Here is a 90,150-nt window from a genome sequence, read left to right as displayed (position 1 = left end):
TGCCACCACGACGAACAAGATCCTGCCAGCGCAAAGTCCGACGCCCTGTGGACAAATGGCCACGCATGATCAACACCTCTTCGTCGTCCACCTCCAGAAACTTCGCCGTCACAACGATTGCTTAGCGGCATTAGGTCTAGCCCGCATCCCACCCACCATGAACCCTTTTCGTGCCTCCGCCTGCCTCCACGCCTTTCTCCTGCTTTCCATCACCACCCTCCTTCGAGCGGAGGACGCACCGGATCTGACGGGCATTGTGCGCGGTTATGCAGACGCCATGATCGAGCACAGCCGTACGCAGTTGCCTGACCCGCAGCTGCCGCTGTTTCCCATCGTGCTGACGCGGGATAAGTACCAGATTCCGGCCGGGAAGGTGAGCAATCTCTACACGGCGCGCGTGCCGCAGGAGTTCAAGAACATCGCCAACATCCACCACGATCTGAACCTGTATCAGGTCTTCTATGCCCTGAGCCAGATCACCGGGGAGAAAAAATACGCCGCCGAGGCGGACCGCATCATCGGCTGGTTTTTGACGCACTGCCAGGAGCCGCGATACGGCTTCTTTGGCTGGGGCGAGCACATCGGCTGGGACCTCACGAAAAATCAGCTCGGCGGGCAGCCCACCAGCGGCCCCTACCAGGATCAGATTCACGAATTTTACCGCCCGTGGATTTACTGGCAGAAGTCCTTCGACGTGGCTCCGGAGCAGAGCCTGCGCTTTGCCCAGGCGCTGTGGCGGCATCAGATTGATCACAAGGACGGTAAGATTTCCTTCTCACGCCATGCCATGATCACTGGCAAAAGCCCCAGCCGGCGCGGCATGGACTTCCCCCGCCACGGCGGCTTCTACATCGCGACCTGGGCCGCCGCCTACCAGCGCACGAAAGATCCCGAAATGCTGCAAGCCATGGATGAACTGGTGGCCTTCTACAAGAAGAGCCGGGATCCAAAGACCGGTGCCATTCCCCATGGCTCCAACGATTTCGCCTTCGACAAAGAAGGGCACAGGGTGGCCTACGTTTACTCGCAAAGTCCGGTGTCCCTGGCGGTCGATCTAGAAACGTCCGCCGCCGTGGTGCCGGAGGCCTTGAAGCAGCGGATGCTCGCGCTGGCCAAAAGCATCGACAGCTTCTTTCTCGCCATGGCACACGATCCCGGCCCTGGCGGCAAAGGTTTCATTCTCTTTGCCGATCCCAAGACACTCGCGGCCACGGAATACTGGCAGACCAAGGAGGATCTCGATCTCGGCCTGCCTCCCAAACGAACGCCCTACACGGGGGGCTGGCGTTCGGCGTACTCCGGGCAGCACCCGCACACCTGGGTGGTTCCGGCGCTGATCGCCCGCTACCAGCAGACCCAGAACGAAGGGTACAAAAAACTGCTGGTCGCCTGTGCCGACAACTACCTCACGGCCGACCCCGACGCAGCGCTGAATGAAAAGCCCGCGAACAAAGGCGACCGCCCCTACGACATCGAGGCAGGGTCCATCGGCAACGCCATCGTCCTGCTCAATGCCGCCTACAAGCTGACGCAGGAAGAGAAGTACCTCGCCCGCGCCGAATGGTTTGCGGCCTGGGGTGTGAAGAAATTCTGGCCTGATGGTAAGCCCCTGCCCCGTGCCTCCGTGCGTGAAAACGTTTATTCCGCCGCCTCCCGCAGCGACACGCTGGCCATGGCCATGCTCCAGACTTCCCTGCTGCGCCACCAGCCGGAGAAGGAGAAAGAAGTGAGCCTCATCGCGACCGACCGGTAGTCGAGGCCGTTCCACGCTCTGCGACGCGTCCCTCCCTTCCCTGCATTTTGTCACGGGCGAGGGCCATCCGATCCGGATGTGGGCTGCGTTTTCATAGCATGAGTGAGAGCCAACATCCCGCCTGGCGGAGCATCCCCTCAGGCTATCTGTTGCCACCCGTAGGCGAGGTCGTCTGGGGCTGGGGCGGCGCTGAAGTACGGCCCGTGGTGTTTCATGTGGAAGACACTCCGAACGGAGGCTTTTGGGCAGACCCCGCAGGGCAGCGCGTGCCGCTCATCACCCATTGGATGCCTTTGGGTGAAAACCCAGATCAGCCGCCGCGTGCTCCGGACGTGTGGTCCCGCAGGCACGACGGCCTCTCCGAGCCGCCGGGAGACGCCGCGTTTGTGTGGGCCTTCATCGGCGACGAGCCGCCGCGCCGTGCGCAGTATCGTGATGACCATTGGCTGGATCTGGAAGGCAGCGAACTGGATGCACGCAGCCTCAAATGGCTGCGGGACCTCGAGTTCACCGATCCCGCGCAGCATTCCTGAGAGGAGGTTTTGCTGAAGATTCCCGGGGTGCGGCCTCAGTAATACTTCATTTCAATAAAGAATAATTACCTGTGGCACGAACTGCTGGCGTGGGCGGTGTGAGGGGTTATCGTACCTTCCTGTCAGCTTCCAGTTTTTGTGGCAGGCTCTTCTTTTTCATTCGATTCACCCCTATTTTCCTTTTTCTCATGTGCGGCATTGTTGGTTACGTTGGCAATCGGCAGGCAAGTTCCATTCTTCTCGATGGGCTGCGCCGGCTCGAATATCGCGGCTATGACTCCGCAGGCATGGCGCTCAATGGTGGTGGGGAAACCCTGCGAGTGGTCAAGCGCGCGGGGCGTATCGACAACCTGCGCCAGGCGGTGACGGAGGCGAATCCGCTCGGCACCATGGGCATTTCCCACACTCGCTGGGCCACCCATGGCCCGGCCACCGATGTGAACGCCCACCCGCACCCGGACCAGTCAGGCAAGCTCGTGCTGGTGCACAACGGCGTGATCGAAAACTACCAAACGCTGCGCGACCAGCTCGTCGCGAAGGGCCACTCCTTTCATTCTCAAACAGATACAGAGGTGCTTTCCCACCTCGTCGGCACCTACTTTGACGAGTCCTCCGAAAAGGACGGCACCTTGCGCCTTGTCAATGCGGTGAAGGCCGCGCTGGCCCGCGTGAAGGGCACCTACGGGATCGCCGTGATGCACGGAGACCTGCCGGGCGTCATCGTCGGTGCACGTCTCGGAAGCCCCCTCATCGTGGGCCTCGGCAAACACGAGCACTTCCTGGCCAGCGACGTCTCCGCCGTGGTGAACCACACCCGAGACGTGGTTTACCTCAATGACTACGACATTGTCACCATCACGCAGGATCGCTACGACGTGCAGTCCCATCAGGGCGTGCCGGCGGAGGTGAAGGTGAGCCGTGTGGAATTTAACGCCGACGACGCGGAGAAGGGAGACTTCCCGCACTTCATGCTCAAGGAGATCTACGAGCAGCCGAACTCCCTGCGCAATGCCATGCGCGGCCGCCTTTCCCGCGATGAGTGCACCGCCATCCTGGGCGGCCTGAACATGAGCCCGAAGGAGCTGGTGCAGATCGACCGCATCATCCTCGCAGGCTGCGGCACCGCCTACCACGCCGCCATGGTGGGTGAGTACCTCATCGAATCCCTCGCGCGCGTGCCCACGGAAGTGGAAATCGCCTCCGAGTTCCGCTACCGGAACGTGCCCACCAACAAGAACACGCTGCAGTTTGTGATGAGCCAGAGCGGCGAGACCATCGACACCCTGGCCGCCATGCGTGAGGGCCAGCGCAAGGGCATCCGCTGCCTCGGCATCGTGAACACCGTGGGAAGCACCATCGCCCGTGAGAGCGACGGCGGTGTGTACATCCACGCCGGGCCGGAGATCGGTGTGGCCGCCACCAAGACCTTCACCTCCCAGGTCACCATCCTCACCCTGCTGAGCCTGCTGCTGGGCCGCATCCACCACCTGTCCAGCGTGGACGGATTGGAGATGATCGACCAGCTGGAGGCCATGCCGGAAAAAATTATCCAGATCCTCAAGCAGGCGGACAAGATCAAGGCCATCGCCGAAAAGCACGCGCATGCCGAGGGCATGCTCTTCATGGGCCGCCAGATGAACTACCCCGTGGCGCTGGAAGGCGCGCTGAAGATGAAGGAAATCAGCTACATCTACGCCAGCGGCCACCCGAGCGCGGAGCTGAAGCACGGCGTCATCGCCCTGGTGAAGCCGGACATGCCCTCCGTCTTCATCGCCCCGGACGACGCGGTTTTTGATAAAAACGTGAGCAACATCGAGGAAGTGCGCGCCCGCAAAGGCCCCGTTATTGCCGTGACCACCGAGGGCCGCACGGAGCTGGAGCGCATCACCGACGACGTCATCTACGTGCCGGACTGCCCGTCCTACCTGACCCCCATTTTGAATGTCGTCCCGCTGCAGCTCCTCTCCTACTACACCGCCGTGGCCCGTGGTTGTGATGTGGATAAGCCAAGAAATCTGGCCAAAAGTGTTACAGTAGAGTAAAATAATGCTTTCTCCTCCTGCTCATGACCGCCTCCCTGTGCCGCACCGGCCCCACGATTTGCCTCGTGGCGCTGGTATTGTGCCTGGGCGGGATGAGCGCGCCGGCGGTGGACGTCCCTGATCCCGACGAATCCGCCGCCCTCGCCTTGCCGGATCAGACTCCGGCCGATTTCCTCGATATGGTGGGCCGGCAGACCAAGGCCCGCTGGCGGCTGCTCTTCCGCCCGCCGCCCCCTACGCCGCCCACGGACCGGGGCCGCGCCGCCCTGATTCTCGGCAGCCTGATGGCGGACAGCTTCCTTGTCTGGCAGGCAGGAGATGCGCAACAGTTCCGCAACAACAACCAGGAGGTGCTCAGCTACTGCCGCATGCTCGGACTCGGGGAGAAGCTCATGCCCCGGCTTATGGCCCAGGGAAAGATGGCAGAAAGCAACGAATGGAAGGATCTGCGCCAGGAGATTGTGGAAGGACATCAGGAGATGGTCCGCATGCTGCGGGAGCAACGGGACGACGATCTGGCGGTACTGATCGACATGGGGCTGTGGCTGCGTCTTTTGGAAATCAGTTCCAGCGTGGTGGTGGAAAACGGCTCCGTGGAGGCCCGCCCGCTCTGCATTGGTTCTCCCACGATCCTGCAGGATATCCGTGATGACTACAACCGCCTGAGCCTGGGCAAGCATGAGGAGGCCGTCATCAAGCGCTTTGGCGCCGCCATTGAAGAGATCAGCGGCCTTTGGCGCAGCATCGGCCCCGGCCTGCCGACCGAGGAGCAGGTGGTGCGCACGAATGAGAAGCTGAAAGAGATCATGCAGGTCATGGTGGAAAAGCAGCCGTGATCCACGTCGCTCTCCCGGACCCATGATCCGCCCCCGCATCCTCATTATCGGCCAGGGCCTCGCCGGAACGGCGCTGGCCTGGCGACTGTGGGAGCGTGAGGTGCCCTTTGTCATCGCAGACCGGGATGAGGCAGTCACCTGCTCCAAGGTGGCTGCGGGCTTGATCACGCCCATCACGGGCATGCGGCTGACCGTGAGCTGGCGTTATACCGCTTTTTACCGCGAGGCGCTGAGCTTTTACCGGCGTTGCGGGAAGCGGCTGGGGCAGCGCTTTTTCTTTCCGCGTGGCTACGTGCGCCTGCTCAAAAACGAGGCGGAAATCGCGAAGTGGCACAAGCGCCGCCGGGACCCGGACATTCAGCCATTTCTGAATCCTCGGCCGCCGGTGCTGGATGCAGAGGTGATCCACCAGCCGGAAAATGGCTTTCAGCAGCGCCATGCCGCCTGGCTGGACACCACGGCTTATTTGAAGGCGAGCCGCGGCTTCTTCGAGTCTCTCGGCGCCTGCGTCAAAGCCGATGTGCAACCTGCCGATGTGCAGGACGATGCCACCGGCGTCGAGTGGCAGGGGCAGCGCTTCACCCACGTCATCTGGGCGCAGGGCTGGAGCGCGGCAAAGCACCCGCTGCTGCACTGGGTGCCGTTTCAGTCCGCACGTGGCACCATTCTCACGGTGGAGGCCGATATGCAGGGCGAAAAGCGCATCCTGAATCGCGGCTGCTGGCTGCTCCCGCGGCCCGATGGCAGCCTGCGCGCGGGTTCGACCTACGAATGGAAATTTGACGATGCCAATACTCCCGCCGCCGATCAGGTGTCGCAGCTGGAAACCAACCTGCGCAGCCTGCTCAAGGCGCCTGCTTCAGTAACTGCCATGCAGACCGCCGTACGGCCCATCGTTAAAAACCATCAGGCCCTCATGGGCACCCACCCGGCGCATCCACGCGTGGCCTTTCTCAACGGTCTGGGCTCCAAAGGGTCCTTGCGCAGCCCCTGGCTGGCGCGCCACCTCGTGGAGCACCTGCTGGATGGCACGGCGTTGGACCCGGAGCTGGATTTGCAACGGAACGAGATTTGAGCCCCTACTTCAAGGCCTCGCGAATGAGAGCCGCCTTATCGAGCTTCAGGATGGACGGTGCGTCCTCCGCTGACAGATCTTTGACCATGGGATACACGGCATCAGGCGTCACGATGAGGCTGACGAGGGTGTTTCCAGGCAGGTCGATGCAGCCGCGGTAGGCGCGGGTGGGTTTATGGATGGCCAGCAGCCGGCTATAGATCGTGGTGTCGCCACCCTGCACGTTCGCGGGTTTTGGCATCAGCTCCTGTCCTGCCAGCCAGAGCCAGTCGCCATCATTCACCGCAGCAGGCACGTTCACGTTGATGCGAATATCCTCCGGAAAGCGGATTGTTTGAAGTGGCTGCGGCCCCGGGGTGGGAGCAACCCAGGAGATGCTTTCCTTGTTCAGAATCCAGAGTCCCTGCTCGTCCGCCCACATCCCGCATACCACACCCAGAGCCCGGGTGGGCACCGGCTGCCGGGTTCTTATTTTTGTGGCGGCATCCAGCATGAAAAGCTCAGCGGTGTCTCCTTGAAGCGGCTGATAGAGGCAGTAGAGCCGGGAGCCAAAAGAGGTCAGCTCCGAGATCCGCTTCATGGGCAGCGGTTTGCCATTCATCTCCATGGGCAGGGGGCGCCAGCCTTTGGAGGTGCTCCACGCGGCCAGCATCGGCTTGTCTGCCGCTCCCGTCCCGGCCACGTATACCTCGTCTCCTACCCGCACGGCGTGGGAGATTTGACCCAGCGGCAGCCCTTCTTTGTCCGTGAACCGCGTAAACTGTTTGGAGGCCCGGTCCTGCCGGCCGATCCCATAGGTCGGTCCGCCGACCCAGAGGCTGTCAGGGGTCTGCACGAGGAAGGTCAACTCCCCCGAGATCTGCTGCGGGAAGGGGGCAACTGGCGTAAACTTCTGGGTCTTCGGCGACCACTCCGCCACCATCGTGTGCTGGCGGTCGTTCAACTCACAGGTCAGGGCGACCACGGCTTCGTTGCCGGTGCAGGCCGCCTGCTGAAGGGAGGGGAGCGCCCATTCTTTGGGAAGGGACACCGGTGTGAGCGGCACCGGCAGCCGTTTCGAGAGGGGTTTCGCCGGCGGCTGGGGTTCGGCGGCTCCCGGCGGAGGCACATTTTCCGACTCCTGAATCAGGGGCAGGAAGACGCCATTGTAGGCATCGCTGAAATACCTGGCCGGCAGCTTCATCGCCTCAGCGGTTTCCGCGTGCCTGCCCGCTTCGTCAAACCAGTGAAGCAGTTCCAGCCGCTTCTCGATGATGGCCGCCGGGACCGGGTTCGCGAAGTTGCGGACGATCTGGCGCCACGCGGCCTGGGCCAGTTCCACGCGCTTCTCCAGCGGCAGGAAAAACTCGAGATCCCGCGTCACAAACTTCGGGTCGTAAGTGGTGTTCTCCGTGTACTCTGCCAGAGCCCGCAGCAGGCAGTCCGCCGAAGATCGCGCCAGGACGTCGCACCACTTGCGGCGCAGGGTCGTGGGCACCCCGTCGGGGAAGCCGCGCCGCCACTGGAGCACGCTGGTGTAAAGCTCCTCATTCATCTGAAAATGCAGGTCCAGCGGGGCGTCCTTGGCGGACTGGAAAACGGTAAAGGGCACCTTGTCATTCCGCCTGACGGAGGTCACTACCTGCCGCAAGCCCTCCAGGCCAAAGCGTGCCACGTGTTCATCCCAGTCGAGCTTGCGATGCCACAGCCGCCAGAACGTGCCCGAGGAAGAATCGATCCGCTCCTCCACCACCGGAAACTGCAGGTTGTCGTACCAGCGTTCCAGCAGCCAGGTGGCGGCGATTTCCGGGTCTTCCGGAGCGAAAAACCGAGCAGCTTCGAGAGCGCGCATCGTCAGCTCCCAGCGCGTGACCAGCCAGCGGTTGCCACGGTCCAGGCGCATGGTGGCCGGCTCCTGGGCGATCAGCTCCCGCGCATGCGCGAAGAGGATGCGTGCGGCGTTCAGGCGGTCGTCATTGGCGGGCTGGGGCTTCGGCATGGCAAGCGCCGCCGTGATGAGCTCTGCCGCCAGCTTCTCCGCCGCAGCCTCCATGTCCCCCTGCCGGGTTTCCACGCTGAAGGACTGTGTCTTGTCCCCACCGCTCCACAGTTCAAACACGATGCGGACCGGCATCTCGGCAAAAGGTGTGTTCGCATTCCCCGTCTCCTCGCACCAGCCCCAGAGGTAGTGATCAGCCACGCCCTTCCAGGCCTCGCCATGAGCCTGTGTCAGGCCGCTGACGGCCAGTTCGGACTCGTGGGCCGCCTGGTCGCTGCCCATCAGGTTCAAAATGCGGGCTTCTTTCCCGGCGGCACCCCGGTGAATGGCCCGCAGCAACCCGGGCACGCCAGCGTCCAGGCGGTTCGTACGCGTGGTGCGGTTGCAGATGAAAAGAGGGGCGAAAACCCGCTGGGCCTCTGCCGCAGCCAGCCGAGAGCGCGCTTCGCCGATGGCCTCCTGCGCCGCCGTCCCCGCTTTTTCCAGATGCGGCCCGGTCACGGTCAAAGGCAGTCCGGTCGTCTGGGGCAGCAGGAGCCTGCGCTCCGCCAGCACATCACCGCGGTGCGCCTCCACCACCTGCAGGATGAGTTCCCGCCCGAGTCCTTCATCCACCTCAAAACGACCCGTGATCAGCAGATCCGCCTTCACCCACTGGCCGATGCCCATGCTCTTCCCGGGAGAGAGCAGCCCTGCGGCGCCATGCACCAGCTCTGCCTCGGCCTTTTCAATCTCCGCACGCTCCACCCAGCGCACCCCCTCGATCTCCTGGAGACCGGTTTGCAGCGCCAGACCGAAATCGCGTGCAGCCTCCACGCTCGGGTACCAGGTATCGTCCTGGATCACAAAGGGCAGCGCCGCAGCCGTCACGGCCGGCAGAGCGCGGTTGCCTTTGGAAGGCGGCGGTGCGGGTACTTTTGCCACGACATCCGAAGAGGTCAGCTGGTTGGCAGAAGGCTTGAGCCCCCGCTTTTCCAACCATGCGATGGTCTCCGCGTGATTGTGAAGCCGGGCCAGGTCCAGAGCATTGAGCCCCGCAAGATCTTCTGTGTCCAGGCGTGCGCCAGCCGTGGTCAGACGCTCCACCAGGGTGGTGCGACCCAGCAGGGCGGCCAGCATCAGCGGCGTGTGGCCCCGGCAGTTTGGCACCTCCAGATTCACCTTGTGTTTCAGGCAGTACTCCACCGCCTGATCCTGTCCGGCCATCACCGCATGATGGAGCTGGTTAAACTTTGCACCATCGCTGCACTGAAGGTGGTCGCCCTCATTGGCGAACTGGTTCAGCCGCTCCATGACCTCCACATTGCCGCCCGCTGCGGCGGCAAAGAGCGTGCAGTGCATCTCATGCCGGAAGGATTTGTAGTGGGCCTCCAGCGCCTGATTCACCGCCTGCAAGTCGCCACGCCGTGCAGCCTCAGCCAGCACGAGCACGGGGTTCTTGGGAGGAAGCACCACGCCTTTGGTGGTCAGCTGCTGCAGCAGGCCTTCATTCCCCCAGTTGATCACCGCAGGCAGCCAGAGGGCCGGATTGTCCGGCACCGCGACTCCCTCCTTCAGCAGCCAGGCGAAGGCAGGTTCCCGGCCCAGATAGGCGGCGTAGCGGAGGGCGTTCGCGCCACGCTTGTCCAAGGCGTTCAGATTTGCCCCCAGCGAGTGGAGGCGCTTGATGGTGGCCATGTTGCCAAACAGGGCGGCATGCTGCAGCGGCGTGCTTTGGTCACGGCAGGGTGTGTCCACCGGGATGCCGCGCCGCACTAGGAGCTCCACCACGTCCGCACTGCTCTCCCGGGCCGCGTATACCAGGACCGGCCACGGGCCTTTGACGCGGCCACGCACCTCGGCCTTGGGGTCGGCACCGCCGTTCAGCATCACCTCCACCAGCCTGGTAGAGCCGCTTTTCAGCGCCAGAGCAAAGGCGTCCGTCTCTGAAATCTCGCCCGCCTCAGGCCGCGCGCCGGCCTTCAGCAGCAGTTGCGCAGACTCGGCATCTCCCGCGCGGCAGGCCAGAGCCAGGGCGCTTACGCCATCGTAATCCCGCGCGTTGGCATCCGCCCCGGCGGCCAGCAAGTCGGCGATGATGTGCTTTTGAAACGTGTTAAGCGCATGCAGGAGGGGCGTGTAGCCGCGCCTGTCGCGCGCATTGATGGAGACGCCTTCGCTGAGGTGGCGCCGCACGTAGCCGATCTTGCCGATGGACGCGTCCTTCCAGATTCCCTCGGGTTTCCAGGTTTCAATGAACTGGGCGTAGGCTGGCGAGGCCAGCAGGGCCGCCGCACCGACACCGCACATCAGAAATCGCCACGCAGCTTGGAAGGTTCTCATGTCAGAGAAGGCGCAGGATTAGGGTTTGAGGCTGACTGCCAGAAATTGGGCCACCAGACGCTCCGCCACACTGCGCCCTGCCTGCTGGAGGGCGGACTTGGCGGCGATGTTTTCCGCCAGATCAACCGCGCTGGAGGTTTGACGGTCGACCCAGATTTTGTCGTGTTTCGCATTCGCCACTTTCACCTCCAGCCGTGCCTTGCAGAAAATCATCTGCCCGCGCTGCCCGCCGCGCTCGCTGAAGGCCTCCCCTTCGACGATGTAGTCCGCAGGACCGCTGTCCACCAGTGTGAAACCCAGCTGCTGCAGCACACGCTGGATTTCCGTCTGCGCCGCGGGATCCGGCACGCGGCGGGTGAGGTGCTGCTCGGGAATCTGCACACGCACGCTCGGCCTTTCCTTGCCTGCGGGCAGCAGCCCCTTGAGCCGGGCGATCATAGCGTCCCAGCTTTCCACCTCGGCGGTGAAGGCGGATTTGGGATCGCGCAGCTTCTCGACGATCTGGCCCGAAAGCTTTTTCGCGGCGTCCGCGATGCCCGGTTCACCTGCATACTCAGCGGAAACAGACACCACCCGGCTGGTCTCCACGCCGATTATTTTAACCACGGCCATGCGTTTGCCGCTGACATCGATCAGCCGTCCGGTGACGAGAACTTGTGCTCCGACGATGTGACCAATCTTGGCCGCGGTGTCCGGCTGGATGGTTCCCGTCAGGGACAGCTCCTGCTCACTCAGAACTTTTTCGATCTCCACCCGTTCCACCAGTTGGAGTTCGGGATGCTCAGAAAGCTGCACGCCCAGGAGCAGAGCCAGTTTTTCCGATTCAGGCTCGATGTCCTTCTGCGCCCCAAAACCCAGCACCGCGACGCTCAGGGGTGCTGGCTCTGCGGCAGACAGAGCGGAACACGCGGTCACGAGGGAGAACAGAAAGAAGAGGCTGGTTTTCATAAGGAGAGGTGACGGTTCAAAAAGGTGGCTGGCAAAATTCGACGATCAGACGTTGCAGTGCAGGGTCGGTCGGAAAATCTTTGCAACGGCTGGCAGGTACAACCATCAGCCGCCCGCGCCCGGCTGGCTTCATGAGGATGGTCTCCCGCATTCCCGGCAAATCCCCAAGCACGACGAGACTCTGGCCTGGCTCCAAGGGCTGCGACTTGATTTTTTCCAGCAGCGCCGGGCTGGCCTTGGCGAACAGGATCCCGTGCCATGCAGGCAGCGGTTCCGCATGCTCCAGGGTCACGACCTTGATCTGATCCTGCTCGAACACGGGGATCCACGCTTTCAGATAGTCATCCGCCATCACACTCACGCTCTGAAGCGGAGTCAAAATGCCGCGCGGTGAGAGCAGCAGGCGCACCGTCCCCGCAGCTTGTGGCGTCTCCCCGTTGAAGGCCTGCCACTGGACCAGATACACGGCCGGCTTTCCCGTTGCTGGCAGCACCAGCGAATGCCGTGCCTCTGCCTGCACACTGCCCTCTGCAATGGCGGTCTGCTCTTCAAAGCCGAGCTCTTTGAGCGGCACGGCCAGATTTGAAGCGGCCTGGAAAACCTTTCCCCGCAATGTGATTTTGGAACCTGGCACGTCCAAAATCCGCCAGGCCAGCATGGCAGGCTGATCACTGAACATCTCCACTTCTGCCATCTTCCTCGACTCGCCCGAAGAAGAGGCAGGAGGTATGAAGGTGACGCTGGACTCCTCAGCGCGGGCGCTCAAGCACAAGGCCATCAGCAAACACGTCCTGAATAGAAAAAGGCCCAGGGTGGCTGATGCTCGTATGGAAAGTTGCACTTCCATGCAGAGCTATCAGGAAGGCCGCGCTGGGGCAATACTATTTTATTTTAGCCGCCCATCGGCGTTTTACGTCCCGCAAAACGTTTGATAGGCACCCGGCGCATGCCCCGAGGAGGGCGTTGTGTACTCAGACTGGCTGTCGCTGAAATCATACGGCTTCCCCAGCGCCGTCAGCAGGCGCTGCATCACGCTCAAATCCTGTTTTTTCACGGCAGCTTCGAGCGCCTCCTCGACCTTGTGATTGCGCGGGATCACTGCCGGGTTGTGCGCCTGCATGCGCTGCTGCACCTCCTCCTGAGACTGCGGCTGGCGGCTGAGCCTGTCCTGCCATTGCGCGTGCCACGCGGTGAAGGCCGCATCATTCTGTGCAGGCGTTTTGGTGCGATTTAAGGCGCGGAAGGTGTTGGTGAAATCCGCCTTCTGCTCCTTCATCCAAGTCAGGAGAGATTCGACCAAGGCACGGTCCCCGTCCTCTTCCGTGAAGAGCCCCAGCTTGGCCCGCACGCCCGAGAGCCAGCGGTTTTCAAACTGGGGTTTGAATGACTCGATGGCTGCATTTGCTGCTGAGATGGCCTGCTTTTCATCTGCATGCAGCAGCGGCAGCAGGGCCTCCGCCAGACGGGCGAGATTCCACTGCGCGATCTGCGGCTGGTTTCCATAGGCGTAGCGGCCATGGCGGTCGATGGAGCTGAAGACTGTGGCGGGATCAAACGCATCCATGAACGCGCAGGGGCCATAGTCGATGGTCTCGCCGCTGAGCGCCATGTTGTCGGTGTTCATAACGCCGTGGATGAAGCCGACACATTGCCATTGGGCGATCAGTGCTGCCTGGCGCTCGATGGCGGCTTCGAGTAATGCGAGTCCGGGCGTTTCGGCTCCGACGCGCTCCGGGTAGTGCCGCTGCAGGGTGTACTCCACCAGTGCCTGCAGCGCCTCACGGTCGCCATGAGCCGCCGCCCACTCAAAGGTACCCACGCGAATGTGGCTGGCGGCGATGCGTGTGAGGACTGCACCCGGCTGCATCTCCTGACGCCATATTTTCTCGCCGGTCGTCACCACCGCGAGACTGCGGGTGGTGGGAATGCCCAGTGCGTGCATGGCCTCGCTGATGATGAACTCCCGCAGCATGGGTCCTAGTGCCGCACGGCCGTCTCCGCGCCGAGAAAAGGGCGTGGGACCGGAGCCTTTGAGCTGCACATCCAAGCGCTGGCCTGTGGGAGTGACCTGCTCTCCCAGCAGGATCGCACGCCCATCTCCCAGCCCGGTGAAGTTTCCATACTGGTGCCCTGCATAGGCCTGTGCCAGCGGCTTTGCTCCCGTGGGCAATTCGTTTCCTGCGAACACACCCGGCTGCTGGGCCAGCGCAGCGCCGTTCAGCCCGAGCTCCGTGGCCAGGGCGTAATTAAAAACGACCATGCGCGGCTCCTTCACCGGTGTGGGATCGAGGTGCTCAAAAAGCATCGCCGGCAGGCGGGCATAGGAGTGCTCCAGATTCCAGCCGAACGAGCCGGATATAGTGGGAGCAGAGGAGGAGATCACGGACTCGGACATGCAGGAAGGATTACGAACTCCATGCGCCATTTGGGACGGCAAGTCCAATGGGCAAAACACGAGGTCAGTCCGCAACTCCTCGTGCCAGAACGAGATCAAAAGGCAGAATGCCATCTGGAGTGCGGATAAAATTGTCGGGTTTGGCATCAAGCACGATCACTCCGTCTTCTTCGCGCACCCAGCCGAAGAAAGAATCAGGCAGGGGCATGAAATCCAACTCCTGCATAAACGAAGCAATCTCTTCGGAAGTTGGATGCGGACTTTGGTCATCCGCTGCGATCAACCAACGCTGTGAGATCACCGCCAGGCAACGCGCCGGCGAGCCTGGATGGATGAGCACTGATGATTATGCCTTCAAGTTTCACATCATCCTGAAACAGAGCATTGTGAAGGATGAACCGCTCCAAATACTCAAGTGGAGTCGCGCAGGTCGGTGTCCAGCCTTCAGGCGACCATGTCGGCATCATGCCAAAGGTTCCGGGCCAAGTCTTCTTCCACACCCGGCGATCCTCTTCGTGGAAGCGGACCTCGTGCTGGCCAGTTTCATCACAGACGAGGGGCAGCCGTTCAAAATCTTGCTCTCCGATCAAGCGCCCGGCAGCTTTGGCCCAGGTGATGAGCTGCTGAACCTGAACTTCCGCGATGCTTCCGCCTGACGCAGCACCTGCTCGAGCGATGGCTGCGGCCGCTTGGCCAAAGCCTTGCGCGTCGAAATCACCTTTGGATGGGGTGGCAGCGGTGCTTTGCTCATGCTGTCCAGCATGCTTCATCGGGGGTGTGTTGTCAATTTGGCAGGGGCATCTTCCGTGCTGGCAAATTTCTAGCCTGCGACATCCTGCATGCAAACACTACGTCCTGCTGCAAAGGTATGCGCCAACCCGCCCCATGACCCCTCCTTTACACAAGCCCCACCTCGCCAGTCCGAATGGCGGCCTGCCTTCCTCCGTGCTGTGGGCGCAGCTCATGCTGAAGGACCGGCTGCAGCCGGGCGATGTGGTGATCGACGCGACCATGGGCAACGGGCATGACACCCTCTTTCTGAGCCAATGTGTGAGCCCCGGCGGCCATGTGTATGCCTTTGATGTGCAAGCCACCGCGTTGGTGGAGACGGCGAAGCGTGTGCCTGCGGAGATGACCACGCTGATTCACTCCGGCCATGAAACCATGCGCGAATATGTTCCGGCGGAGCATCATGGGAAGATCAGCGCGATCATGTTCAATCTCGGCTACCTGCCGGGGACGGACAAAACGCTGATCACTCGCACGGAGACGACCATGGTGGCCGTGCAGGCCGCGCTGGATCTGCTGCGGCCCGGAGGCCTGCTCACCATCGCCGTATATCCCGGGCATGAGGGCGGGGCGGAAGAAGGGCGCAGCATTGCCGTGTGGGCTGCGGGACTGGAGTCGCGACGTTATGAGGTGCAGCACCTGAGGCCCATCAACCGCGCGGCTTCTCCCCCTGAGCTGTGGGTGTTGTGGAAGAGAGGGTAACCGATTCACGCAATCCTTTTCATCCCCTGAGGCGGAATTTCGGGAGCAAGAGGAAGAGAAAAATACAGGTACGATTGTGTGCGGCGGGCACTCCCCTGCCCTGCGTACTTGCGCAGCATGGCATCTCCGCCTAGCTAGACGCCCCCGCGCATGAACCTCGACTACCGCAGTATTCTTTCCGTGGCCGTGCCAGTTTATCTGACCATGGCCACCGGGGCGATGGCGCGGCGGACGGGGCTGCTGAAGCCGGAGGCGGATGTCAGCCTCATGAAGCTTTCGGTGATGCTGCTCACGCCCTCGCTGATCATCGAGCGGGTGGTGGGAAATCCCGCCGTGATGCATCTGCCGCCCGTGCTGGTGGCCGCCGGGCTGGGCTACGGGCTGGTCGCCCTCGGCATTGCGTTCACGTATTTCATCGCGCCGCTGATCGGTCTGAAAAAAGGGGAGGGCCGCCGCACCTTCAGCGTGGCGTGCGGGCTGCAGAACTACGGCTTTGTCGCCATCCCCATCGTCAATGCGTTGTTTCCGGACGCCATCGGGGTGCTCTTTACCTTCACACTGGGGGTGGAGCTGGCGTGCTGGACGGCCGGCGTTGGTTTGCTCACGGGGCTGGACAAGGCGCCGTGGCGGCTGGCGCTGAATGCCCCGGTGCTCACCATCCTGATCTCGTTGCTGCTGAATTTCACCGGGCTGCATGCGCATGTGCCGGAGGTGGCGCACAACACCTTCGCCATGCTGGGCGCCTGCGCCGTGCCGCTGGCCGTGCTGCTGATCGGAGCCTCCATCGCGGATCTGTGGGGCCAGGGGGCCATGCAGTGGAAGGTGGCGATCTACAGCCCGATCCTGCGCCTGGGCATCATCCCCATTGCCTTTCTCGCCGCAGCGGCCTGCCTGCCTCTCAGCCAGGAGCTGAAGCGCGTCATCGTCGTACAGGCGGCGATGCCTTCCGCGGTGTTTAACATCATGATCGCCCGTCTTTACGGCGGCCACGCTTCCACCGCGGTGCAGGTGGTGATTGCCACCACCGTCGTTAGCTGCGTCACCACGCCTCTTGTGATCGCGTGGGGCCTGAAACTCGTGGGTGCATGAATGCTCCCTGGTATCTGCTGTTTCCGCTCGTCGCCGCGGTTGGTTATGCCATCGCATCGCTGCTGCTGAAAAAGGCCCTCGTGGAGGGAGCACACCCCATGGCGTGCTTTCACATCAACAACTGGGCCGGCATGCTCGCGTTTCTGCCGCTCGTTTTCTTCGAGAAGCAGCCGGTGCACTGGCAGGAGTGGTATGTACCGGTGGGGCTGGGAACGCTGTTTTTTGTGGGCGGCTGGTTTACCTTCATCGCGATGCAGCGTGGGGACGTCTCGCTCGTCACGCCCGTGCTCGGGTCCAAGGTGGTCTTCGTCGCGCTCGGGGCCAGCCTTTTCATCGCAGGCAGCATGAAGCCGATGATGTGGGCGGCCGCCATCATTACCACGGGCGGCATTGTGCTCATGAGCGCCACCGATTTGAAAACACCGAAAGGCGCACGGCTGGCGGGGCCGGTGGTCATGGCACTCATCAGTGCGGCGCTGTATGCCTTTGCGGATGTGTTTCTGCAAATGTGGGCGCCTGGGTTTGGGCCGAAGACTTTCCTCGCCATCCTCGCAGGGACCACGGGCCTGCTCTCGCTCGGCGCCATGACGCTGCTGCCCAACCGCCCGCCGATTCCCTGGAACCGCGCCACGAAGTGGTCCCTCGGCGGCAGCACACTGATCGCCGCGCAGTCGATCACGCTGGGCCTCTCGCTTGCCTATTTCAACGACGCCGTCGGAGTGAATGTGGTGTATGCCACGCGCGGCATGTGGAGCCTGGCCGTGGTGGCGCTGCTCGGCCCCATTCTGGGGAATCGCGAGCGGCATGAGTCCGGCAAGGCCTACGGCACCCGCATCCTCGCCGCCGTTCTGCTCATGGGAGGGGTGGTGTGCGCCGTGATCGCACGTTTGAACTAGCCAAATGCAGCTCTTTCCCTGTGGAACGAAGGAGGGCTGGTGAAGCGAACTGCGTGGGACGTAGGAAATCGCAGTGGTGGGCGAAGCGAGGTAATTCATTGTTGCACAGCAACAAGGCTGCTTTGAGCCCCCCATCCGTATTCCGAGTGTACAGATTGAATTGATCACTTTTACCCCTGTGGGCGTCAAAGAGAGCGTCACAAACCTTCAGTCCCCGAATCTCATGCACCTTTCAATGCGACTCCTGCTCGTCATGCTTGTGGCAGCAGGCACAGGCGCTCCGCTGCCAGCGGCCACGACTTCTTCCAAAGGGAAAAAGTCGGCCACGACCGCGTCCAAGTCCGGCACCGCCACTCAAAAGTCCGGGTCCTCCCAAAAGTCTGACTCCCCGAAGTCCGGTTCCTCAAAGTCTGAGGAAAAGGTGGCACCGGCGAAAAAGACCCCGCCTCCTGAACCGGTCAATGAAGACCCGCCCACTCCTGTTCCGACCCCTGCGGTGGTCTCCACGCTCAGCATTGAGGACATTGCCGGATTTGACCAGTACCCGAAGCAGATCCAGAGCCTGGTGCAGAGCTGCCTCGCGCTCACACATCTGGAGCTCGGCTACCTGTATGGATCCAGTGAACCCAGCAAGGGGGGCATGGACTGCTCCGGCACGATTTACCACGTGCTGCATTTTCAGGGCCTGAAGGACGTGCCGCGTCAGTCCGACGAGATGTGCAACTGGGTGGACAAGAAAAGCCACCTGTCACTCACCCCCACCGCCACCAGCTTTGACAGCGAGGAATTCGCCAACCTCAAACCCGGCGACCTGCTCTTCTGGACGAACAGTCTCGAGACCACGCGCAAGCTGCCCGTGACCCATGTCATGATCTACCTCGGCAAGCTCAAGAAGAGCGGCAAACGCGTCGTCTTCGGCTCCAGCGACGGCCGCAGCTACATGGGCGAGCGCCGCAGCGGCGTCAGCGTCTTCGACTTCAGCCTGCCCAAGCCCGACAGCACCAAGCATTTTTATGGCTACGGGCCGACTCCGGGTCTGCTGCCTGCGGAGCCTGAGAGGCCGGTGATTGCGGCGGTGACACCGCCCACTCCTGCGCCAACGCCCACGCCGAAAGAGACTGCGGTGTCCAAAGAAGCAATGACACCGAAGGAAACGGCTGCGGTCAAAGAATCACCTGCACCGAAGGTGATAGTGAAGTCCAAAGAAACAGTCTCAACGAAGGAACCGTCGGAAGACAAAGAAACGCCGGCACCGAAGCTGGTGGCATCTGTGGCCAAAGAAAAAGAGGCGCCCGCACCCACGAAGCCCGAGGCCAAAGAATCGTCCGCAGTTAAGGAGGAAGTGCGCAAAGCCGTGGCCGTCACTACCGAAACGCCACCCGAGTCCGCGACCAAGAAAACCGCCGCCGCAGAGACCAAGGCCGACGCGTCCACCAAGTCCTCGACCTCCGCTAAACCCAAAGCCGCAACAACCAAGAAACGCTCCACCACTGTTGCCTCCACGACTCGTCGTCGCACGCCTGCCGCACCGCCGAAGAGTGTGTTTGAGCAGAAGGTGGATCGCGCCGTCAGTTCTGTGCGGCGGTTTTTTCAGCAGTGATACAGCGAAGAGCTTTGCGGGAATAGGTTTACACCCAGACTAACGCCTGGCTGGCACCAACGTTTTGTTCACCTCTGTTTTCCCGGTGGTCGTCTTCATGGCGTCGAAATGAGGGAAGCATAGTCATGGTTCCCGTAGTTGAAGAGCAGCATCACCGCTCCAAACCCGAACCCGGCTCCCAGCGCCATCAGACCTACAACCAGTGGAAGGGTGCTAACGCTGACGAACTGGCTCGCGAGATATGATCGAGACGGGTCGTCCGGGTGATAACAGACTTTGACGATTGAACGAGGACTGAGGCGATTGAGCAGTTCCTCGTGTGACTCGTGATGCCAGTCAGCGACATAGGTCGGGTGAATGCGGTTTCCGGTGAAGGTGCGTCCCTCTGCGACATACTCATAACTTACTTTCACTTCATAACTCGTCCCGCGCCTGTTTCCAGGGGCCGACTCCATCGACGAATCAGTGACGCGGCCTGATGTCGTGGGCCAGGATGAAACGAAAAATCTCTCCACATGTTCCCGCGCGGAGCGAAACGAAAGCCATCCGCCAACGATCACGAAGACCAATGGAAGAAAGAGAAACAGGGCGGGTATTTTCTGAGTCATGGATGGCGGTGTAAGTTGGGCAAATGTACCGGTTCAGGGAGTCTCCGTCGTGTGAAACAAATTCCACGCATGCCCATCCGGATCAAGGAAGCTGTGCTGATACATGAAGCCGTGATCTTCCGCTTCTTCGACGGTGCAACCTCCGACGGCCACGGCTTTGCGAACCAGATCGTCAATTTCGACCCGGCTGGAGCACTTGAGGCAGTTCAGAACTTCGAGGTAATTGGAAGTGTCGCATACGGCTCGCGGTGAGAACGTGATGAACACCGACTCCTCCGAAAGCATGAGGTGAATGGTGTCGCTCATGCCCTAATTGACGGTGAAGCCAAGGGCCGTGTAAAATGCTCGTGCCCTGGGCACATCCTTGGTGGAAAGGTGAACAACAATAGCGCGAATCATGGTGTGGCTGAATTAGATTGGGTCGAAACCAAGGCAAACGGATTGAGGGCGTGGCGAAACACGGAATGATAATGCAGCAAGGGGTGCGCCGAGGGCATGCGGCAACTTCTCGCGCCTCTGCCGGGGCGCAACCTTGGGTTGCGCGGGGTGGGGGGCGTGTGGGTCCGGTGATTCTCGGTCGCTACGCTCCCTTCATCACCGGCTAATTTCTCTGGTCCCTCCGGGACCGCTGCAAAGAAGACGTTCTCTCCCCCGTCTCTCCTCCTTACCGCAGCCACTCGTCCCGATGCGCTGCCACGAAAGCATCGTCATTCAAATGCGGATAGGCGCGATACACGCGGTCGATTTCTTCAAGCTGACCGGGGCTGAGGGATTCGTGCTCGTCGAGGCACCAGAGGCCCTCCAGCAGTCCCTGGCGGCGGAGGACTTCGTGGAGGCCTGCGATGCAGCCGTGGTAGGCGTTGGCGGCGTCAAAAAAAGCGGCGTTGCTGTCGGTGACTTCGATGCCGAGGCGCAGGAGTTCGGGGGTGGCGCTGGCGTTGCGGCATTGTTCCAACAGCTCGACTGCGCGCTGGGTCCAGACGGACCAGTGGCCGAGGAGGCCGCCGACGATGCGGCGCTCTTTTCCGGCGAAGCCGTAGGGCGTGAGAAAATCGGCGACGATGTTGTCGTCGTTGCCAGTGTAGAGGGCGATGTCATCGCGCCCCGCCTCCATGACGGCGCGCACCACGTCGAGGGTTTGGTAGCGGTTGAACGGGGCCATTTTGATGGCGACGACGTTTTCGATCTCGGCAAAGCGACGCCAGAAGGAGTAGGGCAGCACGCGGCCGCCAACGCTGGGCTGCAGATAGAAACCGACGATGGGCAGCACCTCCGCCACGGCGCGGCAATGCGCGATCCGTTCATCCTCGGTGGCTGCGGGCAGCGCGCCTAGGCTGAGGAGTCCGGCGTGATAGCCCAGTTCGCGCAGCAGTGAGGCTTCAGCCACAGCCTGCGGCGTGGCACCACAGATGCCGCCGATGCGTACGAGGGGCCGTGATGCGCGGTCCATCTCTTCCTTCGCGAGCTCCAGCACGGGTTTGAAGAGGCCGATCTGCGGATTGCGGATGGCGAACTGGGTGGTGTGCACACCCACCGCGAGTCCGCCGACACCTGCGGCGATGTAGTAGCGTGCCAGCGCGCGCTGCCGCCGTTCATCGAGCCTGCGCTGCGAGGTCAGTGCGAGCGGATGGGCCGGGATGGCGATGCCGTGTTGAAGGTGCTGGCGGAAATTCATGGCGTGCTGTTTTTGATCCAGCGGCGGAGCATGTCGCGCAACTGGCCCATTTCACGAAAAAGCTGCGCCAGATCGGTGTGAAAATGCTCGAAGCACCACGGGCCGCGAAATCCGGCCTGCCAGCCGAGGTCGAAACAACGTTTCAGATCATAGGCCTTATGCGTGCCATCCGCTGCCAGTTCACGCACTTTGAAATCACACGATGCCGCCAAGGGGAAGGCTTTCGCCAGCCCATCATAGCGGGCAGCATCTGTCCAGTTGCCGGTATCGGGCTGGGCTTTGAGGTCAGGACCGACGGCGCGGATAATGCGGGGGATCGCCTCCGCGTCATCCTGCATCCAGCCGAAGTTTTCCACCAGCACACCCACGCCCTTCTCTCCGGCGTAATCGATCAATTCACGATACGATTGCGCGAGCCGTTTCAAATCAGGCGCTTTCGGCCCCGGCAGCGGCCGCACCCAACGCACGCCAAGCAACACCGCGGCATCGATGGTGCGCCGGTAAACTGCGATGGACTCACGCCGCAGCGTTTCATCCGCCGCCGCGAGATCGAGGCCCTTCTGGTTCATCTTCAAATTCGTCAGCACACAGCCGCAGTCGGCGGCAGCCTTGCGGAGTTGCTCGAGGTATTTCGAATCCAGCGAAACGAGCGTGGCCGTCATGAGATCAATCACACGCATGTCCAGTTCGTCCCGCATGTAGCGTGGCAGATCCAGCAGGCGCAGTCTGCCGGCCTGCGCATGTTCGGAGAGGTGCCTCATGAATGAACCTGTCGTCACACCGAGCTCCTGCGGCAAAGAGGGTGCCGCCGCTGCGGCCAAGGGCAAAGACAAGGCCTGGAGGAAGCGTCTGCGTTTCATGCGGGAAGTAGAACGAATTCATTGCCCACGTTCACACACGTCCCAGATTGAACGCCTCACCATGAAATCGCTCTTTCCCGCCCTGCTCTGCTTTGCTTCGCTGACTCTTGCGCCGTTCGCTGCGGATGAATTCCCGCTCGTGCCCGCGCAGGAGTGCCATCCGCGAAATGGGCTGCCGAACTTCTTTGCGAAGGCGAACACGGCGGGTGCTGAGATCAAGGTCGGGTATCTCGGTGGCTCGATCACGGCACAGAATGGCTGGCGGCCAAAGACGCTGGCTTATTTCCAGCAGACTTATCCCAAGGCGAAATTCAGCGAGATCAATGCGGCGATCGGCGGTACGGGTTCGGATCTGGGCGTGTTTCGCTTGAAGCAGGATGTGCTGGATCACAAGCCGGACCTGATGTTTGTGGAGTTTGCGGTCAATGACGGAGGCGCCTCGCCAGAGCAGATTTTTCGCTGCATGGAGGGCATTGTGCGGCAGACGTGGAAGGCGCTGCCTGAGTGCGACATCTGCTTCGTTTATACAGTGACTGAAGCGCTCGTGCCTGCGATGCTGGAGGGAAAGTTTCAGCGCTCCGCGAGTGCGATGGAAAAGATCGCCGACCACTACGGCATCCCCACCATTCACATGGGCATGGAGGTGGCGAAGCTGGCGAAGGAAGGCAAGCTGGTGTGGAAGGCGAAGCTGCCGAAAACGGACGAGGAGAAGAAGGCGCTGGAAGGGAAATTTGTCTTCGCGCCGGACAGTGTGCATCCGCATGTGGAGACGGGGCATGAACTGTACCTGCAGGCCATTGTGCGTTCGCAGGATCCTGTCAAAGCGGCTTCGAAAGCACCCGGTGCGCATGTGATGGGCGCTCCCTACATCGCTACAAACTACGAGCAGGCCAAGATGCTGCCCATTTCCGCCGCAACGTTGTCTCCCGGCTTCAAACTGCTCGATCCCAAGACGGACGATTTTGGCAAGCGCTGGGCCAGCCGCATGACGGCGCTGCACAAGGGGTCGCAGCCCGGGGACACAATTTCCTTCCGGTTCAAAGGCACGCGCTGCTCCATTTATGACATTGTAGGCCCTGACTGCGGTCAGGTCAGTGTGATGCTGGATGACAAGCCGGCGAGCTTTGTGCCTCGAATTGATGCCTATTGCACCTACCACCGGCTGGCCACGCTGATGGTGGGCACGGACCTTGAGGACAAGGAGCACACGGTGAAGATCGTGATCGATTCCAAGCAGCTGGACAAGGCCGCCATCCTGGCAAAGAACGGCAACAAGATCGACAAGCCGGAGCGCTACGCAGGCACCGCCTTTTATCCCGGAGCGATTTTGCTGGTGGGAGAGCTGGTGAAGTAGATTGGCAATGCATGCGACGTCATCGCACGCGCAGTGCACGAGCTGTCGGGGCACACCCATCCAATTGGGGGGGGACGAGGTCCATATGGATGAGAGGACGGTGAAGCAGGGTTAAGAGGCGTTTAAACCCTCATTCATTTTCACTAGGGCAGGGAGGGTCATATTATTATGGAACTTATATGGCCTGCTTTCCATGAACAACGATCCCGCCCGCGTTGAGCAGCTCTTCAATGAGGCGCTCGAACGTGCCAACCACATCGAGCGCCACGTCTTTCTCACAGGAGCCTGTGGGAATGACACGGCTTTGTGGAATGAGGTCTGGGACCGGCTGCGCAACCATCCGGGCACGGGTGGCCGGCAGCGCAAAACACGCGGAATCCGGGTGCCTAAGTCGCCCTCCAATGGCGTCGTGGAGGAGAAGCCGGGAGACATGATAGGTCCCTACCGTCTGCTGCAGATCATTGATGAAAGCACCGCCAGCACGCTTTGGATGGCCGAGCGAAATCAACGTGTGGCGGAGTTCGTGGCCATCAAAATTATTGCCGCAGCGGCCAATGACTTCCTGATTCGTTATGAAGCGCAAAAGCACTCGCTGGCACTGCTGGATCACCCGGACATCGCACGTCCGCATGCCTGTGGAATGACCCCGGGCGGCAGGCCTTACCTCGTCACCGAACTGCTGCATGGGACACCCATCACTCAGTTTTGTGACGATCAAAAAGTCTCTCTGCTGGTGCGCATCCGGCTTTTCATCCAGGCCTGCGATGCCATCCACCATGCCCACCAGAAGGGCGTGGTGCATGGGGATCTCACACCTGCCAACATCCTGGTCAAATGGGGTGATCAGGGAGTGCCAACCCTGAAGGTGACAGACTTCGGCATCGCCAAAGCGATGAACCACAGCCTTGTGGCACCCACAGGCCATCTCCGCGCGCCCGCCGCCTATCTTGCTCCCGAACATGTGGCCGCCAAGACCATCGATGCCCGCACTGACATCTATTCATTGGGCATGCTGCTGTATGAGATGATCACGGGCCGTCTGCCCATTCCCACCCCCAAGGACGCGGCGGAGCATCTGGATGAGGTGAAGAAGGCCGTGTGTGAAACCCTGGTGCAGAAACCCTCCGCCTGCCTGCGCGCGCTGCCGAAAGCGCACGTCACAGCCCTGGCCCTGAACCGCAAGGTGGAGGCAGCCACATTCCCCGAACTTTTGGAGGAGCACTTTGACTGGGTGGTGATGCGCGCCCTGGAAAAAAGGCCTGAAAGCCGCTACCTGACCGTGGATGCGCTGGAGAATGATTTCATGCGGTACCTCAAAGAAGCCGCTGCCAAGGAGGAGCAGGCGGCGGTGCAGGGTACGGCGCTGGGCCTTTTCATAGGCGAGCACCGGGCTCTGTGTGCCCTGGCGGCGGTGCTGGTGCTGATCGTGACAGGAGGCGTGATGATCACGGGCTGGCTGCTCTACGAGGAAAAGCATGAGGAGGCGCACGAGTCATCCGGTCAAAAGACCGAGTCCCACTCCCTGACCTCCCGCTTTCTGCAGGAGATGTTTACACAGCTGACGCCGGAAACCGTGAAGGGCAAAGACACGACGCTGGTCAAATCCATGCTGGACTCGGCGGTCGAAAACCTGGACACCCTGGCAGGCCATCCCGAGTCTGGTGCGCGAGCGCAGGAGACGATCGGCCTGACCTACCTGGCTCTGTCCCAGCCACTGGACGCACAGAAGCAGCTGCAGGGGGCGGTGGAGAAGCGCATGCTCGCACTCGGTGGCGAACACCGGGATACCCTGCGCTCCATGCGGCAGCTGGCCACCGCCATGAAGGCAGAAGGGCGCTTTGTGGATGCGGAGACCCTGCTGCGCAAGACCCTGACCGCACAGCAGAAAACGCTGGGGCCGGACCACGTGGACACCTTTGTGACAATCACCGTGCTGGCCGCCGTGTGCGACGAACAGGACAAGCGCATGGACGCTGAAACTCTGTACCTCAATCTCTGGAATGTGCAGAAGCGCGTGCTGGGTCCGGACCACCTGGACACCCTCGCGACCCTCGGGAACCTGGCGAACTCCTACACCGCGCAGGGCAGGCATGCCGATGCGCTGAAGCTCCGCCGGGAACAGCTGGACGGCACGCGGCGGGCGCTGGGTCCCAATGACTCACGCACCCTCATCGCGATGAACATCACGGCACAGGCCGCGGAAGCGAGTGGCCTGCCCTCCGAAGCGGAAAAGCTGTACTTTGGCGCGATGGAAATCGTGAAACAATCGCTCGGTGCAGAGCATCCCGACACGCTGGTGCAGACCGATCAGGCGGCGCTGATGCTGGGGCGGCGCGGGAGGCACGATGAGGCGCTGAAGCTGCACCATCAAAGTCTGGACGCCAAACGGCGTGTACTGGGGCCCAGAGACCCACAGACGATGCTCTCGCTGAAAAATCTCGCGGCCGAGTATGAGGTTCAGGGAAGGCGCAGCGATGCCGAGGACTCGCAGCTGCAAGTCCTTGAGACCTTGAAGAAAGCCTTTCCGCCGGAGCATCCTGAAATCCTCGCCCAGATGGACACCGTGGCTCAGATGTATGACAACCACGACCGCCCTGCGGAGGCCACAAAGCTAAGGCATGAAACACTCGATGTGAGGCAGCGTGTGCTGGGCGCCACGCATGCCAGGACGCTGCGCACCAGACAGCAGCTGGCAGCCTCCATGGCAGCGGAGGGCAGGCGTGCGGAAGCCATCGCATTGCAGAATGAAACCCTCGAAACAATGAAGACCGCCTTTGGCCCCGGCGATCCGGACGTACTCTCCCAGATGCATGCCATGGCGGCGATGCATGACCGCTTTGGCGACCATACCCAGGCTGAAAAGCTGTACGCCGATCTGCTGCAAATCCAGCAGCGAGTGCTTGGTGTGGAACATGCAGACACCCTCAGCACGCTGACCGGCCTGGCTGAAGTGCACCGGCACGCGGGCCAATTTGAAAATGCGGAAGCTTTGTACCGGCAGGTGCTGGACGCCCAGCGCAAACGCACACCCGCAGACGTAGCCGCGGTGACGGCCGCCGCCGCTGAACTTGGCGGGCTTTGGCTGCAGAGCGGCAAATGGGTCCAGGCAGAGTCTCTTCTCCGCGACTCGCTGGAGCAATGCATCAAACAACAACCTGAGCACTGGCTGCGCTTTCATGCGGAAAGCCTGCTGGGAGGAGCTCTGCTGCAGCAGAAAAAGATGGCGGAAGCCGGCCCTCTGCTGCGCAACGGATACGAAGGCCTGAAGGCGCGTGCGAGCGATCTGCCGGAACAGGCGCGACTTCATCTGCAGGCTGCCGCCGAGCGCCTCGCCCAATTCAACACGGCCACCGGCAGCGTGGCACAGAACGCTGAGCTCCGTCCGCAGCGGCCGGAGCTCACAGAGCCACGGGCTGTTGCCACCTCGCAGAAGCTAGCGGTGCGCAAAAAATAACGGTCATGGAAAGTGGCGCCGAACAGGCAGATCACCTGGCCTGACTCGCACGCTGCATCTGGTGCCGGACCCATAGAAAATTCGCCGTACGGTCCGCGCCTGATTTGAAGCGGCCCTTGTTTACGGCTAAGAGGATGGGATAGAGCGCGGGATCAAATTCGCAAAGGTCGCTCCAGTAACCGCTTATTCCGCCAGGCGGACGCTTCCCGGTGTGAGTGCCGTTCACATGATCCACGAACTTGTTTCCCGGCTGCAGGAGGATGCAGGTGACGGTGTTTGCAAAGGGCAGCATCATTTCAGGGGTGATGCCATAACGCCCGCTCTGGAGGGCGCGTGATAACAGCGCGATGTCATAGCCGCCATGAGCGATGTCTTCATAATGCTTGATGGGGTGTTCTCCAGAGGCATAGGGCCATTTGTAGCAGAGCCTGCCTTTGACCTCGCAGCGTTCCACTTCGGCAAAGAACCAGTCGATGGATGCCTGCACCACGGCCTCGTACTGTCGCACCCGTTCGGGAGCATCTCCCAGCAGCATGTGTGCTTCCGACATGCGCTGAAAGCCGTTGATCAGCATGGCCTGCTGATTCCAGGGGACCGGTCTGGCGGCTGAGCCGGGACGGCTGGCCGCCTCGAAGTCCTTTGAGTCCGGCGTGTACAAGCGCAGGCTGTCCGGACGCACAAACCACTTCACTATGAAGCTGTCCATGGTGCGGTCCATTTCGCGAATGTAGGTGCGCGCGCGCTCCTCGTAAGTGGCGCCAAAGCCATGCGCATCTCCGCCGGGCACGGGTTTGTCCCACAAGGGCTTGTTCTTCAACATCATCCGCGCGGTGCAGGCGATGTGGCCCACCACGTCGCCGCTTTCAGAGCCTGCATAAACGCGGGCGCCGTCTTTTGAGATCGAGTTGGGCCAGACAAGATCTCGCTCGCCGGTCCAGATGAGAGCGCCGGTCCTCGGATCATTGCGACCGGCGAGCATCGCATCCGCAAAGGCGATCATGCGGTCCAGCAGCTCGACATCGCCGCTGATTTCAAAGACACGCGCCAGCGCCTCCACAGCGGTTCCGCCTGTGCCATAGACCATGTTGTTGCGCAGATTGTCCTTCGGCAGCGGCACCGTTTGCATGAACTGCTTGAAGGCCAGAACCTCACGAGGAGTGACTGCGCCCATGCCTTCCTCGACCATCATGGCCGGCGAAGCGGTGGCTGGTGTTTCGGCGCGCACCACCGCCATTGGAGCCAGCAAAAAGAAGACGCGGAGAATGATAAGAGAGCGCATACACAAACGACGGAGGCTATTACTTTCTGGTATTGAGCAGAGGCCAGTCGTCCGTGCGGAAGGTCTGTGCCGGAAGGCCGTCTTTGTTGAAGAGGTTCGCCCAGGGTGAACTGCTGGACCAGGCGTAACGGACAGCCTCAGGCTGCGGCACTGCGGCGCACGATACGAGCACGCTGTCTCCTTCGATGAATGCATCAGCCCAGTGAAATTTTTTGTCCGCGCCGGCAATGATGAAGCCCTGAAGCTGATCGCTGTGCCGTGTGGCGAGGCCCTGGCCCGTATGAGTGAACTTGATGCGTACTTTGCCGCCTTCCATGGAGTGCGAGGCATAGAGGGGGCCGCTGAACTCGGCTTTGGCACCATAGACAAATCCCAGCGCCACCAATTTTGCACGATCGGCATAGCCTGATTTGTTTGTGGGGTGTGTCATGCCGCCGAGATCGGTGCTGATGACCATGGCGGTGTTCGAATGCTGCTGGATTCTGACATGTACTTCGCGGGCCTGCCCCTCGATGTCCGCGGGAACTTTTGCAGGGATGGCGGTGAAGGCGTCTGCCTTTTGGGTCGTCGGGTTCGCCATGTCCCACGCGGTGCCGCCACCGCTGGGCTTCTGCATGTAAAGAAACGGAAAATCCTGCTTCCAGGCCTTGCGCCAGCCTTTGATCAGAGCGCCCATGAGGTGATATTGGTCCACTCCCGTGATGCCGGTGCCGCCTTCGCCCTGATCCCACAGCACGCCGCGGATCGCATAGGGCACATACGGCTGCACATGCGCGCGGTAGAGGTGCCCGATCTCACCGCTGCACTCTCCCGGGTGCTTGGGTGCGGCAGGTTCGCGCCCCACCCTGGCACCGCTTTGCCTGGCTTTTTCCACACTGGCTTTCCATGCGGTCATGTAGCGCTCGTAGGCCCTCGTCGCGGCGGCAAAATCGTAGGTCTTCGCGAATTCCTGGATCTGCGTCTGGCATGGGGAATCGCTGCGATACATCTCCTCCGTGAGCCAGAAACCAGAGGGTGTGCCCCCCACCGCTCCCACCATCAGCCCCACGGGCACATTCAGCTCCGTCTGCAGGCGCGAACCAAAGGCAAACAAGATCGCCGAAAAGGCGTCCACATTGGCGGGCGTGGCCAGCTGCCAGCCCGCGGCACCTTGCTTCATGAGGCGGATGCGTGGATACGGCGCGGCAGCCAGCGTCTTCTGCAAACCTTCGTCCGCGCCTTTGAACGTGCGCACCGGTCCGGCCATGTTGGACTGTCCGGAGCCGAGCCATACTTCACCAACGAGCACATCCTGGATCATGAGGACGTTTTCCCCTTTCACGGTGAGCGTGAGCCCCTCGGCGGCTTGGAGCGGATCCAGGCTCACCTTCCACTTCCCCTGCGCATCGGCCTTGATGCTTTTGGTTTGTCCTGCGATGGAGACGGTGACCTGTTCACCCGGCGACGCACTGCCCCAGATCGGAGCCGCGACATCGCGCTGCAGGACCATGTGGTCGGAAATGATGGGCGGCAAAACGACCTCTGCCTGCAGGGCCGCAGTGCAACAACCGAGGAGAATGGAGATGTGGGGTTTCATGGGAGAGAGGATGCGGAACGACGCACGTGAACGCGCGGCATTTAACCTTGGGTCAGGGAACGTTGATGACAGGCACCTGCTTTGCCCATTGAGTGGCTGGGGGGATTTACTTGTCCTTCTTTTTCCCGGCTTTCTTCATTTCCTTTTTCGCCGTCTTCTCCCTGCCCTTTCCCGAAGCTTCAAACTCCCGGTCAAGTTCCGCCGGGCGCGAGTCTTTGTAGCGGTCGAGCGCTGCTTGCAGCTTTGCTTTGGCGGCAGATGCGTCTGCGCTGAGCGGAGCGGACGCGAGGTCCTGCTTTTCGGCGCTGTCACTGCTCAGATCGTAAAACTTACCGCTGCGGTAGAGTTTGTAGTGGTGGTCAAAAGCGTACTCCTTCACGCTCATGTCCTGGCTCTGGCGGGGTGAGTACCAGCTGTACAGCCAGTCACGTGGAGTGCCGGTTTCTCCTTTAAGCTGCGGGAAAAAGCTCACGCCATCCACATTCTCGGGTGCTTTGGCACCTGCGGCGGCACAAAGAGTGGGGAGGAAATCCGTGCTGCTGACGAGATCCGGTATAACGCGGCCCTGTTTGATCGCCGCGGGCCAGCTGACGATGAGGGGAACATGGGTGCCGCTGGCCGTGGTGCTGCCTTTGCCACCCTTGACGTCCGTGCCTTTGAAGCGGCTGGGAGTGCCAGCACCCGTGCCATTGTCTCCGAGGAAGATGAGCAGGGTGTTGTCGCGGATGCCGAGCTCGTCCAGCTTTGCGACCACGCGACCCACCATCTTGTCCATGTAAGCGACCATGTCGGCAAAGTGTTTTGGGGCCTGCTGCTTGTTCTCGCTGCTGATGGTGGGGTCCCAGTCCGGGCTGTCGGGTGTCGGCTGGTAAGGGCTGTGCGTGAGGATCATCGGGTAGTAGAGAAAGAAGGGCTTCTCCTTGTTCTTGGTGATGAAGCTCAGGGCGAAGTCGTTAACCAGCGTGGGGCCGTATTCGCCATGGGTGAAGTCTTTCTCCACGCCGTTGTATTCCAGGCCGGGATTGGCGTAGCGCGGAGGGCGTCGGGTCTGCTGCCACAGGCAGGATTCATCAAAACCGAAGTGCTGAGGAGAGTCCGCCTCATGCCCGAGCTGCCACTTGCCGCAGATGCCGGTGGCATAACCGGCGCCTTTCATGAGGTTTCCAAAGGTCGTCTCCGTGCGCAGCAGCGTGCCGAAGTTGATGTAGTTGCGCACATTGTAGCGCCCCGTCATGAGCTGAACGCGTGTGGGCGTGCAGAGCGGCTGCACGTGGCAGTTTTCAAAGCGCACGCCCATCGCGGCAAGCTTGTCGAGATTCGGTGTTTGATACGACTCGCCGCCATTGGCCGTGACGCATTCGTAGCCAAAGTCGTCCGCCATGATCAGCACGATGTTTGGCTGTGCTGAAAACGACGAATGCAACAGGACGAATGACGAAAGCAGGCCGAGGAGAAGCTTCATAACCGCCGAGAACGAAGCAAGCGGGGACGATCTTTAACCTGAGTTCACAGGCGGCGGCTCACGCTGGCGAGGTGCCGAGTCTTTTTTCCCGCTTTCACACCATGTCCGGAAAATAATACAGCAACAAGATCATCACGCTGTTGTTCAGCCCGTGCAGTAAAATGCAGGGCAGCAGGCTTTGGTAGCGCAGGCGCAGAAGGGAGAGCGCCACCCCGATGACGGTGATCGGAATGGCCATCTCCAGTCCATGAACCACACCAAAGATCATGGAGACGATGGCAATACACCAGCCAGTCCGGAAGCGCCTTCCCACCCAGTCCTGCAGCATGCCACGGAAAACGACCTCCTCCAGAAATGGCACAAAGATCCCACCGGCAACCACCATGCCGGCAAGTTTGGGCAGCGAGTCTGCGCTCAGGAGTTTGGCCACGAGTTGTGTTTCGAGTTTGTGGCCCATCACCTTCTCGAAAGCCCAGGCGTAGCCCAGGTTGAACAGCTCGATGAACAGAAATGCGAGCACGCACCAACCCAGAACGGCCGGCCATCCGGCCCTGCCAGACTCGGTGGCGGCCCGCGGAGGTACGAGATAGCCGAGCGGTGCCTTGCCGCCCGTGGTGGCGAATATCAGGAACATGATGCCAAGCAGCGAGAACGAGACGCAAAGCACCATCGGCGCGAGGATCACGGAGCTGGCATAGAGAATGACCGTGGCCCACAGCACCACCATCCAGAAGCCCGGGGGCTTTGCACGCAGGAAGCGTGTGGTGAACGCCACGATCAGCATCCACAGCCAGCCGATGCCGAAGGCGATGCCCGTCAGGAGCTGGCCATGTTTGCTGATGAACTGCTTGAAGTCTTTGCTGCCGGTAATCTGCTCCAGCATGTAGTCCCAGTCCCTTTCGGTCAGCTCATGGGTCTTTCCAGTGTTGACCGCTCCTTCGAGGCGGCAATGCTGTGCGTAGCGCCGGTCTGCGCCGGTGATCTTTTCATCCGCCAGCAGTTCGGTGGCGAGAGCATAAAGCGCTTTCCAGTTCTCTTCAGCATGATGCGCCTCCAGCAGCAGCACGCGGAGCCTTGGGTTCTGAGGGTCCTCCTGCAGCCAGCTCTGCAGCAACGACACGGCGCGCTGGATTTCCTCCGCCGTCGAGGGCTTGCCGCGCAGCAGTGCGCTCACATACACATCCCGAACATAACTGCGATTGACCTCGCTCAGATCTTTCTCATCCACCAGGGTGGCGGCCAGTTTTACCTGCTCGTCGCGCTTCTTGTCCGCCACGTGCAGCTGCAGACGCAGCAGGCGCACTCCCACAGAATCTGGCAGAACCTTTTCCCAGGCGATCACGATTTCCCGCGCATTCTTCAAATGCACAGGAGTGGGGTTTCGAAGGAGTGAATGAGACAGGGTCTCCGCATCCCAGAGCAGTTGCTCCCGAGCAGGAGATTCCGGCAGGTCTTTGAGCCCCCGCAGGATGGCGTCTGTGCACAGGTTCACCAGCGTGTCCGAAAGCTCCTTGTCCTCCTTATCCTTGCTGCGGGCGAGCTTTTTGATCGTTGGAAAAGCCGCCTCAGTGGCCTGCCAGCCGCCTGTTTCGAGCTTTGGCTTCAGCTCTGCGGCAGCCTTGCGCGCGGCGGCCATTTCGGAGGTCGGCTCGGCGCTGAACGCTGAAGCGGTGAAAATCAGCAGCGCCAGCAGCGGCTGCGCAGCACGGGAAACGAGGTGCATCATGTCAGTAGGCCGCTTCTTTATCACGCATGCAGCCGGAGGCAATACTGCTTCGTTACAAGCAGCTTAGTTCTTTGGAATCCAGGACGGCTCAGCCCTGCCCTTCCTGCAAGGTCCCTCCTCGCAGAAGGAAACTGTGGCAGCTTTCCTTTGTGGCGCCGCAACTAGTCTACTTTTCGGGTGCCTGCCAGGGCGTGGCGCCGCCGATCTGCACGTGATGGCGCAACGCGTCGGAGAGTTCTTTGAATACTTTTGGGGCCTTGCCCATGAGGTTCGTCTTTTCCTGCGGATCGTTCTTCAGATTGTACAGCTCCAGCGGGGTGTAGGGAGTGTTCTGCATCAGCTTCCAATCACCGCGGATGATGGCCTCATAACTTTTGCCGCCGTATGCTGCGCCACCTTCACGGCGGACGAAGTAGAGATCGCGCTGCGGAGTTTCGAGCGTGCTGCCTTTGAGAATGGGAACGAGACTGATGGCATCGATGTCCGAGGAAGGCTTCACGCCCGCGATCTCGAGGAAGGTGGGGAAGAGGTCGAAGTTCAGGCCGTTGTAGTCGCTGCGGGAGCCTGCCTTGATATGACCGGGCCAGCGCACCATGAAGGGCACGCGCAAGCCGCCATCGTAGTGGCTGGTCTTGCCATCGCGCCAGGGGGCGTTGTTTTGAGAATGCGGCAAAGAGCCGCCGTTGTCAGAGCCGAAGGCGACGACGGTGTTTTGATCGAGGCCGAGTTCTTTGAGCACGGTGAGCAGCTGGCCGATGCGGTCGTCCAGGTGCTCCACGAGCGCGACATTGAGCGCGCGTTTTTCATCGAGCTGCGGAGCGCGCGCCTTCACTTTCGCAATCCATTCCGCCGGCGGCTCGATGGGGAAGTGCGGTGCATTGAAGGCGAGGTAGAGGAAGAAGGGCTGCTTTTCTTTGGCGCGCTCGCGGAAGTAATCAGCCGCCCATCCGGCGAAGATGTCCGTGGCGTGGCCTTTGGGGTCAATCTCCTCCGCATTGCGGCGCATGTAGTTGTGGCCCTGGCGCAGGTGGGTGGTGTAGCTGTCCATCATGTCGCCGAGGAAGCCGTGGAAGAGATCGAAGCCGCGCTCGTTGGGCGTGTTCGGAGACTCCAGGCCGAGGTGCCACTTCCCGATCACGGCCGTGTGGTAGCCGGCCTTTTTCAATTCATTGCCTATTGTGGGAATGCCGGGTGCGAGATAGCCCCAGGAGTCCCCCGGATTCGTGCGAATGACGCCCGGCACGCCCACGCGATCCGGGAAGCGCCCCGTGAGCAGCGCCGCACGTGAGGGGGAGCATACGGTGCAGTTCGCCCGCATGTTTGGGAAGAGCATGCCTTCCGCAGCGAGCTTGTCGATGTTCGGCGTGTGGCAGTCGGAGGCGTGATAGGTGGAGACATCGCCATAGCCGAGGTCATCACAGTAGATGATGAGGAAGTTGGGACGCTGGTCCGCCGCGAATGACGTGGCGCAGAGAAACAAAGAAGACAGAAGGAAGGCGATGGGTTTCATCACGACAGCAGAGCTTTATTGTTTGGCCTGCTTCTTCTTTGGGTTCTTGGCTCTCGGAGCAGGCTCGGGCACAGGAGGCAGGCCGTCGTCGGGCTGGTTCCACAGGCGATAGGGATCGTTCAGACGGCGCATCTCGGAAAGCAGCAGAGCCTCCATCTCCGCGAGCTTGGCGGCGTGCTTGGGATCGGAGGCAAGATTGGTTTTCATCGGGTCGGCGTTGCCGTGCTCCTTGAGGAGCTCATCGGGATTGGCGGCGAGATTGAAGAGCTGGGTCTCATGGGTGGCGCCGTTCATGGCGTCGTATTTGATGAGCTTCCAGTCGCCCTGCTGCACGCAACGCATGCCGGGTTTGGTGCCGCCGCAATAGACGCCGTACATCACATCGCGGATGCTGTCCTTCTTGCCTTCCAGCACGGGCTTGAAGCTGGTGCCTTCATTGCTTTCGGGCGCAGGGATGCCGGCGAGATCACAAAGGGTGGCGACGGTGTCCAAGAGGTAGATGTTCCCGGGGGCGCGGGAGCCGGGCTTGATGCCGGGGCCTTTGACGATGTAGGGCACGCGCCAGGTGTGCTCATACAAGTTTTGTTTTCCCTGCAAGCCGTGGCGACCGATGGCGATGCCGTGGTCGGCCGTGTAGATGATGTAGGTGTTGTCCAGCTCGCCCATCGCCTTGAGCTTTTCCAAAACGCGGCCAATCTGGATATCGATGTTCTCGCTGCACGCGAAGTCGCGGCCGATCTCATTGCGGATGGTGGCCTCGTCACGGTTCTTCCAAACACCGCTGACGTCCACTTCATCGCGCACATTGGCGTCGCCGTTGTTGAAAGGGTGTGCGGGCAGATAGTTCGCAGGCAGGGCCGGTTGTTTCGGGTTCAGCGCGGGGAGTGTGTTCTGGTCTTCGTGATTCGTGGCGCCGTATTTGGCGAGAAGTTCGGGGCGGCCGTCGCGGGTGTCGTGCGGGTGGGAGAAGCCGAAGTTGATGAGGAAGGGGTCGGTGTCCTTCTTCGCTTCGCGTTCGTTCAGGTAGTTCATGACCTGGTCTCCATGCCAGGTGCTGCCGCTCTCATCGGTGCCGCCGCGTTTGGTGGCGTCATGTCGCACGGTGAACTGTTTATTTGCGCCCTCATACGAATTCCCCTGCTTGCAGGTGCGCATGGTGTCATAGCCGGCGCGGTTGAAGACGGCGGCCAGCGTGTTCAGCTCCAGGTTCGGCGGACAGTGCTCTTTTGCTCCAGGGCCGATGGGCAAATGCCACACGGTGCGCCCGCTCATGATCATGTGCCGCGAAGGCGTGCACACCGCGCCGCTGAAGGAGCCCATGTGCCGCGCGGAATCGAGGACCATGCCTTCCGCCGCCAGCTTGTCGATGTTCGGGGACTGCAGCGGGGACTTCGGGTTGTAAAACTTGAAGTCAAACGGCGACTGGTCGTCCACGACGATGAAGAGGAAGTTGGGGCGGCGCTGCTCCGCAGCGAATGAAGAAGCCAGAATGAGGAATGAGGAAAGAATGAGGACGAGCGGTTTCATGGTGGTTGGAAAAGAGCGGTGGATGGTTGCGCGGAGGAGTTATTCCGCCTTGGCTTTCTTGCCGGGACCCTTTTTCGCCTGGGCCTTGCGCGCACCGCGCTGGTCCATGGGGAGGAGAGCGCCGCCGCGGGCGTTCATCTCGGCATCGCACAGGGCGCGCATATCCTTCAGGGCCTCGGCGTGTGCAGGATCACTGGCGAAGTTTTTCAGCTCGTCACGATCCGTTTGCAGATCGTGCAGAAACTCATAGGCAGGCTGCTGGTCAAAGTAGCGCGCGTACATGTAGCGCTGGCCGCGCACGCCCTCCCACGTGAGGGTCGGCGCCAGGTCAAGGTGCTCGCAGAAGAAGTGAGCCCGCCAGGGTTTGTCGCTGCCTTTGCCCTCAATGAGCGTGGAAAGGCTGCGGCCTTGGTAGGCGTCCGGGCGTTTCACGCCCGCCCAGTCGATGAATGTGGCAGGCAGGTCCACATTGAGCACCAGATCATCCACCACGCGACCGCGCTGCACCTTTGGCAGGCGCGGGTCATACACGATCATCGGCACGCGCAGCGATTCCTCATAGTGCGACCACTTGCCCTGAAAGCCGCGGTCGCCCAGGTAGTAGCCGTTGTCACCGGAATAGACGACGATGGTATTTTCTGCCAGACCGGCCTCTTTCAGCGCGGCCAGCACGCGGGCGACGGCCTTGTCGATGCCGCTGATCATGCGGTAGTAGGCACGCACGTTGATTTCATATTTCTCCTTCGTGTCGTAGCCCCAAAACCAGCGCTGGCGGTTGATGGAGTCTTTGAGGAACTGCGGGTGCGCCTCGTAAATGGCGGGGTCTCCCAGACGCGCCGGTGGAATGGAGCGGTCCTCATACATGCCGTCCGTGGATTGTGGCCAGGGATACAGGCCGATGCCCGGGCGGTGGTCGTTGTCCTCCGCATGCGCGGCATTGAACCACAGGTTCAGGGCAAAGGGTTTGTCCTTCGGCTGGGATTTGATGAACTCGATGCCTTTGTCGCAGACGATGTCGGTCTCGTGCCGCTTGGTGCCATCCGGCATGGTCTTGAGGTAAGGATTGCGGCCGATGGCCTCGTATTCGTCATATTGCTCCTGCGGCTTGAAGCCCTCGGGGGCGATCATGTGCCATTTGCCGAAGTGCCCCGTGCGGTAGCCCGCCGAGCGCAGAAGCACCGGATACATGGTGGCCAGCGCCTCTGGTTTGACGGTGGGGATGGCCTTGGGCTGTGCATGCGTGCGGGCCCACTGTCCGGTGAGAATGACGGCGCGGCTGACCCAGCACACGGCCGTGGTCACATGCGCATTGCTGAACCGCACGCCCTCCGCCGCGAGGCGGTCCACCGTGGGTGTTTGCACGATCGGGTGCCCGGCGCAGCTCAGGGTGTCCCAGCGCTGGTCATCGGAAAAAAGAAAGAGGATGTTGGGGCGCGGCTTGTCAGCAGCCACAGCCGTGACCGCAAGACCCAGGGAAAGCAGAGCAAAGGCGAATTTCATGAACCTCTGCGAACGGAGCCAGGGCCGCCAATCTTCCGGCGGAGATCAGGGAACGGGATGGTCTGAAGGAAGCCCGTAGCTCTTCTCCCACCACGCCACGCGCTCGGCATCCGTGGGCTCCGGCGTTTTCAGGCGGGTCTTCCACACGCGCTGGTAGTCCAGACGTTTGTCCTTCTGAATCTCCGCGAGCGGCGGTTCCGAAGATGGGTCTCCCTGCGCTCCTTGGTCGTGGCTGCTCTGGATCCACGAGTCCAATGCGGCCTGCAAGGCGGAGACTTTCGCACTCTCTTTGAGATCTTTGGCGATGTTGTGCACCCCCAGAGGATCGGCTTTGAGATCGTAAAGCTCCAGCGGCTCCCGCTTCTCCGGCGCCAGCCATGCGGTTTGCAGCGCATTGAGCTTGCCGGCCTGGTTTAGCACGCGCAGCAGCGGCATGCCGGGGTAGCTGGATTCTTTGTAGCTGGACCAGTTCAGCCGCGAGAGCTCAGGGTGAAAATTCTGCACGAGCAACGCCTCCGGGCCGATCACCGCGCGAATGCGGTCCATCGCATCGCCACAACGGTCACGCGCGGCAAAGAGCACGTCGCGCTGCGGGAACTCACCGCCCAGAACCGCCTTTCCTTCCATCCAGGGCGGGATGGGCTGGCCTGCGAGCTGCAGTACTGAAGGCGCGAGATCGATGAGGCTCACGAGCCGCTGCTCCACGGCACCAGAGTCCACCTTGGGGCCGCGCACGATCAGCGGCACCTGGAGGCCTTCCACGCTCAGCCACTGCTTGCCCCAGGGCATAGGCCGGCCGTGATCGGCGAAGAACATGACGACCGTGTTGTCCAGCACGCCCGCATCCTTCAGCTGGTCCAGGATCAAGCCCACGCGCTGGTCCACCGTTTCCACGCTGCGCTGGTAGGCATACCAGTCGCGGCGGATCAGCGGATGCTCCGGGTAGCTCGGCGGGATCTGGATTGCACGCAGCTTCGCTTCATCATACTGCTCGGGAATGGGAAAGGGCCGGTGCGGCTCGGAGATTTGAAACTGCGCGAAGAACGGCTGCCCTTCCTTCCGCTTCCGCCAGTCATTGCCGTCGTACATCTGCGCCGGATCATGGGCGAAGTTGTAGTGGGTCTTTGCCACCTTCGGAGTGCGGCCCTGATGCGTGGCCGGGACGGGAGCCGAGGCGTTGGTGACAAACCAGCCTGCTTTGCGCAGCAGCTCCGGCAGGGGCTGATAAGGCGCGGGAAGCGGCTGCGGCTTTTCCGTGTCATGCGGATGCAGGCCAGTGGTCGTTTGGTAGCAGCCGAGGATGAAAGCCGAACGAGAGGAGCTGCACACGGGCGCGCTGGCGTAGGCCCGCGTGTAGCGCCGGCCCTCCGCGGCCAGCCGGTCGAGATTCGTGGTGCTGACGTCTTTTAATCCGTAAGCGCCGATGTCCGGCGACATGTCGTCGGCGATGATCCAGACAAAGTTTGGCGGCGCGGCAGGGAGCGCGGAGCAGAGAGCAAACAGGAGAAGGCAGGTCAGGACAAAATTCATGGACTGCTGTGAACGTTTCGCAGGAGAGCTTGTGTCAGCGAGTCGAACGATAGCGATTGAGAAATTGATTTGCAGTGGGGGGCGATGGTTCGGTTTTGGCGTAGAGGACAGCAACTCAGGGCGGGGTGATTGTGGGGTTTTGTTTTGAGGCGGGGCGGTCGCGGTATTGGGCTACCGCGCTACATTTCTACCTCTCGGCGTTTGAGAGGTTAACGGTCAAACATGCATTGAGGGAGTCAGGAGGGGGACAGAGCAGAGGTGGCGAAGACTGTATCGATTTTGCGCCACCTGTGCCGCTTTGCGGTCAATGCGTGTGGGGTCGGATTTGAAGGGATTTGGCGCCTGCCCGACTTCTCGGAAATCTGTTTTGGAAATGCTCCACGACTCAGGGCGTCGCGCTCCACTTCTGCGCCTTCAACCAGAACAGCAGATCCGCAAACCACGGATGCTGCGTGCCGATGAGGCCGGTGCCGTGATCGCCATGCTGATACAGATGCAGCTCATGAGGAATGCCGCTTTGATGCAGCGCGGCGGCATAAAGCTGCGCGTGCTCCACGGGCACCAGCTTGTCCTCTGCGGTGTGCCAGAGAAAGCACGGAGGCAGGCCGGCATGCACCTGCAGCTCGCTGGAGGTCTTGTGAATGAGTTCATCGCCCGGTGTTTCACCGATGAGCATCTTGCGCGAAGTCGCGTGCGGTTTGGTGATCATGCTGATGACGGGATAGCAGAGAATGGCGAGGTCAGGCCGCGGGCTCACACTTGGGGTGCGGCCTTCGATCTCGCCATCTTCAGGGCGGTTGATAAGCGTGGAGACGAGATGTCCGCCTGCGGAGAAACCCATCGCGCCGATTCGCGCGGGGTCGATCTTCCAGCGCGCAGAGTTGGCACGGATCTGCCGCATGGCCTCCACCGCATCCTGCAGCTGCGCCGGATAGCGGTAACCTGCACTGCCGAGCCGGTACCGCAGCACAAAGGCCGTGATGCCCTGCTCATTGAGCCAGAGTGCAAACGGCTCCGCCTGCCCCTCATAGATGCCGGAGTAGCTGCCGCCGGGGATGAGCAGCATGGCCGCGCCGCTGGCCTTTGCCGGCACATACGGCGTGAGGGTGGGGATGTCCTTTGCGGTGGTGCCGAGTGCGCCCGGCGCGCCGCCTGTCCATAGAGTGATGGGTTTCTCCGCCGCTGGCAAGGTGGCGAGGCTGAGCAGAAGGATGAGGAGCGGGAACTTCATGAAGGATGAATGAATGCATGATGAACGCATCCTGCGGGCATCGTTTTACCCGGCATCATCCATGCACTGTTTTCTTCCCGTGATTCTCGGCGCGCTGCTCGCCCCGCTCCTGGCGGCGCAGGAGCCTGCGACAGCGCTGCATTTCAAGCCGCGCGATCATGCGCTGGGAGATGTGCATCCCTTCTTCCATGAGGGCGAGTGCTGGCTGTACTACCTGAAGCCCGGCAAGTATGAGGCCGCACTGGCACGCTCCAAACACTGGCTGCGCTGGACCGAAACGCCGGTCACACACGATGCGGTACAAGCGGAGGACTGGATGCGGCCCTACTTCGTGCTCGGTGTGTTTCAGGATCCCGCAGCGGGAGTGTTCCGCAGCTTTTACGGGCACGAGCAGGGGCGCATGGCCAGCTCCGGCAGCAGCGATCTTCTGCACTGGTCCTGCGCGCCGAAGGAGTTTCACGTGCCTGCCGCGGACTACTATCAGCGGCGGCGGGACCCGTACGTTTTCTGGATTCCCGAGATGAAGCAGTACGGCTGTGTCATGACCACCTGGATGAAAGGCCGCCCCAAGGAAACCTGCGGCGCGGTAAGCCTCGCTACCTCTCCTGATCTCACGCACTGGCAGGATCATGGTCCCATCCTGGATCCCGGCAACCTTGGCGAGCCCGAGTGTCCGCAGATGTTCGCCCTCGGCGGCCGCTGGTACTTGCTCGCAAGTATCTACGACCGCGCGGTGGGCCAGCCCGTGTACTGGAGCACCAACTCGCCGCTGGGGCCGTGGAAAAGGGAACCCGCCGGCGTGCTTGATGGCAAAGATCTCTGCGCCGCGCAGATCGCCTTTGATGGAGAGACGCCGGTTCTGTTTGGCTGGATACCGCTCAAGCCTGCAAGGCCGGGAAAGCAGCAGTGGGGCGGGCACCTCGCTCTGCCACGTGAAGTGCGTGCCCTGCCGGATGGCAGGCTCGGCACCCGTCTGCCGGCAAAACTGCAGAAACAGTTCGAAAATCTGCCCTGGCAGCAGGAAGCCGGTGACTGGAGCTGTTTCGCCGCGGACCTCACGCTCATGCCGCCTAAGGGCACGGAGGAACTGCGCTTCGGTCTCGCTTCGCTTGGTGAGATCGTTTTAACGCGTGATCAGCTTCGCATCCTGGATGCCGCAGGCGAATGCTGGAGCGAGCTGCCGGTCTCTCTGCCGGAAGCTCAGCCGCTTCGCATGTGGCTGGTGGTGGAAGACGACATGGTCGAGGTCTTTCTCCAAGACCAGTACTCACTGGCCGCACGACTTCCCGTCGCGAAGAAACCGGTCAAACTATCGCTCCCAGGCGGCAGCGCAGTGAGCGCTCGTTTCAGCGAATGGCGGCTGCGGCCTGTCAGACCGTGAGGATGCAGGAGTGAAGTCGCGGAACTCCGCAGCCCCGCGACCCCATTTTGGCGGCGGCTCCGGAGGATACGGGTCGAGTCAAATGCACTGAGCCTCAGGCCAGCTCCAGGCCGGTCAGAGTTCCCTTGGAGGAGCCGAAGCGGTCTGTCTCGACGCCACCACGTTGAAGCAGGGAGACGTAGAGATTGCACAGCGGCGCTTGATTCGCGCCAATCTGCGGACGCCTTGTGATTTCGGGGAGCTTGGCTTCATCGAGTGTCTCCAACAGCCGGGGATTGAACGCCAGATGCTGCCCGTGTTTGAAGCCGCCTCCGGCGAGGATGGCGGGCAGGTCGTAGGCGCGGTGCGTGTTGCCATCGCGCATGTTGCTGGTGAGCAGGACCATGGTGTTGTCCAGCATGGCCTGGCCCGCGCCTTCTTTGCTGCTCTTCAGCTTGGTGAGCAGACCGTTGAAGACCGTGAGCAGCTCCACCTCCGTTTTCCGCAGTTCGGCGAGCTTTTCAGGCTCCTGCCCGTGATGGGTGAGATTGTGATGCTCGGTGAAGGTGCGCAGTGAAATGGAGCGCGTGGAATCTGTGACAAGCGCGAGGTGGACGATGTCAAACATGAGCTGGAGCTTCGACGGCTGCTGGCCGGGCCCGTCGATGTCCTTGGGTGCTTTTCCCATGGGTTTTGGCTTCGGGCGGCTGGCCCATTCACGTGACATCTGGAGCTGCTGCTCCACATCCCGCACGGAGTCGAAGTATTCATCAAGCCGCGCACGGTCGTTTGCGCTGACGCGTCGGCTCAGGCGCTTCGCCTGCTCGCCCACAAAATCCAGCATGCTGCGTCCTTCGCTGATGTGCTCAAGCTCCATCGCCGCCTGCTGCGGGGTGCTGTCCAGAAACAACCGCGCAAAGATGTCAGAGGGGCTCTCGATGGCCGGGATAGGCACGCCATTGGGGGTGTAGGAGAGGCTGGGGGAATGCGTGGTGGGACCACCCGTGCTGAGCACGAGACTGCTGTAGCGTGTCTTTCCACGCATGTGGCCGGCGAACTCCTGATCCAGCGAGATGGTGTTGCGCAGGTTCTGGGCGCCATCCATCGGAGCGCCTGTGAGCAGCACGCGCTCCGTCTCATGCGCGCCGGTGACAAAGGGGTGGCTGATGCCGGTGATGAGCGTGAAGTCGTCCCGATGATCCTTCAGGTGCTCCAGGTGCGAGGTCAGCGGATAATCGCGTCCTGCCTTGGGCGGGATCAATGAGACGGGATCAAACCCGAAGGGCGTGCCGATGAGCAGGAGGCGGCGGGGAGGCTCGGTTTGTGCCGCAGCCGATGCAGCACGTCCCATGGACTCAAGAAAAGGCAGCGCCAGGGTGATGCCTGAGGCGCGCAGAAAGGTGCGGCGGTGCATGGGGAGGTGCATGATGGAGGAGTGAGGTGAAGGTGGCGGGCGGGTTACTTGGACCGGAAGAGCTCGCTTTGAACGACAGCGTGAATGAGGGAGCGGAGGCCGTGGTCATGCGCCGCAGCGTCCGCGGCGATGGCATCGAGCGCGAGAAGATCACCGGCCTCTGCCGCCCTGCCGGTTGCAAACGTGACCAGCTTGCCGGCGAGGCAGCGCGTGATGATGTGCGGTTCCTGAAGCAGGAGCTTCTTGAACTGCTGGGGGCCGTCAAATTTGCCGCCAGTGAGCAGGCTGCCGGTGGCATCCACAGGCCGGCCAGGAAGGAAGGTGACGGGGCCGAGGACATCCCGCCCTTTCAGTGCCTGGCTGGTGGATGCCTTGGGCTGCGGGCGTTTGGTTTTGAGCCCTTCAACGCCATCGTGCGTACGGTAAAAATCGCGCCATTGACCGGCGGGATCAAAGCTCTCCAGCGCAAAGCCAGGCGGATCTATCTGGCGGTGGCAGGAGGCGCAGCTCTCATTGCTCTGGTGTTTCGCGAGCTGTTCGCGGATGGTCGTCGAGCCGCGCGTGTCGGGATCGATGCTGCCTGCATCCGCCGGGGGTGGCAGCGGCTTGCGCCCGAGGATTTGTTCCATGACCCAGACGCCGCGCACAACTGGCGAGGTGCGTGTGCCATTGGCCGTGACTTTCAGCACGCTGCCGTGTGTCAGCACCCCGCCGCGGGGGCTGCCGGGTGGCAGCGGCACCCGCCGCATGCTGCTTCCAGTCACGGGCGGCAGGTGATAGTAGCTGGCGAGGCGCTGATTCACATAGGTCCAGTCGGAGTCGATGAGCTGCAGCAGGCTCGTGTCATTCTTCAGCAGGTCGGCGAAAAACAGCCGTGTCTCATCGACCATGGATTCGATGATCAGGCCGTCTTCCTTGAAGTTCTTCCCGCCCTCCTGCACGTAGAACTCGGGATACATGAGCTTGTCCGGCTGGGTCGCATTGATGTCACGCAGGTGCAGCCATTGATCGAGGAAGTCATGGATGAATGCCTCAGCGCGCGGCGAGGCGAGCAGCCGCTCCGTCTCCCGTTTCAAAACTTCATCCCGATGCAGCTCGCCACGGTCCGCGACGCCGCGCAGCGTGTCGTCCGGCGCCGTGCGCCACAGAAAGTAGGAGAGCCTTGAGGCAAGTGCGTGGTCATCGAGCACGCCGGGCTCCTCGACGAGAAACAAAAACTCTGGTGAGCACAAGGCCGCGCGATACGCTGCGAGCATGGCCGCTTCAAAGCACTCCGAACGCCGCAAGCGTTCCTGCGCCAGGCCGAGGTACGGCGCGAGATCATCATCGCTCACGGGGCGTCGGAAGAGGCGTGGAAGGAATGCCTGCAGAAGCTCCTTGGCATCCTTTTCCGGCTCAGCCGACACGGGAGTGAGCCTGTCGCCTTTGCGAAACTGCTGCATGTATCCCGGTGTGACGACGGCGTCTGGCAACGACCTGAAAGGCGCGAGGGGGACATCGCCAAACAGCAGCCGATGCCCGGCTGGCGGCCACGTTTCCTGCAATGGTCCTTCGATCTCGACCCACAGAACGCCCAGCGCGAGGCCGACTGGCTTCGAGCCATCGGGCGGCGGGTACTGGCTGAGGCCGCGCTGCCGGCGCATGTCGTTGAGCCGATAGGGAGTAATGGTGACGGATTCGTCGCGGAGGAATGTTGTCTCCATTTCGAATACTTGCGCCGTATCGGCAGGGGCATCGAACCATCCGAGCGCCTTGAAGCCCGATCGCTGTTTCTTGCTCGACTGGCGCACGACGAAGGTGACGGGCTCTCCTTGCGCATCCAGAGTGCGCGCGGCGACTCGAACCCGATAATGCCCCGGATGCTCCCGTGTGAATGAAGCCAGCTGCTGCAAAATCGCGGGGTGATCATTGGTGTCACCCTCCGAGTGCCACTGCACCTCGCCCTCATGGCGCACCATCATGCCGCCCTGCCTGGCTTGATTGAGAAAGTGCTCCTCCTTTTTGTGATCATACGAGAAACGCTTTGTCAGCACTTCCGGCTTGGGGCCGCGCATCATCGCAGCCTGAAGGGCGGCATCGGCGGCTTCCATGTAGCGCTGAATGTGCACCGGTGAAATGCTCAGCGCCGCAGCCGCGGTGTCAAAGCCCTCCGCGCGGTCATCTACCGGCAGCATGGCCTGCAATGGCACATCCACGTGGAGCAGATCTTGAACGGTGTTTTCATATTCGAGACGGTTGAGCCTGCGCATGCGCGTGCGCTCATTGCCGCGCTGCGCCCTGGCTTCTGCGGCGAGGGCCGTCTTGCACCAGGTTAGCATCTCCCGTACATCGGGCGCGGGCGGTCGTTCACTCTTCGGTGGTGGCATCTCGCCCGCCTCCAGTCGTGTGAGAATGCGTGCCCATGCACCGGCGCTGTCCGCCGTCACCTTGTCCGTCGAGAGCTGATCCAGGCGGAACTTGCCCTTCTGCGAATCGGCATCGTGGCATTCGTAACAGTGCGTCTCCAAAAACTTGGGCACGTCTGCCGCGGAAGCCCATGAGGCGGCCGGCCATGCAATCGTCAGCCTGAAGAGGAGGGTGTGAAGGGCTTTCACGGCAGAGTTAAAGAGGTGGAAAATTCGGCGGCATGGCGGGACGGCGTCCTTTGATGAGGACAAATCTCATGGCCCGCTGTGAACGTGCTGCAGGAGAGCTTGTGTCACCGAATTGATCCCGGAGCTCGGGTTTGATGCTGCCGACGTGCGGCGTCAGGGCCCGACAAACTCCTCGCGCGAAAGGCGGCCGTCCTGGTTCTTGTCGAAGTTCTTGAAGCGCTGCGCTGCGTTTTCGTTGTTGGAGAGACCCTGGGTGTATTCTTCGAGCGTTAGAATGCCGTCTGTGTTCCTGTCCCACTTCGTGAAGGCGGCGGCGCGGTTTGGGCCGGGCTTGGCGGGAGCTGCCGCTGGTTTTTTGCGCGCTGCGACCGGCGCAGGCGGGGTCTGCACCGGCAATGTTTTTTGCCAGGTGTGAATGGCGGCGGTCATTGAAGCCACGCGCTCTGGCTCGGCGGTGGCGAGGTTGTTTTCCTGCGCGCGATCTTTGTCCAGATCGTAAAGCTCGGTGCGGCTGCCGTCGTAGTTCATCACCAGCGTGTGGGATCCATCGCGCATCGCCAGCTGCGGCCAGTCGGCCTCATGTGCGTTCGGGCCGCGCCATTCCCAGAAGAGCGGCTGCGGGCGCGTGAAGGCCTGGCCTTTGAATGCGGCCAGCACATTCAGCCCGTCGCTTTGATAGCCTTCCGGAGCGGCGACGCCTGTGGCGTCGAGCAGCGTGGGCAGCATGTCCACACCGGCGATGACGCTGGTCTTGTCCACACGCCCGGCCGGCACGCGCCCGGGCCAGCGCACGAGGAAGGGCACGTTCACGCCGCCCATGTACAGGCTGCGTTTGCGCCCGCGCAGCCCACCCGTAATGCCCACGCTGTGGTAGAGCTTGTCGGTCGCATTTGGCTGCGAATTCTCCGGCCCGTTGTCGCTGGAGAAAATGACGATCGTGTTTTCGGCGAGCTTCAGTTCATCCAGCAGCGCCAGAACGCGGCCCACCTGAGCATCCGCACGGGTGACGGCCGAGTAGTAGGTGCGCTGGGGCTCCGGCGTGTCGGGATAAGGCGCCTTCTGCTCTTCTGTGGCGGCCACGAGGTGGTGCGTCTCATGCAGCCAGAAGTTGATGTAGAACGGTTTCTTTTCGTCGCTCGCTTTTTGGACAAAACGCAGCACGTGCTCCGTGGCGGCGATGGTTTGAAAGGAGGCGCCCGATTTGTCATGCGCGTCTCCGGCTTGTTTTTCCACGCTGGTGCCTTCAAACACGCTGCGCCCGGGACCCGTCCAGACTGCCGCATCATCGTAGCCATACGCAGCGGGCAGCGGCGCAGCGACGTTCTTGTCGCCACCGGAGAGATGCCATTTGCCGTAGTGCGCTGTGGCATAACCCGCTTCTTTCATGAGGCGCGGCAGCAGCGTGACCTTTGGATCCAGCCAGTCCGGCATGCCACGTGCGACATTTTCTGCGTGTCCGGCAAAATGCTGATGCACGAGAAACCGTGCCGGATACCGCCCCGTGACGATGGCCGTGCGGCTGGGCGAACACACGGGATTGCACACGACGAATTGTTGGAAATCAGTGCCCTCTTTTGCGAGGCGGTCCAGATTTGGCGTCTTCAAATGCGGGTGGCCGTGGCAGGCCAGATCGCCCCAGCCCCAGTCGTCGGCGTAGATGAAGAGGATGTTCGGGCGTGATTGCGCCACGAGTGGCGCATTTAGCAGGACGAACATCGACACCAGAGCAAGCAAGGACTTCATGCCGTGAGAACGACGTCGCAACCATGATCTCTCGCGTTTCAGCGCCGCACCCGCTTTCTGCTGGCAATTCATGTCATTGTGACGGAGAGCATGGGATGTCAGAAACCGCTCCCCATCCCTTCGCCGCCCTCGGAATTCCCACGGAGATGCTCCGTGCCCTGGAGGAGCTGGGGATCAATACGCCCACGGAAGTGCAGCAGAAGGCCATCCCCTTCCTCATGGAAAACGGCGGCGATCTCATCGCCCAGGCGCAGACGGGCACCGGCAAGACAGCCGCCTTTGGCCTGCCGCTGCTCACCAAGATGAACCCCAAGCACCGCGACGTCCAAGGCCTCGTCCTGGCACCCACGCGCGAACTGGCCAAGCAGATCGGCAAGCAGCTCTTCCGCTTCACCAAATACTCCGCGCAGAAAACTTTCGTCGAAGTCGTGAGCGGCGGCGACAAGATCGACCGGCAGGCTGAGGCGTTGCAGCGTCCCACGCACATCGTCGTCGCCACGCCGGGTCGGCTGATTGACCTGCTGGAGCGCGATGCCCTGACGCTGGAGTTTGTGCGCTACGTGGTGCTGGATGAGGCAGATGAGATGCTGAGCATGGGCTTCAAAAAGCAGCTCACGGAAATCCTCAAGCTTGCCGCCATGCGCCGCAGCACCTGGCTTTTCTCCGCCACCTTTCCGGGGGGCATCCAGGAGCTGATCAAAGGCAGCATGTCCGCCACGGCGCACCGGATCCAGATCGATCAGAACAACGTGGTCAACCCCGACATCGACCACCGCTACGTGGTCTGCCCACGCGACAAAAAGACTGCGTACATTTTCGACTTTCTCCAGCGCCAGAAGGAGCGCCGCGGCATCATCTTCTGCCGCACCAAGGCCGGCGCCATGGAGCTCTACGAAGAGCTGTCCGCTCTCGGCCTTCCCGTCGCGCCGTTGCAGGGAGACCTCATGCAGAAGGAGCGTGACAAAGTCATGCGAGCCTTCAAAAAGGAGCGCGTCCAGTTCGTCGTCGCCACCGATGTGGCCGCGCGCGGCATCGACGTCGCGGACCTCTCGTTCGTCATCCATCACCAGCTCCCTGAGCAGATGGAGTACTACACCCATCGCAGCGGCCGCACGGCCCGCGCCGGGAAGAAAGGCATGTCCCTCGTGCTGGTGGATCCGAAAGAGAAGTGGCAGCTCAAGCAGGTGGAGGACGGTCTGAAGGTGCGGTTCAGCGAATACCGGCGCTAAACTACTGCGGCAGCTCAATATTGCACACTCCCTGCGTCCCCGGATGAAACAGGTTGTTCGAGAAATGCAGCCCGCGTGGGCTGTTGGGGCCGCTCGGAATGATCACGGCGTACTTGTAACGCGGCTTTCCTGAGCAGTGGATGAAGTTTCCGGAGATGATGACATCCGTGAGGGGTGGATCGTCGGGCTGCTGGCCGTTGTCAAATTTGATCGGGGAGCGTTCATCGCCCCAGATCCAGTGAGCGTCGCCATAGCCAAAGTCAGAGATGATGTTGTTGCTGATGATTGAGCCGCCGTCGGCGTTTTCAGGTTTGCCATCGGTGGCGGGATGGGCGGCGGCGCCGGGCATGAGGCCGATGGCCCAAAGCGAGTTGCGCACAAACTGGTTGCCGGTGATCAGCACATTGCGCGAGCCGTGCATGGCCTTCATGCCGATGAAGGCATTTGTGATGATGTTTTGTGAAACGATCACGTGGTCCGCGTGGATGTCCAAACCCTGCGCCGCGTTCTCGATGTGGTTGCCGATCACACGTGTGAGGTCGTTCACCTCGGGAGCGTTGATCACGATGCCGGAGCCTTGCTGCCAGGCGTCGGTGTAGTTGGAATCCCAGGCCTGCTGGTTCATGAGGGAGCCTTTCTCCGCGTTCTTCTTCACGTAGTCGCCCAGCTTGAACTTCGTCTTCACTCCCGGGGTGGGGACGAAGTTGTCCTCGATAACGCGGTTACCCTCCACGAGCGTGCCGGTGCTGTAGGTCACATTGATGCCGGTGCCATCCGTGCAGTTGAAGGCATAGCCCCAGTCCTTGCTCTGCGTGCGGTCGTCGATGCTGACACGCATGTAGTTGCGCACGAGGCAGCGGGAGATGCGTGTGTCTTTGCTCTCGCGCACGGTGATGGCCCCGGCGGGACTGCGGTTGTCAATGGCGCGCACGTTTTCGATGACGAGATCCCGGCACTTGATGGCAAGGATGGCTTCATTGCGGCTTTCCATCTTCCCCTCGGGCCGCGTGAGCGTCAGGTCACGAATCTCCGCACCGGTCGCGTTTTCGATCTCGATGATCGGCTGGTCTGCGCTCTGCTGAATGATGCGCCCCGGCCCAAACAAACCACTGCGCTCGCCGCGAATGCGGATCTTTTGCGTGATCGGGTAATCCCCCGCTGGCACAAAGACCATGCGGTTTGGGTTCGCATCCAGTGCCTCCTGGATGGATTTGTAATTTGCGACGGAGAGGTCGGCGGCGGAGACCGTGCTGAGGCATGCAAGGAAAAAGCAAAGAGAGGAGCGAATCATGGAGTCAGATCAAACGCACCACAGATGGGTGACTATCTGCGAAGTGCCGCTCTGCGCAGGCGTTTCCCACTACTTCACCGGCACCGGCTTCGTCTGAAGATGCTGCGGAGTGTCCTTGATGCTGGTGCCGACGAGGGCGGCGAACATGACTTTGTCGCCGGGCAGTTTGGCGGGGATGTCAAAGGTGACTTCGATGACGCCGTCACCCATGGCTTTCACCTCCTTGCGTTCGATGCGGCTGTTGTCGCCGCCCTTCAAGGTCACCTGCACGGGCTTCTCGCCGAGATCCGCAGGAAAGTGGTGGGTCAGCTTCACGGTGGCTTTCAGCCCGGGCGTGACGGACTGCGGGACTTCGAGGGCGATGAGCGCGCCGGGCTTTGCGGTGCCGGTAGTCGCAGTGGCGGCTTTCTTCACGGCACGGTTGGCGGCCACGCGTTCCTGCTTGGTCATCTGCCTGCCCTCCAGCTCCTGCATCAGCTTTTCGCGGGTGGCGGGATCTTCGCGATGGCGGAACACTTCCAGCAGCGGGTCTTTGGTTTTCACCATCCAGTCCTCCATGGCCTTTTCCAGTGCGGCGACTTGTTTGGCGTGCTCGGGCTTGGCGATGAGATTGGTCAGCGCATCGGGGTCATAGCTCACCTCGTAGGCTTCTTCGGGAACGCGGTGGTCGAAGAGGTCGATGCGTGCGGCGATCTGCTCGTTCGTTTTGGCCAGCACGCGCATCTGGCGGCAGGTGGAGGTGCCGTTCGTGGCGCCGCTCATCACGCGGGTGCCATTGGACCAGGGGCTGAAGATATACACAAAATCCTTGGTCTGCACGGCGCGCATGGGGGTGTTCTGGCCGCCGGCATTTTCGTTGTGTTCCTTGAAAATCATCGTGCGCTCCGGCTGCTTCCCGCCTTTGAGCACGGCGGCGAATGAGCTGCCGTCAAAGCCGCCGAGAGAGGGCAGGCTCAGCATTTCGAGAATCGTGGGCAGGAGATCGACAGTGGAGATCATGTGCTCCTCATCCACGCTGCCGGGTTTTGTCACACCGGGCCAGCGGATCATGAGAGGCGTGCGTGTGCTGTGGTGGTAGAGCTGGGTTTTCGCAAAGGGCAGCGGCATGCCGTGGTCGGACAGGAAAACGATGATCGTGTTCTCGTCTTCACCGGAGGCTTTGAGGGAGGCAAGGATCTCGCCGACGCCATCGTCCGCACGGCGCACGCTGGAGTAGTAGTGGGAGAGTTCTTTGCGCACCACAGGATCATCGGGCAGAAAGCCGGGGACCGGGACCTCCTCTGGGGTAAAGACACGCGACGGGACATTGTTGTCGGGAATGGTCTGTCCCTTGTTGCCTTCGGCGTAGAAGGGCTTGTGCGGATCGGCGATGTTGAGCAGCAGGCAGAAGGGTTTGCCGGCCTTTCTGGCGGCCTCGATGCCGGTGGTGGCGGCCTTGCCCCAGGAGGCCGCATTCTTGGCATCATCATGCTTCTCATCCCCGAGCACGATATCCCAAGGGAAGGGCGAGTAGGGCGTGGAGTGGCTGACCTTGTGGCGGATGCCGGTGAAGTAACCGGCTTCCTTCATGAGGTCTCCCAGCACCGGATAGTTTTTTTCTTGAGGCGCGATGGATTTAAAGCCCTCGATGCGGTTGTTGTGCGGGTATTTGCCGGACCACATGACATTGCGTGAAGGCATGCAGTTTCCCACCACGGTATGCGCGTAGTTGAAGCGCAGGCTTTGCGCCGCCAGCTTGTCCATGTTCGGCGTGGTGTCCTTCAGTTTGCAGCCATACACGCCCACGGAATCGCAGCTCATGTCATCCGTGGTGATGACGAGAAGATTCGGCTTCGCCGACAATGACGAAGCCATAATGAGGAATGACGAAAAGAGGCAGAGCAGGGCGCGCTTCATGGTGCGCTGTGAACGCAGGACGTTCGTAGACTTTTCAGCAATGTCGGTGAGTGCGGGTTACTTCGCGGCTTTCTTTTTCTTCCTTTCCTTGCGGGGCTCGCTGTCGCTCTTGCCCTGGCGTGTGCTGGCCAGATTTTCGGTCTCCATGCCTTTGTCGTCCTGCTGAGCGATCCAGGCGTCGAGCTGGCCTTGCAGCTTCGCCTTGGTTTCTGCGAATGCAGGGTCAGCGGCGAGGTTCTTCATCTCTTCAGGATCGGATTGCAGATCGTAGAGTTCTTCGCCGGGGCGTTTGAAGAGCCACTTCACGCGGTCCGCGAGCTTGTAGTCGCTCTCAGCATCGGCCTGCCATGACTCGATCGGCTCGCCCTGGTGAATGCCGCCGATGGTGTAAGTGTTCTGTGGCGCGAGGTTGCGGATGAGCTTGTAGCGCGCATCACGCACCATGCGCATGGGATAGGCTTCGAGCGCTCCATTGGTGCCGAGCGTCGTGTGTTGGGCGAAGACATAGTCGCGGCAGTGGTCGCTCTCGCCTTTCAGCACCGGAAGAAAGCTGCGGCCGTCGAAGCCGGTTCCGCCTTTGGCATCCGGGCAACCGACGTCGATCTTCGTGGGATCAATGCCCGCGACCTCAAGAAAGGTGGGGGCCACATCGACATACTGCATCAGCGCGGAGCTGCTGCTGCCAGGCTTCACCCTGCCTGGCCAGCGCAGGATGGCGCTGGCGTGAATGCCGTTGTCATACACGCTCCACTTCCCGCCGTAAGGAAAGCTGCTGCCCTGCTCGCTTACAAACAGAACGAGGGTGTTGTCCGCCTGCTGTGTCTCCCTGAGCAGCGTCATAAGGGCGCCCACCTGTTCGTCGAGCTTGCTGATCTCGCCATAATACGCGGCCAGCAGTTCACGCGTGATTTTGTTGTCGTGCAAATACGGCGGGATCTTGAGCTTGGTGGGATCGTACTTCGGCCCTCGCGTCCACGGCCCGTGCGGATCGTTTGAGGCAAAGACCATGAACCAAGGCTGCGCGGCATCGCGGGTGACGAAAGCTTTCGTGACGGTGAGGTCATCCGCACCTTCGATGTGCTCATACGGAAAGGACGGCTCCGGCCCCACGTGCTCCTTGTTCTGCAGCGCCACGCGATAGCCCGCGTTCTTCAAGTACGTGAACAGGCTCTTCGTGCCGTCATAGACCCGCGTGTGATTCGGATACGCGCCGCTGCGGATCGGATACAGTCCGGTGTAAAGCGCATGCCGTGTGGGCGAGCAGCTCGTGGCCGGATTGAACATGCCGCGCAGGTGCATCGACTCGCTACGCAGCTTGTCGAGGTTGGGGGTTTTGACTTCGGCATTGCCCTCATAGCCCAGATCACGCCAGCAGAGATCATCCGCAATGATGATCATGAAATTGGGCCTCGCCGACGATGACGAAACCATCAAGAGGAATAAGGAGGCAAAGCAGAGCAGGGCGCGGATCATGGCCCGCTGTGAACGCAGGCGGCGCGGCGTCTTTTCAGCGGAGTGATGCGGGCACTCCTGCCCGCAACGAACATCCTGCGTGGCTCGAATTGCAGGCAAGAGTGCCTGCATCACTTCAAGTTCAAGCCTTCTTCGGCCCGATCTCCAGCCCTGCCAGCCAGGGTGCCGTGATCTGCGGCGGCATGCCGCCAAAGGGCTGGTAGGCAGGGAGCTGGATCACGCTCATGCTGTGCGCCTGCGAGGCGATGAAGAAGAGCGAATTGGCGCAGTCGTCGGTATGGATCATGGCGCTGCGGTGCTCGGCAGTGGGCTTCACCGGGCGCTTTTCCACCAGCGGCGTGAGGGCCTCTCCGGGGGCGTATTCAGAGAGCACGATGCCATGCGCGCTGAGCTGCATGCGGGCGGTGAAGAGCAGGCCGTGCACGGCCCACTTGCTGGCGGTGTAAGGCACGCCGGCAAACGAGTCATAGCCATGCCCGGCGGTGGAGGAGACGACCACGATCTTGCCGCCGCCGTTTTCTGCCATCGATTTGGACACCGCCTGGATCATGTTCACCACGCCCATCACATTCACGTCCATCACGCTGCGCCAGCTCGCCTCGCTGGCCAGTTTGGCAGGGTCGGAATGCGCCATGAAGCGGTCGGGTGTGTTGATGCCCGCGGTGTGGATCAGCGCGGCGATGGGGCCGTGCTTCAGCACTTCTCCCACGGCTGCGGCCACGCTGGCGGAGTCCGCCACGTCGCACACGATGGAGATGATGTTCGGCGAAAGTGCCGCCGTGGCCTGCAGCGATTCGAGCGTTCTGCCAAAAATAAACGTCTTCGCGCCGGCGTCTGCAAACCGCTTCGCCGCGCTCTGTCCCATGCCGCCGCCACCTCCGGTGACGATGACGACCTTGTCAGTCCAATGTGTGTCCATCCGATGACCCTAGCGGCACTTCGCTGGGCGTCGAATGAAGCGTGCGTTTTTTTGTGATTTTTTGCGAACCGGCTTCAGGCGATGATCCCGTTGACCACCTCGCCGTACACATCAGTGAGGCGGAAATCACGGCCCGCGTAGCGGTAGGTGAGGCGGAGGTGATCAATGCCCAGAAGATGCAGGATGGTGGCATGCAGGTCATGCATGTGGACCTTGTCCTTCACCGCGTAGTAGCCGAACTCGTCCGTCTCGCCGTAAGCGACACCGCTCTTCACGCCGCCGCCTGCCAGCCACATGGTGAAGCCCTGCGGATTGTGATCGCGGCCGTTGGCTCCCTGCACGATGGGCGTGCGGCCAAATTCACCGCCCCAGACGACGAGGGTATCCTCCAGCATGCCGCGCTGTTTCAGATCTGCCAGCAGCCCGGCGATGGGACGGTCCACCGCAGCGGCATTGGCCGTGTGGCCTTTGACAAGATTTGAGTGCTGATCCCAGACATTGGGCGTGCTGACCTGAATGTAGCGAACACCCGCCTCGGCAAAACGTCGTGCGAGCAGGCACTGGCGGCCGTAGTTGTCGGTGACGGCATTGCCGATGCCGTAGAGTGATTTGATGTGCTCAGGCTCGTGCTCGATGTCCATGACGCCGGGAGCTTCGCGCTGCATGCGAAAAGCGAGCTCCATGCTCTGAATCATGCCTTCTACTGGCGCATGGAGCGTGCGCTCATAGTGCTCGCGATTCATGGCCTGCAGCAGGTTCATCTTACGGCGTTGCTGTTCGGAATCTCCACTGGCATCCATAAAGCGGAAGGTGGCGTCTTTGCCGAGCTTGCCCGCACGACCCACCGTGGTGCCCTGGTGTGCGGCAGGCAGGAAAGCGGGTCCGTAGTTGCGCGGCCCGCCATGCGTGGCAGGCGGGCTGATGCTGACAAACGCAGGCAGATCCGCATTCTCCGTGCCCAGACCGTAGCTGATCCACGCACCCATGGAGGGACGCACAAAATTGTCCGAGCCGGTGTGGATCATGCACACTGCTTGTCCATGTGATTGTCCTCGGCTCTGCATGGAGCGGATAACGCAGAGGTCATCGAGACGTTTGGAAACTTCAGGAAACAGTTCGCTGCCCCACAACCCTGCCTCACCGTGCTGCTGAAACTTCCACGGCGAGCCGAGCAGCTTGGCCTGGCTGGTGGCGGACGCATCGAGGTTCTTGGCAGGTGCAAACGGCAGCTTCTTGCCGTCCATCTGCTGAAGCATGGGTTTGTAGTCAAACGTGTCCACCTGCGATGGACCGCCGTGCATGAAGAGAAAGATCACCCGCTTCGCACGCGGCGTGTGGTGCAGCCCGCGCGGCAGGCTGGCTGCCGTGGCGATGCTGTTGAATGCAAGCGAGCCAAAGCCGCACGCGGCGGTTTTCAACGCAGTGCGGCGGCTGATCTGTGGAAGAGCATTCATGGCATCAATCGAGAAAAAGAAACTCTGTGGACGCGAGCAGCACGTGCGCGAGATCCGCGAGCGCCTGCTCACCTTCTCCGCCGCTTTGCCCGATAAAATCATTCGCACGCTTTGCCGCACGATCGCCTGGCGCATGGCCAAGAATCGTCTGATACAGCCACGCCACAGGCTCCGGCTTCGCATAGGCCTGCTGCGCGAGTGTGGCGGCCTGTTTTTGCAGGAAGGTGCTGTTCAGCAGATACAGCGCCTGCGTCGGCACCGTGGTCAGCGGGCGGTCACCGGCCACCATCTCAGGATTCGCAGCATCAAAGATCTCCAGCTCAGGCGCGAGGTTGTTGCGCGCCACGGGCAGGTAGATGCTGCGGCGGAATTCCTGGTCGAACTTCATCGGCTTGTCGAGATCCTCGCCATAAGTGAGCGCCGTGGCCGCAGCCTGCTCCAGATTGAGATCACCGGCAATGAAGAGCAGGCTGTCGCGAATCTCCTCCGCCGTGAGCCGGCGATACGAACGCCTGCCGAGCAGACGATTCTCGGGATCAGCAACCGTGCGCTGCGATTTCGCCTCGGCGGCGAGCTGGTAGGTGCGGCTGAGCACCATCTCACGAATCAGCGTCTTGATGGAGCCGCCGCTGGCGCGGAATTTTGCGGCGAGGTGATCGAGCAGCGCGGGATGCGTGGGCTTCTCTCCCTGCACGCCGAAGTTATCGACGGTACTGACGATGCCGCGCCCGAAAAGCTGCGCCCACAGGCGGTTCACAATCACGCGGTCCAGCAGCGCATTCTCCGCGCTCGTCATCCATTCCGCGAGCTGCAGGCGGCCGCTGGATCCGGGCGCGATCTTGGGCGGCGGTCCCTCATGCAGCACAGAGGGGAAATGCCGCGGCACTTTGGGGCCGAGCTGGTTCACCTCGCCGCGGATGCGCAGGTGAATGTCCCCCGCATCGCGGGCATCGCGCGGAGCCATCGCGAGGTCGGCATCCTTGAGTGCGCTGATGGTTTTGCTCAGCTCCTTGCTCAGGTCACCGCTCTGCATCATCAGCACCGGATCGCCACCGCTGGCGCCCTTGCCCTCCGCCATCGCAAACGCGGCGGCCTCGCGTTCGATGTCACGTTCGGAAATGAACTGCACCGCATCCACCACCACATAGTCCGTCGTCCCCTTCGTGCGAATGATCACATTCACGCGTCCGCCTTTCTCAAAACGAAAGCGGCCGATAGGCTCAAACAAACCGCCGACGCTGGGTTTCTTCGTCTGGTCAAAGACGATCTCATGCACGCCATCGAAAGCCTCCACGGTGATGGGCACATGCTTGTCGCAGTTTGTTTTCGCGGGATAGGCGAGGCGCACTTCATAGACGCCGGTTTCCGGAAGACTGCCGCGAAACACCGCCTGCTTCTCGCCTTTGTGCTTCCGGTCATCGTGAATGTAAAAATCGCCAAAGCGGTTCGCGGAGATGCTCGACTGCTTCCAGTCGCCTATGAGTTCAGCATCGGCTTCATCGCAGATCACCCCGGCCAGCGGCAGTTTTTTGAGCGACATTTTTCCGCCGACTTTCGCCATGAACTCGCGCTCGACCTTGAGGCGCATTACCAGTTCCAGATGCGCGACTTTGGCGGCGAGTTCGCTCATCGCGGGCTCGGGCTGCGGCAGCGCCTGCTCCACCCAGCTCGCCACGTTCACGCAGCCGTTGCGTGTGCCCATGACCACCTCTGTGGAGCGGAAGAAGCCCGCGAGCGCGTAATAGTCCTGCTGGCTGAAGGGATCAAACTTGTGATCGTGGCAGCGTGCGCAGCCGATGGTGAGCCCGAGGAAGGCGCGGCCGATGGTGTCGATCTGCTCATCCGCCGTGTCGAGATGCAGCTTTTCCTTGTCGCGATCCGTGAGCATCTTTGGCCCCAGCGAGAGGAAAGTGGAGGCGATCATCTGCCGGCGGCGCTGCTCCAGATTTCCCGCAGGCATCAGGTCGCCCGCGATCTGCTCGCGAATGAACTGATAGTAGGACTGGTCGCGGTTGAAGGCATCAATGACGTAGTTCCGATAACGCCAGGCCTGGTAGTAGGTGTAGTTGCGGTCGCCGCCGTTCGAGTCTGCATAGCGTGCGAGATCGAGCCACTGGCGGCCCCATTTCTCGCCAAACTGCGGGCTGTTGAGCAGCTTCTCGACGTAGGCCGGGAGGTCGGGAGCGGCAGCCAGATCAGACGCCGCGGGTGGCAGGCCGGTGAGGTCGTAGCTAAGCCTGCGCATGAGAGTACGTGGATCAGCATCTGCAGCAGGAGTGAGGTTTTTGGCCTCCAGCTCCGCGAGGATGAAGGTGTCCAGATCCTTGCGCGGCCAGTCCTTTTGCTTCACGACAGGCAGCGGCGTTGGTGTCAGCGGGCGGAAGGCCCAGCCCTGGCGTGCAGCGGTGAAGTCGATGGTCTTTTTCTTCACCACCTCCCCCAGTGCCGCATTGCGCGGATCAGGGGCGCCCATCGCAATCCACTGCTCAAAGACGCGCACGTCCTCCGCGGAGAGTCTGGACTTCGGCGGCATCTGCAGCTTCTCGTCCTCGTAGTTCACGCTGTGCATGAGCAGGCTGCCCGCAGGCTCGCCGGGGATGAGAGCGGGACCGGCATCTCCACCAATCTGCCAGCCTTCCTTGCGATCCAGCAGCAGGCCGCCCTTGCGTTTGCCCGCCTCCTGCGAGTGGCATTCATAGCAATGCTTCACCAGCAGAGGCCGCACCTTGTTCTCAAAGAACGCCATGCCATCAGCCGCCGGGGCAGCGGAGCAAACAGCGAGGAATGAGATGGTAAAAGCGTGGCGCACGATGACTAGAAGGCAGGAATGGCGGAGCTTTGGACAAAAAAAGATCGCCTTCACCTCGTCACGTCTTTCCACGGAATCTTCCGATTGGAAACCGCCCAGCCACCGCCAAGGTGGCTCTCATGAGCCTCCTCCTCCGAATCGCCTCTGCCGCAGTCCTGCTCACCACCATCGCTGTCGCCGATGAATCCCAATGGATTCCTCTCTTCAATGGCAAAGACCTCACCGGCTGGACCATCAAGATCGCCAAGCGGCCGCTCGGCGAAAACTACGCCAACACCTTCCGCGTGGAGGATGGCATCCTGAAGGTGAGCTACGACGGCTACGGCAAGTTTGACCAGCAGTACGGCCACCTCTTCACGAACCTGGCCTACTCCCACTACATCCTGCGCCTGGAGTATCGCTTCACCGGCAGCATGATGGCGGACGCGCCGAAATACGTGAACCTCAACAGCGGTGTGATGATCCACGCCCAGCCGCCGCAAAGCATGCGTTTTGACCAGGGCTTCCCCTCCAGCCTGGAGATGCAGTTTCTGGCCGATGAAGGAAAGGGTCCGCGCTCCACGGCGAATCTCTGCACCCCCGGCACGCACGTGGAGATGGGCGGCGAGCTGATTACCAAGCACATCGTCAAATCCAACGCGCCAACCTTTCCCGCCGAAGAATGGGTGCGTGCTGAAGTCGAGGTGCGCGGTAATGACGAAATCATCCACCGCATCAACGGCGTGGAAGTGCTGCGCTATCAGCGCCCGCAGCTTGATGCCATGTGCAAGATCGCTCCTGCGAGCGACATCGTCGAAGCCGGAGGCGATGTCATGCTCGGCTACGGCCACATCGCGCTGCAGGCTGAAGGCCAGCCCGTGTGGTTTCGGAAGATCGAGCTGATGTCACTGGAAAAGAAAAAATAATCACGCCGCATCAATCGCCAGCGTCACACGCCGCGCCGAGCGCGTCGCTGCATCCTGACCCCAGGGCAGATTGTCATACGCGGCTCCGGCAAAATGCACTCGTCCCACAGGCTGGATGAGGTGCGGCCACACCTGCGCCAGCTTGCCCAGCTGGAAGGGATGCCGCTCACAGCCGATGGCCAGTGGCTCCTCCTTCCACCACTCGTGCACGATGGCCTTCTCAATGGTGTCCTTGTTTTGGCCGGGATAAAATTTGCGGAAGGCGCTCAGCGCATCCTCTGCGGAGAGCACGGCGGGGCCGCTGCCCATCAGCACGCAGCTTTCGCCGGGCACCTCGCCTGCACATTCATACACGAGACCCATGGTGCCGCTGCCTGTTTCCAGATTGATGCTCGGCAGGGTGTCACCCTCCCAGAAGCGGGTTTTGGCCTGCAGCACGATGCGCGACTGCATGCCCATGGGGGTGTGCGTCAGCGCAAATTTCTTCGCCTCTGGCCAGCCCGGCGAGACCTCAATGCCGCCGATCACCATGGGCGAGACACACAGCACCGCATGGTCTGCCTTCAGCGTCTGTTCCTTCTTCTGGTCCGGCCCTTCGGCAAACGTCACACTGACGCCGCCCACATCATGCGTCAGCGTGGTGACCTTGCAGTTCTTCCGCACCCGATCACCGAGCAGTCTGGCAAAAGTGTCCGGCAGGAGCTGATTGCCGCCCTTGAGGCGAAACACCTCTCGCTTGAACACCGGCAGCCCGCGAATTTTCACGATCGACTCCTGCCAGATGCGGTAGAGCGCCGAGACATCGCTCTCGGTGGCGGGCTTCTCCCTGCTGCTCAGCCGCGAGCCGCCGCAGAAGCTGCGCGCCGTTTCAGACGCGCCCTGCTCCGCCAGCCAGTCGCCGAGCACGACATGGTCGAGTTCGTCCAAGCCCACGCCGAAGGGCTGGTACTCGTCCTTAAACTTCTCCGCCATCGGGCCAAAGAACAGGCGGGACATGTTTTTCCATCCGTGCTCCTGCATGTAGGCCACCTCGCGTTCATTAAAGCCAAACTCACGCTGCGTCTTCGCATCCGCCAGCTCCTCCTCGGTACGCCATTTCCCTCGCACGTTTGCATACATCTTCCTCCGCCGCTCATAGGCCAGCACGGGCAGGTCAAACTTGCGCACCCACTCGCGGTAGGTGTCGTAGCCAGGATCGGTGAACTGCTCCGCGCCCACGTCGGCATACAGGCCATCGGGCAGCGGATCGTAGATCGTCTTCACATGCCCGCCAGTGCGGCGTGAGGCCTCCAGCACGGTTACGTCGCGCCCGCGTTCCATGAGGTCATACGCACAGCTCAGCCCGCCGATGCCGCCGCCGATGACGATGACTTTTTTCTTCGCAGGCGCCGCATGAGCCGCCGCACCCGCGAGAAGCGCGCCCGTGGTGGTTTGCAGCATTTGCCGGCGGGAGAGTAAAGGAGAGCTTGCGCGCATGTGCCACATACGCTGCGAGCATGCTGCATCTTGATTCAGCGACCGCGCGCCTTCTGCACCTCGGCGATGGATTTCTGGATGTTATCCCGCCACACGCCTTTCAGCTTGTCCGGTTCGGCGCGGTTCAACGCGGCCATGGCATCCTCATATTTGCCCTGCCGGGTCAGGATGCGGGCGATGCCCTGCAGCGCGGCGTATTCATCCGCCCCGCCGATGCGCGTGCGCTCCGCCACGATGGACTGATACGCGGCGAGCGCCTGCCCATCGTTGTGCAGGTTCCGCTCACGGTTCTGGCCGAGGGCGAGCAGCAGGGCATCGCGCGTGCGCGGCTCGCTGGTCCAAGGCAGGGCGGCGCTGAGATCCGCCTCCGCCTTGTCTCCCTGCTGGAGGATGGAGTAGGCGAAGCCACGTGCGTGATAGCCCGCTCCGCGCTTCCAGAAGGGCCACTTCTTAAAGTCCTCTCCCGCAAACTGCGCGATGATCTCCGGTGCCTTGCCCAGGTTGAGCAGGTACTGCATCTGCGCGCTTTTCTTCACCGCATCCACTGGAATGCGCTCGATGACGGGTCCGGCCTCCTTGCGGCTGTAAAGCGCGGCCTGCTCCAGCGCGGCGGCTTTTTGAAAGTCGTTGGTCTTTCCCTCCGCCAGCGCGAGAAAGGCTTCTGCATTTCGCTTCTGCGTGGCATCACGGAAGCCAAGGGCGAAGTCCGTAACCGTGGGGTCTTCCGGGAAGGAACGGGAGTTTCCGTGGTAGAAATGCGCGAACTTCATGGGCTCATGAAAGCCCTCCGTGCCGGTGGGGGAAAGCGCGCTGAGCTCCTGGCCATCTTCGCGAATACGCTGGCGGCAGATGTTGATGTGCCAGGGCAGGCTCGGCGTGGGCTCGCGGCCGATCACCTGATGCAGCGGATCGTTTTCGTCCTGCGTCACAGGGATGCGGATCTCCACGGTCCAATGATCTTCTGCGACGTGCGTGGCCACTTCCGCCTTGGAGTCCCACTCAAACCAGCGGTCGCGCGAGGCACCACGGTCGAGATCCACCACGTGGCCCGCAGGACTGATGGCGATCTGGTAGTAGGAGTGTGTCTCCGTGGCGAGTTCTATCTCCACAGCATCGCCATGCCAGAGCGCCTGATCGCCGTTCCGTGTGCTGGTGGTGTTCGGCTTTTCTCCGGCGGATTCGTCGCAGCGGATGGCCAAGTAAAGACTGTTTCCGTGCCAGCCGGTTTTGAAGGTGGTCGCAAAAGTGGGCACGCGGCCCGTCTGCAGTTCACGGAGTTTTCCGCTCGCAGCCGTTGGGCAGTTCTGCCAGTAGGCGTCGTCGAGCCTGCCGTCGATGACAACGTCCTTCGCATCGCCGACGAGCCGCACAATGGGCACCGGCCCGCGCTGTTGCGCGAGCTGCTGGCACTTCATGCGCAGGCCTTTGAGAAAGTCATCGATGAGCGTGATGCGCCTGCCATACACACTGGTCGCGTCGGCTTTGGCCTGCGCTTTGGCAAAGAGGGCCAGCGCGGCATCGGCCTGTGATTTGTCCTCCTCCATCTGGCTCCAATGCGCTTCGGAGTAGCGGAAGAAGTCCTCCATCTCCTGCGCGGCGGGTCCGTAGAAGAGCGTGCAGTACTCCCGGAACATGGCGTCCACATCCGCATTCTTGCCGCCCCAGTACATGCGTGCGGTGAAGTACACCATGAAGTGGTTGAAGCCAATTCCCACCTTGTCGAAATCCTGCCTCGCTGTGAGCCAGATGTCCTCTCCCTGGGAATAGCCCTTGGTGGCATTGACAGAGTCGCCGATGGCATGCGGTGCAAAGAAGGGCAGATACCAGCCCCGGTCGGTGAAGGGATAGTTTTCAAAATTCAGGATCGGGTTGTCCGTTTTCTTCATCCACGCCGCGCGCAGGGCCTCGGGGGCTGTTTCGCCAGCGTTCCTTCCGTCGGCGCGGTTCATCGGGCGGCGGCCGCCCACGATGCAGACGACCACATTCGGCTCCAGTTTTTCGATTTTGAGCGGCGGCAGACTGTAGATCCCATAGGCGCAGTTCAGCACCCTGGCCTGCGGGTGGGTCCTGGCCACTTCCTTTGCCACACGGTTCACGAAGTCCCACACGTAGTCGCTCGCCAGCCCGCGCTCATTGCGTTCGGGCGAGTCCTTGCCTTTGCACTTGTCGCACTGGCAGATGGCGGTGTAGCCGTCCGGCGGCATGATGGAGACGGACTTCACCGGATAGGTGTCCAGCAGGGCGCGGGCATAGCGCACAGTCTCGCGGAAGAGCTCTTCATTGGAGTAGCAGAGCTGGTTCTTGCTGTCGCCGGGGCGGTAGTCGCGCTTGCCGCCGTACAGGGCAAACCACTCCGGGTGCGCCGCAAAAGTGGCGTCATTGCCCGTCATGCCGTCCATGCCGTGGGCGATGAGCCAGCGGTCGTCATTGCGCATGCCGAGGCGCAGGGTCCACAGAGCGGTGTCGTAGCCTGCGGTGGCAAAGCGGAAGTTGAACTGCCTCAGCGCGAAGTCTGGCCGCACGGTTTCATCCACCTTTGGCAGGGAGATGGTCTTCATGGACGGCATCACCTCCCCCAGTTCTCCCGGCAGATACCAGCGCACGCCGAGCCGGTGGAAAAACGCGGTCACCGCATTGAAGCTGCCATGCTCGTCGAGGCCCCAGATCTCCAGCGTTTCGTTCTTCGCGGTGAGGACTCCGTCGGGTTTGCCGGTGTCTCCAGGCAGGCGGAGCTTGTTTTTATACAGACCTCGGTTGGGCATGCCGTAGGGTGCGCCCACGATTTTCTCAAACTCAGCCTGCGCGCGAGAAATGTCTCCATTGTTCTTCGCCCAAGGCTCTGCAGGCATGAAGTCCGTGTCATCGCCCACCAGCGCCAGCCAGTCGCTGCCGGACTGCATGCGGTAGGCGCCGTCCTTGAGGCTGTCTGGCTTCACGGGATTGAATCCACTGGCACCGATGAAAACCTTCACCGCCTTTCCGCTCGGCTGCGTGAGGATGGGCAGACGAGCGCCGCTGATCTTCTCGATGTTCGCGCGGAACTCATGTGCCGCGAGCCGTTGCATCCGGGTGGGGTTTTCCGCAATGATGATCTCCGCCCGCGGCTGACCGTTTTCGACGAGCACGCTCTCCGCGGCAGGCACAGAGGTGAGGGTCATGAGGACGGCGGCTGCGAGGGCTTTCATGGTTTCGAGTTGGTTGGGTGGATGGTCTTCAGAACACAGCAAGGCAAAGCGCGTGCGGAACACGGACGGCACGCCGTTGGAGCTTTTCGAATTATGCGATCACATTCTCGCCGCGGTTTTCCTTCTGCTGAATGGTCATCGGCCACCCAGGAAATTGATTCGTGGGCTTGCCATCCGTGGCATCAATCAAGAAGCGGAAGGACTCGATGAAGTAGGTCCTCTTTTCCGTGTCAAAGGTGATGAAGCCAAAGCCGCTTCCTTTCTCATGCGCCTTCTCATAACGGTTCGGGGCCTGGCCGACCACGGGATTTCCGACGGCATAGACGTAGGCCTTGTTGCCCAGGCCGTCGATGAACTCTCCGGTGTCCGGCAGCCCATGCTTGGGGCGGTTTTCATGCGGCATCTTCAGTTCATCCGGCCGCCACCAGCGCGGATATCCGGCGGAAATGGCCGGCGTGCAGAAGGACCAGTTGCTGTCCCGTTGCTTGTCCACGCCATACTGCGTCATCGTGGTGAGGTGCTGGTCGCCATTGATGTGCAGGGCCATGGAGGGGCGCATGATTTCAACCGCCCGATTGCGCGGCGTTTGCGGCCAGCCGCCGGAGTCGAGATCGGCCTTGAGATAACCATCCGGCCCTCCGTGATGCGTTGCCACGTTGGCGAAGATGGTCTGGCTCAGCACGGCCTTCAGCGTGTGGCCACGCCAGTCCAGCGCCCACTTTTTGAGAAATTCCTCCTGCCGCTCTCCCAGCAGAACGAGGCCGGGCTTGTCGAGCTTCGAGGTGTCAAAGTTTTTATCCGGCACGTGGTCAGCTCGTGCGCCGCCCGTCTGCACATGCTCAGGGCCGCTTTTCCACTGTCGGTCTGCGATGATGGCGAAGCTCACCCCGCCATAGACCATGTCTCCGTAATACACGCTGATGTCCTGCAGCACGGGCTTGGGATCATACGCATCGGGATGATGCGCCACATTCGTCTTGTGCACGGCATTCACCATGCGCGCGGGCTCGATGTAGCCGCCCTTCGAAGAAGCCCCTGTATCGCCTACGTCCATCTTCTTGCCGCCTTCGCCCCAGATGTTGCCCTGGAAGACGTCGTGGTCATCCGGCAGGCAGAGTGTGGGCGCATTTCGCATCACCTCGCGGAAGGCCCAGCCATGCTGGTAGAATTTGCGCAGATAGTTCAGGATGGCTGGCTCGGCGGGTTCACGGATGATGCCAAAGCCGCCGTGGTTCTCATAAATCTGATCTCCGGAGAAGAAGACGAGATCAGGATCGAGCTTCACCAAATTCTCTGCCACAGGTGCGTAGGGGAAGCCATAGTCGTTCTGGCAGGTCAGCGCCGCCATGCGCAGCGGGCGGCCTTCGGGATTGGGCTTGATGGTGCCGGTCCATTCGTGCTCGGTCTCGGTGCCGTTGGTGTGCTTCTCGACGTACACGACCTTGTAGGGTGTGGACTGCTTTTCATTCCACCTGGGGATACGGAAGGTCGCCACCCAGGCATCAGGGTCCAGCTTCGATTCGCCCAGAGACTTCCATGAACCGCCCCTTTTCACCAGCAGCTCCACAACCTGGTTGTCCTTGGTTCCCAGCGGAGCCGTCAGTGCGCTCAGCTTCATCACAAAGCCCTCGTCAGTGCGTGAGTCGCTGAGGGAGTACATGGACCACAGCAGCGGCCCAAACTGATTCTGTGGCGAGACGGTGAAAGCGCTGCCCTCCATCGTCCATTTTTGAAAACGGTAGCGCCCTGTGCCAGTCCCACCCGCTTTGGCCTTGTTCTTCTTGGCCCCAGCCACCGCGCCGGCGGCAAAGTTGTTGGCGATGGATACATTGCCCAGGAGTTCATTCGCCGGAAACGCGTGCGAGACGGTTCCCAGTTCCGCACCCGAGTCAGCCGCAGAGGCTGTGAGCGTCAGCACACACTTGTCGCCTTCAGCCGCGCCGTGCAGCGTCAGCTTCAGCTGTTTCAAGACACTGCCGTCTTTCACCGGCACATTCTTCGGCCCCAGCACCAGCTGATCTCCCTGCCATCCGGCGTTGATGCCTTTTTGCACAAAGCAGTTGCTGCGGTATTCGTTAATCTCGCTGCGAATGCCGACGCGGAAACCCGCGCCACCGTCCGCCTTGCCGATCTCCAGCCGCGTCAGCGTCACTCCCATCGTGAATTCACCGTTTTGCGCGATCTGATGAGTCAGCGAATGAACGCTGCGGCCTCCACCCATGCTGAGACACTCCGCACCGCCTTCGCTTACGCGCCAGTCCTCCATGGGATTGGCCCAGTACTCACCGCCGAGAAATACACGGTCATGGGTTTGTGCCCAGGCATCCGTAGCTGCCGCGCTTTTGGCTGGAGCAGCCATCGCGTTATCACGAGCACTAAGGCCCATGAAGGTTCCTGCCGTCATCAACTTAAGTCCGGTGCGCCTGGAGATGTTCCTTTTCATGAATTCGATGCAACGACGGTGGCAGGGCGTGGCCATCACGGAATTTGGATTTTTTGTTTCAGGTGCCCTGCTCCGCCTCAGAGGCAATGCGACGATAGATTTCCTTGGCCTCTTCGTACGCGCGGCGGGCTGCATCGCGCTCTGCGGGGGCGATGTTCTTTTCACGAACACGCCAGAGCTGTTCGATGCAGGCCAGGCACCACTGGGCGCTGCGGCGCGAGGCGCGGATGGGCTGGTCTGCCACGATGACGTTTACGGGATTGGTGTGCATCTGCGGAAACTGGCGCACGGCCACCCAGCTGCTGCGGGGGATGTCCACATTGAAAACAAGTTCATGCACCTGATCATCGGCCAACACTTCGCGAACGGCGACGGGCAAGCCATTCACGACGAGCTCAATCTTGCGTTTGCCGCCTGCGTAGGGCTGGGCGGTGGTGGCGTCGTGGTAGTTCACGGTGTCGCCAGTGAGACGTGCGCCCGCCACGGGCGACGCGCCGCCGTAGGCAATCTCCAGCGGCGTTTCGGAGCCGAAGGCGGTCTTCACTTTCACTTCGACACGGCCGGGCTGTGCGAGGCGCACTTCATCGCCGGAAGACTGACCGGCGACGGTGAAGTCCAGCGCATGCGCGTAGCCGTCGCTCACATAGCTGCTCCCCTTTGCAAGCCCTTCGCACCACTTCGTGAAATCGATGCTGTCGATCTTCCCCAGCTTCACGTACGTGCGCCCCTGCCCTACACGCGTGCCGCTCATGCAGGGGAAGTCTGTCTCGCCGGCTGCCTTCAGCGGAAACCCGCAATTCATGAGGTGATACCATGTGTTCCACTCAAGCAACCGCGCTGTGTCCATGGCGCTGATGAAATCACACACGCCGTGCGCCGTGGTCACAAAGATTTCGTGGCCGCCGGCGTCGGGGATCGCGACATTTGGCAGAGTATCGAGCACGCGCTCGTGGCTGTTGACGAGCTCGGCCTCGTTCAGACCGCCATCATGATCGGCATCGATTTTTTCATACGACTCCGGCAGAAGTGCGGCCTGCGCCTCCACAGCGGTGAGGCGTGCGTCCTTGCCGGCATCGTAGAGATCGAGAAGACGCTTTGCGGCCACGGAGGCGTTTACCTGCATGCCGCTGCCGGAGTGCGGGTAGCCGGTGTAGCCGCCCTGCTGCTTCGTCCAGCGCAAAGCGGGAAGGGTCCAGGTGGGCCAGCCTTTGATGCCGTCCGCGCCGGGATAGACCAGCTCCCGCAGGTTCAGCAGGCACACGTGGCCGAGTGCGGCTGAGCCGAAGCCGCTCACCTCCATGTCATACTTCATCTGCGTGAGCGGCTCGCTGAAGCGGTCCACCTGCGGGCCGAAAAACTGCCGCTGATAGTCGAAGCAATAGCCCCAGGCGAGCACGCAGCCCACATTCAGCCCCTCGCCCTTGACCTGCTGAAACATATGCTCCGGTCGCATGCCCTCGGAGGGCGATGTGTAATGCGCGCAGCCTGCCGCATGGATATGATGATCGCCGCTGTAGTAGCCAAGATCCGCAGCATTCATCCAGCGCTCCAGCTTTACGGGCAGAGTCATTTCTTTTGCCAGCGGTATCGACACCTTCGTCTTCACCGTGTGGTATTCCGGCCCGCGCGAGGCTTCCATGGTAAACTCTCCCGGTGGCAGCAGCACGCTGCCTCCGCTGGCGCGATACAGGTGCTTTTGGAAGAAGAAATCCGGCGCGAGCCTTCGTGCCTGCGGCGGAAAGACATGGCCTTGAGCATCGGTGAAGGTCAGCCGCGCCGTCGTAGGCGTGCCATCGAAATCCTTCACGTCGAGTTTCACCGTCACAGCGGGCCGCACATCGAACAACACTGGCACCTCAGCACGAAAGCCCAGATCCTGCGTCCCCTGGCCGATGTCAAACACCAGCGTGGTCTCGCGTTTGCCCGCCTCGCTCGAATACAGCAGCGCAATGGCGTACTCCACCTCCAGCCCGCTGAGATTCGCGGTCATCGGCGGTGCCTCGTACAAACTCACCTCCAGGAAGCGGTCTGCACCCTGCGTGTTCTCATTCTCCCGCAGATGCGTCTGCCGCTCCCGCTCCATGGTGCCCTTGGCCACGCCTGCGTAGGAGGGTCCGGCCTGCGGGCTGCTGAACTGCAGGTGCGCCACGCTGGTGGCGTGATTGATCACTTTGATCAACACCGGCGTGTAGCCTCCCTGCTGCACCCGCGCGGCCGCCGGTCCACGCTGCGCCTTCACCCGCGATTCGGGGCTTATGTCCACCACGCAAAGCACCTGCGCATCCAGCGCCGCCTGCACTCCCGCCGCATCACGCTTCGCAATCGCAGCGTTTAGCTTCGCTCGCACATTCTCCGCCAGCGGAACACCGAGAAAATCCAGCGCCTGCACGATCCGCCGCGCATTCGCCGACAGCGGCTGGCCTTCCACTTCGATCACCGGCAGCGGCTCCGCATAGGCTGCGAGGGTGAGCGTCGCGAAGAAGGCGCAGATTTTGTTCATGACCTCTATACGCCGCGAACGCTTACATCTTGGATCACTGACTGAACTCAACCACCGTGCTCACCATAACATCGCGACTATCAGTGACATTGATGAACCATGTGTTGGCATCTGCTGGCGGCTTGGGTGCGGTTATTGTGTAGCCCCAGATGGGTGGACTCGCAGTTAGGGAGTTTATCGTGATTGTGGCCGGAAGACTTTTCCATTCGCGTTTCGAACGCAGCCCGCTGTCCGTGGTATAGTTCAATTCAGCCTTCTTGATAGCGTTCACCCGTGCAGTGCATGAGACCTCAACCGTATCGGTTTTTAAAACAGGATTGCCAAGGGTTGGCAGCGGCTGTTCGGTTTTAAGGCCATCCTTCGCTCCGACCACGGGGGTTATCCCCTTGCACTTCGAGTCTATGAAAATCCCGATCTCCTGCGGTGCCCAGCCGGGCGGATGGCCGTGCGGCATCTTTATCTGAATGCGGAGATGCTTCTCGCCGGGCACCGCGTTGTAGCTTTTCATGTAGCTGTCGAGCACGTAGTGCACGTCGTTGGTGCCGTTTACAAAAAGGATGGGCACATGGCAGCGGGGGAGCAGGCTGCCGGGGTCGTACTCCTTCACCCACAGAGCGCGGTGCTCGGGGTGGAGCTTGTCGATGCTGGGCTTCTGCACAGACTCGCCCTCATGCAGGAAGCCGCAGCCGTAAACGGGCACGGCGGCTTTGAAGCGGTCATCCAATGAAGCGACGAGGCAGGTGGTGTAGCCTCCCCAGCTAATTCCGGTCACGGCCGTGTGCTCTGCATCCACCTCTGCAAAACTTCGCAGCAATGAGTGCGCGCGCATGACGCTGGCGGCGGCGTGAAAGGGCCAGTCATCACTCGTGTCTGGCGTCAGGACGCAGTCGAACTTCTCCGGGTGCCCGTGCGCAGGTCCACCGTTCGGCAGGCGCGTACGTACACCGCGGTGGCCGTTGCCAATGGCCATGCCGGTCTTCGGATCAAACTCAGCATCAGGCGGACGCGAACCGTTCAAGTCCATGGCGATGGCCGCGTAGCCGCGCTTGGCCCACAGATGAACCCAGTCGGCAAAGGCTGTGCCGCCGCCGCCGTGAATGAGGACGACGCCTGGGAATTTGGTACCGGGCTTCGCCTCTCCGAGTGTGGTGGGGGAGGCGTAGAAGGCGAAGACCTCGGTGTCTTTGCCGAGATACTTCTCTCCGGCGTAGGTCAGCGAATGAATCGGCTGATCCTGCCGCACCCACTTCATGGCGGGTACGTTGTTTTTGAGGGCGTCGAGATCCCAGGAGCCGACCTTTTCGGCCTGGAGGGAGGTGGCGAAACAGAGGGTGGTGAGGAGGAAAGAGAGCCGCATGGCGGAAGATCAAACGCTCCAGCGCGGTGGATTCCGCATCCTTTTTTCAGCAAACAAAAACGCCGCAGCAAGCGACTCCCGGCGCTCACTGCGGCGATGGTTGGGTCAACGAAAGATGGATGTCTCTCAGTTGGCTTTTTTCGGACGGCCGAGCACATCGTCCTTGGTGGTGAGGGCGACGGCCACAACCTGGTCAATGAGCTCCTGTTTGATCTTGAGATCCTTCAAGGTGTTCACGAGGTTCTCAGCGATGGCATTGAAGTGCTCCTCCGTGAGCCCCATGCCTTCGTGCGCTTTGCGCATGTCCTTGCCGGTCCAGGGCAGCGGCCCGCCGAAGGCGGCGCTGAGAAACTCCTTCTGCTTCCGGCGCTGCTTGTCCATGCTCACGTTGTCAAAGAAGTGCTTCACGCGGTCATCCGCCAGCACCTTCACATAGAAGGCGTCCACGGCAGCGTCGATCGCGGGCTTGCCGCCGAGTTTTTGATAGAGGCTGTCCTCGCGGGCCTTCAGCCACTTGGTCTTGCACGCTTCCTTGGCAAAGGCCCACTTCCGGCCTTCATAATCGGTGGTGACCGTGGGATCCACCGGCTTGCCGGTCACAGGGCAGATGGTGTTGGCGGCTGTCTCCGTGGCGACGGAGGCGGGATCGATGGCCATGGCGGCATTGACCAGGAGGGTCATGACGGCGGTGATGGTGGCAAGTGAGGTGAGGATGAGTTTCATGGTTTGGTTGGGCCATTTAATAAGTTGCATCGCGAGTGCATCAATGCGCGGATCCTGCGGATGGGTGAGCACGTATTGCGTCTGGCAGGGGAGTGCCAATTCCGGCGCAGAAGGACGCAGAAAGAGGGAAGCGATCTGCGTTTAAAGTTGCATATCTAATGCATGTTTGAAACCAAACCCGATATCACCGGCCGCGCCGAGATTGAAACGCTGGTGAACACTTTTTACGATCGCGTCCGCACCGACGAGGTGCTGGGCTTCATCTTCAACGACGTGGCGCGGACCAACTGGACGACGCACTTGCCGAAAATGTACGCCTTCTGGGAGACCGTGCTGTTTCGCACGGGCGGTTTCACGGGAAACCCCATCGCCGCTCATGCGAAGCTGGTGCCGCAGACGGAGATGGGACGTGCGCAGTTTGACCACTGGCTGCAGCTTTTCCGCGGCACGGTGGACGACCTCTTTTCCGGGGAGCGGGCGGAGCACATCAAAAACTGCGCGGCGGACATGGCGAACGTGATCTACGCGCGCATCAACCACGTCCCTGATCCGCGTTTCGATCCCTCAAACTTGACGCCGGAGCAGCGCGAGCGCTATGCACGTTACAAGCCCCAGCCAGCCGCATGAGCCAGTTTCCCGCCTGCAAACATAAGAAACACCGCGCCACCGGACCGCGGCGTCAGGGGCTGCGCTGGCTGGCGGCAGAGCCGTACCGCGTCTTCTTTTTCAGCGGCGCAGTGTGGAGCATCATCGGCGTGGCGCTGTGGCCGCTGTTTTATGCGCAGCAGATTGGATTCTACCCGGGCCTGGTGCATGCGCGACTCATGATCGAGGCCTTTGGTGCGGCTTTCGTGGTGGGCTTTCTGGGAACGGCGGGGCCGCGCATGGCCACCGCGCCGAAGCTCACCCCGCTGGAGCTGGGCTGGCTCCTTGCGCTGCATCAGGCCTGCGGCATCTGCCATCTCACGCTGCGTATGGCGTGGGGAGATGTGTGTTTCATCGCGCTGCTGTGTTCTCTGCTTCTGTGCCTGATGGTGCGGGTGGTGAAGTTTCGCAAAGAGGCGCCACCGCCGCAGCTGCTGCTGGCGCTCACCGGTTTGATCTGCGGCATCGCAGGCGCTTTGCTGCTGCTGTCAAATGCGACGCAGCTGGATCTGCAGCGCCTGCGGCTTGCCAATCTGCTGCTTTATCAAGGGCTGCTGCTGCCGCCGGTGCTGGGCATCGGTGCCGTTGTGTTTCCGCGCATGCTCGGCGGTGATTTCGGCGATCCCAAAACAGCGGCGCAGAGCCGCGCCAAGCTCATCCGCGCTCTGGTGGCGGCGCTGGCAGTGGTGGCAAGCTTCTTCCTCGAGTCCGGAGGTTTTGTCCTCGCGGGTTATGCACTCCGCACCCTAGCAGCCGCGGCGTATTTGCTGGTGGAAGTGCACTGGCGGAGACATCAGAGCGGCACTCTCACCACGGGTTTGATTGGGTCGCTCATTCTGGGCGGGCTGGGACTGGCGTTGGCAGGATTCTTTTATGTCCAGCACGTGAGCGTAGAACACCTTCTGTACATCGGCGGCTTCGGCATGCTCATGCTCGTGGTGGGCAGCCGGGTATTGTTTGGCCACAGCGGCGATCTCGAAGGCTTCTTTGTGAAAAGCAAATGGGTGCGCTTTCTGGTGTTTCTCGGCGTGCTGGCCGCCATCACCCGTGCCACACCAGCGTGGGCACCTTCCACGACGGTGTCTCATCACATCTATGCCGCGATCACGTGGGCGCTGCTGGCGCTGTTTTGGCTGCTATGGCACCGTCGGCGGTTTGTGAAGCGGGATGAGGAGGAGTGAGGCAGCAGGACGCTCCGCAAAATCAGCACAGCATTCCCCACGGTCAGAAGCGAAGGCAGACGTGTTTTTCGGTTTACTCCGGCATGAATGCAGCGCTGAGCAATCCCGAGTGGTCGAAGGTGGAGTCGATGGCCTACGATGGCTTTGATGAACGGCCGTTTCTCGTCTTCTGGGAGATCACACGGGCCTGTGCGCTGGCATGCAGGCACTGCCGGGCGGAGGCGCAGTCTCACCGGCATCCGGATGAACTGAAACGCGAGGAGGCGAGCCGCCTCATCCGCCAGCTCGCAGAAATGAAGCCCCCCATGCTCATCCTCACAGGTGGTGATCCTCTCATGCGCACAGATGCGCTGGACCTGGTGCGCGAGGCCACGGCGGCGGGGCTGCACGTGGGCCTGAGCCCCTCAGCCACGGCGCGGCTCATGAATGCGGACTTTGCCGAAATCAAAGCCGCAGGGGTGCAGCGCATCTCGCTGAGCCTGGACGGCGCCTGCCGGGAGACGCACGATGCTTTTCGCGGTGTGGAGGGCACCTTCAACCGCACCATCGCCGCCGTGCACCGCGCCCATGCCGCTGACCTCAGCGTGCAGATCAACACCACGCTCACGCGCGGAAATCTGCGCGAATATGAGGCCTTCAAAAAGCTCATGTTTGAGCTGAAGCCCGCCATGTGGAGCGTTTTTCTGCTGGTGCCCACCGGCCGCGCGGGGATCGCGGACCTGCCCGATCCGCAGGACATTGAGCAGGTGTTTCAAGACATGGCTTCGCTGGTGGGAAAAGCGCCGTTTGCCATCAAGACCACGGAGGGCCACCACTTCCGCCGCGTGCTGATTCAGAAGCATGGCGCGGGCGACAGGCAGCGCCCGGGCATGCGCTCGCCGCTGGGTATCCGCGACGGGCGGGGCGTGATGTTCATCTCTCACACGGGCGTAGTCTCCCCCAGCGGCTTTCTACCTTTTGACTGCGGCAATGTGCGTGAAGAGCACCCAGCGGAGATCTACCGGCATCATCCCCTCTTCGTCTCCCTGCGTGACAATGATGCGCTGAGTGGGAAGTGCGGCCGGTGCGAGTTCCGCACCGTCTGTGGCGGCTCCCGGGCACGCGCGTATGGCGTCACGGGCGATCCCTTTGCAGAGGATCCGGCGTGTGTGTATCAGCCGAGGCTGGCAGGTGTAGCACTGGGCTGAGCAGGCAACACCAACCCATCACAGCGCAGGCGGCGTCCACTCCGGAATGCCACCTGCCTTGGCCTGCTTGTCATACGCCTCCCAGAAGGGACGTGTGGGAGACATGGGTGCGGTTTCATTCACCATGAGCGGGCGGGCCTCTTTCCAGTAGGCCTCATAGGCGGCGCTCATTTTCTGCACGACGTCGGGGTGGTCGGCGCTGACGTCGGTTTTCTGGTAGGGGTCGGCCTCCAGGTCATAGAGAGCACCCTTGGTGGGCTGAGCGGTGGCGGCCTGCTGTTTCTTCCTGGCATTGCCCTGCCCCCCCCGCGGCCCTACAAAACGGAAGCGCTGATTGCGCACGCCGTAGTTGATAAACTCCTGCGTGTTGGGCTCCGTGCCGGTGGGCCAGCGGGCCACATGGGTGAAGAGGAAGCGGTCCTCCCAGTTGCCAGCTTTGTCTTCGATGAGTGGCAGGAGGCTGCGGCCCTCCACCTGGTTTTTCGGCAGCTCGGCATTGGCCAGCGCCGCGAAGGTGGGCAGAAGATCGATGTGAGCGGCAATGGTCTTGATGTCACGCCCGGGGGTGATGTGGCCGTCCCAACGGATGAACAACGGCACACGAACACCACCTTCATCGGTGGAGCCTTTCAAGCCCACCTGATCGCCATTGAAGAAGGGATAGCCGGGAATGATTTCCTTGCCTCCGACGGCCGCTCCAGGCCCCCCGCCCGTGGTGCCATTGTCTGACATGAAGATGACCACCGTGTTCTTGTACAAGTCCCACTCCTTCAGCTTTTCCGCCAGACGGCCCATGTTTTCATCAATGTTTTCGATCATGCCGTAGAAGCCGGCCTGCTCTTTGGCAAAGCCAAGATCGGTGAAGCGCTTCGCATTTTTTTCCGGTGCGATGAAGGGGCCGTGCGGCGCATTGGTGGCGATGTAGGTGAAGAAGGGTTTGCCGCTGTCCTTCTGCTGCTTGATCCAGCCGAGAGCAGCGGTGAAGAAGACATCCGTGCAGAAGCCGTGAGTTTTCACGAAGCGGCCGTTGTGTCGGATGGCCGGATCCATGTACTTGTTGTCCGGCGCATCGGCGCAGGAGCAGTCATAGGCCTGACCAATGCCGCCCGCGCCGTGGATGAAAGCTTCGTCAAAGCCGCGCTGATTGGGCTGATAGGCGTCTTCATCACCGAGGTGCCATTTGCCGAAAATGCCGGAGGTGTAGCCCGCGGTTTTGAGAACCTGCGGAAGAATGGTGGCATTCAGAGTCATGCGCTCGCGCTCTAGAATGGTGTGCGTGATGCCGTTCTTCAAATCGTGCCGGCCGGTCATGATGGCACTGCGGGTAGGCGAGCAGGTGGGACTGACGAGGAAGCGGGTGAAGCGCAGGCTTTTGCTGTGCAGCGCATCGAGATTCGGCGTCTTCAGCCAGGGGTGGCCCACGCAGCCCATCTGCCCGTAGCCCTGGTCGTCCGTCATGACGAGAATGATGTTGGGCTTGCTGCCTGCGAGATCCGCAAAGGAAGGTGCAGCGAAGGCAAGGAGAAGAGTGAGGGCGAGTTTCATGGTCGGGAATGTGAGGACGCAAATACGGCGGGGCTCTTTCAAGCAATGCGCGTGTGAGAGCCTGCTCGGCTACTTTTTATACGGCTCGCGCTTCACCTCATCGATCACCGGCACGTCCTTGTTCATCGTTTCATAAGCGGCTAGGAGACGCTGCACTTCCTCGGGGTGCTCTGCAGCGACGTCATGCTGCTCGCCGGGGTCGTTCTGCAAATCAAACAGCTGCATCTTCGCGGCGGCATCGCCGGTGTTCAGGCCGGGAAAGGCGTCCAGGTTGTATTGCTCATACGGCGCCAGAATGGTGACTCCATCGGGCGCGCGCGGGTCCAGCCACTTGCCGTCTGCACCCGCCTTGAGCTTGAGCTGCGTGGCAGGCAGCACGTGCAGCTTCCACCGCGCATCGCGGATGTTGCCGAGTTTGGAATTGAGGTGGCCGAAGAGGAATTGGTGCGGTGATTTCGCCTCGCCTTTGAGAAGCGGCATGAGACTGCGGCCGTCCAGCACGCGGTCGTCTGGCATCTTCGCGCCGGTGGCTTCCAGCACGGTGGCAAAGAGATCCATGGTGATGGCCATCTGCTCGCTCACCCGCCCGCCTGATATCTTGCCGGGCCAGCGCGCTATCATCGGAACACGATAGCCGCCCTCCCATTGCGCACCCTTCATGCCGCGCAGGCCGCCAGTGCTGCCGCCGAACCAGGCGCCATTGTCGCTGCTGAAAAGTACCAGAGTGTTTTCATCCAGACCCAGCTCTTTCAATTTGGCCAGCACCTGGCCCACGCTCCAGTCGAGCTCCGCCACGGCATCTCCATATAAACCAGCCCCGCTCTTTTTGTAAAACGCCTCGGAAGCGGCGAGCGGCTTGTGCGGCATGGCATGCGCGAAGTAGAGAAAGAAAGGCTGCGCCTTGCTGCGCTCGATGAATCCTAGGGCACGCTCGGTGTAGCGGCGTGTGAGTGTGGCCTGAACGACGGGGTATTCGATGACCTGCGTATTCTCCAGCACCTGCACCGGACGCATGTCGTTGGAATACGGGATGCCATAATACTCATCAAAGCCGCGCTCCGTGGGGAGAAAGCCCGCTTTGTGACCCAGATGCCACTTTCCCACCATGCCCGTGGCGTAACCGGCCGACTTCAGCACCTGAGCCAGCGTGACCTCTTTCTCCGGCAGGTGCAGCGCATCCGCCGCAGCACCGCCATCCGGCGCGGGATTCTGGGTCATGCCGCAGCGGAAAGGGTAGCGCCCCGTCATCAGAGCGGCCCGCGTGGGCGCGCAGAAAGGAGCCGGACAGTTGAACTGGGTGAGCCTCGCGCCCTCCGCCGCCATCTGGTCGAGGTGCGGCGTCTTGATCTGCGGATGGCCGTAGCAGCAGAGATCGCCGTAGCCGAGATCATCGGCCAGAATGATGACGATGTTCGGCTGCTTCGCCACCAGTGACGACGCGGCGAGGAACGACAAAAGCAGGAACGAGAGAATCTTCATGGCGGGACAAATACGCCTGTCACTTCCCTGCTTTTTGCGGGTAATCAGCACCCGACAGGCTCTTCTCCACCGAAGCTTTCCAGGCATTGAGTTCCGCGGTCATTTTTGCCACACGTTCGGGCTCCTGTGCCGCCAGGTCGGTGGTTTCCTTGGGATCTTTGGAAACATCATACAGCAGCGCGGCGGCCATGGGCGCATCACCCTTCTTGTTCTTCTTGTTGCCACGGCCGGCCACGGGATTTGTGTGCAGCTTGTAAGGCCACTCCAGCAGAGCCGCGTGGCCGCCACCGTCACGACCGTGCGCCCAGAACGGAATCGCCTTGCTGCGCGTCTCGGTCTTGTGATCAAACAATGGCAGCAGGCTGATGCCATCCAGCGGCTGGATTTGATTCTGCGCCACAGCACCCGTGGCGGCGAGCACCGTCGGGTAAATGTCGAGCGTGGAGCAGGGCGTCTCGCTGACAAATGGCTGCGGTATGCGCGCCGGCCACTCGACCACGGCAGGCACGCGCAGGCCGCCTTCCCACAGCGTGCCTTTTTCACCGCGCAGGTAGCCGGTGGACTTCGGGCCCTCATGGCCGCCATTGTCGCTGTTGTACCAGAAGATCGTGTTGTCCGCGACCTTCAGCTCGCGCAAGGCCGCACGCAGCCGGCCCACGCTGCGATCCACGGCGGTGATTTCACCAAAGTAATTTTGCTCCTCTTCGGAGAGGCCGCTGTACAGCGCCTTGTCCGCAGGCAGTGCGATGTGCGGCACATGCGGGGAACCAAACCATACCACACTCAGGAAGGGCTTGCCCGCAGCGGCCTGCTTCTTGATGAACTTCAGCGCCTCATCCGTGGTGACGTCGGAGCTGTCGCCATGAAACTTTTCCGGCACGCCCTGGCGGCCCAGCACGGGATCGAGATCGAAGAAATTATCGGCGGAGACCCATTCATCGAAGCCCATCTTACCTGGAGAGAGAGGGTCGCTGGCGAGGATGGCGCGGCCGGGCATGTCGGTGGTGTTCTTGTCGCCATTCTTGCCATTGAGGTGCCATTTGCCGAAGTGCCCGGTGGCATAACCGGCGGACTGCAGCACCTTCGCCACCGTCAGTTCTTCAGCTCGGATGGGCGCGCCCGGATTGAAGGTGCCCATGCGGTCAGGGTGCCTTCCGGTCATGATGCTGGCGCGTGTCGGCGAGCAGTTGAAATGCGCGGTGTAGAATCGATTCAACCGCAAGCCGCTCTTCGCCAGCGCATCAAGATTCGGCGTCTTCAGCTCGGGGTGTCCGTTGTACCCGGTGTCTCCCCAGCCCTGGTCATCCGCCATGACGAGCACGACATTGGGTGGTGCGGCAAACGACGCATGCGAGATGAATAATGACGCAAGGAGCAGGAGATGTGTTTTCATGGATTGGGTGTGAATTCGTAGAGAGCAGCGCATCATGGTTTCTTCTTTTTCTTCTTCGCCTTCGCAGTCACCGGCGCAGCATCCGCAGGCAGCCATTTGGCGAGCTCGGCTTTCATAGCGGCGTGCTCGGGCATGCCCGCGAGATTCGTCCACTCATGCGGATCGGCCTGCTCATCGTAGAGTTCCTCGCCGCCGTTTGCATAGTGAATGTAGCGCCACCTCTCCGTGCGGATGGCATGATTGCCATCGTGCATGGTGCTGATGGCCGGGTGCTCCCAGGCGGCCTGCGGATCGGCGAGCAGCGGCTTGAGGCTTACCCCTTGCAGATGCGGCGGCAGCGGGAGCCCCGCTAGATCACAAAGCGTGGGATAGATGCCGAGGAAATCCACTGGGCGCTCGCACACGCTGCCTGGCTTTGTCATGCCAGGCACGCGCCAGATGAGGGGCGCTCGCGTGGCCTCCTCCCACAGCGTCGATTTGCGCCAGTGCTCCTTTTCACCGTGGTGCCAGCCGTGGTCGCTCCATAGACAGACGATGGTGCTGTCCTTGTGCGGGGATTTTTCCAAGGCATCCAGCAGCCGCCCCACCTGCGCATCGGTGAACGCAATGCATGCGAGGTAGGCGCGCACGCATTCGCGGTATTTGTTCAAATCACGAATCGCGGCGAACTCGCCGGCCTTTGCCATGATCACACCTTCTTTGGGAAGATCGGCGAGGTCATCGGTCTTCAGCTCTGGCAGCGAGATGCTTTCCAGTGGGAACATCTCGAAATACTTGTGCGGCGCATTCCATGGCAGGTGGGGCCGATGAAAACCGCAGGCGAGAAAGAAGGGCCTGTCATGCGCCTTGCCAAGCTGCGCCACGCCGAAGCTCGCCGTCTTGTAATCCACGAGCTCCTCTTCCGGCGAATCGAGCGGTGCGATGTCATTGCTGCCAATCATGAAACCATCCGGCGTCTTGCCGGGCTTTAATGACCAGTCTTTTTTATCGGCGTCCTTCTCCTCGCGTTCGCCGTCCTTCGCATACTCGTCCCACTCCTCCTGGCGCACCTTGCTGCCGTGGAAAATCTTGCCCTGGCCGAGGGTGCGGTAGCCCTGCGCATGCAAGTAACCTGGCAGCGAAGGCCGCTCCGCAGGCACCGCCACGCGCCAGTCCTCGCCATTGGTGATCACGCCCGTGGTGCTCGGCCGCAGGCCCGTGAGCAGCGCCGTGCGCGAAGGATTGCACAAGGCATACGCCGTGTAGGCCCGCGTGAAAGCCACTCCGGATTTGGCCAGGCGATCCATGTTCGGCGTCTTCGCCTGCGCCGACCCTGAGTAGCCCGTCCAGTCGCGCATGTCATCAATGGCGATGAAAAGGATATTGGGCCTGTCAGCGGCGAATGGTCCCGCTCCACAAAACAGCAGAGTGAACGTCGAGAAGATGGCGATGAGTTTCATGGCTGTGAAATTGTTCAGCGCAGCAGAGCGAGAATGCCCGCTGTCGGAGCCACGGCATGCACACCGTCCATGCCCGCATTGCCAAAATCAAAATGCTGGAGCGAGGCATCCATGATCTTGATGCCTTCTTCCATGAAGCCACCGCCAATGAGCACGATGCCGAGCTGAAAGCCGCGTTTGGGTTCTTCCGCCAGCGTGTAATGCTTCGGCGTCGAAGGCGTGGTGTGCGCATCGCTTCCCGTCCCCGTGTTGGGATCCGTCATTGGTGCGATGCTGTTGAGCGCAAAGGTTTGCGCCCTTTTCAGCGCGGCATCGAGCTTTGGCTCACGATACGCAGCGTTAAATTGCTGCAGCTCCATCAACACATGGACGGTGAGCATGAAATAACCGAGGATGTCCTTGTCCTTTGGATCATTGCCGGAGAGGCTGTAGTGCCAGAAGCCATCCTCCACCTGCGCAGGAATGATCTGCCCGTAAACGCACTTGTCCGTCTTCCGCTTGAGCCGCGCCGAGAGTTCCGGCGAGACCTCGCGCAACGCTTCGCTGAGCATCCCCGTCGCCATTGCGATTGCCGCGCTTTTGTTGATGATCGAGGGCTTCGTCAGTGGCTGCTTGGACTCGCCCGTCTTCACATCAATGTCCGCCGACCACCAGCCCTCTTCGCTCCAGGGGTATTCATCGAGCACCTTGCCGAGATACTTCAAATCCTCACCCCGCCCTCCCTCCTTGTGCAAAATGTACGCGACATTCGCGGTGTAAAATCCGAGCGCTGGCGGCCCCCCGCCGATGAAGACTTTGCCCGTGCCCGGTTTTTCCTTCTCCTTGATCGGCAGCACACCAAATTTCATCTCCCGCATGTCGTGCAGCACCCGGTCCGCCAGATTCAGCGCCGCCTTGCGAAAGCGCTGATCTCCGGTGAACTCAAAGGCCCGGTAGAACGCGAGCGCCTCTTCGCCGTCGCCCCCTTTGCCTTTCAACTCAGCGACGCTGCCGTCTTCCTTGAGCAGCAAGTTCAGATGCTTCGTCGTCGCCGCGAGCAGTCGCGTTTTGAAGGCAGGCACATCGGCACTCCAGACCAAACTCATCGGGAGTATAACTGCAGCGAGGACAATGAGTGCGGTTTTCATCGATGAAATGTGAGTCTTAATTCGCGGTGCGTTATTCACTCCTCCGCACTTTTCTTCTTTTTGCCCTTCGTGGCACCCGGCAGCTTGCGGCCTGTGGCGTTCGCCCATCGGATATAAGCCTCGCTCAATTCCTTGACCAGTTCCGGTCTCGCAGCGGCGAGGTCATTCAGCTCCGTGCGGTCGTTCGCCAGATCATAGAGCTCCCACTTCACCGGTTTGGCCTCGGTATCCCAGACGAGCTTCCATTCGCCATGACGCACGGCGCAGTTGCCGCTCCACTCCCAGCAAATTTCGGCAGGCTCAGGGCGTTTGCCGCCGTTCAGAATCGGCGCAAGGCTGTGGCCTTCGATGGGCGGCGTTTTTTCACCATGAATCTCAGCCAGCGGCTTCGCGGCAGCGACTTCGAGGCAGGTCGGCAGCACATCTATAATATGTCCCATCTGATTCGTCTTCGTGCCGGCCTTCACATGACCGGGCCAGCGTACGATGAAGGGAGTGCTGATGCCGCCTTCATTCACCCAGCTTTTGTAGCGGCGAAAAGGGGTGTTCTGCGCCCAGCCCCAGGATGGGCCGACGGCGGTGTAGGTGCTTACGATGCCCGGCTGCTGCGTGGCATCGCGACCCCCGGGTTCCTCCGTGCAGCCGCCATTGTCAGATAGGAACATGATCAGCGTGTTGTCCGAGATGCCGAGATCATCCAGCGTCTTCAGCAGGCGGCCGATGTTTTGATCCATGCGGTCCACCATGGCGGCATAAGTGGCCATGCGCAGGTCCTCCCAATCCTGATTCGCGCCGTCCCAGCCATAGGCTTTTAAGTCGGTGCCTGAAAGCGCAGGCATGTTGTCCCACAGGCCCATGGCCTTCTGCCGTTCGTAGCGCGCCTGGCGCATCGCCTCCCAGCCAGCCTTGTATTTGCCGCGATACTTCGCGATGTCTTCCGCCGGCGCATGCAGCGGGTAGTGCGGGCAGGTGAAGGCGAGGTGCAGGAAGAAGGGCTTCGATTCTCCGGTGAAGCGCTTGATGGTTTTGATCGCGTGATCAGTGAAGGCGTCTGTGGTGTAGTAGCCGGGCGGGAACTCTTTGATGAGTTCGTCATTGTGGCCAAACACCCGCACCTTGCCGCCCTTGGCATCGGGGTCCGGCTGCGCGGGGTTGAAGAAATTGCAGCAGCCGTCCATGAGGCCGTAGTATTCATCGAAGCCGCGATCAAAAGGCCGCTGCGGCGCCACGCTGCCCAGATGCCACTTGCCGCAGAGCGCGGTGCGGTAGCCCGCGGCGCGCATCTGCTCGCCCACGGTGGCGATGTTTTGAGGGATGCTGTTCCCGCTGTTGCGCGGGTACATGCCGGAGAGCAGGGACGCACGCGTGGTGGTGCATTTGGCATTGTTGTAAAACTGGGTGAAGCGCAGCCCTTCATCCGCGAGGCGCTGCAAGTTCGGCGTGTGGATCTCTCCGCCGTAAGGACTGATGCAGGAGAAGCCCATGTCATCCGCCATCATGAGGATGATGTTTGGCGGCGGGGCGGCGGCTTTTGCGGTAGGGGCTGCGGCGAACGCCACGAGTGCAATGAGGGTGAGCTTCATGATCGAAGTAAGTGGTCAGGGCGCATGCGCGGATTCGCGAATTTCGTGCAGCTTTTTCCAAATCTCCGCCTCAGGTGCCTGCGGCGAGAGGAGCAGGATGATCTGGGTCTTTTTGCTCTCGGGCAGCGGGCGCACATCGATCTCAAGGTTCAGCGTGATCCGGCGGCCATCAGTAAAAGTGTCGATGTAGGGCACCTTCGCGGAGAACTGGCCTGCTTTGTCGCGCGGTTTCACCTCGGCATTGAAGATGGCGGGATCAGGCTGCATGCCCTTTCCGCGGCCCACCATCGTGCTCAGTCCTTTGAAGTACTTGTCGAGAAAGTCCTTCAGCTCCTTCTCTTGGAGTTCCGGTGTGCCGTCGATGCAGATGGAGAGGGCGTAGGTGAAATAGTTGGGTGCATCCGTGCGGAACATGCCCGGCGAAAAGCGCGCCTCTTCATGACCCGTCCACGCAATGTCGCGTGCAAATCCCGGCGGGATGGGCAGGCGCTCAAAACGCCAGTCGGCAGGCCCGAACAGCATGGTGGGTGCGGGCTGCGCGCGCTGCGCCATGAGCGGAGCGGCGCAGATGAAGATTAAGAACAAGGCAAGATGTCTCATGGTTGGACGCGTGAGAACCAGGTCGCAGAGGATGCAGCCGCATCACTCATTTGGCCTGCTTTTGCTGCTGCATTTTCTTCTTCCTCTTCCCCTTTCCAGGTTTTCCGGCCTTGCCGTCGCCGCCATCCGTCTTGCCGGCGGCGGGGTTCAGCTCCGCCAGCACGGCGGTGAGCCGCGTGCGTGCGGCCTTGCTGGCCTCGGTATCAGCGGCGGGGAGCACGAGTTTTTCCACGAAGGGAGCATCGCTCATGTCAAAGAGCTCACCGCTTTCATTGAGCTTCCAGCCCTGGCTGCGCACGTACCATTTGGCGCCAAGCTGCACGTAGGCCCACTCTCGCGGCGAGCCTTTCTCCCCACGCAGCTGCGGGGCGATGCTGACGCTGTCGAATTCTACTCCCTCGGGCGCTTTGGCACCGGCGAGATCCAAAAAGGTGGCCTGCATGTCGGTGAAGTTGACAAGGTCGTTGTTCACCTTGCCGGCGGGTGTGACACCGGGCCAGCTGGCGATCAGCGGCACGCGGGCGCCTCCTTCCAGCATGGAGGCTTTTTGGCCATTGATCATGCGGCCGCCGATGGTGCAGGGGTGGTTCAGCGCGGTGCCATTGTCTCCGGCAAAGAGGATGAGCGTCTTCTCACGCAGGCCAAGCTTTTCCACCTCAGCCACAAGCGCGCCCACCTGCTTGTCCATGTAGGCGATGTTGTCATTGTAGAAGTCCGCGCCTTTGCCCGCGTCCGCGGCGGAATCAGGCGTGCGCAGAATGGGGCCGTGCACGAGGTGCATGGAGTAATATAGGAAGAAGGGGTGCTCCTTGTGCCGGTTGATGAAGTCGAGGCTGTAGGCTTGGATGATGTCGGGGTTGTACTCCTCCTTGGGGGTGTTGATGGTCTCGCCGTTTTTCTCGTAGCTGGTCTTCCAGTACCAGCCGCCGGCGGTGGGATCCGTGCAGTATTCGTCAAAGCCCCAGTCCTTTGGCGTTTCGCCCACCTGCCGCCATTTGCCGGACTCGCCTGTGGCGTATCCGGCCTGCTTCAGCAGCTTGGCCATGGGCTGCTCATCCGCGGCCCTTGCACCCGGGCCGCCATTGCGCCAGGAGCCATTGCCTATGCCGCCGGTGCGGAAGGCATAGCGCCCGGTCATGAGCACGCAGCGGGAGGGTCCGCACAGAGGCGCGGAGTAGCAGAGGTCAAAGCGAGTGCCGGAGGCGGCGAGTTTGTCGATGTTTGGCGTCTTGCGCGCATCGGAGCCATAGCAGCTCAGGCCGTCATGGCCGAGGTCGTCGGCGAGGATGAAAATGATGTTGGGCTGCGCCGCCACCGCGGGATGAACCAGAAGAGCGAAGCAGGATAGCAGGGAGAGAATCAAAGTCTTCATGTGACAGGCAGGACTGACGTTGGGGTAAGTTTCGAAGGCAGGTTCTTGAAGGAGTTATTTGCCGTTCTTCTCCGTCTTTTCTTTTGGCTTCACGATCATCTTCTCCGGCTCCTTGGATCCGGGCGGTTTTTCAGTGCTGATCTTCGCGCGCAGCTCCGGCGGGAGCCTGCTCTCATCAATCTTCGTGCCGGTGATGTCGATGGTGGCGCGCATGGTGGCGAAACCGGCGGGCAGGGCGGTGATGGGGCAGTTCTTCACCCGCAGCTGATTGACGATCTGCACCTTCCCGAACGACTCCGGCAGCGTGGTGAACGGATTGTCAGACAGATCGCACACACGCAGGCGCGTGAGGTTTGAGATGCTCTCCGGAATGCTGGAGATCTGGTTGTGCGCCATGTTGAGGTGGCGCAGCTCGGCAAGGTTGCCGATGGCGGCGGGTAGCTCGGTGAGGTAATTGCTTGAAAACTGCAGCTTCTTCAGCCGCGCCATCCCAAACACAAACGCCGGGATCGCCTTGAAGTCACAGTCGGTGAAATACATTCCCTCAAGCGCGTCCATCTGAGTGATCGCCTCGGGGATCTGGTGCAGGCGCTTGTTATGCTCAAAGTACATGAAGGAGACGTTGTCGAGCTGGCCCAGCTCGTCCGGAAGGGTGCTGAGGTCGTTCTGGTTCAGGAAGAGATGCAGATTCTTCACGCTTTTAAGCGGCACCTGCCTGCCTTCATCCGTGACAATGAGGCTGCTGATGCCGGTGATGTCCGTGAGGCCGGTGTCAGAAAGCAGCAGGGCGCGGTCGTCTTCCTTGAGGTTGTTCGTCTGGTCATGATGACTCGGCATTTCGACTCCCTTTTTAGCAACAAAGAGCGTGGGCGGATCTTTGGCGGCCAGTTCGCTCAGAGTCACGGCCTGTGCGCTGCCTACGGCAGACAGCAGAAGGAAAGCGAAGGCGGTCTTCATGGCTGGCTGCGAAACGTAGGCGCCGCCCCCATCTATCATTCGTCCGTGCTCAATCACCCTTGTCATCGCCATGCTCGTAAGTCTTCGGCAGGGTGGCCGTCCATGTGGCGAGTTGTTCGGTGAGGCGTTTGAGCACGTCTGGCTGTTTCTCCGCCAAATTAACTTTCTCGCCCGGATCGGTGGCCAGGTCGTAGAGCGTGACCTCGCCATTGCGGCGATGGGAGCCGTGCAGCTTCCAGTTTTCCAGCAGCAGGGTGGGATCGCTCCGCTCCGAACTGGTCTTCCAGAAGAGCGGCTTCGTGCGCACATGCACGCCGCCGAGCAGCGCCTTCGACGAATCTTCACCATCGAAATCCGCCGCACTGATGGAAATGCCCGTGATGCTGCAAAGTGAGGGCAGCCAGTCCGCACCGCTGATGACGGACTGATCATCCACACGCCCGGCGGGCACCTTCGCAGGCCAGCGGGCGATGAAGGGCACACACACGCCGCCTTCGAGATCGGTGTGCTTGCCTCCGCGGAAGTTTGGCCCGGCGTAGCCCATGGCATTGAGGCGCATCTCGTCGATATCGCTTCCGGCGGGGCCTTTGTTTTTTTTCCGCGGCTTGGCGTCCGCGCCTTCGGTGTCGCGCAGCGGCGCGGCGCCCTGGTCGCTTGAGAAAACTACGAGCGTGTTCTTGCGCAGGCCCAGCTCATCGAGCTTTTGCAGCAGGCGGCCGATTTCGGCGTCCATGGATTTCACATCCGCGAGGAACGCACGCAGATGGGCGGCAGGATCTCCGCCCAGCTTTTTGCACAGCGCAAACTTCTCCTGCATGACCGGTGTGAACTTTGACTCGTCCAGCTCCAGCGGACCAAAGGCATCCAGCACCGCCTGCGTGGGGTGGATGGGATGGTGCGAGATGTGATCCCAGATGTTCACATAGAACGGCTCACCTTTGTGTTTCTCGATGAAGCTGATGGCCTGGTCATACATCGGCGCGTCGCGTCCACGTCCGTCGTCCGACTGGCGGTGCTTGCCGGATGTACCCTGATCCGAGCCGATGACATCGATGCCATAGGTGCCCGGCTCCAGCACGGTTCCGATGTGCCATTTGCCAAAGTGGCCCGTGGCATAGCCATTCTTCTTCAGCAGCTCCGTGATGGTGACGCGGGTGCCAAAACCAAAGCTGGCAGGATACTTCTGAAACGTGGCGGGAAACTTGCCCGTCATGAGCCCGGTGCGTGCCGGGCAGCAGGTCACGCCCGTGGCGTGGAATTTGGTGAAGCGCGTGCCATCCGCTGCGAGCTTGTCGAGGTTGGGCGTCTGCGCATAAGGGTGGCCGTAACAGTGCGGATCTCCCCAGCCGAAGTCATCGGCGAGGATGAAAATGATGTTGGGCTTGTCCGCTGCGCCGCATGACAGCGATAGAGTCAAAGCCAGAGTCGCGAGCAGAAAGAGCTTCATGGTGGTGCGCGCGGAAACGAAAGAGACGTGGCGGATTATGCAGACAAACCCTCAATCCTCCTTGCCGCCCGAGGAGTCCGGATTTCTCGGCTCGTCGTGTTTCGGCAGCCACTGCTGCATGTCCGCTTTAATCTTGGCGAATTCGGACTGGGTGGCGAGGTTGGTGCGTTCGAGCGGGTCTTTGTCGTGATCGTACAATTCCTCCGCGCCGTCGGCGTAGCGGATGTAGCGCCAGCGGTCGTTGCGCAGGGCGTGGTTTTTAAAGCCGGAGGTGGTCAGGGCCGGGCGGTCCCACGGCGCGGAGGGATTTTTCAGCAGCGGCATCAGGCTCACACCTTCGACATCGGACTTGGCGGGCAGCCCGGTGAGAGCCACCAGCGTGGGGTAAATATCCAGCAGGCTGACGGGATGCGTGCACACCTGCTGCGGAGCGACGCCCGGTCCCGCGATGATCAGCGGCACATGCGCGGAGCCTTCGCGCAGGCTGCCTTTGGACCAGTTGTGCTTGTCGCCAAATTCGTAGCCATTATCTCCGCAAATAACGACGACAGTGTTCTGGCCGTTAGGCCCCTCGGTCAGGCCCTTCAGGATGCGGCCCACGCAGTCGTCCGCATAGCGGGAGGCGGCGAAATAGGCGGAGAGCAGCTCTTTGCGGCGCTGCACCAGCTCCGATTCTCCCTTGTGAATCTTCTCGCGGACTGAAGCCGGCACGGGTGCGCTTTCATCCGCGGCCAAATCGGGCACGGTGATGCGAGCGGGAGGGAAGAGATCAAAGTACTCCTGCGGCACATACCAGGGCGTGTGCGGCTTCACGATGCCGCAGGCGAGGAAGAAAGGCTCGTCATGCTTTTTCGTGAGGAACTCCACCGCCCATCCCGCGAGCTTCCAGTCCTCCATCTCGTCCCTGCTTTTGTACAGCGGGCCCCATGCATGCTTGCCGATGGCATTCAAGCCTTCGCCTTCAGGCGTGGGAGCGTGCTTCTTCTCTTTGCGGCCCAGGTCGATGCCCTCGGCCCAGATGCGTTTGCCCGCAGCGGCGGCGATGGCGGAGCTGAAGACCTTTCCGGCCCCCGCGAGATGATAGCCTTGATCGCGGAAATACGTCGGCAGCGAGATCCGGCTCTTCAAGAGGTGGTCTTTGGGCAGGTCATCCTGGCTGTTGTCATAGATGCCGGTGGTGGAGGGACGCAGACCAGAGAGAAAGGCCGTGCGCGAGGGATTGCACACCGGGGCCGCGCACTGTGCGTTGACGAAATTCATGCCCGTCTTCGCAAAGCGGTCGAGCTGCGGCGTCACCGGCTCCGGTGCGACATCCGTGCGGCCAGCGTAGCCGTTTTGATCGTCGAGCACGATGAGCAGAACGTTGGGCCTTGAGGGAGGAGCCGCCTGCGCTGAGGTCAGTGCAAGAAACAAGAGCGGGAGAAGAAGGCGCGATTTCATGATGGAAAAGAGAAAGTGAGACTCAAGTCTTCGGCAGGCTTTGCAGCCACTCCAGCAGCAGCTCAGGCCACTTCGCGGGCGGATAGCCGTTCTTCACGCGCTGGGGAATGAGATTGCCCACGCCGTGCGCTCCTTCATCGAAAACTTCCATGCGCACCGGCACGCCGATCTTCTCAAGATCGGCTTTGATGTCCTGCGGCATTTCGATGGGCGCGCCGCCCTGGATGCCATCATTGGAGGCGTGCACGAGGAACACGGGTGGCGTGTCCTTTTGAAATACGAAGGGCGACTCCTTCTGCCTCCAGTGCCAGGTGGCGAGGCCGACGGCGAAATCCGGGCGGCTGCTTTCGCGCTCGATGGGATCGGGCGACTGCGCATCGCCACGGTCGAAGTTTGCCGCGAGATTCATGCTAAGATTGCCACCGGCTGAATAGCCTGCGATGCCGACCTGTTTTGGATCAATGCCCCACTCTTTCGCACGATGCCGCACCAGGCGCACAGCGCGCTTCGCATCCAGCAATGTGAGTGCCTGGATGCCGGCGTTGTCCAATTTGTGCGGTGGGCGCAGGCGGTACTTCAGTCCGATGATGGCCATGCCCGTGCGCTTTTCTGCGGGCGGAAGAAAGAGCGTGATGGCGGGCACGGTGACATTTCGAATGGTGCCGCGCTCTTCCTGGATCTCCGCAGGTGCATTCTCCAAAAACTGCGGCGGCTTCCCGGGCCAGAGCGGAATCGATTCCGCGGCAACGAGCACAGCGGCGGAAAATAGCCAGAGGCAGCAGAGCAGTTTCATGGTCGGCCCCTGAAACGCTGGAGCGGCGAAGTCTTTCGTGAAATAATCTGCCGGCTGCCGCCTCTCACTGGCATGAAGCTCGCCGTATTATCCCTCTTCCTCATGCTGCCATCCCTCTCCTGCTCTGCCGCCTCCACTGAGCAGCCCGTGGAGGCCGGGACGGTGCACTGGGGACGCGTCTTGGAGACAGCACTGGCGTCCAGCGGGCAGTCGGGCAAGCCGGTGTTTGCCCTGTTTCAGGAGATTCCTGGCTGCGCAGGCTGCAAGCAGTTCGGTCGCGAGGTCATGTCTCATCCGCTGATCGTGGCAGCTGTCGAGACGGAGTTCACTCCGCTGCTCATTCACAACAACCAGGGCGGCAGGGACTTGGAAGTACTGAAGCGCTTTGGCGAGCCCGCATGGAACTACCAGGTGGTGCGCTTTTTAAATGCTCAGGCAGAAGACATCATCCCGCGCAAAGACCAGGTGTGGGACACCGGCGGAATCGCCGAGCGTATGGTCACGTCGCTGACCCAGGCCAACCGACCAGTGCCCGCCTATCTGAAGCTGCTGGCTGCCGAGCAGTCGCCACGGCTCAAGGAGGCCGTGTTCGCCATGTACTGCTTCTGGACCGGAGAGATGGAGCTGGGAAGAATCGACGGCGTGATCACCACGGAGGCCGGATTCATGGATGGAAGAGAAGTGACGAGGGTGAAGTACGACCCGCAGGTCATTTCGCTGCCGCAATTGATAGCCGCTGCTGAGAAAGTGGAGTGTGCCAATGCGGTGTCTGTGCCGGCGATGGATCTCCCGACAGCAACGACGAAGCGGCTCAAGATCGGGGCCATCTCAGGATATCGAACGGCGCCGAAGGATGATCAGAAGAAGCAGATCAGCGGCACAGCGGCGGCGAAGCTGACTCTTTCCCCGTCCCAGGCCACGAAAGTGAATGCGTGGATACG

65 protein-coding genes (1 of these 65 only partly in view) are annotated in these 90,150 nt (G+C 61.4%); 18 read left to right on the top strand and 47 right to left on the bottom strand.

Annotation, left to right across the window (positions count from 1 at the left end):
* Positions 1–157: 157 nt before the first annotated feature.
* The 5 genes from ACILSR_RS10365 to ACILSR_RS10345 all read left to right on the top strand — a co-directional run bounded on the left by ACILSR_RS10365 (position 158) and on the right by ACILSR_RS10345 (position 6,239).
* Positions 158–1,753, top strand: coding sequence for a hypothetical protein (locus ACILSR_RS10365; RefSeq protein ID WP_395749693.1), 1,596 nt, complete (start codon positions 158–160; stop codon positions 1,751–1,753).
* A 98-nt stretch (positions 1,754–1,851) separates the two neighbouring features.
* A complete protein-coding gene (locus tag ACILSR_RS10360) occupies positions 1,852–2,286 on the top strand; it encodes a hypothetical protein (RefSeq protein WP_395749692.1) in 435 nt (144 codons plus the stop codon).
* A 188-nt stretch (positions 2,287–2,474) separates the two neighbouring features.
* Entirely contained in the window at positions 2,475–4,328 is a 1,854-nt protein-coding gene (gene glmS, locus ACILSR_RS10355) for a glutamine--fructose-6-phosphate transaminase (isomerizing) (RefSeq protein ID WP_395749691.1), read from the top strand.
* 23 nt (positions 4,329–4,351) lie between these two features.
* Positions 4,352–5,164, top strand: a complete 813-nt coding sequence (locus ACILSR_RS10350) for a hypothetical protein (RefSeq protein WP_395749690.1) — start codon at positions 4,352–4,354, stop codon at positions 5,162–5,164.
* Between the two features lie 22 nt (positions 5,165–5,186).
* Entirely contained in the window at positions 5,187–6,239 is a 1,053-nt protein-coding gene (locus ACILSR_RS10345) for an NAD(P)/FAD-dependent oxidoreductase (RefSeq protein ID WP_395749689.1), read from the top strand.
* 4 nt (positions 6,240–6,243) lie between these two features.
* Here the strand turns inward: ACILSR_RS10345 and ACILSR_RS10340 are convergent, their stop codons facing one another.
* The 6 genes from ACILSR_RS10340 to ACILSR_RS10315 all read right to left on the bottom strand — a co-directional run bounded on the left by ACILSR_RS10340 (position 6,244) and on the right by ACILSR_RS10315 (position 14,652).
* Entirely contained in the window at positions 6,244–10,539 is a 4,296-nt protein-coding gene (locus tag ACILSR_RS10340) for an ankyrin repeat domain-containing protein (RefSeq protein WP_395749688.1), read from the bottom strand.
* A gap of 18 nt (positions 10,540–10,557) precedes the next feature.
* On the bottom strand, positions 10,558–11,487 hold the full coding sequence (locus tag ACILSR_RS10335; RefSeq protein WP_395749687.1) for a CsgG/HfaB family protein: 930 nt from the start codon (positions 11,485–11,487) through the stop codon (positions 10,558–10,560).
* Between the two features lie 16 nt (positions 11,488–11,503).
* The gene (locus ACILSR_RS10330) at positions 11,504–12,145 is read right to left on the bottom strand and encodes a hypothetical protein (protein ID WP_395749686.1); all 642 of its coding nucleotides are present in this window, start codon (positions 12,143–12,145) and stop codon (positions 11,504–11,506) included.
* A 252-nt stretch (positions 12,146–12,397) separates the two neighbouring features.
* Positions 12,398–13,882 (bottom strand): YdiU family protein, encoded by a 1,485-nt coding sequence (locus tag ACILSR_RS10325; RefSeq protein ID WP_395749685.1) that lies wholly within the window; start codon positions 13,880–13,882, stop codon positions 12,398–12,400.
* 64 nt (positions 13,883–13,946) lie between these two features.
* Positions 13,947–14,090, bottom strand: coding sequence for a hypothetical protein (locus ACILSR_RS10320; RefSeq protein WP_395749684.1), 144 nt, complete (start codon positions 14,088–14,090; stop codon positions 13,947–13,949).
* Positions 14,091–14,148: 58 nt separating this feature from the next.
* Positions 14,149–14,652, bottom strand: a complete 504-nt coding sequence (locus tag ACILSR_RS10315; RefSeq protein WP_395749683.1) for a hypothetical protein — start codon at positions 14,650–14,652, stop codon at positions 14,149–14,151.
* 115 nt (positions 14,653–14,767) lie between these two features.
* Here ACILSR_RS10315 and ACILSR_RS10310 point away from each other — a divergent pair, with 115 nt between their 5' ends.
* The 4 genes from ACILSR_RS10310 (at position 14,768) to ACILSR_RS10295 (ending at position 18,958) form a co-directional block, all read left to right on the top strand.
* Positions 14,768–15,373, top strand: coding sequence for a class I SAM-dependent methyltransferase (locus ACILSR_RS10310; protein WP_395749682.1), 606 nt, complete (start codon positions 14,768–14,770; stop codon positions 15,371–15,373).
* Positions 15,374–15,523: 150 nt separating this feature from the next.
* Positions 15,524–16,462: an AEC family transporter gene (locus tag ACILSR_RS10305; RefSeq protein WP_395749681.1), complete on the top strand. Its 939-nt coding sequence runs from the start codon at positions 15,524–15,526 to the stop codon at positions 16,460–16,462.
* Positions 16,459–17,358 carry an EamA family transporter gene (locus ACILSR_RS10300; RefSeq protein ID WP_395749680.1) on the top strand — a complete coding sequence of 300 codons (900 nt, stop codon included), beginning with the start codon at positions 16,459–16,461 and terminating at the stop codon, positions 17,356–17,358. Before ACILSR_RS10305 ends, ACILSR_RS10300 begins: the two co-directional genes overlap by 4 nt.
* Before the next feature lie 235 nt (positions 17,359–17,593).
* The gene (locus ACILSR_RS10295; protein WP_395749679.1) at positions 17,594–18,958 is read left to right on the top strand and encodes an NlpC/P60 family protein; all 1,365 of its coding nucleotides are present in this window, start codon (positions 17,594–17,596) and stop codon (positions 18,956–18,958) included.
* A 95-nt stretch (positions 18,959–19,053) separates the two neighbouring features.
* Here ACILSR_RS10295 and ACILSR_RS10290 read toward each other — a convergent pair whose 3' ends face one another.
* The 5 genes from ACILSR_RS10290 to ACILSR_RS10270 form a co-directional block, all read right to left on the bottom strand.
* Entirely contained in the window at positions 19,054–19,566 is a 513-nt protein-coding gene (locus tag ACILSR_RS10290) for a DUF3592 domain-containing protein (protein ID WP_395749678.1), read from the bottom strand.
* 33 nt (positions 19,567–19,599) lie between these two features.
* Positions 19,600–19,872 (bottom strand): VOC family protein, encoded by a 273-nt coding sequence (locus tag ACILSR_RS10285; protein WP_395749677.1) that lies wholly within the window; start codon positions 19,870–19,872, stop codon positions 19,600–19,602.
* Positions 19,873–19,875: 3 nt separating this feature from the next.
* Complete coding sequence (locus ACILSR_RS10280) at positions 19,876–19,965, bottom strand: hypothetical protein (RefSeq protein ID WP_395749676.1); 90 nt, start codon at positions 19,963–19,965, stop codon at positions 19,876–19,878.
* 265 nt (positions 19,966–20,230) lie between these two features.
* Positions 20,231–21,241, bottom strand: coding sequence for a dihydrodipicolinate synthase family protein (locus tag ACILSR_RS10275; protein ID WP_395749675.1), 1,011 nt, complete (start codon positions 21,239–21,241; stop codon positions 20,231–20,233).
* Positions 21,238–22,101 (bottom strand): sugar phosphate isomerase/epimerase family protein, encoded by an 864-nt coding sequence (locus ACILSR_RS10270; RefSeq protein ID WP_395749674.1) that lies wholly within the window; start codon positions 22,099–22,101, stop codon positions 21,238–21,240. Before ACILSR_RS10270 ends, ACILSR_RS10275 begins: the two co-directional genes overlap by 4 nt.
* A gap of 61 nt (positions 22,102–22,162) precedes the next feature.
* Here ACILSR_RS10270 and ACILSR_RS10265 point away from each other — a divergent pair, with 61 nt between their 5' ends.
* Both ACILSR_RS10265 and ACILSR_RS10260 read left to right on the top strand, forming a co-directional pair.
* On the top strand, positions 22,163–23,455 hold the full coding sequence (locus ACILSR_RS10265; protein ID WP_395749673.1) for a GDSL-type esterase/lipase family protein: 1,293 nt from the start codon (positions 22,163–22,165) through the stop codon (positions 23,453–23,455).
* A 193-nt stretch (positions 23,456–23,648) separates the two neighbouring features.
* The gene (locus ACILSR_RS10260; RefSeq protein WP_395749672.1) at positions 23,649–26,909 is read left to right on the top strand and encodes a tetratricopeptide repeat protein; all 3,261 of its coding nucleotides are present in this window, start codon (positions 23,649–23,651) and stop codon (positions 26,907–26,909) included.
* A 31-nt stretch (positions 26,910–26,940) separates the two neighbouring features.
* Here the strand turns inward: ACILSR_RS10260 and ACILSR_RS10255 are convergent, their stop codons facing one another.
* The 9 genes from ACILSR_RS10255 to ACILSR_RS10215 all read right to left on the bottom strand — a co-directional run bounded on the left by ACILSR_RS10255 (position 26,941) and on the right by ACILSR_RS10215 (position 40,250).
* The gene (locus tag ACILSR_RS10255; protein ID WP_395749671.1) at positions 26,941–28,188 is read right to left on the bottom strand and encodes a hypothetical protein; all 1,248 of its coding nucleotides are present in this window, start codon (positions 28,186–28,188) and stop codon (positions 26,941–26,943) included.
* A gap of 19 nt (positions 28,189–28,207) precedes the next feature.
* Positions 28,208–29,764 (bottom strand): sialate O-acetylesterase, encoded by a 1,557-nt coding sequence (locus tag ACILSR_RS10250; protein ID WP_395749670.1) that lies wholly within the window; start codon positions 29,762–29,764, stop codon positions 28,208–28,210.
* 106 nt (positions 29,765–29,870) lie between these two features.
* A complete protein-coding gene (locus ACILSR_RS10245; protein ID WP_395749669.1) occupies positions 29,871–31,226 on the bottom strand; it encodes a sulfatase-like hydrolase/transferase in 1,356 nt (451 codons plus the stop codon).
* Between the two features lie 94 nt (positions 31,227–31,320).
* Entirely contained in the window at positions 31,321–32,952 is a 1,632-nt protein-coding gene (locus tag ACILSR_RS10240; protein WP_395749668.1) for a lysostaphin resistance A-like protein, read from the bottom strand.
* 166 nt (positions 32,953–33,118) lie between these two features.
* The gene (locus tag ACILSR_RS10235; RefSeq protein ID WP_395749667.1) at positions 33,119–34,462 is read right to left on the bottom strand and encodes a sulfatase; all 1,344 of its coding nucleotides are present in this window, start codon (positions 34,460–34,462) and stop codon (positions 33,119–33,121) included.
* Between the two features lie 15 nt (positions 34,463–34,477).
* Complete coding sequence (locus tag ACILSR_RS10230) at positions 34,478–35,989, bottom strand: sulfatase-like hydrolase/transferase (protein ID WP_395749666.1); 1,512 nt, start codon at positions 35,987–35,989, stop codon at positions 34,478–34,480.
* Positions 35,990–36,028: 39 nt separating this feature from the next.
* Positions 36,029–37,489, bottom strand: coding sequence for a sulfatase (locus ACILSR_RS10225; protein WP_395749665.1), 1,461 nt, complete (start codon positions 37,487–37,489; stop codon positions 36,029–36,031).
* Between the two features lie 45 nt (positions 37,490–37,534).
* Entirely contained in the window at positions 37,535–39,019 is a 1,485-nt protein-coding gene (locus ACILSR_RS10220) for a sulfatase (protein WP_395749664.1), read from the bottom strand.
* Between the two features lie 385 nt (positions 39,020–39,404).
* On the bottom strand, positions 39,405–40,250 hold the full coding sequence (locus tag ACILSR_RS10215) for an alpha/beta hydrolase (protein WP_395749663.1): 846 nt from the start codon (positions 40,248–40,250) through the stop codon (positions 39,405–39,407).
* 61 nt (positions 40,251–40,311) lie between these two features.
* On the opposite strand from ACILSR_RS10215, the gene ACILSR_RS10210 reads away from it, so the two are divergent.
* On the top strand, positions 40,312–41,631 hold the full coding sequence (locus ACILSR_RS10210; RefSeq protein ID WP_395749662.1) for a hypothetical protein: 1,320 nt from the start codon (positions 40,312–40,314) through the stop codon (positions 41,629–41,631).
* 94 nt (positions 41,632–41,725) lie between these two features.
* Here the strand turns inward: ACILSR_RS10210 and ACILSR_RS10205 are convergent, their stop codons facing one another.
* The 3 genes from ACILSR_RS10205 to ACILSR_RS10195 all read right to left on the bottom strand — a co-directional run bounded on the left by ACILSR_RS10205 (position 41,726) and on the right by ACILSR_RS10195 (position 47,361).
* On the bottom strand, positions 41,726–43,036 hold the full coding sequence (locus ACILSR_RS10205; protein WP_395749661.1) for a DUF1552 domain-containing protein: 1,311 nt from the start codon (positions 43,034–43,036) through the stop codon (positions 41,726–41,728).
* Positions 43,037–43,068: 32 nt separating this feature from the next.
* Entirely contained in the window at positions 43,069–45,618 is a 2,550-nt protein-coding gene (locus ACILSR_RS10200) for a DUF1592 domain-containing protein (protein ID WP_395749660.1), read from the bottom strand.
* 153 nt (positions 45,619–45,771) lie between these two features.
* Complete coding sequence (locus tag ACILSR_RS10195; RefSeq protein ID WP_395749659.1) at positions 45,772–47,361, bottom strand: sulfatase-like hydrolase/transferase; 1,590 nt, start codon at positions 47,359–47,361, stop codon at positions 45,772–45,774.
* A gap of 95 nt (positions 47,362–47,456) precedes the next feature.
* Between ACILSR_RS10195 and ACILSR_RS10190 the strand changes: the two genes are divergently transcribed.
* Entirely contained in the window at positions 47,457–48,590 is a 1,134-nt protein-coding gene (locus ACILSR_RS10190; protein ID WP_395749658.1) for a DEAD/DEAH box helicase, read from the top strand.
* Position 48,591: 1 nt separating this feature from the next.
* On the opposite strand, the gene ACILSR_RS10185 is transcribed toward ACILSR_RS10190, so the two are convergent.
* The 6 genes from ACILSR_RS10185 to ACILSR_RS10160 all read right to left on the bottom strand — a co-directional run bounded on the left by ACILSR_RS10185 (position 48,592) and on the right by ACILSR_RS10160 (position 58,432).
* The gene (locus tag ACILSR_RS10185; protein ID WP_395749657.1) at positions 48,592–49,881 is read right to left on the bottom strand and encodes a right-handed parallel beta-helix repeat-containing protein; all 1,290 of its coding nucleotides are present in this window, start codon (positions 49,879–49,881) and stop codon (positions 48,592–48,594) included.
* Between the two features lie 69 nt (positions 49,882–49,950).
* The gene (locus ACILSR_RS10180) at positions 49,951–51,777 is read right to left on the bottom strand and encodes a sulfatase (RefSeq protein WP_395749656.1); all 1,827 of its coding nucleotides are present in this window, start codon (positions 51,775–51,777) and stop codon (positions 49,951–49,953) included.
* Positions 51,778–51,834: 57 nt separating this feature from the next.
* Complete coding sequence (locus ACILSR_RS10175; RefSeq protein ID WP_395749655.1) at positions 51,835–53,175, bottom strand: sulfatase; 1,341 nt, start codon at positions 53,173–53,175, stop codon at positions 51,835–51,837.
* A gap of 196 nt (positions 53,176–53,371) precedes the next feature.
* Entirely contained in the window at positions 53,372–54,169 is a 798-nt protein-coding gene (locus tag ACILSR_RS10170) for an SDR family oxidoreductase (RefSeq protein ID WP_395749654.1), read from the bottom strand.
* A 74-nt stretch (positions 54,170–54,243) separates the two neighbouring features.
* Positions 54,244–55,623, bottom strand: a complete 1,380-nt coding sequence (locus ACILSR_RS10165; protein WP_395749653.1) for a DUF1501 domain-containing protein — start codon at positions 55,621–55,623, stop codon at positions 54,244–54,246.
* Positions 55,624–55,627: 4 nt separating this feature from the next.
* On the bottom strand, positions 55,628–58,432 hold the full coding sequence (locus ACILSR_RS10160) for a DUF1553 domain-containing protein (protein WP_395749652.1): 2,805 nt from the start codon (positions 58,430–58,432) through the stop codon (positions 55,628–55,630).
* Positions 58,433–58,551: 119 nt separating this feature from the next.
* Here ACILSR_RS10160 and ACILSR_RS10155 point away from each other — a divergent pair, with 119 nt between their 5' ends.
* Positions 58,552–59,337: a DUF1080 domain-containing protein gene (locus ACILSR_RS10155; protein WP_395749651.1), complete on the top strand. Its 786-nt coding sequence runs from the start codon at positions 58,552–58,554 to the stop codon at positions 59,335–59,337.
* On the opposite strand, the gene ACILSR_RS10150 is transcribed toward ACILSR_RS10155, so the two are convergent.
* From ACILSR_RS10150 to ACILSR_RS10125, 6 genes are all read right to left on the bottom strand, one after another.
* Positions 59,338–60,777, bottom strand: coding sequence for a flavin monoamine oxidase family protein (locus tag ACILSR_RS10150; protein WP_395749650.1), 1,440 nt, complete (start codon positions 60,775–60,777; stop codon positions 59,338–59,340).
* A gap of 71 nt (positions 60,778–60,848) precedes the next feature.
* Positions 60,849–63,998, bottom strand: a complete 3,150-nt coding sequence (locus ACILSR_RS10145; protein WP_395749649.1) for a DUF4838 domain-containing protein — start codon at positions 63,996–63,998, stop codon at positions 60,849–60,851.
* Positions 63,999–64,089: 91 nt separating this feature from the next.
* Positions 64,090–66,441, bottom strand: coding sequence for an alkaline phosphatase D family protein (locus ACILSR_RS10140; protein ID WP_395749648.1), 2,352 nt, complete (start codon positions 66,439–66,441; stop codon positions 64,090–64,092).
* Positions 66,442–66,499: 58 nt separating this feature from the next.
* Entirely contained in the window at positions 66,500–68,941 is a 2,442-nt protein-coding gene (locus ACILSR_RS10135) for a CehA/McbA family metallohydrolase (protein ID WP_395749647.1), read from the bottom strand.
* Between the two features lie 34 nt (positions 68,942–68,975).
* A complete protein-coding gene (locus ACILSR_RS10130; protein WP_395749646.1) occupies positions 68,976–70,298 on the bottom strand; it encodes an alpha/beta hydrolase family protein in 1,323 nt (440 codons plus the stop codon).
* Between the two features lie 126 nt (positions 70,299–70,424).
* Positions 70,425–71,021 carry a hypothetical protein gene (locus tag ACILSR_RS10125; protein WP_395749645.1) on the bottom strand — a complete coding sequence of 199 codons (597 nt, stop codon included), beginning with the start codon at positions 71,019–71,021 and terminating at the stop codon, positions 70,425–70,427.
* 162 nt (positions 71,022–71,183) lie between these two features.
* On the opposite strand from ACILSR_RS10125, the gene ACILSR_RS10120 reads away from it, so the two are divergent.
* The 3 genes from ACILSR_RS10120 to ACILSR_RS10110 all read left to right on the top strand — a co-directional run bounded on the left by ACILSR_RS10120 (position 71,184) and on the right by ACILSR_RS10110 (position 74,034).
* Complete coding sequence (locus ACILSR_RS10120) at positions 71,184–71,648, top strand: group III truncated hemoglobin (protein ID WP_395749644.1); 465 nt, start codon at positions 71,184–71,186, stop codon at positions 71,646–71,648.
* A complete protein-coding gene (locus ACILSR_RS10115; RefSeq protein WP_395749643.1) occupies positions 71,645–72,847 on the top strand; it encodes an NnrS family protein in 1,203 nt (400 codons plus the stop codon). The genes ACILSR_RS10120 and ACILSR_RS10115 overlap by 4 nt, the downstream gene beginning before the upstream one ends.
* A gap of 83 nt (positions 72,848–72,930) precedes the next feature.
* Entirely contained in the window at positions 72,931–74,034 is a 1,104-nt protein-coding gene (locus ACILSR_RS10110; protein WP_395749642.1) for a radical SAM protein, read from the top strand.
* Positions 74,035–74,052: 18 nt separating this feature from the next.
* Here the strand turns inward: ACILSR_RS10110 and ACILSR_RS10105 are convergent, their stop codons facing one another.
* The 12 genes from ACILSR_RS10105 to ACILSR_RS10050 form a co-directional block, all read right to left on the bottom strand.
* Positions 74,053–75,579, bottom strand: a complete 1,527-nt coding sequence (locus ACILSR_RS10105) for an arylsulfatase (protein ID WP_395749641.1) — start codon at positions 75,577–75,579, stop codon at positions 74,053–74,055.
* Between the two features lie 69 nt (positions 75,580–75,648).
* On the bottom strand, positions 75,649–77,058 hold the full coding sequence (locus tag ACILSR_RS10100; RefSeq protein ID WP_395749640.1) for a sulfatase: 1,410 nt from the start codon (positions 77,056–77,058) through the stop codon (positions 75,649–75,651).
* A 19-nt stretch (positions 77,059–77,077) separates the two neighbouring features.
* Complete coding sequence (locus tag ACILSR_RS10095) at positions 77,078–78,451, bottom strand: sulfatase (protein ID WP_395749639.1); 1,374 nt, start codon at positions 78,449–78,451, stop codon at positions 77,078–77,080.
* Between the two features lie 32 nt (positions 78,452–78,483).
* Positions 78,484–79,890: a sulfatase gene (locus ACILSR_RS10090; protein WP_395749638.1), complete on the bottom strand. Its 1,407-nt coding sequence runs from the start codon at positions 79,888–79,890 to the stop codon at positions 78,484–78,486.
* Positions 79,891–79,904: 14 nt separating this feature from the next.
* The gene (locus ACILSR_RS10085; RefSeq protein WP_395749637.1) at positions 79,905–81,017 is read right to left on the bottom strand and encodes a hypothetical protein; all 1,113 of its coding nucleotides are present in this window, start codon (positions 81,015–81,017) and stop codon (positions 79,905–79,907) included.
* Positions 81,018–81,052: 35 nt separating this feature from the next.
* On the bottom strand, positions 81,053–82,600 hold the full coding sequence (locus tag ACILSR_RS10080; protein WP_395749636.1) for an arylsulfatase: 1,548 nt from the start codon (positions 82,598–82,600) through the stop codon (positions 81,053–81,055).
* A gap of 15 nt (positions 82,601–82,615) precedes the next feature.
* The gene (locus ACILSR_RS10075; RefSeq protein WP_395749635.1) at positions 82,616–83,200 is read right to left on the bottom strand and encodes a hypothetical protein; all 585 of its coding nucleotides are present in this window, start codon (positions 83,198–83,200) and stop codon (positions 82,616–82,618) included.
* A gap of 46 nt (positions 83,201–83,246) precedes the next feature.
* Entirely contained in the window at positions 83,247–84,572 is a 1,326-nt protein-coding gene (locus ACILSR_RS10070) for a sulfatase-like hydrolase/transferase (RefSeq protein WP_395749634.1), read from the bottom strand.
* A 54-nt stretch (positions 84,573–84,626) separates the two neighbouring features.
* Positions 84,627–85,529 (bottom strand): leucine-rich repeat domain-containing protein, encoded by a 903-nt coding sequence (locus tag ACILSR_RS10065; protein ID WP_395749633.1) that lies wholly within the window; start codon positions 85,527–85,529, stop codon positions 84,627–84,629.
* A 49-nt stretch (positions 85,530–85,578) separates the two neighbouring features.
* Complete coding sequence (locus ACILSR_RS10060) at positions 85,579–86,976, bottom strand: sulfatase (protein ID WP_395749632.1); 1,398 nt, start codon at positions 86,974–86,976, stop codon at positions 85,579–85,581.
* A gap of 51 nt (positions 86,977–87,027) precedes the next feature.
* Positions 87,028–88,416 (bottom strand): sulfatase, encoded by a 1,389-nt coding sequence (locus ACILSR_RS10055; protein WP_395749631.1) that lies wholly within the window; start codon positions 88,414–88,416, stop codon positions 87,028–87,030.
* Positions 88,417–88,438: 22 nt separating this feature from the next.
* Positions 88,439–89,209: an alpha/beta hydrolase gene (locus tag ACILSR_RS10050; protein ID WP_395749630.1), complete on the bottom strand. Its 771-nt coding sequence runs from the start codon at positions 89,207–89,209 to the stop codon at positions 88,439–88,441.
* 72 nt (positions 89,210–89,281) lie between these two features.
* Here ACILSR_RS10050 and ACILSR_RS10045 point away from each other — a divergent pair, with 72 nt between their 5' ends.
* A protein-coding gene (locus ACILSR_RS10045) for a VPGUxxT family thioredoxin-like (seleno)protein, type 2 (RefSeq protein WP_395749629.1) crosses the window boundary here: on the top strand, positions 89,282–90,150 show its 5' portion. It continues 70 nt past the right edge of the window; the window shows 869 of its 939 coding nt (coding positions 1–869); it begins with the start codon at positions 89,282–89,284; the stop codon falls past the right edge of the window.

Source organism: Prosthecobacter sp., from assembly GCF_044222565.1.
In the GTDB taxonomy this organism is placed as follows: Bacteria; Verrucomicrobiota; Verrucomicrobiia; order Verrucomicrobiales; family Verrucomicrobiaceae; genus Prosthecobacter.
Note: the sequence above shows the minus strand (reverse complement) of the source record. Positions and strands in the feature narration are given on the sequence as shown.

Coding starts and splice junctions, on each gene's coding strand:
- ACILSR_RS10365 (WP_395749693.1), top strand. CDS start 158: ATGAACCCTTTTCGTGCCTCCGCCTGCCTCCACGCCTTTCTCCTGCTT.
- ACILSR_RS10360 (WP_395749692.1), top strand. CDS start 1,852: ATGAGTGAGAGCCAACATCCCGCCTGGCGGAGCATCCCCTCAGGCTAT.
- glmS (WP_395749691.1), top strand. CDS start 2,475: ATGTGCGGCATTGTTGGTTACGTTGGCAATCGGCAGGCAAGTTCCATT.
- ACILSR_RS10350 (WP_395749690.1), top strand. CDS start 4,352: ATGACCGCCTCCCTGTGCCGCACCGGCCCCACGATTTGCCTCGTGGCG.
- ACILSR_RS10345 (WP_395749689.1), top strand. CDS start 5,187: ATGATCCGCCCCCGCATCCTCATTATCGGCCAGGGCCTCGCCGGAACG.
- ACILSR_RS10340 (WP_395749688.1), bottom strand. CDS start 10,539: ATGAGAACCTTCCAAGCTGCGTGGCGATTTCTGATGTGCGGTGTCGGT.
- ACILSR_RS10335 (WP_395749687.1), bottom strand. CDS start 11,487: ATGAAAACCAGCCTCTTCTTTCTGTTCTCCCTCGTGACCGCGTGTTCC.
- ACILSR_RS10330 (WP_395749686.1), bottom strand. CDS start 12,145: ATGCTGGCCTGGCGGATTTTGGACGTGCCAGGTTCCAAAATCACATTG.
- ACILSR_RS10325 (WP_395749685.1), bottom strand. CDS start 13,882: ATGTCCGAGTCCGTGATCTCCTCCTCTGCTCCCACTATATCCGGCTCG.
- ACILSR_RS10320 (WP_395749684.1), bottom strand. CDS start 14,090: ATGCCCCTGCCTGATTCTTTCTTCGGCTGGGTGCGCGAAGAAGACGGA.
- ACILSR_RS10315 (WP_395749683.1), bottom strand. CDS start 14,652: ATGAAGCATGCTGGACAGCATGAGCAAAGCACCGCTGCCACCCCATCC.
- ACILSR_RS10310 (WP_395749682.1), top strand. CDS start 14,768: ATGACCCCTCCTTTACACAAGCCCCACCTCGCCAGTCCGAATGGCGGC.
- ACILSR_RS10305 (WP_395749681.1), top strand. CDS start 15,524: ATGAACCTCGACTACCGCAGTATTCTTTCCGTGGCCGTGCCAGTTTAT.
- ACILSR_RS10300 (WP_395749680.1), top strand. CDS start 16,459: ATGAATGCTCCCTGGTATCTGCTGTTTCCGCTCGTCGCCGCGGTTGGT.
- ACILSR_RS10295 (WP_395749679.1), top strand. CDS start 17,594: ATGCGACTCCTGCTCGTCATGCTTGTGGCAGCAGGCACAGGCGCTCCG.
- ACILSR_RS10290 (WP_395749678.1), bottom strand. CDS start 19,566: ATGACTCAGAAAATACCCGCCCTGTTTCTCTTTCTTCCATTGGTCTTC.
- ACILSR_RS10285 (WP_395749677.1), bottom strand. CDS start 19,872: ATGAGCGACACCATTCACCTCATGCTTTCGGAGGAGTCGGTGTTCATC.
- ACILSR_RS10280 (WP_395749676.1), bottom strand. CDS start 19,965: ATGATTCGCGCTATTGTTGTTCACCTTTCCACCAAGGATGTGCCCAGG.
- ACILSR_RS10275 (WP_395749675.1), bottom strand. CDS start 21,241: ATGAATTTCCGCCAGCACCTTCAACACGGCATCGCCATCCCGGCCCAT.
- ACILSR_RS10270 (WP_395749674.1), bottom strand. CDS start 22,101: ATGAAACGCAGACGCTTCCTCCAGGCCTTGTCTTTGCCCTTGGCCGCA.
- ACILSR_RS10265 (WP_395749673.1), top strand. CDS start 22,163: ATGAAATCGCTCTTTCCCGCCCTGCTCTGCTTTGCTTCGCTGACTCTT.
- ACILSR_RS10260 (WP_395749672.1), top strand. CDS start 23,649: ATGAACAACGATCCCGCCCGCGTTGAGCAGCTCTTCAATGAGGCGCTC.
- ACILSR_RS10255 (WP_395749671.1), bottom strand. CDS start 28,188: ATGCGCTCTCTTATCATTCTCCGCGTCTTCTTTTTGCTGGCTCCAATG.
- ACILSR_RS10250 (WP_395749670.1), bottom strand. CDS start 29,764: ATGAAACCCCACATCTCCATTCTCCTCGGTTGTTGCACTGCGGCCCTG.
- ACILSR_RS10245 (WP_395749669.1), bottom strand. CDS start 31,226: ATGAAGCTTCTCCTCGGCCTGCTTTCGTCATTCGTCCTGTTGCATTCG.
- ACILSR_RS10240 (WP_395749668.1), bottom strand. CDS start 32,952: ATGATGCACCTCGTTTCCCGTGCTGCGCAGCCGCTGCTGGCGCTGCTG.
- ACILSR_RS10235 (WP_395749667.1), bottom strand. CDS start 34,462: ATGAAACCCATCGCCTTCCTTCTGTCTTCTTTGTTTCTCTGCGCCACG.
- ACILSR_RS10230 (WP_395749666.1), bottom strand. CDS start 35,989: ATGAAACCGCTCGTCCTCATTCTTTCCTCATTCCTCATTCTGGCTTCT.
- ACILSR_RS10225 (WP_395749665.1), bottom strand. CDS start 37,489: ATGAAATTCGCCTTTGCTCTGCTTTCCCTGGGTCTTGCGGTCACGGCT.
- ACILSR_RS10220 (WP_395749664.1), bottom strand. CDS start 39,019: ATGAATTTTGTCCTGACCTGCCTTCTCCTGTTTGCTCTCTGCTCCGCG.
- ACILSR_RS10215 (WP_395749663.1), bottom strand. CDS start 40,250: ATGAAGTTCCCGCTCCTCATCCTTCTGCTCAGCCTCGCCACCTTGCCA.
- ACILSR_RS10210 (WP_395749662.1), top strand. CDS start 40,312: ATGCACTGTTTTCTTCCCGTGATTCTCGGCGCGCTGCTCGCCCCGCTC.
- ACILSR_RS10205 (WP_395749661.1), bottom strand. CDS start 43,036: ATGCACCTCCCCATGCACCGCCGCACCTTTCTGCGCGCCTCAGGCATC.
- ACILSR_RS10195 (WP_395749659.1), bottom strand. CDS start 47,361: ATGAAGTCCTTGCTTGCTCTGGTGTCGATGTTCGTCCTGCTAAATGCG.
- ACILSR_RS10190 (WP_395749658.1), top strand. CDS start 47,457: ATGTCAGAAACCGCTCCCCATCCCTTCGCCGCCCTCGGAATTCCCACG.
- ACILSR_RS10185 (WP_395749657.1), bottom strand. CDS start 49,881: ATGATTCGCTCCTCTCTTTGCTTTTTCCTTGCATGCCTCAGCACGGTC.
- ACILSR_RS10180 (WP_395749656.1), bottom strand. CDS start 51,777: ATGAAGCGCGCCCTGCTCTGCCTCTTTTCGTCATTCCTCATTATGGCT.
- ACILSR_RS10175 (WP_395749655.1), bottom strand. CDS start 53,175: ATGATCATCATTGCGGATGATCTCTGCTGGCGTGATCTGGGCTATGAG.
- ACILSR_RS10170 (WP_395749654.1), bottom strand. CDS start 54,169: ATGGACACACATTGGACTGACAAGGTCGTCATCGTCACCGGAGGTGGC.
- ACILSR_RS10165 (WP_395749653.1), bottom strand. CDS start 55,623: ATGAATGCTCTTCCACAGATCAGCCGCCGCACTGCGTTGAAAACCGCC.
- ACILSR_RS10155 (WP_395749651.1), top strand. CDS start 58,552: ATGAGCCTCCTCCTCCGAATCGCCTCTGCCGCAGTCCTGCTCACCACC.
- ACILSR_RS10150 (WP_395749650.1), bottom strand. CDS start 60,777: ATGCTGCAAACCACCACGGGCGCGCTTCTCGCGGGTGCGGCGGCTCAT.
- ACILSR_RS10145 (WP_395749649.1), bottom strand. CDS start 63,998: ATGAAAGCCCTCGCAGCCGCCGTCCTCATGACCCTCACCTCTGTGCCT.
- ACILSR_RS10140 (WP_395749648.1), bottom strand. CDS start 66,441: ATGAAAAGGAACATCTCCAGGCGCACCGGACTTAAGTTGATGACGGCA.
- ACILSR_RS10135 (WP_395749647.1), bottom strand. CDS start 68,941: ATGAACAAAATCTGCGCCTTCTTCGCGACGCTCACCCTCGCAGCCTAT.
- ACILSR_RS10130 (WP_395749646.1), bottom strand. CDS start 70,298: ATGCGGCTCTCTTTCCTCCTCACCACCCTCTGTTTCGCCACCTCCCTC.
- ACILSR_RS10125 (WP_395749645.1), bottom strand. CDS start 71,021: ATGAAACTCATCCTCACCTCACTTGCCACCATCACCGCCGTCATGACC.
- ACILSR_RS10120 (WP_395749644.1), top strand. CDS start 71,184: ATGTTTGAAACCAAACCCGATATCACCGGCCGCGCCGAGATTGAAACG.
- ACILSR_RS10115 (WP_395749643.1), top strand. CDS start 71,645: ATGAGCCAGTTTCCCGCCTGCAAACATAAGAAACACCGCGCCACCGGA.
- ACILSR_RS10110 (WP_395749642.1), top strand. CDS start 72,931: ATGAATGCAGCGCTGAGCAATCCCGAGTGGTCGAAGGTGGAGTCGATG.
- ACILSR_RS10105 (WP_395749641.1), bottom strand. CDS start 75,579: ATGAAACTCGCCCTCACTCTTCTCCTTGCCTTCGCTGCACCTTCCTTT.
- ACILSR_RS10100 (WP_395749640.1), bottom strand. CDS start 77,058: ATGAAGATTCTCTCGTTCCTGCTTTTGTCGTTCCTCGCCGCGTCGTCA.
- ACILSR_RS10095 (WP_395749639.1), bottom strand. CDS start 78,451: ATGAAAACACATCTCCTGCTCCTTGCGTCATTATTCATCTCGCATGCG.
- ACILSR_RS10090 (WP_395749638.1), bottom strand. CDS start 79,890: ATGAAACTCATCGCCATCTTCTCGACGTTCACTCTGCTGTTTTGTGGA.
- ACILSR_RS10085 (WP_395749637.1), bottom strand. CDS start 81,017: ATGAAAACCGCACTCATTGTCCTCGCTGCAGTTATACTCCCGATGAGT.
- ACILSR_RS10080 (WP_395749636.1), bottom strand. CDS start 82,600: ATGAAGCTCACCCTCATTGCACTCGTGGCGTTCGCCGCAGCCCCTACC.
- ACILSR_RS10075 (WP_395749635.1), bottom strand. CDS start 83,200: ATGAGACATCTTGCCTTGTTCTTAATCTTCATCTGCGCCGCTCCGCTC.
- ACILSR_RS10070 (WP_395749634.1), bottom strand. CDS start 84,572: ATGAAGACTTTGATTCTCTCCCTGCTATCCTGCTTCGCTCTTCTGGTT.
- ACILSR_RS10065 (WP_395749633.1), bottom strand. CDS start 85,529: ATGAAGACCGCCTTCGCTTTCCTTCTGCTGTCTGCCGTAGGCAGCGCA.
- ACILSR_RS10060 (WP_395749632.1), bottom strand. CDS start 86,976: ATGAAGCTCTTTCTGCTCGCGACTCTGGCTTTGACTCTATCGCTGTCA.
- ACILSR_RS10055 (WP_395749631.1), bottom strand. CDS start 88,416: ATGAAATCGCGCCTTCTTCTCCCGCTCTTGTTTCTTGCACTGACCTCA.
- ACILSR_RS10050 (WP_395749630.1), bottom strand. CDS start 89,209: ATGAAACTGCTCTGCTGCCTCTGGCTATTTTCCGCCGCTGTGCTCGTT.